The 112897-nt window shown below is 71.8% G+C and carries 105 protein-coding genes, 1 tRNA gene, 1 other RNA gene and 5 pseudogenes (2 of these 112 only partly in view); 51 read left to right on the top strand and 61 right to left on the bottom strand.

Annotation, left to right across the window (positions count from 1 at the left end):
* The 6 genes and pseudogenes from recR to pta all read right to left on the bottom strand — a co-directional run.
* Positions 1 to 13, bottom strand: partial view of a recombination mediator RecR gene (gene recR / locus RKD05_RS11325; RefSeq protein WP_022877805.1) — the 5' portion only. The gene continues 581 nt to the left of window position 1, outside the view; the window shows 13 of its 594 coding nt (coding positions 1-13); it begins with the start codon at positions 11 to 13; its stop codon lies beyond the left edge, outside the window.
* Positions 14 to 46: 33 nt separating this feature from the next.
* Complete coding sequence (locus tag RKD05_RS11320; protein WP_424710102.1) at positions 47 to 2764, bottom strand: DNA polymerase III subunit gamma and tau; 2718 nt, start codon at positions 2762 to 2764, stop codon at positions 47 to 49.
* A gap of 441 nt (positions 2765 to 3205) precedes the next feature.
* Positions 3206 to 5731 carry a glycoside hydrolase family 65 protein gene (locus RKD05_RS11315; protein ID WP_424710100.1) on the bottom strand — a complete coding sequence of 842 codons (2526 nt, stop codon included), beginning with the start codon at positions 5729 to 5731 and terminating at the stop codon, positions 3206 to 3208.
* 53 nt (positions 5732 to 5784) lie between these two features.
* Positions 5785 to 6519 (bottom strand): HAD family hydrolase, encoded by a 735-nt coding sequence (locus RKD05_RS11310; RefSeq protein WP_424710098.1) that lies wholly within the window; start codon positions 6517 to 6519, stop codon positions 5785 to 5787.
* A gap of 88 nt (positions 6520 to 6607) precedes the next feature.
* A pseudogene (locus RKD05_RS11305) lies at positions 6608 to 7841 on the bottom strand (acetate/propionate family kinase).
* The gene (gene pta, locus RKD05_RS11300; protein ID WP_424710096.1) at positions 7838 to 9973 is read right to left on the bottom strand and encodes a phosphate acetyltransferase; all 2136 of its coding nucleotides are present in this window, start codon (positions 9971 to 9973) and stop codon (positions 7838 to 7840) included. Before pta ends, RKD05_RS11305 begins: the two are co-directional and overlap by 4 nt.
* An 85-nt stretch (positions 9974 to 10058) precedes the next feature.
* On the opposite strand from pta, the gene RKD05_RS11295 reads away from it, so the two are divergent.
* Entirely contained in the window at positions 10059 to 10733 is a 675-nt protein-coding gene (locus RKD05_RS11295; RefSeq protein ID WP_424710095.1) for an NUDIX domain-containing protein, read from the top strand.
* A gap of 65 nt (positions 10734 to 10798) precedes the next feature.
* Here the strand turns inward: RKD05_RS11295 and ffs are convergent.
* Together ffs and RKD05_RS11285 are read right to left on the bottom strand one after the other, a co-directional pair.
* Positions 10799 to 10895: signal recognition particle sRNA small type (gene ffs, locus RKD05_RS11290), an RNA gene on the bottom strand.
* 52 nt (positions 10896 to 10947) lie between these two features.
* The gene (locus RKD05_RS11285; RefSeq protein ID WP_424710093.1) at positions 10948 to 11394 is read right to left on the bottom strand and encodes a MarR family winged helix-turn-helix transcriptional regulator; all 447 of its coding nucleotides are present in this window, start codon (positions 11392 to 11394) and stop codon (positions 10948 to 10950) included.
* Between the two features lie 75 nt (positions 11395 to 11469).
* On the opposite strand from RKD05_RS11285, the gene RKD05_RS11280 reads away from it, so the two are divergent.
* The 4 genes from RKD05_RS11280 to RKD05_RS11265 all read left to right on the top strand — a co-directional run bounded on the left by RKD05_RS11280 (position 11470) and on the right by RKD05_RS11265 (position 15468).
* Complete coding sequence (locus tag RKD05_RS11280) at positions 11470 to 12408, top strand: SDR family NAD(P)-dependent oxidoreductase (RefSeq protein ID WP_424710091.1); 939 nt, start codon at positions 11470 to 11472, stop codon at positions 12406 to 12408.
* Between the two features lie 4 nt (positions 12409 to 12412).
* A complete protein-coding gene (locus RKD05_RS11275) occupies positions 12413 to 13291 on the top strand; it encodes an amidohydrolase family protein (protein WP_424710087.1) in 879 nt (292 codons plus the stop codon).
* Between the two features lie 32 nt (positions 13292 to 13323).
* Positions 13324 to 13776 (top strand): MaoC family dehydratase, encoded by a 453-nt coding sequence (locus RKD05_RS11270; protein ID WP_022877814.1) that lies wholly within the window; start codon positions 13324 to 13326, stop codon positions 13774 to 13776.
* A gap of 159 nt (positions 13777 to 13935) precedes the next feature.
* Positions 13936 to 15468 carry an acyl-CoA synthetase gene (locus tag RKD05_RS11265; RefSeq protein ID WP_424710085.1) on the top strand — a complete coding sequence of 511 codons (1533 nt, stop codon included), beginning with the start codon at positions 13936 to 13938 and terminating at the stop codon, positions 15466 to 15468.
* Here RKD05_RS11265 and RKD05_RS11260 read toward each other — a convergent pair.
* Positions 15465 to 16118, bottom strand: a complete 654-nt coding sequence (locus tag RKD05_RS11260) for a PadR family transcriptional regulator (RefSeq protein ID WP_424710083.1) — start codon at positions 16116 to 16118, stop codon at positions 15465 to 15467. The two genes, RKD05_RS11265 and RKD05_RS11260, sit on opposite strands and share 4 nt — an antisense overlap.
* Positions 16119 to 16219: 101 nt before the next feature.
* Between RKD05_RS11260 and RKD05_RS11255 the strand changes: the two genes are divergently transcribed.
* Together RKD05_RS11255 and RKD05_RS11250 are read left to right on the top strand one after the other, a co-directional pair.
* Complete coding sequence (locus RKD05_RS11255; protein WP_424711825.1) at positions 16220 to 17299, top strand: Rieske 2Fe-2S domain-containing protein; 1080 nt, start codon at positions 16220 to 16222, stop codon at positions 17297 to 17299.
* Positions 17299 to 18282 (top strand): PDR/VanB family oxidoreductase, encoded by a 984-nt coding sequence (locus RKD05_RS11250; RefSeq protein WP_424710081.1) that lies wholly within the window; start codon positions 17299 to 17301, stop codon positions 18280 to 18282. Before RKD05_RS11255 ends, RKD05_RS11250 begins: the two co-directional genes overlap by 1 nt.
* Before the next feature lie 6 nt (positions 18283 to 18288).
* Here RKD05_RS11250 and RKD05_RS11245 read toward each other — a convergent pair whose 3' ends face one another.
* Positions 18289 to 18978 (bottom strand): helix-turn-helix domain-containing protein, encoded by a 690-nt coding sequence (locus tag RKD05_RS11245; RefSeq protein WP_424710080.1) that lies wholly within the window; start codon positions 18976 to 18978, stop codon positions 18289 to 18291.
* Positions 18971 to 20455 carry an APC family permease gene (locus RKD05_RS11240; RefSeq protein WP_424710078.1) on the bottom strand — a complete coding sequence of 495 codons (1485 nt, stop codon included), beginning with the start codon at positions 20453 to 20455 and terminating at the stop codon, positions 18971 to 18973. Before RKD05_RS11240 ends, RKD05_RS11245 begins: the two co-directional genes overlap by 8 nt.
* Positions 20456 to 20659: 204 nt before the next feature.
* On the opposite strand from RKD05_RS11240, the pseudogene RKD05_RS11235 reads away from it, so the two are divergent.
* From RKD05_RS11235 to RKD05_RS11220, 4 genes and pseudogenes are all read left to right on the top strand, one after another.
* Positions 20660 to 21535, top strand: a pseudogene (locus RKD05_RS11235) (APC family permease); the annotation flags it as partial.
* Between the two features lie 94 nt (positions 21536 to 21629).
* Positions 21630 to 22136: an amino acid permease gene (locus RKD05_RS11230; protein WP_424711824.1), complete on the top strand. Its 507-nt coding sequence runs from the start codon at positions 21630 to 21632 to the stop codon at positions 22134 to 22136.
* Between the two features lie 38 nt (positions 22137 to 22174).
* Positions 22175 to 24166, top strand: coding sequence for a primary-amine oxidase (locus RKD05_RS11225; RefSeq protein ID WP_424711822.1), 1992 nt, complete (start codon positions 22175 to 22177; stop codon positions 24164 to 24166).
* A 3-nt stretch (positions 24167 to 24169) separates the two neighbouring features.
* Positions 24170 to 24664 carry a hypothetical protein gene (locus RKD05_RS11220; RefSeq protein WP_424710077.1) on the top strand — a complete coding sequence of 165 codons (495 nt, stop codon included), beginning with the start codon at positions 24170 to 24172 and terminating at the stop codon, positions 24662 to 24664.
* A 132-nt stretch (positions 24665 to 24796) separates the two neighbouring features.
* On the opposite strand, the pseudogene RKD05_RS11215 reads toward RKD05_RS11220, so the two are convergent.
* The 6 genes and pseudogenes from RKD05_RS11215 to RKD05_RS11190 form a co-directional block, all read right to left on the bottom strand.
* A pseudogene (locus tag RKD05_RS11215) lies at positions 24797 to 27819 on the bottom strand (alpha-mannosidase).
* Between the two features lie 28 nt (positions 27820 to 27847).
* Positions 27848 to 28726 (bottom strand): carbohydrate ABC transporter permease, encoded by an 879-nt coding sequence (locus tag RKD05_RS11210; protein WP_036327259.1) that lies wholly within the window; start codon positions 28724 to 28726, stop codon positions 27848 to 27850.
* Complete coding sequence (locus tag RKD05_RS11205; RefSeq protein WP_424710075.1) at positions 28726 to 29658, bottom strand: carbohydrate ABC transporter permease; 933 nt, start codon at positions 29656 to 29658, stop codon at positions 28726 to 28728. Before RKD05_RS11205 ends, RKD05_RS11210 begins: the two co-directional genes overlap by 1 nt.
* 4 nt (positions 29659 to 29662) lie before the next feature.
* Positions 29663 to 31030 (bottom strand): extracellular solute-binding protein, encoded by a 1368-nt coding sequence (locus RKD05_RS11200; protein ID WP_424710073.1) that lies wholly within the window; start codon positions 31028 to 31030, stop codon positions 29663 to 29665.
* Between the two features lie 165 nt (positions 31031 to 31195).
* Positions 31196 to 32437, bottom strand: coding sequence for an ROK family transcriptional regulator (locus RKD05_RS11195; protein ID WP_424710071.1), 1242 nt, complete (start codon positions 32435 to 32437; stop codon positions 31196 to 31198).
* Positions 32438 to 32465: 28 nt separating this feature from the next.
* Entirely contained in the window at positions 32466 to 33374 is a 909-nt protein-coding gene (locus RKD05_RS11190; protein WP_424710069.1) for an ROK family protein, read from the bottom strand.
* Positions 33375 to 33662: 288 nt separating this feature from the next.
* Between RKD05_RS11190 and RKD05_RS11185 the strand changes: the two genes are divergently transcribed.
* From RKD05_RS11185 to RKD05_RS11175, 3 genes are read left to right on the top strand one after another with little or no spacing between them, the layout of a single operon-like run.
* The gene (locus RKD05_RS11185; protein ID WP_424711820.1) at positions 33663 to 34577 is read left to right on the top strand and encodes an AAA family ATPase; all 915 of its coding nucleotides are present in this window, start codon (positions 33663 to 33665) and stop codon (positions 34575 to 34577) included.
* A 7-nt stretch (positions 34578 to 34584) separates the two neighbouring features.
* Positions 34585 to 35823 (top strand): DUF58 domain-containing protein, encoded by a 1239-nt coding sequence (locus tag RKD05_RS11180; RefSeq protein WP_424710067.1) that lies wholly within the window; start codon positions 34585 to 34587, stop codon positions 35821 to 35823.
* Positions 35810 to 38116 carry a transglutaminase TgpA family protein gene (locus RKD05_RS11175; protein WP_424710065.1) on the top strand — a complete coding sequence of 769 codons (2307 nt, stop codon included), beginning with the start codon at positions 35810 to 35812 and terminating at the stop codon, positions 38114 to 38116. Before RKD05_RS11180 ends, RKD05_RS11175 begins: the two co-directional genes overlap by 14 nt.
* Before the next feature lie 81 nt (positions 38117 to 38197).
* Here the strand turns inward: RKD05_RS11175 and RKD05_RS11170 are convergent, their stop codons facing one another.
* The 6 genes from RKD05_RS11170 to RKD05_RS11145 all read right to left on the bottom strand — a co-directional run bounded on the left by RKD05_RS11170 (position 38198) and on the right by RKD05_RS11145 (position 42285).
* Positions 38198 to 38470 carry a type II toxin-antitoxin system RelE family toxin gene (locus RKD05_RS11170; protein WP_424710064.1) on the bottom strand — a complete coding sequence of 91 codons (273 nt, stop codon included), beginning with the start codon at positions 38468 to 38470 and terminating at the stop codon, positions 38198 to 38200.
* On the bottom strand, positions 38467 to 38751 hold the full coding sequence (locus tag RKD05_RS11165; protein WP_278102368.1) for a type II toxin-antitoxin system Phd/YefM family antitoxin: 285 nt from the start codon (positions 38749 to 38751) through the stop codon (positions 38467 to 38469). The genes RKD05_RS11170 and RKD05_RS11165 overlap by 4 nt, the downstream gene beginning before the upstream one ends.
* Before the next feature lie 74 nt (positions 38752 to 38825).
* Positions 38826 to 38917, bottom strand: a tRNA-Ser gene (locus RKD05_RS11160).
* An 11-nt stretch (positions 38918 to 38928) separates the two neighbouring features.
* Positions 38929 to 39897 (bottom strand): acetamidase/formamidase family protein, encoded by a 969-nt coding sequence (locus RKD05_RS11155; RefSeq protein WP_424710062.1) that lies wholly within the window; start codon positions 39895 to 39897, stop codon positions 38929 to 38931.
* Complete coding sequence (locus RKD05_RS11150) at positions 39894 to 41318, bottom strand: APC family permease (protein WP_424710061.1); 1425 nt, start codon at positions 41316 to 41318, stop codon at positions 39894 to 39896. Before RKD05_RS11150 ends, RKD05_RS11155 begins: the two co-directional genes overlap by 4 nt.
* Positions 41319 to 41394: 76 nt before the next feature.
* Entirely contained in the window at positions 41395 to 42285 is an 891-nt protein-coding gene (locus RKD05_RS11145; protein ID WP_424710059.1) for a proline iminopeptidase-family hydrolase, read from the bottom strand.
* A gap of 80 nt (positions 42286 to 42365) precedes the next feature.
* Here RKD05_RS11145 and RKD05_RS11140 point away from each other — a divergent pair, with 80 nt between their 5' ends.
* Positions 42366 to 43109 (top strand): FadR/GntR family transcriptional regulator, encoded by a 744-nt coding sequence (locus RKD05_RS11140; protein WP_424710057.1) that lies wholly within the window; start codon positions 42366 to 42368, stop codon positions 43107 to 43109.
* Between the two features lie 115 nt (positions 43110 to 43224).
* Here RKD05_RS11140 and RKD05_RS11135 read toward each other — a convergent pair whose 3' ends face one another.
* Together RKD05_RS11135 and RKD05_RS11130 are read right to left on the bottom strand one after the other, a co-directional pair.
* Positions 43225 to 43800, bottom strand: coding sequence for a GNAT family N-acetyltransferase (locus tag RKD05_RS11135; protein ID WP_424710056.1), 576 nt, complete (start codon positions 43798 to 43800; stop codon positions 43225 to 43227).
* Positions 43797 to 44168: a MerR family transcriptional regulator gene (locus tag RKD05_RS11130; RefSeq protein ID WP_026095764.1), complete on the bottom strand. Its 372-nt coding sequence runs from the start codon at positions 44166 to 44168 to the stop codon at positions 43797 to 43799. Before RKD05_RS11130 ends, RKD05_RS11135 begins: the two co-directional genes overlap by 4 nt.
* A gap of 93 nt (positions 44169 to 44261) precedes the next feature.
* On the opposite strand from RKD05_RS11130, the gene RKD05_RS11125 reads away from it, so the two are divergent.
* Complete coding sequence (locus RKD05_RS11125) at positions 44262 to 45752, top strand: SulP family inorganic anion transporter (protein WP_424710054.1); 1491 nt, start codon at positions 44262 to 44264, stop codon at positions 45750 to 45752.
* 15 nt (positions 45753 to 45767) lie between these two features.
* Here the strand turns inward: RKD05_RS11125 and RKD05_RS11120 are convergent, their stop codons facing one another.
* A complete protein-coding gene (locus tag RKD05_RS11120) occupies positions 45768 to 46703 on the bottom strand; it encodes a helix-turn-helix transcriptional regulator (RefSeq protein WP_424710052.1) in 936 nt (311 codons plus the stop codon).
* A 184-nt stretch (positions 46704 to 46887) separates the two neighbouring features.
* Here RKD05_RS11120 and RKD05_RS11115 point away from each other — a divergent pair, with 184 nt between their 5' ends.
* On the top strand, positions 46888 to 47217 hold the full coding sequence (locus RKD05_RS11115) for a hypothetical protein (protein WP_156495914.1): 330 nt from the start codon (positions 46888 to 46890) through the stop codon (positions 47215 to 47217).
* 40 nt (positions 47218 to 47257) lie between these two features.
* Here RKD05_RS11115 and RKD05_RS11110 read toward each other — a convergent pair whose 3' ends face one another.
* Positions 47258 to 47707 (bottom strand): MarR family winged helix-turn-helix transcriptional regulator, encoded by a 450-nt coding sequence (locus tag RKD05_RS11110; protein WP_063256250.1) that lies wholly within the window; start codon positions 47705 to 47707, stop codon positions 47258 to 47260.
* A 217-nt stretch (positions 47708 to 47924) separates the two neighbouring features.
* Here RKD05_RS11110 and RKD05_RS11105 point away from each other — a divergent pair, with 217 nt between their 5' ends.
* The 4 genes from RKD05_RS11105 (at position 47925) to RKD05_RS11090 (ending at position 52170) form a co-directional block, all read left to right on the top strand.
* Entirely contained in the window at positions 47925 to 49121 is a 1197-nt protein-coding gene (locus RKD05_RS11105; RefSeq protein ID WP_424710051.1) for a glycosyltransferase, read from the top strand.
* Between the two features lie 91 nt (positions 49122 to 49212).
* Complete coding sequence (locus RKD05_RS11100; protein ID WP_424710050.1) at positions 49213 to 50307, top strand: type III polyketide synthase; 1095 nt, start codon at positions 49213 to 49215, stop codon at positions 50305 to 50307.
* An 86-nt stretch (positions 50308 to 50393) separates the two neighbouring features.
* Entirely contained in the window at positions 50394 to 51056 is a 663-nt protein-coding gene (locus RKD05_RS11095) for a methyltransferase domain-containing protein (RefSeq protein ID WP_424711818.1), read from the top strand.
* On the top strand, positions 51049 to 52170 hold the full coding sequence (locus RKD05_RS11090; protein WP_424710049.1) for an FAD-dependent oxidoreductase: 1122 nt from the start codon (positions 51049 to 51051) through the stop codon (positions 52168 to 52170). The genes RKD05_RS11095 and RKD05_RS11090 overlap by 8 nt, the downstream gene beginning before the upstream one ends.
* A gap of 57 nt (positions 52171 to 52227) precedes the next feature.
* Here the strand turns inward: RKD05_RS11090 and RKD05_RS11085 are convergent, their stop codons facing one another.
* On the bottom strand, positions 52228 to 53055 hold the full coding sequence (locus tag RKD05_RS11085) for a UbiA family prenyltransferase (RefSeq protein ID WP_424710048.1): 828 nt from the start codon (positions 53053 to 53055) through the stop codon (positions 52228 to 52230).
* Between the two features lie 202 nt (positions 53056 to 53257).
* On the opposite strand from RKD05_RS11085, the gene RKD05_RS11080 reads away from it, so the two are divergent.
* The 3 genes from RKD05_RS11080 to RKD05_RS11070 all read left to right on the top strand — a co-directional run bounded on the left by RKD05_RS11080 (position 53258) and on the right by RKD05_RS11070 (position 55083).
* Positions 53258 to 53722 (top strand): Hsp20/alpha crystallin family protein, encoded by a 465-nt coding sequence (locus RKD05_RS11080; RefSeq protein WP_424710047.1) that lies wholly within the window; start codon positions 53258 to 53260, stop codon positions 53720 to 53722.
* A gap of 117 nt (positions 53723 to 53839) precedes the next feature.
* Positions 53840 to 54886, top strand: coding sequence for an iron-containing redox enzyme family protein (locus RKD05_RS11075; RefSeq protein ID WP_424711816.1), 1047 nt, complete (start codon positions 53840 to 53842; stop codon positions 54884 to 54886).
* The gene (locus RKD05_RS11070; protein ID WP_424710045.1) at positions 54883 to 55083 is read left to right on the top strand and encodes a CDGSH iron-sulfur domain-containing protein; all 201 of its coding nucleotides are present in this window, start codon (positions 54883 to 54885) and stop codon (positions 55081 to 55083) included. The genes RKD05_RS11075 and RKD05_RS11070 overlap by 4 nt, the downstream gene beginning before the upstream one ends.
* 21 nt (positions 55084 to 55104) lie before the next feature.
* Here the strand turns inward: RKD05_RS11070 and RKD05_RS11065 are convergent, their stop codons facing one another.
* From RKD05_RS11065 to RKD05_RS11055, 3 genes are read right to left on the bottom strand one after another with little or no spacing between them, the layout of a single operon-like run.
* A complete protein-coding gene (locus RKD05_RS11065) occupies positions 55105 to 55680 on the bottom strand; it encodes a TetR/AcrR family transcriptional regulator (protein WP_424710043.1) in 576 nt (191 codons plus the stop codon).
* Complete coding sequence (locus tag RKD05_RS11060) at positions 55661 to 56470, bottom strand: alpha/beta fold hydrolase (RefSeq protein ID WP_424710042.1); 810 nt, start codon at positions 56468 to 56470, stop codon at positions 55661 to 55663. The genes RKD05_RS11065 and RKD05_RS11060 overlap by 20 nt, the downstream gene beginning before the upstream one ends.
* A gap of 52 nt (positions 56471 to 56522) precedes the next feature.
* The gene (locus RKD05_RS11055; RefSeq protein ID WP_424710040.1) at positions 56523 to 56870 is read right to left on the bottom strand and encodes a sugar ABC transporter ATPase; all 348 of its coding nucleotides are present in this window, start codon (positions 56868 to 56870) and stop codon (positions 56523 to 56525) included.
* A gap of 259 nt (positions 56871 to 57129) precedes the next feature.
* Between RKD05_RS11055 and RKD05_RS11050 the strand changes: the two genes are divergently transcribed.
* Together RKD05_RS11050 and RKD05_RS11045 are read left to right on the top strand one after the other, a co-directional pair.
* Positions 57130 to 58335, top strand: a complete 1206-nt coding sequence (locus tag RKD05_RS11050; RefSeq protein ID WP_424710038.1) for an NAD(P)/FAD-dependent oxidoreductase — start codon at positions 57130 to 57132, stop codon at positions 58333 to 58335.
* Positions 58336 to 58449: 114 nt separating this feature from the next.
* Positions 58450 to 58904 (top strand): annotated as a pseudogene (locus RKD05_RS11045) (SRPBCC family protein).
* Positions 58905 to 58972: 68 nt separating this feature from the next.
* Here RKD05_RS11045 and RKD05_RS11040 read toward each other — a convergent pair.
* Positions 58973 to 59966 (bottom strand): annotated as a pseudogene (locus RKD05_RS11040) (aldo/keto reductase).
* A gap of 132 nt (positions 59967 to 60098) precedes the next feature.
* On the opposite strand from RKD05_RS11040, the gene RKD05_RS11035 reads away from it, so the two are divergent.
* On the top strand, positions 60099 to 60518 hold the full coding sequence (locus tag RKD05_RS11035) for a hypothetical protein (RefSeq protein ID WP_424710037.1): 420 nt from the start codon (positions 60099 to 60101) through the stop codon (positions 60516 to 60518).
* 20 nt (positions 60519 to 60538) lie between these two features.
* On the top strand, positions 60539 to 61558 hold the full coding sequence (locus RKD05_RS11030) for an epimerase (RefSeq protein WP_424710035.1): 1020 nt from the start codon (positions 60539 to 60541) through the stop codon (positions 61556 to 61558).
* A 14-nt stretch (positions 61559 to 61572) separates the two neighbouring features.
* On the opposite strand, the gene RKD05_RS11025 is transcribed toward RKD05_RS11030, so the two are convergent.
* Positions 61573 to 61731, bottom strand: coding sequence for a hypothetical protein (locus tag RKD05_RS11025; protein WP_022880165.1), 159 nt, complete (start codon positions 61729 to 61731; stop codon positions 61573 to 61575).
* A 142-nt stretch (positions 61732 to 61873) separates the two neighbouring features.
* On the opposite strand from RKD05_RS11025, the gene RKD05_RS11020 reads away from it, so the two are divergent.
* Positions 61874 to 62134, top strand: a complete 261-nt coding sequence (locus RKD05_RS11020) for a hypothetical protein (RefSeq protein WP_022880164.1) — start codon at positions 61874 to 61876, stop codon at positions 62132 to 62134.
* 1 nt (position 62135) lies between these two features.
* Here RKD05_RS11020 and RKD05_RS11015 read toward each other — a convergent pair whose 3' ends face one another.
* Positions 62136 to 63068 carry a helix-turn-helix domain-containing protein gene (locus RKD05_RS11015; protein ID WP_424710033.1) on the bottom strand — a complete coding sequence of 311 codons (933 nt, stop codon included), beginning with the start codon at positions 63066 to 63068 and terminating at the stop codon, positions 62136 to 62138.
* 120 nt (positions 63069 to 63188) lie between these two features.
* Between RKD05_RS11015 and RKD05_RS11010 the strand changes: the two genes are divergently transcribed.
* On the top strand, positions 63189 to 63650 hold the full coding sequence (locus tag RKD05_RS11010) for a GNAT family N-acetyltransferase (protein WP_424710032.1): 462 nt from the start codon (positions 63189 to 63191) through the stop codon (positions 63648 to 63650).
* A 157-nt stretch (positions 63651 to 63807) separates the two neighbouring features.
* On the opposite strand, the gene RKD05_RS11005 is transcribed toward RKD05_RS11010, so the two are convergent.
* Genes RKD05_RS11005 through RKD05_RS10995 form a run of 3 tightly spaced genes read right to left on the bottom strand, consistent with a single transcriptional unit; the run spans position 63808 to position 66565 of the window.
* Positions 63808 to 64701, bottom strand: a complete 894-nt coding sequence (locus tag RKD05_RS11005; RefSeq protein ID WP_424710031.1) for an SDR family oxidoreductase — start codon at positions 64699 to 64701, stop codon at positions 63808 to 63810.
* 54 nt (positions 64702 to 64755) lie between these two features.
* A complete protein-coding gene (locus tag RKD05_RS11000) occupies positions 64756 to 65094 on the bottom strand; it encodes a hypothetical protein (RefSeq protein ID WP_424710029.1) in 339 nt (112 codons plus the stop codon).
* Positions 65095 to 65098: 4 nt separating this feature from the next.
* A complete protein-coding gene (locus tag RKD05_RS10995; RefSeq protein ID WP_424710027.1) occupies positions 65099 to 66565 on the bottom strand; it encodes a glycoside hydrolase family 15 protein in 1467 nt (488 codons plus the stop codon).
* A gap of 165 nt (positions 66566 to 66730) precedes the next feature.
* Between RKD05_RS10995 and RKD05_RS10990 the strand changes: the two genes are divergently transcribed.
* Positions 66731 to 67291 carry a Dps family protein gene (locus RKD05_RS10990; RefSeq protein WP_424710025.1) on the top strand — a complete coding sequence of 187 codons (561 nt, stop codon included), beginning with the start codon at positions 66731 to 66733 and terminating at the stop codon, positions 67289 to 67291.
* A gap of 63 nt (positions 67292 to 67354) precedes the next feature.
* Here the strand turns inward: RKD05_RS10990 and RKD05_RS10985 are convergent, their stop codons facing one another.
* The 3 genes from RKD05_RS10985 to RKD05_RS10975 form a co-directional block, all read right to left on the bottom strand.
* Positions 67355 to 67681, bottom strand: a complete 327-nt coding sequence (locus RKD05_RS10985) for a hypothetical protein (protein WP_424710023.1) — start codon at positions 67679 to 67681, stop codon at positions 67355 to 67357.
* Between the two features lie 117 nt (positions 67682 to 67798).
* A complete protein-coding gene (locus RKD05_RS10980; protein ID WP_424710021.1) occupies positions 67799 to 70393 on the bottom strand; it encodes a DEAD/DEAH box helicase in 2595 nt (864 codons plus the stop codon).
* Positions 70394 to 70419: 26 nt separating this feature from the next.
* Complete coding sequence (locus tag RKD05_RS10975) at positions 70420 to 71181, bottom strand: hypothetical protein (RefSeq protein WP_424710020.1); 762 nt, start codon at positions 71179 to 71181, stop codon at positions 70420 to 70422.
* A 117-nt stretch (positions 71182 to 71298) separates the two neighbouring features.
* Here RKD05_RS10975 and RKD05_RS10970 point away from each other — a divergent pair, with 117 nt between their 5' ends.
* The 3 genes from RKD05_RS10970 (at position 71299) to RKD05_RS10960 (ending at position 73575) form a co-directional block, all read left to right on the top strand.
* On the top strand, positions 71299 to 72333 hold the full coding sequence (locus tag RKD05_RS10970; RefSeq protein ID WP_424710018.1) for an LLM class flavin-dependent oxidoreductase: 1035 nt from the start codon (positions 71299 to 71301) through the stop codon (positions 72331 to 72333).
* Positions 72334 to 72551: 218 nt separating this feature from the next.
* Positions 72552 to 72833: a GlsB/YeaQ/YmgE family stress response membrane protein gene (locus tag RKD05_RS10965; protein ID WP_424710017.1), complete on the top strand. Its 282-nt coding sequence runs from the start codon at positions 72552 to 72554 to the stop codon at positions 72831 to 72833.
* 82 nt (positions 72834 to 72915) lie between these two features.
* On the top strand, positions 72916 to 73575 hold the full coding sequence (locus tag RKD05_RS10960) for a nucleoside/nucleotide kinase family protein (RefSeq protein ID WP_424710016.1): 660 nt from the start codon (positions 72916 to 72918) through the stop codon (positions 73573 to 73575).
* Here RKD05_RS10960 and RKD05_RS10955 read toward each other — a convergent pair.
* The gene (locus RKD05_RS10955; RefSeq protein WP_424710015.1) at positions 73572 to 74261 is read right to left on the bottom strand and encodes a hypothetical protein; all 690 of its coding nucleotides are present in this window, start codon (positions 74259 to 74261) and stop codon (positions 73572 to 73574) included. The genes RKD05_RS10960 and RKD05_RS10955 overlap by 4 nt on opposite strands.
* 89 nt (positions 74262 to 74350) lie before the next feature.
* On the opposite strand from RKD05_RS10955, the gene RKD05_RS10950 reads away from it, so the two are divergent.
* The 4 genes from RKD05_RS10950 (at position 74351) to RKD05_RS10935 (ending at position 77303) form a co-directional block, all read left to right on the top strand.
* Complete coding sequence (locus RKD05_RS10950) at positions 74351 to 74713, top strand: GntR family transcriptional regulator (RefSeq protein ID WP_063256219.1); 363 nt, start codon at positions 74351 to 74353, stop codon at positions 74711 to 74713.
* The gene (locus tag RKD05_RS10945) at positions 74710 to 75606 is read left to right on the top strand and encodes an ABC transporter ATP-binding protein (RefSeq protein ID WP_424710014.1); all 897 of its coding nucleotides are present in this window, start codon (positions 74710 to 74712) and stop codon (positions 75604 to 75606) included. Before RKD05_RS10950 ends, RKD05_RS10945 begins: the two co-directional genes overlap by 4 nt.
* A gap of 103 nt (positions 75607 to 75709) precedes the next feature.
* On the top strand, positions 75710 to 76333 hold the full coding sequence (locus RKD05_RS10940; protein WP_424710012.1) for a hypothetical protein: 624 nt from the start codon (positions 75710 to 75712) through the stop codon (positions 76331 to 76333).
* Positions 76334 to 76388: 55 nt separating this feature from the next.
* Complete coding sequence (locus RKD05_RS10935) at positions 76389 to 77303, top strand: GNAT family N-acetyltransferase (RefSeq protein WP_424710011.1); 915 nt, start codon at positions 76389 to 76391, stop codon at positions 77301 to 77303.
* 3 nt (positions 77304 to 77306) lie between these two features.
* Here RKD05_RS10935 and RKD05_RS10930 read toward each other — a convergent pair whose 3' ends face one another.
* Positions 77307 to 77831 carry a hypothetical protein gene (locus tag RKD05_RS10930; RefSeq protein ID WP_424710009.1) on the bottom strand — a complete coding sequence of 175 codons (525 nt, stop codon included), beginning with the start codon at positions 77829 to 77831 and terminating at the stop codon, positions 77307 to 77309.
* Positions 77832 to 77921: 90 nt separating this feature from the next.
* Here RKD05_RS10930 and RKD05_RS10925 point away from each other — a divergent pair, with 90 nt between their 5' ends.
* A complete protein-coding gene (locus RKD05_RS10925; protein WP_424710007.1) occupies positions 77922 to 79226 on the top strand; it encodes a DUF222 domain-containing protein in 1305 nt (434 codons plus the stop codon).
* Between the two features lie 15 nt (positions 79227 to 79241).
* Here the strand turns inward: RKD05_RS10925 and RKD05_RS10920 are convergent, their stop codons facing one another.
* The 5 genes from RKD05_RS10920 to RKD05_RS10900 all read right to left on the bottom strand — a co-directional run bounded on the left by RKD05_RS10920 (position 79242) and on the right by RKD05_RS10900 (position 83320).
* Positions 79242 to 79808 carry a ribonuclease H family protein gene (locus tag RKD05_RS10920; protein ID WP_424710005.1) on the bottom strand — a complete coding sequence of 189 codons (567 nt, stop codon included), beginning with the start codon at positions 79806 to 79808 and terminating at the stop codon, positions 79242 to 79244.
* Between the two features lie 58 nt (positions 79809 to 79866).
* Entirely contained in the window at positions 79867 to 80916 is a 1050-nt protein-coding gene (gnd, locus tag RKD05_RS10915) for a phosphogluconate dehydrogenase (NAD(+)-dependent, decarboxylating) (RefSeq protein ID WP_424711814.1), read from the bottom strand.
* Between the two features lie 91 nt (positions 80917 to 81007).
* Positions 81008 to 81511, bottom strand: a complete 504-nt coding sequence (locus RKD05_RS10910; RefSeq protein WP_424710003.1) for a bifunctional nuclease family protein — start codon at positions 81509 to 81511, stop codon at positions 81008 to 81010.
* A 28-nt stretch (positions 81512 to 81539) separates the two neighbouring features.
* The gene (locus tag RKD05_RS10905; RefSeq protein WP_424710002.1) at positions 81540 to 82160 is read right to left on the bottom strand and encodes a response regulator; all 621 of its coding nucleotides are present in this window, start codon (positions 82158 to 82160) and stop codon (positions 81540 to 81542) included.
* Positions 82157 to 83320, bottom strand: a complete 1164-nt coding sequence (locus RKD05_RS10900; protein WP_424710000.1) for a sensor histidine kinase — start codon at positions 83318 to 83320, stop codon at positions 82157 to 82159. Before RKD05_RS10900 ends, RKD05_RS10905 begins: the two co-directional genes overlap by 4 nt.
* 144 nt (positions 83321 to 83464) lie before the next feature.
* Here RKD05_RS10900 and RKD05_RS10895 point away from each other — a divergent pair, with 144 nt between their 5' ends.
* From RKD05_RS10895 to RKD05_RS10870, 6 genes are all read left to right on the top strand, one after another.
* Positions 83465 to 84541, top strand: coding sequence for an FtsX-like permease family protein (locus RKD05_RS10895; RefSeq protein ID WP_424709999.1), 1077 nt, complete (start codon positions 83465 to 83467; stop codon positions 84539 to 84541).
* Positions 84538 to 85233: an ABC transporter ATP-binding protein gene (locus RKD05_RS10890; protein WP_424709997.1), complete on the top strand. Its 696-nt coding sequence runs from the start codon at positions 84538 to 84540 to the stop codon at positions 85231 to 85233. The genes RKD05_RS10895 and RKD05_RS10890 overlap by 4 nt, the downstream gene beginning before the upstream one ends.
* 115 nt (positions 85234 to 85348) lie before the next feature.
* A complete protein-coding gene (locus RKD05_RS10885; protein WP_424709996.1) occupies positions 85349 to 86287 on the top strand; it encodes a hypothetical protein in 939 nt (312 codons plus the stop codon).
* Positions 86284 to 87798, top strand: coding sequence for a hypothetical protein (locus RKD05_RS10880; RefSeq protein ID WP_424709995.1), 1515 nt, complete (start codon positions 86284 to 86286; stop codon positions 87796 to 87798). Before RKD05_RS10885 ends, RKD05_RS10880 begins: the two co-directional genes overlap by 4 nt.
* Positions 87795 to 88472 (top strand): ABC transporter ATP-binding protein, encoded by a 678-nt coding sequence (locus RKD05_RS10875; protein ID WP_424709993.1) that lies wholly within the window; start codon positions 87795 to 87797, stop codon positions 88470 to 88472. The genes RKD05_RS10880 and RKD05_RS10875 overlap by 4 nt, the downstream gene beginning before the upstream one ends.
* Positions 88469 to 89701 (top strand): ABC transporter permease, encoded by a 1233-nt coding sequence (locus tag RKD05_RS10870; protein WP_424709991.1) that lies wholly within the window; start codon positions 88469 to 88471, stop codon positions 89699 to 89701. The genes RKD05_RS10875 and RKD05_RS10870 overlap by 4 nt, the downstream gene beginning before the upstream one ends.
* A gap of 3 nt (positions 89702 to 89704) precedes the next feature.
* Here the strand turns inward: RKD05_RS10870 and RKD05_RS10865 are convergent, their stop codons facing one another.
* The 3 genes from RKD05_RS10865 to RKD05_RS10855 form a co-directional block, all read right to left on the bottom strand.
* Complete coding sequence (locus tag RKD05_RS10865; protein ID WP_424709989.1) at positions 89705 to 90067, bottom strand: hypothetical protein; 363 nt, start codon at positions 90065 to 90067, stop codon at positions 89705 to 89707.
* 87 nt (positions 90068 to 90154) lie between these two features.
* Positions 90155 to 90412 carry a hypothetical protein gene (locus RKD05_RS10860; RefSeq protein WP_424709988.1) on the bottom strand — a complete coding sequence of 86 codons (258 nt, stop codon included), beginning with the start codon at positions 90410 to 90412 and terminating at the stop codon, positions 90155 to 90157.
* Positions 90413 to 90508: 96 nt separating this feature from the next.
* Positions 90509 to 91060: a PadR family transcriptional regulator gene (locus RKD05_RS10855; RefSeq protein ID WP_424709986.1), complete on the bottom strand. Its 552-nt coding sequence runs from the start codon at positions 91058 to 91060 to the stop codon at positions 90509 to 90511.
* Between the two features lie 133 nt (positions 91061 to 91193).
* Between RKD05_RS10855 and RKD05_RS10850 the strand changes: the two genes are divergently transcribed.
* The 6 genes from RKD05_RS10850 to RKD05_RS10825 all read left to right on the top strand — a co-directional run bounded on the left by RKD05_RS10850 (position 91194) and on the right by RKD05_RS10825 (position 99042).
* Positions 91194 to 92636 carry a cytochrome ubiquinol oxidase subunit I gene (locus RKD05_RS10850; RefSeq protein WP_424709985.1) on the top strand — a complete coding sequence of 481 codons (1443 nt, stop codon included), beginning with the start codon at positions 91194 to 91196 and terminating at the stop codon, positions 92634 to 92636.
* Between the two features lie 22 nt (positions 92637 to 92658).
* Positions 92659 to 93690 (top strand): cytochrome d ubiquinol oxidase subunit II, encoded by a 1032-nt coding sequence (cydB, locus tag RKD05_RS10845; protein WP_063256734.1) that lies wholly within the window; start codon positions 92659 to 92661, stop codon positions 93688 to 93690.
* The gene (gene cydD / locus RKD05_RS10840; protein ID WP_424709983.1) at positions 93687 to 95393 is read left to right on the top strand and encodes a thiol reductant ABC exporter subunit CydD; all 1707 of its coding nucleotides are present in this window, start codon (positions 93687 to 93689) and stop codon (positions 95391 to 95393) included. The genes cydB and cydD overlap by 4 nt, the downstream gene beginning before the upstream one ends.
* Positions 95390 to 97078, top strand: a complete 1689-nt coding sequence (cydC, locus tag RKD05_RS10835) for a thiol reductant ABC exporter subunit CydC (protein ID WP_424709982.1) — start codon at positions 95390 to 95392, stop codon at positions 97076 to 97078. Before cydD ends, cydC begins: the two co-directional genes overlap by 4 nt.
* Positions 97079 to 97192: 114 nt before the next feature.
* On the top strand, positions 97193 to 97336 hold the full coding sequence (locus RKD05_RS10830) for a hypothetical protein (RefSeq protein ID WP_022878977.1): 144 nt from the start codon (positions 97193 to 97195) through the stop codon (positions 97334 to 97336).
* A 140-nt stretch (positions 97337 to 97476) separates the two neighbouring features.
* Positions 97477 to 99042 (top strand): VWA domain-containing protein, encoded by a 1566-nt coding sequence (locus RKD05_RS10825; protein ID WP_424709980.1) that lies wholly within the window; start codon positions 97477 to 97479, stop codon positions 99040 to 99042.
* On the opposite strand, the gene RKD05_RS10820 is transcribed toward RKD05_RS10825, so the two are convergent.
* The 11 genes from RKD05_RS10820 to RKD05_RS10770 all read right to left on the bottom strand — a co-directional run.
* Positions 99043 to 100029 (bottom strand): sensor domain-containing protein, encoded by a 987-nt coding sequence (locus RKD05_RS10820; RefSeq protein ID WP_424709978.1) that lies wholly within the window; start codon positions 100027 to 100029, stop codon positions 99043 to 99045.
* Complete coding sequence (locus tag RKD05_RS10815) at positions 100029 to 101165, bottom strand: DUF805 domain-containing protein (protein WP_424709976.1); 1137 nt, start codon at positions 101163 to 101165, stop codon at positions 100029 to 100031. Before RKD05_RS10815 ends, RKD05_RS10820 begins: the two co-directional genes overlap by 1 nt.
* 48 nt (positions 101166 to 101213) lie before the next feature.
* The gene (locus RKD05_RS10810; protein ID WP_424709974.1) at positions 101214 to 102239 is read right to left on the bottom strand and encodes a hypothetical protein; all 1026 of its coding nucleotides are present in this window, start codon (positions 102237 to 102239) and stop codon (positions 101214 to 101216) included.
* Positions 102236 to 102886 carry a hypothetical protein gene (locus RKD05_RS10805; protein ID WP_424709973.1) on the bottom strand — a complete coding sequence of 217 codons (651 nt, stop codon included), beginning with the start codon at positions 102884 to 102886 and terminating at the stop codon, positions 102236 to 102238. The genes RKD05_RS10810 and RKD05_RS10805 overlap by 4 nt, the downstream gene beginning before the upstream one ends.
* Positions 102887 to 102918: 32 nt before the next feature.
* A complete protein-coding gene (locus RKD05_RS10800; protein WP_424709972.1) occupies positions 102919 to 103812 on the bottom strand; it encodes a WXG100 family type VII secretion target in 894 nt (297 codons plus the stop codon).
* Positions 103813 to 103872: 60 nt separating this feature from the next.
* The gene (locus RKD05_RS10795; RefSeq protein ID WP_424709971.1) at positions 103873 to 104139 is read right to left on the bottom strand and encodes a WXG100 family type VII secretion target; all 267 of its coding nucleotides are present in this window, start codon (positions 104137 to 104139) and stop codon (positions 103873 to 103875) included.
* Positions 104140 to 104266: 127 nt separating this feature from the next.
* Positions 104267 to 108709 carry an FtsK/SpoIIIE domain-containing protein gene (locus RKD05_RS10790; protein ID WP_424709969.1) on the bottom strand — a complete coding sequence of 1481 codons (4443 nt, stop codon included), beginning with the start codon at positions 108707 to 108709 and terminating at the stop codon, positions 104267 to 104269.
* On the bottom strand, positions 108706 to 109449 hold the full coding sequence (locus RKD05_RS10785; RefSeq protein WP_424709968.1) for a hypothetical protein: 744 nt from the start codon (positions 109447 to 109449) through the stop codon (positions 108706 to 108708). Before RKD05_RS10785 ends, RKD05_RS10790 begins: the two co-directional genes overlap by 4 nt.
* Positions 109437 to 111023, bottom strand: a complete 1587-nt coding sequence (locus RKD05_RS10780) for a serine/threonine-protein kinase (protein ID WP_424709967.1) — start codon at positions 111021 to 111023, stop codon at positions 109437 to 109439. The genes RKD05_RS10785 and RKD05_RS10780 overlap by 13 nt, the downstream gene beginning before the upstream one ends.
* On the bottom strand, positions 111020 to 112345 hold the full coding sequence (locus tag RKD05_RS10775) for an FHA domain-containing protein (RefSeq protein WP_424709965.1): 1326 nt from the start codon (positions 112343 to 112345) through the stop codon (positions 111020 to 111022). The genes RKD05_RS10780 and RKD05_RS10775 overlap by 4 nt, the downstream gene beginning before the upstream one ends.
* A protein-coding gene (locus tag RKD05_RS10770; RefSeq protein ID WP_424709963.1) for a PP2C family protein-serine/threonine phosphatase crosses the window boundary here: on the bottom strand, positions 112332 to 112897 show its 3' portion. It continues 277 nt past the right edge of the window; 566 of the gene's 843 nt are visible here — the last part of the coding sequence; the start codon falls outside the window, past its right edge; the stop codon is at positions 112332 to 112334. Before RKD05_RS10770 ends, RKD05_RS10775 begins: the two co-directional genes overlap by 14 nt.

Here is a 112897-nt window from a genome sequence, read left to right as displayed (position 1 = left end):
TGCCGTCGTACATCAGTTGAACCTCGTCGGGGGCTCGTAGGGCTCGTCACGCACGTAGGTCGCACCGAGCATCTGGCGGACGACGGCCTCGCCGTACCGCTGGACTCCCCCGCCTGAGCGGTGCCATGCGCGGCACGATCACCGGCGGAACGGGGAGGTCGGCCTCGTCTGCCGGCGGGATGACGTCGTCGTCGTCGTCGACCTCGTCGGGGGCGGCGACCGACGCGACCACGTCGCTGGAGGGGAGCACGGCTCCCTCGAAGGGCGGCGGGGCGATGCGCGGCATCGGGCGCACGGCCGCTTCCTCCGGCTCCTCGTCGACGGCGAGCGCGGTGGCGGCGGGGGCGCCCGTCGGCGCGGGGTCTGCTGTGCGCGGGGGTGCGGCGGTGGCGACGGCCGAAGGAGCCCCGGCGGCCCCGGATGCCGAGGGAGCCGCGGCTCCACCGGGGATCGGGGCGACCGCCCAGTCGGTGACGGAGGCCGACGCGTAGGGCGCCGAGGAGCGGGACGCCGACGTCTGCTGCGCCGACCGCGCGCTCCCGTCGGGGCCGGAGGCAGGTCCGCGCGGCGCGCTGCCGCCGGGACCGCCGTCGCCGTCGAGGCGCGCGAGGTACTTGACCCGGATGCCGAGCACCGCCTGGATCGCCCGGCGCAGGTCTTCGCTGGGGCCACCGTCCGCCGAGCGGGTCTTGAACGCCGTGAGGTCGGACCCGGTGCGGAAACCGAGCGTGAGCACGTCGTCGTCGAACGCGAGCACCGACGACGTCGAGACCACGAGCCACGAGGAGCGGCTGAGCGCCTCGAGCTGGCCCAGCACCTCGGGCCATGCGTCGCGCACGTGCGAGAGCTCGAGCGGTCCGACCGGTGCCACGGGCGGCGTCGGAGCGGTGGGCTCGAGCGGCGACGCGTCGTCGGAACCCGGCGTGGGCGCGGCGTCGAAGGGGTGCGGGTCGGATGAGGCGGGTACCGGGGCGGTGGGCGCCTCCGCCGGGGAGGCCGCAGCAGCGGGAGCGACCGGGGTCGCCGCAGGCGCCGTGGGCGCGGCCTGGACCGGCTTCGCGGCCGAGGTCACGGGGGCACCAGCCAGGGCGTCCTCGTCGTCGTCGTACGGCGGCGGAGCGTCGTCGTCATCGAACGGCGGCGGGGCATCGTCATCGGACGGCGCGTCCATCGGCGGCTCCGCGCGGCTCGGCGACGGTGCGGCGACGGGGGACGCGGCGGGCGACTCGGCGCGGGGTGCCGACGGTGCGGCGACGGACGGCGACGCCACCCCGGTGCCGGCGACCGTCGGTGCGGCGACGGCGGGGGCGGTGGACGGCGCGGCCACCGCCGGAGCGGAGCCGGGCGACGCGACGGTCGGCGCGGCGACGGGCGCCGCCTCGCGACCCGGCGACGCGACGGCGGGCGCAGCGGTACCGGGGCTCGCGATCCCCGGCGCGGCAACGCCCGGGGAGGCCACAGCCGCCGAACCACCCCGCGGCGACGCGACACCCGGCGAAGCGATGCCCGGCGATGCGACTCCCGGGGATGCGACCGCAGGAGCAGCCACCGGGGCCGCCGGTGCGGGAGCGGGCGTCCGCGCGGCCGACGCCGCGGCGTGCTCGGCCGCGTGCGCGGGAGCCGCCGCGGGAGCGACGCCCTGCGACACCCCGGCGTGCGTGAGCACCCGGGCGACGAGCAGCTCGAGCTGCAGGCGCGGCGAGGTCGCCCCGGTCATCTCGTCGAGCGCCGCGACCACGAGGTCGGCGGTCCGCGACAGTCGCGCGACGCCGAAGGCCGTGGCCTGACGCGCCATGCGCTCGAGCTCGTCGTCGGGGACGCCGCGCAGTACGGCGGAGGCACCGGCGCCGGTGGCCGCGACGACGATGAGGTCGCGCAGACGCTCGAGCAGGTCGTCGACGAACCGTCGAGGGTCCTGACCGGTCTGCACCACGCGGTCGACCGCGGCGAACGCTCCGGCGCCGTCGAGCGCGGCGAACGCGTCGACGACCTCGTCGAGCAGCTCGGAGTGGGTGTACCCCAGAAGCGCCACGGCGCGCTCGTAGTTCACGAGCACGTGGTCATCGGCATCCCGATCCGAACCGGCGATGAGCTGGTCGAGCAGCGACAGCGTGTCACGCGGAGACCCGCCACCGGCGCGCACCACGAGCGGCAGAACCCCCGCCTCGACGGCGACGCCCTCGCTCTCGCAGAGCTCTTGCACGTACTCGAGCATCGCGGCGGGCGGCACGAGGCGGAACGGGTAGTGGTGCGTGCGCGAACGGATCGTGCCGAGCACCTTCTCGGGCTCGGTCGTGGCGAAGATGAACTTGACGTGCGCGGGGGGCTCTTCGACGAGCTTCAGCAGCGCGTTGAAGCCCTGCTGCGTGACCATGTGCGCTTCGTCGAGGATGAAGATCTTGAACCGGTCGCGCGCGGGGGCGAAGATCGCGCGCTCGCGCAGGTCGCGCGCGTCGTCGACACCGTTGTGGCTCGCGGCGTCGATCTCGACCACGTCGAGCGACCCGCCGCCGCCGCGGCCGAGCTCGACGCAGCTGTCGCACTCACCGCACGGGGTGTCGGTCGGACCCTGCGCGCAGTTGAGGCAGCGCGCGAGAATCCGGGCCGAGGTCGTCTTGCCGCAGCCGCGCGGCCCCGAGAAAAGATAGGCGTGCCCGACCCGGTCACTCCGGAGGGCGGTCATCAGCGGCTCGGTCACCTGCGACTGCCCGATCATCTCGCCGAACGCCTGCGGGCGGTAGCGGCGGTACAGGGCTGTCGTCACTCCCCCAGCCTACGGCGTGCCACCGACATCGCGTCCGGCGCGCTCCCCCGCCGCGGCCCGGACTCCGTTCCCGCACACCGAGCGGAGGAGATCCCGGGAAGGGAGGACCGCAACGCCCCCTGGCATCCTCCCCTCCCCGAATCTCCTCCGCTCCGCACGCCCGAGCCGCACCCCCGAACGCCCGAGCCGCACCGAACGGAGGAGAAACCACGAAGGGAGGACCACAACAGCCCCCGGCATCCTCCCCTCCCCGAATCACCTCCGCTCCGCACGCCCGAGCCGCACCCCCGAACGCCCGAGCCGCACCGAACGGAGGAGAAACCACGAAGGGAGGACCACAACAGCCCCCTGGCATCCTCCCCTCACCGAATCACCTCCGCTCGCCACCACCGCGCGGGAACGGCGACGCCCCGCAGGGCGCCGCCGCGTCGAAGCGGTGCGTCAGGCGTCGAGGCCGACGGCCACGGGCTCGTCGTCGCCCGAGACCAGCGGGATCGCGGCCGTCACGATCGGCACCGAGGCCGACAGCAGCGTGCCATCCTCGCGCACCGATCCCTCGAGCTGCCGAATCGACGGGCGCCCCGGGATGAGCGGCCCCTGGCCGTGCAGCGCGACGCGCACACTCTCACCGGGAGCGACGGTGTAGTCCACCCCGCGCACTGCGAAGTCGACCGGGCCGCCCTCCTCCCCGGCGTGCAGCGTCAGCGCGGTGGCCGTGAGCGTGACGTTGAGGCGGGTGCCGTGCCAGTGCAGCACGTACGACAGCTCGGGCCACTCCGCCGGCAGACGCGGGTCGAACGTCAAGCGCCCGAAGTGGTCGCGCATGCCGCCGAAGCCGCTCACGAGCGCCGTCCACACGCCACCGGCGGATGCCACGTGCACCCCGTCGGCGGCGTTGTGGTGCAGATCGCCGAGGTCGACGAACGCGGCCTGGCGGAAGTACTCCAGCGCGAGGTCCTGGTAGCCGACCTCGGCCGCGAGGATCGACTGCACGACCGCCGACAGCGTCGAGTCGCCCGTGGTGAGCGGGTCGTAGTACTCGAAGTCGGCCAGCTTCTCGGCATCCGTGAAGTGATTGCCCTGCAGGAACAGGGCCAGCACGACGTCCGCCTGCTTGAGCACCTGGTACCGGTAGATCACCAGCGGGTGGAAGTGCAGGAGAAGGGGGCGCTGATCGGGCGGGGTGTTCTCGAGATCCCAGATCTCACGCTCCAGGAACACGGCGTCCTGGGGATGGATGCCGAGCGCCGGGCTGAACGGGATGTGCATCGCCTCGGCCGCCAGCTCCCACCGGTCGGGCTCGGACGGGTCGAGGTTCATGCGGTCGGCCATGCGGCCGTAGGCCTCGGGGTCGTTCTCGGCCAGGTCGCGGACGGTGCGCGCGGCGAAGCGCAGGTTGAACCGCGCCATGACGTTCGTGAAGAGGTTGTCGTTGACGACGGTGGTGTACTCGTCCGGCCCGGTGACGCCGTGGATGTGGAACGAGTCCTCCTCGCCGTCGCCGTCGCTCGACCGCCAGAACCCGAGCGTCGACCACAGCCGCGCGGTGTCGACCGCGATGTCCACGCCCTCACGCGCGAGGAACTCCTCGTCGCCCGTGGCCCGGACGTACTTCGCGAGCGCGAAGGAGACGTCGGCGTTGATGTGGTACTGCGCGGTGCCGGCGGCGTAGTACGCCGAGGCCTCCTCGCCGTTGATCGTGCGCCAGGGGAACAGCGCGCCGGCCTCGTTGAGCTGGTGCGCGCGCTTCCGCGCTGCGGGGAGCATGAGGTACCGCATGCGCAGGGCGTTCCGCGCCCACTGCGGCGTCGTGTATGCCAGGAACGGCAGCACGTACACCTCGGTGTCCCAGAAGTAGTGGCCGCTGTACCCCGAACCGGTGACGCCCTTGGCGGGGACGCCCTGGCCGTCGGCGCGGGCCGCGGCCTGCGCGAGCTGGAAGAGGCACCAGCGCGTCGCCTGCTGAAGGTCGCCCTGGCCGCCGATGCGGACGTCCGAACGGTCCCAGAACGCCGCGAACCAGTCGATGTGGCTCTCGCGGAGGGCGACGACGCCGAGGCTGCGGGCGCGGTCGAGCGTCCGGCGGCACCGGTCGACGAGTTCGCCGGCGGGCACCCCGCGGGACGTGTGGTAGCTGACGAACTTCGTGACCGTCGTCGGGACGCCCGCGCGCGCCTGCACGCGGAACACGTTCTTCGCGATATCGGGCTCGATGAGCTGCCGCGAGGTGTACTCGTTGGCCGTCTCAACCTCGTGGTCGGCGACGACGGCGAGCGTCATGCCCGACTCGGTGACCTCGTACGAAAGCGCCGACCGGTCGCCGTCCTGCCAGTACTCGCGCGGCTGGAGCACGCGGTCGGTGAGCTTCTCGGTCTTGCGCGGGTCGAATCCGGCGGTCTTGGATGCCATCGGCGAACCGCCGTAGATGCCCTCGCCGTCCTGGCGGTTGAGGAGCTGGCACGCCACCGTCACCGGAGCGTCCGAGTTGAGGACCGTCACCGTCAGCCGCAGCACGACGAGGTGCTTCTCCTCGAACGACACGAACCGCTCGTCCTCGATGCGCACCTCTTTCCCCGACGGCGTCACCCACAGGAGCGTGCGGCGGAGGATGCCCTGGCGCATGTCGAGCACGCGCTCGTACTCGCGGACGTCGGCGACGTCGAGCGAGAGCGGCTCGTCGTCGACGTAGACGCGCATGACCTTGGCATCCGGCGCGTTGATGATCGTCTGGCCGACCTCGGCGAAGCCGTAGGCCTGCTCGGCGTGACGGATCGGGAACGTCTCGTGGAAGCCGTTGATGAAGGTGCCCTGCTCGTGGGCGAAACGACCCTCGATGGAGTTGCCACGCAACCCCAGGTAGCCGTTGCCGATGGCGAACAGGGTCTCGGTGACGCCCGTGTCGTCGACCGAGAACTCGGTCTCGACGAGACGCCATTCGTCGATGGGGAAACGATCGCGATCGATCATCGGGCAGGCCTTCCGGTGTGCCGGGGTTCGGGTGGGTCGCGCGGGGCGACGGCTCAGTCTACGAACGCCTGGAGGTCGTCGACGACCACGTCGGCCCCGGCGGCGAGCAGGTGCTCCGCTCCCACGCCGCGATCGACGCCGACGACGAGCCCGAAGCCCGCCGCGGAGGCCGAGGCGACGCCGCTCGTGGCGTCCTCGACGGCGGCCGAACGGGCGGGGTCGACGCGCAGCATGCGGGCGGCCTCGGCGAACACGTCCGGCGCGGGCTTGGAGGCGAGGTGATCGCGTTCGGCGACGACGCCGTCCATCACGACGGGGAAACGGTCGCGGATGCCGGCGGCCTCGAGCACCTCGACGGCGTTCTTCGAGCTCGACACGACGGCGATCGGGGTGCCCGCGGCCTGGAGGAGGTCGAGCACCGCGACGGATCCCGGGTAGGGGGCGATGCCCTCGGCGCGGAGGATGCGCGAGAAGACGAGGTTCTTCCGGTTGCCGACGCCGCACACGGTGTCGAGCGACGGGTCGTCGGACGGGTCGCCCCACGGCACCTCGACGTCGCGACTGCGCAGCAGGCTCGCGACGCCGTCGTAGCGCTTCTTGCCGTCGACGTGCTCGAAGTAGTCGCGGTCGGTGTACGGCGGCTGGATGTCCCACGCCGCGAACAGCTCGTCGAACATCTCCTTCCACGCGCGCATGTGCACTTCGGCGGTGGGGGTGAGCACACCGTCGAGGTCGAACAGGACGGCGTCGAACGACGTCAGATCGGGCAGGTCACGGCTGTCGGTCACGGCGGGCTCCAGATCGCGAGGGCAGGACGCGCGGTCACGACGGTGCGCCGCCGTTCCAGCGTAGTGGCGTGGGGTGGGCGCGGCCCGCTCAGGACGCGACCGACAGGGTCTGACGGGCGATCTCGAGCTCCTCGTTGGTCGGCACGACGAGCACCTCGACGCGCGACGCGTCGGAGGAGATCCGACGGATGCCACGCCCCCGCGTCTCATTCCGCTCGGGGTCGATCTCGACCCCCGCGAAGCCGAGCGTCGCGACGGCCTCGGCGCGCACGCGCGCGGCGTTCTCGCCGACGCCCGCCGTGAAGGAGATGACGTCGACACCGCCGAGCTGCGCGAGGTAGGCGCCCGCGTACGCGCGGAGGCGGTGGATGTACACGTCGAACGCGAGCTGCGCGTCGGGGTCGCCGGCGTCGCACCGCGCGGTGAGGTCGCGCATGTCGGACACGCCCGCGAGCCCGACGAGACCCGACCGCTTGTTCAGCAGCGTGTCGAGGTCGGCGATCGACAGGTCGGCGCGGCGCGCGAGCTGCAGCAGCACCGCGGGGTCGAGGTCGCCGGACCGCGTGCCCATGACGAGCCCCTCGAGCGGGGTGAGTCCCATCGACGTCTCGACGGATCGGCCGCCCTCGATCGCCGTCACGGACGCACCGTTGCCGAGGTGGAACACGAGCTGACGGAGGTCCGCGAGCGGACGACCGATGAACGCGGCGGCGGATTCGCTCACGAACTTGTGGCTCGTGCCGTGGAACCCGTACCGGCGGATGCGATGCGCCTCGGCCAGCTCCCGATCGATCGCGTACGTGTACGCCGCCGGCGCGAGCGTCTGGTGGAACGCGGTGTCGAACACCGCGACGTGCGGGACGTCCGGGAACGCCTTCTTCGCCGCGGCGATCCCGGCCAGGTTCGCCGGATTGTGGAGGGGCGCGAGCACCGAGAGCTCGTCGATGTTGATCTCGACGAGCGGGGTCACGACCGTCGGCTCGAAGAAGCGCGCGCCGCCGTGGACCACGCGGTGACCGACGGCGACCGGCGGCTGGGCGTCGAGCGACGGCCCGTGCGCGGCGAACGCCTCGAGCATGACCGCGAACCCCGCCCGTGTGGTCGGGGATCTCGCGTTCGATGGTGGTCGTGGCATCCACGACCGTCGGCGCGGGACCGTCGGCCGGGGCCAGAGCCGCCGCCGCGACGGTGTGCGTCGCGACGCCGACCTCTTCGCCGATGCGCTCGACCAGACCCGAGGCGAGGACGCGCTCGTGCTCCATGTCGAGCAGCTGGTATTTGAACGAGGAGGATCCGCTGTTGACGACCAGCACGACGCTCACGAGTTGCTCCCCTGCGCCTGGATCGCGGTGATGGCGATCGTGTTGACGATGTCGTCGACGAGCGCTCCGCGCGACAGGTCGTTGATCGGCTTGTTGAGGCCCTGCAGCACCGGGCCGATGGCGACCGCGCCGGCCGAGCGCTGCACGGCCTTGTAGGTGTTGTTGCCGGTGTTCAGGTCGGGGAAGACGAACACCGTCGCACGCCCCGCCACCTCGGACCCGGGCATCTTGGCCGCGGCGACCGCGGCGTCGGCCGCGGCGTCGTACTGGATCGGCCCCTCCACGAGGAGCTCCGGCGCGCGCTCGCGCACCAGCGCGGTGGCCGTCCGCACCTTCTCGACGTCGGCGCCGGTGCCCGACTCCCCCGTCGAGTACGAGAGCATCGCCACGCGCGGCTCGATGCCGAACTGCTCGGCGGTCGCGGCGGACGAGATCGCGATGTCGGCGAGCTGCTCGCTGGTGGGGTCGGGGATGACGGCGCAGTCGCCGTACACGAGCACGCGGTCGGCGAGGGCCATCAGGAACACGCTCGACACGACCGAGACTCCCGGCGCGGTCTTGATGATCTCGAAGGCCGGGCGGATCGTGTGCGCGGTGGTGTGCGCGGCGCCCGAGACCATGCCGTCGGCGAGACCCAGGTGCACCATGAGCGTGCCGAAGTACGACACATCGGTCACGGTGTCGGCGGCCTGGGCGTACGTGACGCCCTTGTGCGCGCGGAGCCGTGCGTACTCGGTCGCGAACTTGTCAACGTGCACGGCGTCGAAGGGGCTCAGCACCTCGGCGTCGCGGATGTCGATGCCCAGCTCGATCGCCCGGCCGCGGACCTCGAGCGGCTCGCCGAGGATCGTGAGGTCGGCGATGCCGCGCGCGAGCACGGTCGCCGCCGCCCGCAGGACGCGGTCGTCGTTACCCTCGGGCAGCACGATGCGGCGGCGGTCGCTGCGGGCCCGGTCGACCAGGCCGTACTCGAACATCAACGGCGTGACGACGCTGGGCCGCGCGACGCCGAGTTCGCGCGTGAGGAGCTCGGTGTCGACGTGCCGCTCGAACATCGCGAGCGCCGTGTCGTACCGGCGCTGCGAGTCCGCAGCGAGGCGGCCTCGGGTGTTCATGATGCGCACCGCGGTGTCGTAGGTGCCGAGGCCGGTCGCGATGATCGGCAGCGACGACCCGAGGCCGTCGATGAGGCGCACGATCGGGTCGGGAAGCTCGAATCCACCGTTCAGCACGACACCCGCGAGCGACGGGAACGTGCCCGAGGCGTTGGCGAGCAGCGTCGCGAGCAGCACTTCGGTGCGGTCGGCGGGGATGACGATGACCGCGGATTCCATGAGGCGCGGGAGCACGTTCACCATCGACATGCCCGCGACGACGACGCCGAGCACCTCACGTGTGAGCAGAGCGGGGTCTCCCTTGATGAGCTCGCCCTGGACAGAGCGCAGCACGCCGCGCATCGAGGGGGCGATGAGGAAACGGTCCTCGGGGAGCGCCCAGACCGGAACCGTCCGGCCCGGCGTCGTGGCGGCGGCATCCACGATCGGACGGACCGAGCCGACGATCTCGTCGAGCTGCTCGGGCTCGGCGCGGTTGACGACGACGGCGAACACCTCGGCGCGCTCGTGCAGCAGTTCGGGGACGGCGAGGGCCGCGATCTGCCCGACCTCCTGCGGCGTGCGCGCGACCGAGAGGCCGAGCGTCTCGCCCTGCCCCTGCTGCGCCCGGCCGCCGAGCACGAGGAGGACCGGGGCACCGAGGTTCGCGGCGATGCGCGCGTTGTACGCGAGCTCGGCGGGGCTGCCGACGTCGGTGTAGTCGCTGCCGATCACCACGACCGCGTCGCATTGCGCCTCGACGGCCTTGTACCGCTCGACGATGCGCCCGAGCGCCGCGTCGGCGTCGTCGCGGACGTCGTCGTACGTGACGCCGACGCAGTCGTCGTAGTCGAGGTCGACGCCGTCGTGGTCGAGCAGCATCTCGAGCACGTAGTCGCGCTCGGCGGTGGAGCGCGCGATCGGTCGGAACACGCCGACGCGCGGGGTGACACGGCTGAGGGCGTCGAGGACGCCGAGAGCCACCGTGGACTTGCCCGAGTGCCCCTCGGCCGACGTGATGTAGATGCTCTGCGTCACGGCATCCAGCCTAGGCGGGGCGGGTGACATCCCGCCGGGGTTGCCTCGCTATCGAGCCATCGAATCCGCACCGTAGGCTGCGGTCGTGAGCACTCTCCCGGATCGCCCCGGCACCACCGTCCCGGACTACCGCGGCCGCACGGGCCTGCACCTCACCGGACGCGACCTGGATCGCAATCCCCGCGTCGAGGTGACCGACGTCGAGCTCCTCGCCGCGGGATGGCACGTGCTGCGCGCGACGACCTTCCGCTACCTCGGCGACGACGGCGAGTGGGCGACGCTGAAGCGCGAGACCTACGACCGCGGCAACGGCGCGACGATCCTCCTCTACGACCCCGCGCGGCGCACGGTGCTGCTCACGCGACAGTTCCGCTACCCGGTTTACGTCAACGACCACCCCGACGGCATGCTCATCGAGACCGCGGCCGGTCTGCTGGACGACGACGACCCGGTCACCGCGATCCGCCGCGAGGCCGAGGAGGAGACCGGACTGCGGGTCGTCGACGTCGAGCCGGTGTTCGAGGTGTACATGAGTCCCGGGTCCGTCACCGAGCGCCTGCACTTGTTCGCCGCGGCCTACGACGGCGCGACGCGAGAGGGCGACCGCGGCGGCCTCGCCGAGGAGGACGAGGAGATCGAGATCCTCGAATACGACATCGACGCGGCCCTGCGGATGATCCGCGACGGGGAGATCCAGGATGCCAAGACGATCATGCTGCTGCAGTGGGCGGTGATCGACGGGCCGTTCGCGCGCCGCTGAGCGGGGGCGGAGCAGGACGCCGCGGCGTGGCATCCGGAATCCGCCGACGAACCTGCGCCCGGGTATGAAAAGACTCTCCGCGCACCCGGCAGAGCCTGGTTACCCTTGCTACGTTTCCGTCCTGGGGGAGTTGGCCTGGATACCGCCGCGCGGAGAGCTGCCGCCAGTCTACCCGACGTCCGCCGGGACGCATGTCGACGGGGTCGGCGACCGTTCACCCGGGGAAGGCGACGCGCCGGAGCAGCGCCGCCAGCTGACCGCGTTCCTCGTCGTCGAGCCCCGCGTGCAACGCCCGTTCGGCGGCGAGGATCGCCGGGCGCGCCTCCGCCAGGAGCGCGCGACCGTCGGCCGTGGCGACCACGACATTCGCGCGCCGGTCGCGCGGGTCTGCTTCGCGTGTCACGAGCCCTCGCCGCTGCAGCTCGTCCACGAGAGCGACCACCTGGCTGGGATCCAGCCGCAGGTGCTCGGACACCTCGCGCTGCGACGGGCGGGCCTCGCCGGCGGCGAGCGCGAGCACCGAGTACGAGCGCACCTTGAGTCCAAAGGGGGCCAGAGCCGCGTTCCCGGCGGCGATCGAGAGGGCGTTCGCGCGCGCCATGAGGAAGCTCAGGTCGTCGTCGAGGCGCACGGTCTCGTCGGTCGGGGTCTTCGACGTCATCGCGCAATCATAGCGATCTCAATCATTGACTTTCTCAACGATTGAGCTTAGAAAGAGTGCGACGGAAGGACTTCCATGACCAGCGCACCCCTCCTCGACGGCAAAGTCGCCGTCGTCACCGGCTCGGGCCGCGGCCTCGGCCTCGCCTACGCCCGCGAACTCGCCCGCCACGGTGCGGCCGTCGTCGTCAACGACGTCGACGCCGCCACCGCCGCCGAGGCCGTCGCCACGATCGAGGCCGACGGCGGCCGCGCGGTCGCGGTCGTCGCGCCGGTCGGCCCGACCGCGACCGCGCAGGAGCTCGTCCGCACCGCCGTCGACACGTTCGGCCGGCTCGACATCCTCGTCACGAACGCCGGTGTCCTGCGCGACACCGTGCTGTGGAAGATGAGCGACGACGACTTCGACACCGTCATCGGCGTCCACCTCCGCGGCACGTTCACGTGCGTGCGGGAGGCGGCGACGTGGATGCGCGAGAACGGTATCCCCGGCCGCATCATCTGCATCGGCTCCCCGACCGGCCAGCGCGGCAACTTCGGCCAGACCAACTACGCCGCGGCGAAGGCCGGCATCGTCGGCATGGTGCGCACGTGGGCCCTCGAGCTCCGCAAGGCCGGAATCACCGCCAACGCGGTCATCCCCGTCGCCGCCACCGCGATGACGGCGACGGTGCCGTACTTCGCCGCCGCCGTCGAAGCCGACGCCGCGGGAGAGCCCATGCCCGCGTTCTTCCGCCACGACCTCGGCTTCGGCACGTCCGACGACGTCGCGGGCCTCATCGCCTACCTCGCCTCGGATGCCGCCGGCGCGGTGACCGGACAGGCCATCGGCGTCGGCGGCGACCGCCTGCAGCTGTGGACCCACCCCGAGCCCGCGGCCACCGCCTACCGCGACGGCGGGTGGAGCGCCGAGGCTCTGGCGGACGAGTTCGACGCGGTGGTCGGCCCGCTGCAGAGCGTCGGCGAGACGTTCCCGCCCCTCCCGGACGAGCTGCGGCGCGACCCGGTGCGGTGACCGCGTGACCCGCTACGAGCCCGACATCGACGTCGCGGCCCTCACCGCGATCGACATGCACGTGCACGTCGAGATCGACGGCCACGACCACTCGTCCCTCCCCGACGACCTCACGGAGGCGGCCAGCCGCTACTTCTCGACCGACGGGCCCCGACCCGACCTCGACCACATCGCGGCGTACTACCGCGAACGTCGCATGGCCGCGGTCGTGTTCACCGTCGACGCCGAGACGCAGCTCGGGCACCCACCGATCTCGAGCGCGGAGATCGCGGCCGGCGCCGCACGCCACGCGGACGTGCTCATCCCGTTCGGGTCGGTGGATCCCCGGCGGCCCGACGCCGTGGACCGCGCCCGCCGCCTGATCGAGGACTCCGGCGTCCGCGGCTTCAAGTTCCACCCGACCGTGCAGGGCTTCGACCCGAGCGACGAGCGGTACTACCCGCTGTACGCCGAGATCGAGGCCGCCGGAGCCGTCGCCCTGTTCCACACCGGGCAGACGGGGATCGGAGCCGGGATGCCGGGCGGTCGGGGGTTCCGTCTGGCCCTGTCGAACCCGATGCTCCTCGACGGTGTCGCCGCGGACTTCCCGGCGCTGAACATCGTCATGGCGCACCCCTCCGTGCCGTGGCAGGACGAAGCGATCTCGGTCGCGACCCACAAGCACAACACGTGGATCGACCTGTCCGGCTGGAGCCCGAAGTACTTCCCCGAGCAGCTCGTGCGGGCCGCGAACGCGTTCCTGCGCGAGCGGGTGCTCTTCGGCAGCGACTTCCCCCTCCTCACCCCCGACCGCTGGCTGCGCGACGTCGAGCAGACGTCGCTCAAGCCCGAACGCCTCCCCGGCATCCTCCGCGACAACGCCGCGCGCCTGCTCGGCCTCTAGACCCACCCGACTCCCTCGAAACGGAGAACATCATGACCACGACCGTCGCCTACGCCGACGTCGCCGGCCTCGCCGGCACCGACCTCGGCTGGTCCGAGTACCTGGAGATCACGCAGGACCGCGTCGACCTGTTCGCCGACGCGACCGACGACCACCAGTGGATCCACACCGACCCCGAGCGCGCGAAGGACGGCCCCTTCGGCGGCGCCATCGCGCACGGCTACCTGAGCCTGTCGCTCACGGTGAAGTTCTGGACCGAACTGCTCGACGTCACCGGGGTCACGACGAAGGTCAACTACGGCCTCGACAAGGTGCGCTTCGTCTCGCCGGTGAAGGTGGGCGCGCGCGTTCGGATGAACGCGGTGGTCGCCGAGGTGACCGAGGTGCGCGGCGGCTATCAGCTGGCCGTCGACCAGACCGTCGAGGTCGAGGGCGGCGACAAGCCCGCCGTCGTCGCGCGCGGCCTGTACCGTTTCTACGCCTGACCTTCGGTTCCCCGGGAACCGGCCCCGGCTCGCCCGGTCGGCTCCCGGCCCGATCCCGGCGAGGTGCGCACCGCCGCCCGCACCTCGCCGGCCCCGCCTCCCGGCATCCCTCCCCCGCTCCGGGGCGCACGGTAGCGCCCCTCCTCGACGAAGAGACCCATGAGCACACCCGGACTCGGCGCCTGGCTCCCCCGCCGCCGCCTCAAGCACCCCGACAAGACCGCCCTCATCTTCGGCGACGATCGGCGCCTCAGCTACGCCGACCTCGCCACCGCCGTGGAGCGGGCCGCCGCCGTGTTCGCCGACCACGGCGTCGGCCGGGGCGACCGCGTCGCGTACCTCGGTGAGAACTCGCCGGAGTTCCTCGTCACGCTGTTCGGCGCGGCACACCTCGGCGCGGTGTTCGTGCCGGTGAACACCCGCCTCGCGGCCCCCGAGATCGCGCACGTGCTGGCCGATTCCGGCGCTCGCGTGCTCGTCCACGATCCGTCGTTCGCGGATCGCGTGGCCGCGGCGGTCTCGACCGCGCCGGTCCCACACGTCATCGGCACGGGCGCCTCGGGCCGCGACGGCGAACCGGGCTTGGCCCGCCTCCTGGACCGCGCGGTCACCGCGCCGCCACCCGAAGACGTGGGCCTCGACGACCCCGCCGCCCTCGTCTACACCTCCGGGACCACCGGTCGCGCCAAGGGCGCGGTGCTCACGCACGGCAACCTCACCTGGGTGTCGATGAACACGATCATCGACTACGACCTCGTCTCCTCCGACGTGTCGCTCATGATCTCGCCGCTCTTCCACGTCGCCTCGCTCGGCATGGGGGCGCTCCCCGCTCTCCTGAAGGGCGCGACCGTGGTGCTCGAGAACGGCTTCGAGGCTGGACGCGCGCTCGACCTCATCGAGCGCCACGGCGTCACAGTGGTGTCGGGCGTCCCGACGACATACCAACTCATGGCGGACCATCCCGAGTGGTCCCGCACCGACGTGTCGAGCCTGCGCACGCTCACGTGCGGCGGATCGGCGGTGCCGCCGCGGATCCGCGAGGCGTACGAGGCGCGCGGGCTGTCCTTCACGCAGGGCTACGGCATGACCGAGACCTCCCCCGGCGCCACGAGCCTGTCGGCCGCGATGACCCGCGCGAAGGCCGGGAGCGTCGGCCTGCCGCACTTCTTCACCGACGTCCGGGTCGTCGGAGAGGACGGGATGCCGGCTCCCGCCCGCGCCGTCGGGGAGATCCAGGTGCGCGGCCCCAACGTGTTCGCCGGCTACCACGGGCTCCCCGACGCCACGACCGCGGCGTTCGCGGCGGACGGCTGGTTCCGCTCCGGCGACCTCGGCTATCTCGACGAGGACGGCTACCTCTACATCGCGGACCGGTTGAAGGACCTCATCATCTCCGGCGGCGAGAACATCTACCCCGCCGAAGTCGAGGGTCTGATCCTCGGCATCGCGGGGATCACGGGCGTCGCGGTGATCGGCATCCCGGACGAGAAATGGGGAGAGGTGCCGATCGCCCTGGTCACGGTGGCCGAGGGGGTGTCGGTCGACACCGAGAGCGTGCGCGCGGAGCTCACCGGCCAGATCGCGCGGTACAAGATCCCGAAGACGGTCACCGTCGTGGACGACCTGCCGCGCACGGCGTCGGGGAAGGTGCGGAAGGCCGACCTCCGGGCGCGGCTGCTGTCGGCGCCCTAGTCGGTGACGCGGTCCGCCACGGTGACTCCGCCGTCGGCGCCTTCGTCGGCGGTGCCCGCGTCGCCGGCGCGCCCCTGGAGGGCGTCGACGAGGGCGAGGCCGCGCTCCGCCCACGCGATCTCGTGGTCGGCCCGCGCCACGAACCCCTCGTACGCGAACACCTTGAACGCCACGATCGCCTCGGGGTCGTGGCGCGTGTCGGTCTCGAGGCGGCGGGCGACGATCGGGTGGGTGCGGCCCCGGATCGCCTCCAGCTGCGCCTGCCACAGCCCGCGGCGGACGCGGTAGTGCGCGATGTGTTCGCGCAGCCGCGCGCGAGCGGCATCCGGGTCGGCCCACTCGAAGTAGGCGGCGCGCAGGATCGCGGGGTCCCGGTCGGCGCCGTACGCGACGGGCTGCTCCATCCAGCGGCGGAGGTCGTCGACGCCCTCGTCGGTGATCGTGTACTGCGTCTTGGTGGTGGCGGCGCCCCACGGGACCGACTCGTCGCGCAGCAGACCGTCGGCGACCATGCGTTTGAGCTCGGGGTAGATCTGCGAATCGGGGGCGTGCCAGACGTGCCCGACCGACCCGTGGAAGGCCTTCGCGAGGTCGTATCCGGTCATCGGCTGAGCGGTCAGCAGGGCCAGCAGCGCGTAGCGCAGGCTCATCGCGGACTCCCCTCTTGCGTCGCGGTGTCCGCCCACGATATCTTCCTCGCAATATCTATCGAGATAGTTATTGAGGACGAGGAGGTCCCGTGACCGAGACAATGGCGGCCAAGCTGCTCGACTACCCCCGGAACGCCTGGTACGTGGCCGCGTGGGACCACGAGGTCACGCGCAAGCGCCCGCTCGCGCGCACCGTCGCCGGACGGCCGCTGGCGCTCTACCGCACCGAGGACGGCACCGCCGTGGCCCTCGCCGACGCGTGCTGGCACCGCCTCGCACCGCTGTCGCAGGGGACGCTCGTGGGGCCCGGCGACATCCGGTGCCCGTACCACGGCATCACGTACGACCCCCGCGGCCGCTGCACCTCCATGCCCGCGCAGGAGACGATCAACCCCAGCGCGCTCGTGCCTTCGTTCCCCGTGGTCGACCGCTACCGGTACGTGTGGGTGTGGGTCGGCGACGCGGCGCTGGCCGACCCCGGTCTCATCCCCGACATGCACCAGATGACCCACCCCGAGTGGACCGGCGACGGGCTGACGATCCACGCCCCGTGCAACTACCAGCTCATCCTCGACAACCTCATGGACCTCACGCACGAGGAGTTCGTCCACTCCAGCAGCATCGGCCAGAAGGAACTCAGCGAGTCCGAGTTCGTCACGACCCACGACGACACCACCGTCACGGTGGAACGGTGGATGCGCGACATCGAGCCGCCGCCGTTCTGGCTCAAGAACATGCGCGACAAGTTCCCCGGCTTCACCGGTCGCGTGGACCGCTGGCAGATCATCCACTACGAGGCGCCGTCCACGATCTGCATCGACGTGGGCGTCGCCGCCGCCGGCACCGGGGCACCCGAGGGTGACCGCTCGCAGGGCGTGAACGGATACGTCATGAACACCATCACGCCCGAGACCGACCGCACGAGCCACTACTTCTGGTCGTTCCAGCGCAACTACCGCCTCGACAGCCAGCTCATCACCACGCAGCTGCGGGAGGGCGTCCACGGCGTCTTCGGCGAGGACGAGGCGATGCTGACCGCCCAGCAGGCCGCGATCGACGCCAACCCCGACTACGAGTTCTACAGCCTGAACATCGACGCCGGCGGGATGTGGGTGCGCCGGCTGCTGGAGCGCATACTCGCCGCCGAGGGCCGCGAACGCACCCCCGCGGCGGTGGGCTGATGGCCGTCGCGCACCGCGAGGTGTGGCAGGGCGGCACGGTCGCCGCCGCGCGCGCCCTCACGCCCGAGATCCGGCGCATCGAGATCGACGTCGACTCCCCCGTCCGGGTCGAGCCCGGCGCGCACCTCGACGTGCGCGTGCCGATCGCCGGGAAGATCGAGCGGCGCTCGTATTCGATCGTGGATGCCACCCCCGACGGCGCCCGCGTGGCGCTCAGCGTCTACACCTCCCCCGTGAGCCGCGGCGGTGCCGCCGTGATGAACGCGCTGCGCCCCGGGGACCGGATCGAGGTGACGCAGCCGCTCAACGACTTCCCCCTGCGCCTCGGCGCCCGGCGGTACGTGCTGGTCGCGGGCGGTATCGGCATCACGGCGCTGCACGGCATGGCCGAACGTCTGCGCACGGCCCGCGCCGACTACCGGCTGCTCTACCTCGGGCGCAGCCGCCCGCTCATGGCCTACCTCGACGACCTCGGCGAGCGGCACGGCGACCGCCTCGCGGTGCACGTCCGCGACGAGGGCACGTCGGTCTCGGTGTCGCGCCTGGTCGCCTCGGTCGAACCGGGCACCGAGATGTACGTGTGCGGTCCCATCCGGCTGATGGATGCCGTGCGGCGGGCCTGGATCGAGGCGGGGCTCCCGCCCGCCGACCTGCGCACGGAGACGTTCGGCAACAGCGGCTGGCACGACCCGCAGCCGTTCACCGTCCGCATCCCCTCGCTGGGGCTGGAGACGGTGGTGCCGCCGAACCAGTCGATGCTCGAGGCCCTGGAGGCCGCCGGGGCGGACCTCATGTACGACTGCCGCAAGGGCGAGTGCGGGCTGTGCGAGGTGCGCGTCTCGGGCCTCGACGGAGACATCGACCACCGAGACGTGTTCCACAGCGAGCGGCAGCGCGACGCGCGGACGAAGATGTGCTGCTGCGTCTCGCGGGTCGTGGCGCCGGCGGGCGGGACGGGCGTCGTCACGATCCTGCCCACGTGAGGCCGCTCACACCACGAGCGGCGCGAGAGCGCGCGCGGTCGGCTCCAGCGCCCCGATGACCTCCGTCGGGTCCTCGACGCGGTGGCGCGCTCCGGAGAACCCCAGCGCGCCGACCGTGACACCCCGGTCGTCGCGGATCGGGAGGGCGAGGCATCCGGTCGTCGGCACGATCTCGCCGCACTGCCGCGTCGCGCCGAACCGGCGCAGGTCCGCGGCGACCGCGCCGTCCGTCACCTGCCCCTCGGCCGCGAGCAGCAGCCGGCCCAGGGCGTAGCGGGCGGGTTCGCGGACGAGCCGGTCGGCGTCGGAGAGCGGGAAGTCCGGGTCGGCGTCGAGGACGACCACGCGCCCATCGATGAACAGTACGACGTGCACCCCTCCGCGGACGCTCCGCCGCGCCTCGGCGAGGAGCGCCCGCGCGGCTCCCGGCAGACGCGCGGGCGCGGCGGTCACTCCGGCCAGGTGCACGACGCGGGCGCCCAGCGCGAAGCCGGAGAGATCGGGGGTGCGGACGAGGTACTCGTCCTCGACGAGCAGGTTCAGCAGGCGGTACGTCGTCGCGCGGGCGAGACCGAGTTCCGTGGAGATGCGCTGTGCGCTCACCCCGGCCCCCAGGTGCGCGACGGCCTCGAGCACCGCCAGGGCCGAGCGGACGGCGCCCGGCTGACGCGCGGCGAGACCCGGCCGCTCAGGCATCGGCCCGCCCGGGCGGAGCGACGCCGCCGAGCACCTGGGCGGCCACCGGCTCGTCGTACGCGCCGATGGGCCGCGACCGTGGGAGAGACGCGACGATCGCGATGAGCACGCCCGCGAGCAGCGCGGCCGCGGCGACCGAGATCAGCGCGACGGCGTCGGAGCCGACGACGAGGAACGCCACCAGCGCCGCGGTGAGCGCCACCGCCGAGACCCCCGCGACGACCGCCGGCCACACGGTGAGCTCGCCGATCCGGCGCAAGAACACCGGTGCCGCGACGCACACCAGCACGTAGGCGACGATGTACCCGGTCGCCCCGACGGCGAGCGTCGCCCGCATCGCCTCGCGGACGTCGACCTCGGAGAGCGCGAGCACGAGGGGAACCCCTCCGACCAGCGGGAGGGCCGCCGCGATCGCGACGATCGGCGTGCGCAGGCGCGGGTGGGTGCGCCCCAGCCGCGCGGGCAGCACCCCGTCCCGACTCATCGCGAACAGCACCCGCACGAGCGCGGTCATCGTTCCGATCGCGCACGCGAGGAAGGATGCCGTGATCCCCATGTCGGCGGCCACGCCCCACGGCCCGAGTCCGTAGGCGCCGGCGAGGTCGTTGACGGGCGACGCGCTCGCGGCCAGGTCGAGACCGAGCGCGTGGAACCCCGAGGCCTGGGTGACGGCGGCGAGAACGTACACCGCCCCACTGATCACGACGGTGCCCGTGATCGCGCGGGGGACGTTGCGCAGCGGCGCCACCGACTCCACGCCCAGGGTCGCGGCGGACTCGAACCCCACGAAGGCGGTGAGCGCGACCACGGCCCCGGCGGCCAGCGCGACCGGGTCCACGGGCCCGGGCGCGAGGGCCGCGACGACGTCGGCCGGGCCGATGAGCACGAGCAGCACCGACAGGAGCGCCACGATGAGCGCCACCGAGATCGCCTCGACGACGAGCGCCACCCGCGCCGACAGCCGGATGCCGGATACCAGCACCGCCGCGACGAACACGACCTCCCCGAGGAGGGCGATCGTCACCGTGGCGGCGTGGTCGAGGCCGGGCCAGGCCGCCCCGAGCAGATAGCTCAGGTAGTAGGCGCCCCCGAGGAGGGCGAACATCGCGATCGCCGCGTAGCCGATCACCGTCGCCGCACCGGCGACCAGTCCCGCTCGCTCCCCCAATCCGCGAGCGGTGTAGGTGTACAGGCCGCCGGCCGCGGCGAAGCGGCGGGCGAACTGCGACACGGTGCGGGCGACGGCGAAGCTGAGCACCCCGGCGGCGACGATCGCGGCCACCGCGGCCCCCGGCGCGACGCCCGCGACGAGGAGCACGACCGTCGTCGCCGCCGCGGCGGGCGCGACGGCGGCGACGGACTGGGCGGCGAGATCGACGATGCCGATGCTGCGGCGTTCCAGTCCGTGCAGCGGTGAACGCGCGCCGAAGCCGGCGACGGGCGTGGGCCGGGCGATGGCGCGGGCAAGTGCGGTCATGGTGCTCCCCGTGGACTCGGTGCGACCGTACGCCGCGGCCGTTGCCCCGGCGCGACACCGATGTTTCCGGCGCGTGTCCCGGACTGAGACGCCGCGACCGGGGGTGTCTCAGTCCGTGTTCCGGCACTTTCACGCCGATCACATCGGCAGGCAACGCGCCGGGAGGAACCTCGGACGCACACCCGACCTCCGAAAGGCTCCGACATGACCCAGCTCAAATCGAAGGGAACCGACGCCGCACCCGCGCGGACCCTCCGCGGCTCCCTCGGTGTCACGGCGATCATCTTCATGGTCGTCGCCGCCGCCTCGCCGCTCACCGTCGTCGGCGGCGCCGGTCCCCTCGGCATCCTGCTCGGCAACGGTGTCGGCTATCCGACCCTGTACGCCGTCAGCGCCGTCATCCTGCTCCTGTTCGCCGTGGGTCTGGCCGCGATGACGCGCCACGTGCCGCGGCCGGGCGCGTTCTTCACCTACATCGGGTACGGCCTGGGCCGCCCGTCCGGTCTCGCCGCCGCGTGGACCGCGATGCTGACGTACACGACGATCCAGGTCGCGGTGTACGGCTACATCGGCTACCTGCTGGAGATCACCGTCGCGTCGATCGGTGGCCCCGACCTCGCGTGGTGGCTGTACGCGCTGGCCACGGTGGGGCTCGTCGGCATCCTGGGCTACCGCCACATCGACCTCTCGAGCAAGGTGCTCGGCGTGCTGCTCGTCGCCGAGGTCGCGATCGTGCTCGTGCTCGTCGCCGCGGTCGTCGTCAACGGCGGACCCGAGGGTCTGAGCCTCGCGCCGTTCGAGCCCGCCAACGTCTTCAGCGGCTCGCCCGGCGTGGGTCTGATGTTCGCGATCGCCGCGTTCATCGGGTTCGAGGCCACGGCGATCTTCCGCGACGAAGCCCGCGATCCGGACCGCACCATCCCGCGCGCGACCTACGGCGCGGTCATCGGCATCGGCATCTTCTACACGCTCGCGACCTGGGGCCTGATCATGGCGTGGGGTCCCGGCGGCATCCTGGCCGCGGCGGCGGAGAACCCGGCGACGCTCATGCTCCGCACCGTCGCGATCTATCTCGGGACGGTCGGCGAGGTGCTCGTGAACGTCCTGCTGCTGACGTCGATGTTCGCGTGCGTGCTGTCGTTCCACAACGTCCTCAACCCGCTACCAGCACGCGATGTCGACCGCCGGCGTCCTGCCCGAGCGCCTGTCCGGCGTGCACTCCCGTCACCTGTCCCCGCACGCGTCGTCGCTCGTGCAGACCGCGACCGCCGGCATCCTGCTCGCCGTCTTCGCGCTCCTCGGGCTCGACCCGCTGCTGCAGGTGTTCACGTGGCTGTCCGGGGTCGCGACCGTCGCGATCGTGGTGCTGATGGCCGCTACCTCGGTCGCCGTGATCGTGTACTTCGCCCGCAACCGCGCCGATCGCCGCCCCTGGAACACCGTGATCGCCCCCGCCCTCGGCTTCCTCGGGCTCGCGGTGTCCGCCGTCGTCATCGTGGCGTACTTCCCGGTGATGGTCGGCGACGTCGATGCCGACGGTGCACCGACGTTCGGCGCGGTGACGTGGGCGCTCCTCGCCCTGGTCGTGCTCGTCCCGGTGTTCGGCTACGTCCAGGCCGCCTGGATCCGACGCCGCCGCCCGGCCGCCTACGCCAAGCTCACCGACGCCATCGCCGGCTGATCCCTCCCCCTCCCCACCCGCTCCATCAGGAAGACACCATGACCCTCACCGATCCCACCGTCTCCGACTTCACCGCCCCCGCGGCGCCCGCCCACCCGCTCGGCTCGCTGACCCCCGCCGAGATCACCGCCGTCCGCACGATCGTCGCGGGCCTCGACGGCGTCGACGAGGCGACCCGCTTCGCCTACGTCGGCCTCGAAGAGGCGCCGAAGGGCGAGGTCCTCGCGTGGGAGCGGGGTGAAGCGCCCGCGCCCGAGCGCCGTGCCCGCGTGCAGCTGCTGAACCTGCGCACCGCGCACTCCCTCGACCTCGTCGTGTCGCTCGCCACCGGCGCGGTGCTGCGTTCCACCGAACTCGACGGTACGGAAGGACAGCTCCCGATCCTGGATGCCGAGTTCGAAGAGGTGGCCGTCATCGCCAACGAGAGCGCGGCGTGGGTCGCCGCGCTCCAGGCGCGGGGGCTGTCCCCCGAGCAGGTGGTGCTCGTCCCGCTGTCTGCCGGTCACTACGGATACGAGAACGAGGTGGGCCGTCGCATCCTGCGCACCTTCGCGTTCCGCCAGGACCACCCCGCCGACCACCCGTGGGCGCACCCCGTCGACGGCCTCACGGCCTACATCGACGTCGCCGCGCGCCAGGTGATCGAGATCATCGACACCCCCGGCTTCACGGTGCCGGAGACCCACGGCAACTTCGACGACCCCGAACTTCAGGGTCCTCCCCTGGAGGGGCTGAAGCCCATCGTCATCACGCAGCCCGAGGGGTCGAGCTTCACGGTCGAGGACGAGCGCGTCACGTGGGGCGAGTGGGACCTCCGCATCGGCTTCGACACCCGCGAGGGGCTCATCCTCCGGCAGCTGTCGTTCGCCGGTCGCCCGGTGATGTACCGCGGGTCCATCAGTGAGATGGTCGTCCCGTACGCCGACCCCGCGCCGAACCGCTTCTGGCAGAACTACTTCGACACCGGCGAGTACCTGTTCGGCCGGTACACGAACGAGCTCGAACTCGGCTGCGACTGCGTCGGCGACATCACCTACGTGGATGCCATCCTCTCCGACGAGAACGGGATGCCGCGGACCATCCGCAACGCCGTGTGCATGCACGAGGAGGACTTCGGCTCCCTGTGGAAGCACACCGACCTCTTCACGGGGTCGAGCGAGGTCCGCCGCGCCCGCCGGCTCGTGATCTCGTTCTTCACCACCGTCGGCAACTACGACTACGGCTTCTACTGGTACCTCTACCTCGACGGCACCATCGAATGCGAGGCCAAGCTCACCGGCATCCTGTTCACCTCCGCCTACCCGGGCGAGGGCTACCCGTTCGCGTCCGAGGTCGCGCCGGGCCTGGGCGCGCCGTACCACCAGCACCTGTTCTCGGCCCGGCTCGACATGACCGTGGACGGCGTCGCGAACGTCGTCAACGAGATCGACGCCGTGCGCCTGCCGATCTCGGCGACCAACCCGGCCGGCAACGCGTTCACCAAGAAGGTGACGCCGATCGCCTCCGAGAAGGTGTCGGGACGCGTCGCCGACGGCGCGGTCAACCGCGTGTGGCAGATCGCCTCGACCGAGAAGACCACCGAGCGCGGGCAGGCGACGTCGTACGTCCTGTTCCCGACGGAGACGCCGGTCCTCCTGGCGGACGAGGCCTCGTCGATCGCCGCCCGCGCGGCCTTCGCGACCAAGAACCTCTTCGTCACGAAGTACGACCCGGCCGAGCGGTACGCCGCGGGCGACTTCGTGAACCAGCACCCGGGCGGAGCCGGCATCCCGGACTTCATCGCCGGCGACGAGCCGCTCGTGGGTGAGGACGTCGTGCTGTGGCACACGTTCGGCCTCACGCACTTCCCGCGCAACGAGGACTGGCCCGTGATGCCCATGGACTACGCCAAGTTCACGCTCAAGCCGTACAACTTCTTCGAGCGCAACCCCGTGCTGAACGTCCCGGCGCCGGAGAGCACGCACTGCGCACCGACGGCGGGCGCCCACGGGCACGACCACCACGGGCACGACGGCGGCCACCACCACTGATCGATGAGCGAAACCCTTCACCTGTGGGCGGTCGCCCCCGCCGCGATCGGAACGTGCTGTCTCGCCGCCGATCGCGCGCGGGTGCGGCCGCCCGAGGTCGTGGCATCCGTGCTCATGCTCCTGGCCATGCTGGATGCCGGGCTGTTCGGGGTGGTTCCGCCGGTGTACTGGACGGCGCTGCTGCTGGCGGCGGCGCTGGGTCTGGCGATCTGGCGCCGTCCGCGCCAACGCCGTGCCCCGCAGGTACCCGCCCTGATGACGCTGCACACGACGCTCGGCATGGTCGTCATGGCCGGTCTGCAGATCGCGATGGGCGGACACGCGACGGCCTCGGAACACGCCCACGGTCTCTCCCTGGCACCCGTGCTCGCCGCGGTGGCGGTCGGCTACGGCCTGCTGTCGCTCACCGCGATGCGCCGGATGCCGGCGCGACTCGACCGGGCGCAGATCGGTGCCATGGTGGCATCCGTCGCTCTCATGGCCGTCGCGGCGGTGTGACCGGGAACCTCGGCGCCGCGACCGGGCACGCCGTGACGAGCGGAGGGCGAGGGACGGCGGGAGGGCGAATCCGTTGAATCCGCCCTCCGCTCGTCCCTCGCCCTCCCCCGGTCACGGCATCCGGGACCGCGGTCAGCGCTTCAGGCGCAGCGTCACCAGCTGGAACGGACGCAGCTCGAGCTCCACCGCGCCGCCCGCCACGCTCGACACCGCGGCGGCGTCGACCTCCCGCTCGAGCAGGTCGGTCTCGACCACGGCCGTGACCTCGAAACCGGCCCGGAGTGTCGCGGCCTGCCGCTGACCGAGCGCCTCGTAGAGCCGCACGATCACGTCGCCGGAGCCGTCGTGCGCGAGCTTGACCGCCTCCACGACGATGCCGTCGCGATCGAGCGCGACCAGCGGCGCGACGTCTCCAGCCCCCTCGATCACACGGAGGGGCAGGTTGGTCCGATACCCCTCCGTCACCGCGTCGGCGACGTCCGCTCCCACGACGATGCCCACCTCGAGGTGGTGCTCGCCCTGGTCCTGCTGCGGATCGGGGAACATCGCGCCGCGGATGATCGACAGCCGCACGAGGGAGAACGTCCCGCCCGCGCCGCGCTCGTGCCGGGTGATGTCGTGACCGTACGTCGAGTCGTTCGTCACGGCGACGCCGAACTCCGGCTCGGCGACGCGCACCCAGCGGTGGGCCGCGGTCTCGAAGCGGGCGGCATCCCACGAGGTGTTCGTGTGGGTCGGACGCGTGATGTGCCCGAACTGGATCTCGGATGCCGCGCGGTCGGTGTGGACGTCCACGGGCACCGCGAGCTTCAGCAGCTTCTGCTGCTCATGCCAGTCGACGTCGATCGACAGCCGCACCGTGCGCGAGCCCGCGGCGAGCGCGATCCGGGTGACCAGGCGCGAGTCGCCGAAGGTCCGCTCGACGACGACCGCGTCACCGTCGATGCGCCACCGCTGCGGCGGAGTCCAGCGGGGTGACGTGCCGGCGGTAGGTCTCGTCGATGTCCCACGCGTCCCACTGGGTCGGCGTGTCGCGGAACAGCTGGAACAGACCCGCCGCCTGCCCCTCCGGGACGACCTCGCGACCGGATGCCACCTCGACCAGCGAGATGAGGAGACCCCGGTCGTCGATCACGGCGTGGACGACGCCGTTGTCCAGCACGTAGCCCTCGCCCTCGGCGCGGGGCGCGACGTCGCGGACCTCCGACGCCGTCGCGATCCCGAGGGCGGGAACGCCCGTGCGGGCGTGCGGAGCGGCGTTCACCGCGAGCACGCGGTCACCCTCCCCCGCGACCGCGCGGAGGCTGTCGGCGATGATCCGCTCGAGCTCGGCGGCGATCGCGGCGTAGTTGCGCTCGGCATCCCGGTGCACCCAGGCGATCGAGGTGCCGGGCAGGATGTCGTGGAACTGCTGCAGCAGCACCAGCTGCCACAGCCGCCGGAACGCGGCCGCGGGATACTCCGCGCCCGTGCGCACGGCCGCGGTCGCGGCCCACAGCTCCGCTTCGCGCAGCAGGTGCTCGCTGCGACGGTTTCCCTGCTTGGTGCGCAGTTGGCTGGTGTAGGTGCCGCGGTGGAACTCGAGGTACAGCTCGCCCGCCCACACGGCGGGGTCGGCGTACTCGGCCTCGGCGGTCTCGAAGAACTCCCGCGGGGTGGAGTGCTTCACGATCGGCGCTCCCTCCAGGGAGTGTGCGCGCGCGATCGTCGCGGTCATCTCGCGGGTGGGTCCGCCGCCGCCGTCGCCGAAGCCGTACGGCAGGAGCGAGGTGCGCGCGCGGCCCTTGTCGGCGAAGTTGCGTTCGGCGTGCGCGAGGTCGGCCGCCGTGACCTCGGAGTTGTACTTGTCGACCGGCGGGAAATGGGTGAAGATCCGCGACCCGTCGATGCCCTCCCAGCGGAAGGTGTGGTGCGGGATGCGGTTGGTCTCGTTCCACGAGATCTTCTGCGTGAGGAACCACCGCGCGCCCGCCGCCCGCATGATCTGCGGCAGCGCACCGCTGTAGCCGAACGAGTCGGGCAGCCACACCTCCTCGGTGTCGATGCCGAACTCCTCCTGGAAGAACGTCTTGCCCTCCAGGAACTGGCGGGCCATCGCCTCGCCGCCGACCATGTTGGTGTCGGACTCGACCCACATGCCTCCCACGGGCACGAACCGGCCCTCGGCGACGCGCTCCTTCAGCCGCTCCCACAGCGCCGGATAGTGCTGCTTCATCCACGCGAACTGCTGGGCCGACGAGCTCGCGAAGACGAACCCGGGGTCCTCGTCCATGAGCGACAGGACGTTCGAGAACGTGCGCGAGACCTTCCGCGCCGTCTCCCGCACCGGCCACAGCCAGGCCGAATCGATGTGCGCGTGCCCCACCGCGTGGAGGATGTGGGCACTGGATGCCGCGGGCGCGGCGAGCAGCGGAGCGAGCACGTCGCGACCGACCTGGGCCGTGCCGGACACGTCGTGCGGATCGACCGCGTCGATCGCGGCATCCATCCCCTCCAGCAGGGTCGCGCGACGCGCGGAGGTCGCGTCGAGCTCGTCGACGAGACCGCGGAGGAGCCGGAAGTCCTGCAGCAGCTCCCACACCGCGAGGTCGCGCAGACCGATGGACATGTCGCGGAGCGTGTACAGAGGCGCATCGCCCGCGGTCGCGGGGTCGCCCAGGTGGGTGGGTTCGAACGTGAACAGGCTCCCGACGTCGGGGTTGGAGGCGGCCTCGACGAGGACGTCGACGCGACCGTCGGCGTCCAGGGCCGCGGGCGTGGCGTTGTTGAACGGAGAGACGCCCTTGATCGGAGCGCCGTCACGGTTCCACACCAGCGCCTCGCACTGGAAGCCGCTCTGCCCGGCGGTGAAACCCAGGTCGATGACGAGCTCGGCGATGGTTCCGGCGGGGAGCGCACCGTCGGCGTCGCGCCACGCGGCCGGGACCTCGCCCCGGACGGCGAACCAGGGTGGTCCCCCACGCCCGGCCCCACGGGGTGCCGACGGCGAACGGTCGATAGTCGGCCGCCGCCGCCTCGGCGAACGGCACCGGCTCCCCCGGCGCCTCCCAGGCGGTGACGGTGAGGGGGTGGCGGGTGCGGTAGACGGCGGGGACGAGGCGCTCGCGGACGAAGCGGTCGATGCGCATCTCGATCAGCGGGGTGCGGTCGTGCATGTGATTTTCCTTGTTGGGGGGGGACGGGTCAGCCCTTGACGGCTCCGGCGAGCGCGAACGAGCTCCCGGTCAGCCGCTGGGTGATCAAGTACAGGAGCAGGATCGGAGCGGAGTAGATGATCGCGAAGGCCGCGAGCTGGCCGTACGCGACGGCACCGTGGCTGCCGAAGAAGGTGAAGATGGCCACCGAGGCGGGCATCTTCTCGGGGCTGAACAGCAGCACGAAGGGGACGAAGAAGTTCCCCCACGCTTGCGTGAACACGAAGATGAACACCACGCCGATCCCGGGCCGCATGAGCGGCAGGATGATCTGGGTGAGCGCCCGCATCGACGACGCGCCGTCGACCCAGGCGGCTTCCTCGAGGGAGACCGGCACGGAGTCCATGAAGTTCTTCAGCATCCAGATCGCCATCGGCAGCGACGTGGCCGCCATGAAGAGGATGACCCCGGGCAGCGAGTCCAGCAGCTTCGTCTGGACGAAGAGGGCGTAGACGGGCACCATCATCGCCGTGATCGGCAGGCACGACCCGAAGAGGACCCCGTACATGAACCCCCGCTGGAACCGCAGGCGGAATCGCGAGAGCGGGTAGGCCGCCAGCACTCCCACCACGACGGTGAGGACCGCCGTGCCGAGGGAGATCAGGGTGGAGTTCCACAGCGGAAGCAGGGTCTGCGACGGCGAAGCGACGTCGAGGAAGTTCTGCAGGGTCAGCCCCTCGGGCAACGAGATCGAGACCGTGGCGTTGGTGTCCACCGCCGAGAACACGATCCACGCGATGGGCACGAGGAAGGACACGCCGATGAGGACGAGCACGATGTCGGACACCCAGCGGGCTCCGCGGCGCGTGGGCGAGGCCACCGAGGGACGCACCCGCGGACGTCGGGTCGGAAGGGACACGGCGGTCATCACTCCACCTCCGGCTTCAGGATCTTGATGTAGAGGACGGCGAACACCGCACCCAGGACGAGAGTCACCGTCGCGATCGCGGTGCCGTACCCGACCTGCGCGAACTGGAACGCCTGCTGATACGCCAGGACCGGCAGAGTCGTGCTCTGGATGCCAGGACCGCCGCCGGTCATCACCCAGATGAGGCCGAAGGTGCCGAGCGTCTGCAGCGTGATGAGCATGAGGTTGGTCGAGATGGAACGACGGATCATCGGCAGCGTGACGAGGAAGAAGCGCTGGACGGAATTGGCGCCGTCCAGCTGTGCGGCTTCGGACACCTCTTGGGGGACCTCGGCCAGAGCGGCGCTGTAGACCTGCATCGAGAACGCGGTGCCGCGCCACACGTTGGCGAGGATGACCGCGAGCATCGGGTACTGGATGAGCCAGCTCACCGGTGCGAGCCCCACGGCCTGCAGCGCGGCGTTCACGGTGCCGTCCGCGGAGAAGAAGGCGTACAGCGCGAACGCGGCGACGATCTCCGGGAGCACCCAGGCCACGACGACGAGGGCACCCACGATCGTGGCCACGGGCTTCGACGACGACCGCATCAGCACGGCCAGGGCCAGGCCCAGTACGTTCTGACCGACGATCGCCGAGAAGAACACGAACGCGACGGTCAGCAGGACCGCTGTCCAGAAGTCCTTGTCGCCGATCAGTGCGGCGTAGTTGTCGAGGCCGATGAACTGCGGTTTCGCCGCCTTGTACCCGGTGAGGGCGGTGTTTGTGAGCGATCCCCAGATCGCGTAGATGATCGGGCCGAGGAGGAAGATCGCCAGGAGCACCAGCGCCGGCAGAAGCGGCGTGGAGCGGCCGAGCGACCGCAGGGCGGAGGCCCGCCTCCTCCCCGCCCCGGTCGGGGCGGGGAGGAGGCGAACCGGAGACGTCGTCGTCATCGGATCAGTTGCCCTGCTCCACGGCGTTCTTGCCGACGATCTTCGTCACCGCGTCGTCGTACGTCGCCGCCGCGTCCTCGGGGGTGGCCTGGCCGGTGATCACGGATTCCGTCGCGGCCTGAAGGGCGCTGGAGATCTGCGAGTAGTCCGGCGTCGTGGGGCGGAAGTGCGTGTACTGCACCAGGTCGGAGAAGAACGAGAACGTGGGGTTGTAGCTCAGGTAGGCGTCGGAGGTCGCCACGTCCTTGCGCACGGCGATTTGGCTGTTCTCCGTGTCGTACTTGAGCGTGTTCTCCTGGTTGAGCGCCATCGCGACGAAGTCGAACGCGGTGCGGGGGTGCTTGCTCTGGGCACCGACGGCGAGGGTCCAGCCGCCGGACATCGACGTGAAGCCGGGGTCGCCGCCGTCCTGCGTCGGCATCTTCGCCAGCCCGATGGTGGTCTCCCACGCGGGCCACGCGTTCTTGCCCTCGCTCCAGCCGCCCGGCAGCCACGAGCCGTCGATGGCCATCGCGAGCTTGCCCTGGGGCAGCAGTTCGGTGGAGACCCGGCTGCCGATCGTGGAGTCCAGCGCCAGATCGAGCGGCGTGGCCACCCCGTCGGCGTAGATGTCCTTGTAGAACTTCAGCGCGTCGGTCATGCCGGCCGACCCGGTGACCCACTTCTGGCTGTCGGTGTTGTAGAGCGTCGAGCCGGTGCCGTAGAGCAGCATCTCCAGACCCTGCATCGAGGTCTGCTCCGCGGCGGCCTTGCCGCCGTAGATGTTGAGCGGGATGACATCCGGCTCGGCCGCCTTGATCTTCTGCGCGGCGGAGATGATGTCGTTCCAGGTCTTGGGCTGCCAGTCGGCGGGGAGGCCGGCGGCGGCGAAGATCTGCTTGTTGAAGTAGATGGCGCGCGTGTCGGTTCCCATGGACACGCCGTAGGTCTTGCCGTCGTCGCCGTAGCCGGCCTGCTTGGCCGCGTCGTAGAACTGGCTCCAGTCGGCCCAGCCGTTGACGTAGTCGTCGAGCGGGAGAAGGTAGCCGGCCGCCGCGTCGGAGCGGATCTGGAAGCTGTCTTCGTACATCACGTCGGGCGCCGTGTCGGGCGAGCCGTTCATGAGAGCGAGCTTGGTGAAGTAGTCGTTCTCGGACTCGATGGGCTGGAGCTTGACAGTGACGCCCGGGTTGGCGGCCTCGAACTCCGGCTTGACCTTCTGGAAGAGATCGTCGAGCTGATGGAAGGCCGAGGTCTTCTGGTACGCCACGGTGATCGTGCGTTCGCCGGATTCGGTCGCGGGGGCGGCGGACGAGCCTCCCGCGCTGCATCCGGCCAGACTCGCACCGACGATCCCGACAACGCCGATCACGCCGAGGGCTCTGATTCGCATTCCTGCTCCTTTGCTAGGTCGCCGACTCCCCCTTCGGGGTCGAACCGCGTTTACTCTATCAAACAGAGTAAATACGGCAAGCACGAATATCGGTGCCTGCTCGGATGCCTTCCCGTGCCCCGGTCCGCACCCGCGTTCGGGGCCCAGCGCTGCCCGCGGCGGAGCTCAGGCGGTGATCATGAGGTCGGCCGGTCGGGCCGTGAACGACTCGTCCAGGATCAGGCAGGCCGCACCGACGGCAGCCACATCCGTGCCCAGGAGAGAGTCCTGCAGCGTCACAGGCAGCGTCGCCGTCGACGCGCGGGAGGACGCGAGGCCCTCCACCAGCGGAACGCGCAGGACGTCGGACAGCGCGGACCACGCCACCCCGCCCACGACGACGGTGTCCAGGTCGAGGAGATTGTTCACCTCGACCACCGCCCTCGCCATCCGCTGCGCCGCGGTCTCGACCACGCTGCGCGCCCGCTCATCCCCCGCTCGGGCGCGCTCGGCGAGATCGCGCAGCGCCCCGGGGAGGCCCGAACCCGCGGAGTACGGAGCGGGATCGATCCCGGCGGCGCGGAGCAGCACTTCGGGCTCGATCGCCACGCCGAGGCACCCGCGCGCACCGCACGCGCACACCGGCCCCGTGGGGTCGACGATCATGTGCGCGATGTTCCCCGCGTTCCCGGTGAGGCCCCGGACCGGCGAGCCCTCCACCGCGAGACCGATGCCGACGCCGGCGCCGTAGTACAGGAACATCGCGTTCGACACGCTGTCGCGGCGGTCGAACCACATCTCCCCCACGATCGCCGCGACGACGTCCTTCTCGAGGACGACGGGCAGGTCCGTGGCGGTGTGGAGCTGATCGCGGAGCGGGACGTTGTGCCACGCGGGCAGCAGCGGCGGGTTCAGCAGGCGCCCGTCGCGCGGATCGAACGGTCCGGGCGCGGCGACGCCGATACCCAGCAGCCGATCGCGCGGCACACCGGACGTGGCGAGCAGGTCGTTGACGGCGTCGGCCAGCGACGCGGTCATCACGGGTCCGGGTGCGGCCGTGAGCGGCGTGTGCTCCGCCCGCGCGACGACCTTCCCCGCCAGGTCGAGAACGACGAGCTTGTCGACGAAGGGGTCGAGGTGCACGCCGACCGCGAACCGCGACTCGGGGTTCAGCGCCAGCAGGGTCCGCGGCTTGCCGGGACCGGCGATGACCTTCCCCGCCTCGGCGATGAGCCCCTCGACCGCGAGACGCCGGGTCAGATTCGTCAACGTCTGCGGCGCCAATCCGGTCCGCTCGGCCAGCTCGCTCCGACTGATGCCGTCCGGGGCGCGCCGGATGAGGTCCAGGACGAGCACCTGGTTGTAGGTGCCGACCGCGGGCAGGTTCGAGCCGCGACGCCGCGATCCCCCGTCCTGCCCCATCGTCATGCGGTAACCGTACCGTCGTCCGCGGGTGTCACGCGCCGAGCGCGAGCGCTGCGGCTCCCAGCAGCGGGCCATCGCCGTCGAGTCCGGACGGAACGACGCGGCACCGACGCGCATACGCGTGCAGGGCCGCATCGTGCGCTGCGGCGGCCACCAGGTCGACGTAGTCGTCGGCGACTCTCGCGAAACCACCCGCGACAGCGACGGCCTCGAGGTCGCAGAGCGTCGCGGCGGCGGCGATCGCCTGCCCGACGGCGGCGGCCGAGCGGCGCACGGCGGCGACGGCGATCTCGTCGCCCTCGCGGTAGGACGCCGCCAGGTCGAGCCCGGTCTCGCCGGCCCACCCACGGGATCGTGCCCACGCCACCGAACCGGGACCGGCGGCCACGGCCTCCAGCGTCGCGGCCGCGGGGTCGCCCTCGATCGTGCGGACGAACGTCTGCCCGAGGTGCCCGGCGTTGCCCGTGGAGCCGGTGACCGGGCGGCCGTCCATCACGAGGCCCCCGCCCACGCCCGTGGACACCACGATCGCCATCGCGTTCGTCGTGCCGACGAGGGCACCGCGCCAGTGCTCGGCCAGCGCGATGCAGGTGCCGTCGAGCGCGAGGGTGAGAGGTCCGTCGACCAGACCGCCGAGGACCTGGTCGATCGCGAGACCCTCGACCTGCGGAAGATTGAGTGGCGAAACCGACCGCGCGGGGAGGTCCACCGGACCGGCGCTGCCGACACCGATCGCGCCGACGCGCACGTCGGGGACGGCGGAGAGCGCCTCCTCGGCGGCGGCGCGGATGTTGCCCGCGATGATCTCGCGACTGTTCTCCCGACCGGTCGGACGCCGGGCGACGCTCGCGCGAACGACCTCGCCCGCGGCGGTGACGACGGCGGCATCCACCTTCGTCCCACCGATGTCGACGGCGAGCACGGCGGCGGCTTCGGTCATGTCGTTCTCCTCGGGTCGGGCAACGATGCCCGATCCTAGGGCCGTCGCGCACCTGAGCAGGTGCCGTATTCCGACCCGCAGCGTGTTCCCGCAGGTTACGATCAGGTCACGGCGGCCCGAAACGCTCCTCCGCCGCGATGCGACACGAGGGATGCCATGGACGAGACGGTGACGCCCGAGGCGGCCCCGCGGCTGCGCCGCCCCGATCTGAAGCCCGTGGGCGCCCAGGTCGAGGAACCCCTGGATGCGGACGGTTTCGCGCGGCTCGCCGAGCGCATCCTCGCGTCGATGTCGCGGGTGATCGACGGGAAGCCGGATGCCGTGCGCAGCGCCCTCATCGCGCTGCTCGCCGAGGGTCACCTGCTGATCGAGGACGTTCCCGGCGTCGGCAAGACGATGCTCGCGCGCGCCCTGGCCGCGACGGTGGACGCCGACGTGCGTCGCATCCAGTTCACGCCCGATCTGCTGCCCGGCGACATCACCGGCGTGTCGGTGTTCAACCCCGTCGAGCGTCGGTTCGAGTTCACGCCGGGCGCGGTCTTCGCGCACATCGTCATCGCCGACGAGATCAACCGCTCGTCCCCCAAGACGCAGTCGTCGCTGCTCGAGGCGATGGAGGAACGCCAGGTCACCGTCGACGGCCGCACCCACGTGCTCCCCTCCCCCTTCCTGGTCGTCGCGACGCAGAATCCGCTCGAGATGGAGGGGACGTACGCGCTCCCCGAGGCGCAACGCGACCGCTTCCTCCTGCGGATCTCCATGGGGTATCCGGATGCCGCGGCCGAGACGCTCATGCTCCGCCAGCGCGACACCGTCAACCCGCTCGATTCCCTCACCCCCGTCGTCTCGGCGCCGCAGGTCACCGCGATGATCGCCTGGGCGCGGGGCGTCCACGTCGCCCCCGCACTGGAGGAGTACGCGGTCGCGCTCGCCCAGGCCACGCGCTCCCACCCCGACATCCGCCTGGGCGCCAGCCCCCGCGCGACCCTGCAGCTCGTCCGCGCGGCCAAGGTGCGGGCGGCGCTCGACGGCCGCGGTTACGTGATCCCCGACGACCTCACGGCGCTCCTCGCGCCCGTCTTCGCCCATCGCGTGATCGCCAACCGGTCGGCGGCGGGCGGCCGGGCCGGCGCCGTCGTCGTGGCGGACGCCCTCGAGCGGATCGCCGCGAGCGTGCGGGTCCCACTGGCCCAGCGAGCGTGAGCACGCCGTGAAGGAGCGCTGGCCGCTGACCCCGCGCGGCACCGGTGCCGTCGCCCTCGCGGTGGTGGCCCTCATCGTCGCCGAGCGCGCAGCGATCCCCGAGCTGCTCTACTTCGGCGTGCTGATGTTGGCGCTGGTGCTGTTCGCGGCGGCGAGCGCGCTCCTCGTCCGCGCGTCCGGCGAGGTCGTGCGCACGGTGAGCCCCGAGGTCCCCGAGGTCGGCGGCCTCGCCGAAGTGCAGCTCGCGGTGCGCATGAACAGCGCGCTGCCGACCCTCCCGGGCCGGTGGTCGGACGACCTCCCGCCCGGGCTCGAGGGGCGCGCGGAGGGCGGCTTCCCCGCCTCGGCATCCACCCTGCGCCGCTCGGGCGCACCGGTGCACCTCCGCTACGAGGTCCGCGGGGCCGCGCGCGGAACCTACGAAATCGGCCCGATCCGCGTCACGACGACCGACCCCTTCGGACTGGTCCGCCGTCGCTTCCGCGTCGGTGGGGCGTCCGCGCTCACCGTGGCGCCCACCGTCGTGGAACTCGGCCCGCTTCCCGCGACCCCCGGCGAGGCGGGCGGTACCCGGCAGAGCGCGGCACTCCAGCTCGGTCAGGGCGCAGACAACCTCGTCGCCCGCCCGTACGCTCCCGGCGACTCCATGCGCCGCATCCACTGGCGGGCGACCGCCCACCGCGACACGCTGATGGTGCGGCAGGAGGAGCAGGAGTCGAGCCCCGCGGCGACGGTCGTGTTCGATCGCGCTCTCTCGCGGTGGTCGCCGACCGCGGCCGAGACCATCGGGGGCGACCGGGCGTTCGAGACCGCGGTGTCGGTCTGCGTCTCCGCGGTGTCGCGGCTCGTGCACGAGGGGTACACGGTCGAGGTCGTCGACAGCGACGGCGAACTGCTCGCCGAGCCCGTCGCGGGCGGAGAGGATGCCGAGGCCCGGGCGCTCGCGGCATCCTTCGCCTCCCTCCGCGCGCGCATCGACGTGCCGTCGCGCCGCATCGTCCCCGCGTCGGTCGCGGCGATGCTCGGCCCGGTGGTCGTCGTCACGGGACGCCTCGCGCCGGACGACTTGCCCCCGCTGCGTGCCGCCGCCCAGCGGTCGGCGCTTCCGCTGCTCATCACGGTGTGCGACGACGACGACGCGCTCGAGGGCACCGGCTGGCACGCGAGCTCGGCGCGCCCCGGCGGCGATGTCGCCCGCGCCTGGGACGAAGCCGCACGACCCGAGGATGCTCGTGTCGGGGGCTGACGGGAACGCCGCGCGACCGGTCCGGCGTCGACGCGACCTCACCCTGCTCGCGCTCGGCGTCTTCGCGGGCATCGTCGCAGCGCTCGTCCCCGTCCTCTCGGTGATCGCCCCGGGCGCCTGGACCGTCGGCGCCGTCACGGCCGCCGCGGCGGTGCTCGCCAGCGGACTCGCGGTGCGGCTCGCCCGCCTCCCCGCGCTCGTGGCCACGCTCGTCGAACTCGTCGTCGGGGTGCTCCTGCTGACGGCGATCTTCGCCCGGTCCACCGCGCTGCTCGGGGTCATCCCCACCCCGACGACCCTCGCCTCGATCCCCGCGCTCTTCTCGGGAGCCGCGGAGGAGATCCGGCTCGGCATCGCGCCGGTCGCCGCCGCCACGGGCCTGTCGTTCGTCCTGGTCGCCGCGGTGACGGGCCTCGCGATCGTGCTCGACCACGTCGTCCTGACCGCGCGGATGCCACTGCTCGCGGGCGTCGGCCTCGTCGCGGTGTCCCTCATCCCGACGATCGCCATCCCCGCGGCGGTCGACGTCCCCGCGGTGCTCGCGCTGGCCGTCGCGATCCTCTTCCTGCTCCGTATGGACGTGCGCTCGCGTACCCGCGCGAGCGGTCCTCAGCGCAGGATCGGACCGCGGGTGTGGGGCGCGTCGGCCACCGCCATCGGGATCGCCGCCGTGTCGGTGCTGGTCACGCTCGTCGCCGTGCCGCTCCTCCCCCAGCCCGGTCTGCGGTTCGCCTCCGGGTCGGGCGCCGGCTTCGGCACGACGATCAACCCCAATCTCGACCTGGGCAACGACCTCCGTCAGCCGCGCAACATCGATGTCCTCACCGTGAACACGACGGGCCCCTCCGCGCCCTACCTGCGTGCGGTCACGTTGTCGCGTTTCGACGGCGCGGTGTGGCAGCCCGACTCGGGCGACACGGTCGCGGTGCCCGGTGACGCCCCCGTGTTCGACCCTCCGCCGGTGGACAGCGACATCGCCGTCTCGACCACGACGACGACCATCAAGGTCGGCGAACTCGACAGCCCCTGGCTGCCCGTTCCCTCCCCCGCGACGAAGGTCACGGGCCTGCAGGGGGAATGGCTCGGCATGCCCGACAACCGCACGATCGTGTCGCGGTCGGGATCGTCTCGCAACCAGGAGTACCAGGTCGACACGACCGTCCCGCGGCCGACGCTCGAACAGATCCGCGCCCGTTCGGTCGGGGGCAGCGAACTCGGCGATGCCGTGCGAGCGCTGCCGGACAACGTCCCCGCGATCATCGGCGACACCGCGCGCTCGGTGACGGCGGGAGCGCAGACCCCGTACGACCAGCTCATCGCGCTGCAGTCGTGGTTCCGCGGCAGCCAGTTCCGCTACTCGCTCGACGCCCCCGTGGAGGCGGGTTTCGACGGAGCGGGAATGGATGCCGTGGCCCGGTTCCTCCAGGAACGCACCGGATACTGCGTCCACTTCGCGTCCGCGTTCGCCGTGATGGCCCGCACCCTCGACATGCCCTCGCGGATCGTCGTCGGATACCTGCCCGGCACACGGTCGGGCTCGGTCGAGCAGCAGGGGCAGACGGACTACACGGTCACGTCGAGCCAGCTGCACGCGTGGCCGGAGGTGTACTTCCGCGGCATCGGCTGGGTCCCGTTCGAGCCGACGAACAGCCTCGGCGTGCCGACCAGCTTCACCTCCGGGTCGACCGGGGGCTCGAGCACCACCACGACCACCCCCGAGCAACGGGATGCCGCGACCCCCGGCGCCACGCGCACCGACGCCCCGCAGCTCGGCGACCAGGACGGCCCCGGCGCGACATCCTCCGGCGTCGGCGCCGCGACCGCACAGAGTGCGGTGCCCGTCCTCGTCGGCATCGGCGTCGTGATCCTGCTGCTCCTCGCCGCCGCGCCGGGTGTCCTGCGCGCGTGGCGCCGGCACTCTCGCGCCCCGCGGATCCTCGCGGGCGACGCGGTGGCAGCCTGGGCCGAGATCCGCGCGGAGGCGGTGGATCTCGGCATCCGTGCCCCCGATGCCGAATCGCCGCGGGCGTTCGCCGCGCGGCTCGTCGAGGAGCACGGCGTGGATGCCGACGACGTCGGGCTCGCGCGCGAAGCGCTGGAACGCGCGGTGTACGCCGAGGACGGCGTGGATCCGGCGCGCGGGCCGGTGCTGGCCGACGCGGTGGAGCGGATCCGCGCACGGCTCCGCGCCGGGGCGAGCGCGGCCGGTCGCGTGCGGGCGCTCGTGCTTCCCCGCTCGCTGCTGCTCCGCGGCGAGCCCGCGCCGGTCGAGGCGCCCGAGCGGGTCGGCTGACGCGGCGTCCCGCTCAGAGAGCGCCGGCCCCCACCCTGCGACGAAGACACTCACGTGAGGTCGCCCCCCGTCGATTACGCTTCAGCGATGGTAGGCGTCGCGGCGATGCACGACCGAGACGACCTCGATGACCAGTTGTTCGTCGACGATCCGGTAGAGGACGCGGTACTCTCCGCGGCGCGCCGAGTACAGCGGGGCGAGGGGCTCGCGCAGCGGCTTCCCCACCCGGCGAGGGTTCTCTCGGAGCGCGCCGAGGATGAACTCGAAAGCTGCGGCCGCGACCTTCTCGGGAAGATCGTGAGCGAGCGCGCGACGTGCCGTTCGCGTGAAGACGACCTCGTACCCGTCGGTCATGCCGTGGCGCGACCACGCGCGGCCATCGCCGCGCGCACCTCGGCGGCGGAGAACATCTCGCCCGCCTCGAGGTCGGCAAGCCCTCGCCGGATCGCGTCGACCTCGTCCGGACGGCTCAAGACGTCGACCGTCTCGAGCAGCGAGTCATAGTCGTCTGCGCTCAGCAGAACCGCCGCACGATCACCGTTCCTCGTCACTTCGAAACGCTCGTGCGTTGATACCGCCGACTCGACCAGCTTCGAGAGATTGGCCCGTGCGTCGGCTAGCGAGAGGGTCGTCATGTACAGAATTATAGCGCTCAGTGGTTCGACATGGAACGACGATGGGCCTCACCCGTCGGGGTGAGGCCCATCTCTGGCGGAAGTGACAGGATTTGAACCTGCGAGGCGAGTTACCCCGCCTACATGGATTCCAGCCATGCTCCTTAGGCCGCTCGGACACACTTCCAACAGACGATCTTACACGGCGGCGGCACCGTCCCCCGCCGCGGGCGACGGCTCGCCATCCAGCAGCGGGCGCGGCACGCGGTGCAGGGTCACCGCGCCGATGGCGTCGAACGGGTGCAGCGGGTCGGGGTCGACCGCGCCGGTGGGACCGCCGAGCTCGGAGTCGGCGAGCGCACTCATCACGGTGTAGGCGTCCATGGCATCCCACCCCCTCTCGATGAAGGCGTCGAACGCGTCCTCGTACCCGCGGCGCACGCTCTCCTGCACGGTGGCGCCGAGGCCGACGAAGATCCACTCCTCCGCGGTCGCGATGCGGGGCGCGCGCAGCGCCATGCCGGGAACGACATCGATGGACACGACCACGGTCCCCTCGGCCTCGATCGCGACGAACGAGGACTCCCCGCGCGCCATGATCGCGTGCACGTCGCCGATCGCGAGCAGCGCGCCGTCGACCTCCACCGGCAGGTACACGGTCGCGCCGGGCGCGATGTCGGTCACGTCCATGTTGCCGCCGATCGCGTGGGCGGGCATCACGGTGCTGGCCGTGCCGGACGCGGGCGCCGTGCCGATGCAGCCGACCATCGGTCGGGGCGCGACGGTCACGGCATCCGTGAGGTGAACGCCCTCAGCGTCGATCGGGATGCGCCGGGTCACGACCCGGTCGGGCATGCGGTCGCGCAGCGCCCCGACACCGGGCAGGCTCATCGCCCACCCGGTGTCGGTCAGCCGGATCTCGTGGATCGTCACCGCCAGGGCGTCGCCGGGCCGGGCGCCCTCGACGTACACCGGACCGGTCACCGGGTTCAGCGGCGCGGTCAGGCGCGCGAGGTCGCCGTGCTCGTGGAGCTCGCGGTACACCGCGTCGTCGGTCTGGAACGCGATGCGCTCCCCCGTACCGGGCGCGATGCGCAGCACCGGCGGGAAGTCGGCGCTGTGTCCGGGACGCCCGAGCTCCTTGCCGAGGCGGTGCGCGATCGTCATCGCGAGGTCACCTCCGCGCCGCCCTCACCGGCGGTCGAGGCGGCGTGCTCGGGCGCCGGGACGGGCGTCACCCCGTACTTGCGGGCGAAGACGAGGTAGACGATGCCGCCGACGACGAGCCACAGGATGCCGCCGATCTTGGCGGTGATGTCGGCGTTGAGGAGCACGTAGCCGATGATGAGGAACCCGATGAGCGGCACGACGAGGTGCAGCAGGTAGTTCTTCGACTTCTTCTTGCCCAGGTAGTAGACCGCCACCGACACGTGCAGCAGGAGGAAGCCGAGGAGCGCGCCGAAGTTCACCAGCGACGAGATCACGGCGATCTGCCCGACGAAGAACAGCACGAGCACGAGTGAGATCGCGCTCACCGTGAGGATCGCCGCGAGCGGAACCTGACGCGAGTTCACCTTCGACAGGAACGCCGGGAGACGCCGGTCGCGGCTCATCGAGTACAGCAGGCGCGAGGTCGCCGCCTGCGCGGCCACGGCGTTGGCGATGCCGACCGCGACGACGTTCACGGCGAGGAACGCGGTGGCCCAGCCGGAGCCGGCGGCCTGCGCCACGAGCAGGAAGAAGGCGTTGTTGACGTCGTCGTCCGAGAACGTGACCGTGCCGGCCGCGAGGGCGCTGGCGAACCACGTCTGGGCGATGAAGAGCACCGCCACCACGAGGAGCGCAATGATCATCGCGCGGCCGCCGGACTTGCGGTCGCCCGTGGACTCCTCCGCCATCGTTGAGATGCCGTCGAAGCCGAGGAAGCTGAGCACCGCGATCGACAGAGCGGTCGCGATGAGCGCGGGGTTGACCTTGTCGGCATCCCACACCGGGGCGATCGAGAACTCGGCGCCGGGGATCGTGCCGGACGAGAGGGCGACTATCGCGATCACGACGAAGATGACGACGAAGGCGAGCTGGATGCCGAGCATCACGCGGTTCGCGAGCTTGATGGACCCGATGCCGAGCACGTTGATGACGGTGTTGATGATCACGAACGCCACCGCCCAGATCCACTGCGGGACGTCGGGGAAGATGCCGGCCATCGACGACGCCGCGAAGACGTAGAGGAGCGTGGGGACGAGCAGGTAGTCGAGCAGGATCGCCCAGCCGGCGAAGAAGCCGACGGTGGGGTGGATGCCGCGCCCGACGTACGAGAACACGGAACCGGCGATCGGGAACGCCTTCGACATCTGCGCGTACGCGAGGGCGGTGAAGATCATCGCCACGACGCCGGTGATGTAGACGAGCGGCACCATTCCGTCGGCGGCGTTGTAGACGACGCCGAAGATCGCCCACGGGGCGATCGGCACCATGAAGACCAGGCCGTAGACGACCAGGTCGAGCGTGGACATGGAGCGCTTGAGCTCCTGCTTGTAGCCGAAGGACTCCAGCGACTGCTGGGCCTCGGGGGCGGTGTCGGACATGGGACTCCTGTTCGGGTGACGGTGGAGCGTAGCGGGTGTGGGGCGGAGCGGGTGTGGGGCGGAGCGGGTCGGCGGGTCAGGGAAGCGGGGCGAGGAACTCGGCGATCACGGCGCGGAACGCGTCGGGCATCTCGAGGTGGGTGCAGTGGCTGGCGCCGGCGAACACGTGCGAACGCGCACCGGGAATGTGCTCCACGAACGGCGCCCACGTCTCGGGAGTCGCCTCGTCGAACTCGCCGGCGACGACGAGGGTGGGGACGGCGACCTGCGGCAGGCGATCGATGATCGTCCAGTCGCGGCCGGTGCCGACGACGTGGAACTCGTTGGGGCCGTTCATGGTGAAGTACACCGTCGGGTCGGCGAGCATCTGCTGCTCGCTGTCGACGAAGTCCTGCGGCATGGGCGTGATGCGGCACACGTGACGCTCATAGAAGACGCGGGTGGCATCCAGGTAGTCGGGATGGTCGAGGGTGCCCTCGGCTTCGTGGCGGTCGAGGGCGGCCCGGGCTTCGGCGGGCAGTTCGGACCGCAGGCGCGCCGCGCCGGCAAGCCAGAGCTCCATGGATGCCGGCGAGTTGCAGATCTCCAGGCTTCGCAGCCCCTCCGGCTGACGCACGGCGATCTCGGCGCCGAGCATGCCGCCCCACGACTGTCCGAGCACGTGGTACTCGTCGAAGCCGAGGGCCTCGCGCAGATTGTGGAACTCGTCGACGAAGAACTGCGGCACCCACTGCTCGACGGGAGCGTCGGGGTGGTGCGAGCTGCGCCCGCACCCGATCTGGTCGTAGTGCACGACGGTGCGGCCGGTGATGTCCGCGAGGGCGTCGAGGTTCTTGACGTAGTCGTGGGCCATGCCCGGACCCCCGTGGAGGACGAACAGCGGCGCGCGGCCGGTGGGCTCGGCGGGCTCGGTGAGGCGGGCCCAGGTGAAGCCGTCGTGGAACGGCACGGTGATCTCGCGTTGCATGGAGTCATGGTGGACCGAGTAAAGGTTCGTTGGCAAACCTTTTCTCGGGATTTAACATGAAAGAAATCGACGGGGAGCCGATGTCCGAGACCGATGACGCGTCACTGGTGGAGCGCGTGACCGAGCGGCTGATCACCGCGGTCGCGGTCGGCGAGTTCCTCCCCGGCACGCGCCTGCCTCCCGAACGCGACCTGTCCCCGCTCCTCGGGGTGGGGCGCACCACCGTCCGCGCCGCCCTCGACGATCTGTCCGCGCGCGGGCTGATCGAGAAGCGTCGGGGCCGGGCCGGCGGCACCTTCGTCGCCGAGGAGTGGCCCGCCTCCGTCGTGGTCGGCGTCGACCGCTGGTTCGCCGAGCGCTGGGACGACCTCGTCGACGCATGCACCGCGAGCTCGCTCCTGCACTCCTCGCTCGCGCGTCTGGCCGCGGAACGGCGGACGGATGCCGATATCTCGGCGATGCACGAGAATCTCGCGGCCTTCCACGCGGCGGATTCCGGAGATGCGAAACAGCGGGCGGACAGCCTGCTGCACCTGTCGATCATCGACGCGGCGCACAACAGCGCGCTGCGCGAGATCCTCCTCGACCACGAGCGGCACCTCTCGCTCTCGGCCCCCGCGCACCCCTGGGGCGACCGCGAGAGCCACCGGCGCATGGAGTCGCGCGCGGGTCGCGAGCACGACGCGATCGTCGCCTCCATCGTGCGCTCGAGCCCCGACGAGGCCGCGGAACTCGCCCGCCGGCACGTCCAGATCGACCTCGAGCTGTTCGCCGAGGCGCGGGAGTTCGCGCGGCGCCGCGCCGCCGCCGCGGCGGGAGACTGACGCGGACGAACGCCGCGCACGCCCTGCGACGGGAGGAGATCCGGCCTGCGGAGGATCGTCCGGGGCCGCGGCATCCTCCCCTCGCCGAATCCCCTCCGCAGCTCAGGTCTCGGCGTCAGGCGCGCAACCGCGCCTCGAGTCCCGCCCGCACCTGAGGCCACTCGTCGCGCAGGATCGAGAAGTACAGCGTGTCGCCGACCGTCCCGTCCGCGGCGATCCGGTGCCGGCGCAGCCGACCCTCGGGCACGGCGCCGAGGCGCTGGATGGCGCGGGCGCTGCGATCGTTGCGGGCGTCGCAGCGGAGCGCCACGCGGTTGAGGCCCCACGCCTCGAACGCGTGGGTCAGCAGCAGCATCTTGGCCGCCGGGTTGGTGCGACCGCCCTGGAACGGCCGCCCGTACCAGGTCGTCCCGATCTCGACGCGCCCCTGCGCGGGCACGTGGTCGTAGAACGTGGTGGATCCGCGCACCCGGCCGGTGTCGGCATCCCGGACCGTGAAGGCGAACATGCCGGGCGTCGCCCGCTGCTGATCGACCCGTTCGGCGTACTCCTCGACGGTCGTGGGCCACGGCGTCGTCATTCCGAGCCACAGATCGGCGTCGGTGAGGGGCCACGCCTCGATCGCGTCGTCGGGGTGCGCGGGGGCCAGACGCAGGCCGAAGCCGACCAGGTCGATGCGGTGGTCGGTCACCGTGCGGCCAACTGCACGAGGAACTCGTCGGCGGCGGCGAGCTGTCGGCGCAGGTCGTCGCGCCGCGTGATCGCCTCCTCGCGGATGCCGTCCAGCCGGGCGCGCAGAGCCGCGTCACCGGGATCGGCGTCCAGTCCGTCGACGACGGCGAGCAGCTCCCCCATCTGCTCGAGCGAGTAGCCGAGCGGCTTCATCCGGCGGATCAGCAGAAGGCGGGACTCGTCCTCGGCGGTGTAGAGCCGGAAGCCGCCCTCGGAGCGGGCCGAAGGGCGCAGGAGGCCGATCTCGTCGTAGTGCCGCAGCGTGCGGATCGACAATCCCGTCCGCTCCGCGAGCTCGCCGATCTGCATCGGTCGGGCGTGATCCATGGCATCCCCGATCCCGTAACCCTCACGTTACGGTAGAGTTTGACGGTCGCACTCGCGACCGCCCCCATTCTCCCCCGCCCCTCCGGAGCCCCCGTGACCGACGTCCTCGCCCGCCCGCGCCCCGAACCCACCGTGGGTCAGGCGCTGCGCTCCCCCCGACTGCTCACCCGAGAGGTGCTCGCCGGCCTCGTCGTGGCGATCGCCCTGATCCCGGAGGCGATCGCGTTCTCGATCATCGCGGGAGTCGACCCGCGACTGGGACTCTTCTCGTCGTTCGTCATGGCCGTCGCGATCGCCTTCCTCGGCGGCCGCCCCGCGATGATCAGCGCAGCGACGGGGGCGATCGCGCTCGTCATCGCTCCCGTCGCCCGCGAGCACGGCGTGGACTACCTGCTGGCCACCGTGATCCTCGGCGGCGTCCTGCAGGTGGCCCTGGGGCTCCTCGGCGTGGCGAAGCTCATGCGCTACATCCCCCGCAGCGTGATGGTCGGGTTCGTCAACGCCCTCGCCATCCTGATCTTCGTCGCGCAGGTCCCGCAGCTGATCGGTGTGCCGTGGATGGTGTACACGCTGACGGCGGCGGGCCTGGCGATCATGTACCTGCTGCCTCGTGTGACGCGTGCGATCCCGGCGCCGCTGGTGGCCATCGTGCTCCTCACCGGCGCGGCGGTCGTGTTCGGCATCTCCGTGCCCACCGTGGGAGATCAGGGCGCACTCCCCGAGAGCCTGCCCATGCTCCTGCTGCCGAACGTGCCCTTCACGTTCGAGACGCTGGCGATCATCTTCCCCTTCGCCCTCGCGATGGCCGTCGTGGGTCTCCTCGAGTCGCTCATGACCGCCGCCCTGGTCGATGAGATCACCGACACCCCGTCATCGAAGACGCGCGAGTCCCTCGGCCAGGGCGCGGCGAACGTCCTGTCCGGCTTCTTCGGCGGGATGGGCGGGTGCGCGATGATCGGCCAGACGATGATCAACGTCAAGGCATCCGGCGCGCGCACGCGCATCTCCACCTTCCTCGCCGGGGTCTTCCTCCTGGTCCTGGTGCTGGTCCTCGGCGACGTGGTCGCGGTCATCCCGATGGCCGTCCTGGTGGCCGTCATGATCGTGGTCTCGATCGCCACGTTCGACTGGCACAGCATCCGCCCGTCCTCCCTCCGGCGGATGCCACTGAGCGAGACGACCGTGATGGTGGCGACGGTGGCGGTGACGGTGTGGACCCACAACCTCGCGATCGGGGTCGGCGTCGGCGTGATCGTGGCCGCCGTGCTGTTCGCCCGGCGGGTGGCCGGAGTCACCCGGGTGCACCGCGAGGTCGACGCCGACGTCGCCCGCTACCGGGTGGAGGGCGAGCTCTTCTTCGCCTCGAGCAACGACCTCACCACGAAGTTCGCCTACTCGCGCGACCCCGCCCGCGTGCAGATCGACCTCTCCGGTTCGCACATCTGGGACGCCTCGACCGTGGCCGCGCTCGATGCGGTCGAGACCCGGTACGCCCGCCTCGGCACGAACGTCGAGATCGTCGGGATGAATGCGCAGACCGCGCGTCTCCACGACCGACTGAGCGGGAGGCTCGGCGGGCACTGATCCGTCGGGCGAGCCTCAGGACCGGAGGGTGGTGGAGGGGGTCTCGCCGAACTCCGCCCGGTACATCGCGGCGAACCGGCCGAGGTTGGAGAACCCCCAGCGCGCCGCGATCGCGGCCACGGTGTCGACCGAGGGGTCGGCGGTGCGCAGGTCCGCGCGGGCCGCATCCAGACGCACCCGACGGACGTACTGCATCGGCGTCCGACCGGTGGCCGTACGGAACGCGTATTGGAGGCCACGCGGCGAGAGACGCGCCGCGTGCGCGATGTCAGCGAGCGCGATGGGTCCGGTCGCGTGGGCTTCGATGTACGCCTTCGCGCGGCGCACCGGCGCGGGGAGCGGCCGGGCCGATCGCCCGGCGGCGAGCGCCTCGGTGAAGCTCGACGGGAACGTCAGCAGCGACGCCTCGAGCAGGAGCGAACGCACCTGCTGCTCGACGAGGGGCGTGCGCTCGGGCGAGCGCAGCAGGACGTCGCGGCCGTACTCCCACGTCCGGGTCCAGTAGCGCAGCCGCTGCTCGGAGATCGGGGCGTGCCCGGCCGGGCGCACGCGGAGGGCGTCGTCCCCCGAGAGCCGACGCGCCGCCTCGTCCACGTCACTGCGGGTGAACGACACCGCGGTCCCGGCGACGCGGCCCGAGAACGCGATCTCCAGCGGTCGGTCGACCACGACGAAGGGCACCGCGGTGTCGATGTGTTCGCGTCGATACGTGGCGCGGATCCGGGGGCCGACGATCCGCCCGACGATCATCTGGTCGCCGGGGTCGGACTCGATGAGCATCGTCGACCCCATCGTCCAGTCGCAGAACCCGAATCCGGGCTCCGCAGCCCCGTGGAAGACGAAGGCGGGTTGGATCTGGTCGGCCCGGGAGATGCGGGCGCCGGGGACGACCGTCTGCCACATCTCCTCCACTGTCGCCGTATCTCTGGTCTCGACGTACGTATGCTCCACGCGCACTTCCTAGATTGCTCTTGCCGAAAGTGGATAGACCGTTGCGCGCACGAGGGTTTTGTGGGATGGAACCGGTCCCATTCCCGGCCGGAATGCGCACGGTGCCCGAGAGCATCCATAATCGTGGGAGTCGCAGCCCCCGCCGCGCGCTCAGAAGTTGGGACACCACATGCCCTATCGGACGATGACCACGTTGCAGTCGTGGATCGAGGATTTTCGCGCGCTCGGCTACGACGATGCAGGAATTCTCCGCGTCATCCCGCAGGATGCCGATGGAGATTCCGATACCGGGTTGATCGCGGCGCAGCTGCGCAGCGTCTCGACCACGTTCTACGTGGCGCCCGACACCGAGCCGGGCGTCACCGGGTGGACCGTCACCTTCGAGCCGCGCGAGACCGCGGCTCCGCTGGGGTCGGCGCGCGTCCTCGCACTGTCGGGCGAACTGGCGATGCTGTCGGCGCTGTGCGCGTTCCTTCAGGCGCGAGCGGAAGCGTTCCTCGCCTCACGCCCCTGAGACTCCCGGGCTCTCGCGGTCTCTCCGGTCGAGACGCGGATCAGCGGGCCGCCGCGGTGCCCGCCGCCGTGAGGCGCTGCAAGGCGGCCGTGATGAGGTCGGCCTCGGCGGGGTCCATCGCCGTGATCGCCGCTTCCACGCCGTTGTCGAATCCGCGGAGGGAGCACCACGGTGGCGAGTTCAGGTCCACGGTCGCGGTGATGTGGTTCACTCGCCGGTCCTCCTCGTCGAGGTCGCGACGCACGGCACCGCGCTGCACCAGGCGGTCGATCAGAGTGGTCACGCCGGCGGAGGTGATGCCCAGGTGGTCGCGCACATGCGAGGGACGGGCGCCCGGATTCTGGGCGACGAACACCAGCGCCTTCGCGTCCAGCTCGTTGAGCGACAGCGCCCGGCGCGCCTCCGCCATGGCGGCGCGGCGCGCTTCGTCGTAGGCGAGGAGCGCGCGTCCGAGTTCCGATGTCGGTGACGCGTCCGAGGAGTTCTGCACGACCCCCGATCGTACTGGTGCGGCGCGTCCGCCGCGGAGTCTTGCACGCTGCCGTGCGGCCGTGTCGTGACCGGCTCTTCAGCTTCTCACGCGTTCACGCAATGGTCTTCGCGACGTAACCCGCCACCGGGGGTCGACCCCGCAGCATAGGGAAACCGCAACCGCGGTGATCGGTACGGCTCCGCTCGTCGGCGCCCCTCCCCGGAAAGCGATCGCCATGAACCGACCCGTGCGCGTGCTGTCCCTCTACGAGGGATTCTTCGCAGGAGGAGCTCGCATCCTCCACTCCGACGTGGTCGCCGGTCTCCATGCCGGGGGCGGTCAGGAGCACAGCATCCTGTCGGTCACCTCCGCAGCCCGCCGGGACGCGTCCCTGCAGCACGCCCACGACGACACCCGGTTCCGGTCGCTGCGCGCCGCGGGCGTGCGGATCGACACGTTCGACCGGGTCGCCGGCGACCAGCCGATGACACCGGACTCCTTCACGGCGGCGGAGCTGGCGCACGCCGCGAACCTCATCGCCGAGGCCGACATCGTGCTCTCCCTCAAGGAGCAGCCGCTCAGCCTCATCGTCGCGCTCGATCGCGCGGGGATGCTGCCGGACCGCCCCACCGCGGCGTGCCTGCACCGCTCCGACCCGACGCACTCCGGCCCGGCCCTGGGATGGCTCGTGGAGTCCGGAGCCTCGGGCGCAGTGTCGGCGACGATCTCGTGCGCGGCGTCGACCTCGCTCGCGTACACGCGCGCCGGCGTCGCCACGACGCACGCGTGGGTGATCGACAACGGCATCGACACGCGCCGGTTCCGCCCGGGGACGCGCGCCGAACGGCGTGGCATCCGCGAGTCCCTCGGCATCCCGGAGACAGCCCCCGTCGTGCTGCTCGCGGCGCGGTTCGACGCGATGAAGGACCCGGGCCTCTTCCTGGATGCCGTGGCGCGGCACTCGCGCCGGCACCCGGGCGCGCACTACGTCCTGTGCGGGTCGGGCATGACGTTCGCGAACCCCGGGTTCGGGGCGCTCGTCGCCGACTCCGGTCTGGGCGCGGGCGTCGCGCTGCACGCGCTCGGACTGCGCGAGGACATGCCCGCGCTCTACCGGATCGCCGACGTCGTCGCGCTCACGAGCGCCTTCGGGGAAGCCTCGCCCCTGTGCCTCGCCGAGGGGGCGGCATCCGGAGCCATCCCCGTGACCACGGACGTCGGCGACGCCGCGCGCGTCGTCGCAGGCTTCGGGCTCGTGACCCCGCGCGACGCGAACGCCATCGCGGGAGCCTGGCACGAAGCCCTGTCGCGACGCATCGAGCTGAGGTCCGCGGCCATTTCATCGCGCGGGCGCCTCGACCGCCGACGCATGATCGCCGACTATCGCGGCGCAATCGAGGAACTGGTGCTGCCCGAGGTGCTCGCGGCCTGAGCGCACCTCGACCGGCGCAGTCACCATAGACGGGGCAGGGCGGTGGCACCATCCCCGGCGCCGTCGGCCACAACCGTGCCTACAGTGAGTCATGACCGCGAGCATCCTCTCGATCGGCACGGCTCTGCCCCGCACCCGTGTGACCCAGTCGGCGCTGCGCGACCTCTTCGCCGCCCAGCCCGGATTCGATCGGCGCAGCCAGCGCCTGGTGGGCGCCGCGTTCGACGCCGCGGCCATCGACACACGCCACACGGTGCTCCCGCAGCTGGCCGGAGGGTCGGCCGACGGACTCGCGGCGCTGTCGGACGGCGAGCTGACGATGCCGCCCACGGGTGCGCGCAACGACGAATACCGGCGCACCGCCCCGGCCCTGTTCGCCGAGGCCGCGACGGCGGCGGTGGATGGGTCGGGGTTCGGTCGCGACTCGGTGACGCACGTCGTGACGGTGTCCTGCACGGGCATGTTCGCGCCCGGGCCGGACTATCTCCTGGTGCGGGATCTCGACCTCTCCCCCACGGTCGAGCGGTACCATCTCGGGTTCATCGGGTGCGCGGCGGCGATCCCGGCCCTGCGACTCGCCGCGCGGATCGTCGCGGCGGACCCTGCCGCCGTCGTGCTCGTCGCCGCGGCGGAGCTGTGCTCGCTGCACTGGCAGACGTCGTCGCATCCCGACCAGATCGTCGCCGCGTCGGTGTTCGCCGACGGCGCCGCGGCGGCGATCGTCGCCACGGCCGACGCGGATCGTCCGGGGCTCGACCTCGAGGGCTTCGCGACGTTCGTCACCGACGAGGGCGAGAAGGACATGTCGTGGACCGTCGGCGACTCGGGCTTCGAGATGACCCTCACGCCGGAGGTGCCGCGCATCATCGGGCGCGAGATCGCGGCGATCGCCGCCGACGTGCTGGGCGACCTCGCCGAGGTCGACGCGTGGGCGGTGCACCCGGGCGGTCGGAGCATCCTCGACCGCGTCGAGGCGGCCCTCGACCTGGATGCCACGGCCCTCGCGCCCTCCCGCGAGGTGCTGCGCGCGCACGGCAACATGTCGAGCGCGACGCTGCTCTTCATCCTGCGAGACCTGCTCGCCGACGCGGCGCGAACCGACGGTGATCGCGTGGCGGCGCTGGCGTTCGGCCCGGGACTCACCGTGGAGGCGGCGCGCCTCGTGCTGCGCCGTCCGGAGGCGTGAGCGGCTCGGGGGTGCGGCACGCCGACCGCGCGCGCGGGCGCCTCTGGCCCGACCTCGCGCACCGCGACAGCGTGCTCGAGGAACTCATGGACGACCCCCACTGCGACCCGCGGCGCCTCGCCGCGACCTATCGCCGCTTCGACCTCGTGAACCGTGCGGTGTCCGGCTGGGGCGGCGTGTACCGCGCGCACGTCCGACCTCGGCTCCGGGCGCTCGGCCGGCCCGCACGGGTTCTCGACCTCGGGTGCGGCGGTGGTGATGTCGTGGTGCGCCTCGCCGGCCTCGCGGCTCGGGACGGCCTCGAGGTGGCTTGGGTCGGCGCCGACCCCGACCCTCGGGCGCTCGAGGCTGCGCGGGAGCGCGAGCGGCCCGGGGTGCAGTTCGTGTCGCGCGGCTCGGCGGAGCTGCTCGCCGACGGAGAGCGGTTCGACCTCGTGCTGTCGAATCACGTGCTGCATCACCTCGACACGGCACAGCTACGGGAGTTCACGGACGATTCGCGGGCCCTCGCACGGTCTGCCGTGCTGCACGCCGATATCGCCCGGAGCCGCCTCGCCTACGGCCTGTACGCCGTCGGAGTGACGCCCCTCGCGCCGGGCACGTTTCTGCGCACCGACGGCCTGCGCTCGATCCGGCGCAGCTACCGGGCGGACGAGCTCGCGCGGACGCTGGGCGACCCGTGGCGCGTCGCGACGCCCGCGCCCTTCCGTGTCCTCGCGATCTCCGAGGGGACGGCCGACCATGGCTGACGTGCTGATCGTGGGAGCGGGCCCCGTCGGCCTCGCGCTCGGCGCCGACCTGCGTGCGCGCGGAATCGACGCGACGATCCTCGAACGGCGGAGCGAACTGGATGCCGGGACGCGGGCGATCGGCATCCACTCTCCCTCTCTCGCGCACCTGGAACTCTCCGGGGCGACCGACGCGCTGCTCGCGCGCGCCGTGCGGATCCGCCGCGGGGAGGCGCGGGCGGACGGGAAGATGCTCGCCGCGATCCGGTTCGACCGGTTGCGGGCGCGGCATCCGTACGTCGCGGCGCTGCCGCAGGCCGACACCGTGGACGTGCTGACCCGTCTCGCGCCGCCCGTGGAGCGCGGTGTCCGGGTGACCGGGTTCCGCGAGGACGGCTCCTCGGTGCGGGTCCGGGCGATCGGACCGGGCGGTGAGACCGAACGCCGTGCGAAGGTCGTCGTCGTCGCGTCGGGCTGGGCGGGGCGCGCGCTCGTGTACCGTCCGGGGGCCGTGCGCACGCGGCACTACCCGGATCGATACGCGATGGTCGATGTCGCGGTGCCCGGCGATGCGACCGCGCTCGTGCACCTCGAGCGCGGGGGTGTCGTCGAGTCCTTTCCACTGCCGGACGGGAGGCGGCGGCTCGTCGCGTGGGCCGGGACGTCGGACGTTCCGGATGCCGCCGAGTTCCTCCGCACCGCACTGGCGGAGCGCCTGCGGCTGGACGTCGATACCTCGGATGCCTCGACTTTTCGGGTGCGACGGGCGGTGGCGCCCGCGCTGAGGCGAGGACGCGTGCTGGTCGTGGGCGACGCGGCGCACGAGGTGAGCCCGATCGGCGGGCAGGGCATGAACCTCGGGCTGCTGGATGCCCTGACACTGTCACCGCTGCTGTCCGAGTGGGTTCGCGGGCACGAGCCGGACGAGGTGGCCGCCTGGGAACGGCGGCGGCTCGCCTCCGCGCGGCACGCCGCGCGCCTGGCGTTCCTGAACACGATGCTCGGCCGGGGTGTATCGACGGTGGGGCACGGCATCCGGTCCGCCAGCCTGCGGGCGCTCCTTCGCGGCCCGGGCGGCGCGGTGTTCACGCGGGCGTATGCGATGGGGTTCGACGCGGCGGCGCGGGGGTCGTGACGCACAGGCCACGCCGACCCGCGTCACGGCCGCGCCCGGTGAGGCTGCGGCCGCCCGTCACCTGAGGACGAGCTGAGCGGCGAGGAGCAAGGCGGCGAGCATCGTGAGTTGGAACACGGCGCGGCCGGGGCGACGCCGCACGGCCAGTACGATCGTGGCTGCCGCGACCGCGACCACGGCGGCGAAGAACACCGCCCCGACGATGCCACCGCCGGACCCGACGAGCACGGCGACGGCGCCGAGGACGATCCCCGCGGCCGCGACGATCACGCTCGCCCGCGCCCCGAGGCGGTGCGGCAGACCGCGCACTCCGGTCTCGCGGTCGTCGTCGAGGTCGCGCACCACGTTGGTCAGGTGCACCGCCGCCCCCAACGCCATGCCGGCGAGCGAGGCCCAGGGAGCGGCGAGCGCAGGCTGCGGTGCGGCCAGCGTCGCGAACGACGGGAAGACACCGAAACTCAGTAGGAACGGGACGATCGAGACCGGCGTGGACTTGAGGCCCGCGTTGTAGGCCCAGGCCGAGCCCAGGGCGATCGTGTGGGCGGCGACGAGTCCCGGCCCGAGCGGCAGGGAGAGGACGAACGCGACGGCCACGGATGCCACCGCCACCGCGAGCGCACGCCCGGGGGTGAGAGCGCCGGTCGCGATCGGTTTGTCCGTCCGGCCGACCGCCAGATCGCGCGCCGCGTCGATCGCGTCGTTCGAGAGTCCGACCGACACCTGCCCGGCGAAGACCGCGACGACGAGCAGCACCAGCCGCCACGGTTCGAGACCGGCCGCGACGCCGAGCGCGAGGGACAGGGTCGTGACGACGAGCGTCGGTCCGGGGTGGGTTGCGCCCCAGAGCGCCCGCACGAGCGGTGTCGTCGCGGGAGGATCGGTCACCTCACGACGCTACCGTCCCCCGCGGCCCGCCGGGCACTCGGTTCCCGCAGACGGCCCGGCACGACGCGGACCGGTCGAGCGCCAAACTCCTTGGCACTCTCTATCCCAGAGTGCTAATCTGATCTCAAGTTGAGCGCAAACGACTCAACTTCGAAGAACTCTCCGGATGCCACGTCCGGACCGATCGAAAAGGAGAACGACCATGGCCACTTACGACCCCTTCCGCGACCTCGACCGCCTCGCGTCGACGCTCCTCGACACCCGCCGCGGCGGACCGCGACGCATGCCGATGGACCTGTACCGCGACGGTGACCACTACGTCCTGTCGGCCGACCTCCCGGGCGTCGACCCCGGCTCGGTCGACATCGACGTCGACGGCCAGCTGCTGACGATCCGCGCGGAGCGCACGCTCGCCTCCGGCGACGACGTCAAGTGGATCACGCGCGAGCGCGAGACCGCCTCGTTCATCCGCCAGTTGAACCTCGGCCAGGGCATCGACACCGAGCGCATCAGCGCCACGTACCGCAACGGCGTGCTCTCGGTCACGATCCCGGTGAGCGAGAAGGCCAAGCCGCGTCGGATCGCGGTCGCGACCGACGACGGGAACGACGTCATCGCCGCGCACGAGAACGCCCGCGAGAGCACCCCGCAGCCGATCGAGCAGTGATCGCCCGGAGGGGGTGGCCGTCCGGTCACCCCCTCCACCCTTGTCAAGGGGCTCGGCGATCCGGCAGGACGCCCGCAGAGTGCTCGGGTGTCCGCGATCCTCTCCCCCCATGATCCGCTGGCCGCCATCGACGCCGATGACGTGCCCGCCCTCCCCTTCACCCCGCGCGGCGCGGTGAGCGCCGCCGTCCTGCGCCACCTCAGCGCGGGCGCGGCGACGAACCACACGGTACTCGCCGATGCGGCCGTGGCATCCTCCCCCGACGTCGAGACCGACGACGACCTGCAGCTGGCTCTGTTCGCGCTGTACGCCTCGGCCTACGGGTCGATCGCGGCGTTCGACCCGGAACTCGAGTGGGCCCCCTCGCTCATCGCCACGCGCGGGGTGATCGAGCGGGCGTTCGAGGCCGCACTGCGGGCGCGCCTGCCCGAGCCCGATCTCCCCGCGGCGACCGCGGATGCCGTGGCCCGTGCGCTGTTCGCGCTGACCGCCGCCGACACCGGCCCGAGTCTCTCGCGCTACCTCGCGAAGAAGGCGACGCTGGATCAGGCGCATGAGTTCCTGGTGCACCGGACGATCTACACGCTGCGCGAGGCCGACCCGCACTCGTGGGCGATCCCGCGCCTGACGGGCCGCCCCAAGGCCGCGCTGGTCGAGATCCAGTCCGACGAGTACGGCGGCGGCACCCAAGAGCGCATGCACGCCGAACTGTTCGCCCGAGCCGTGCGCGGCGCCGGCCTCTCGGACGCTTACGGAGCGTACGTCGACGACGTCCCGGCCGTGACGCTCGCCTCGCACAATGCGATGTCGATGTTCGGCCTGAACCGGCGCCTCCTCGGCGCGATCGTCGGGCACCTCGCCGCGTTCGAGATGACCTCGTCGATCCCCAACCGGCTCTACGCCGAGGGCCTGCGCCGCCTCGGCTTCGGCGACGACGTCTGCGGCTACTTCGACGAGCACGTCGAGGCCGACGCCGTCCACGAGCAGATCGCCGCGCGCGACCTCGCCGGCAGCCTCGCCGAGGACCGGCCGGACCTGCTCCCCGACATCCTGTTCGGCGCAGCCGCGTGCCTCAGCGTCGACGGCCGCGTCGGCGAGCACCTGCTCGACGCCTGGTCGCGCGGTGCATCGTCGCTGCGCGCGGACGCCGAGGAGGTCAGATGACCGCCGACCCGCCGCGCATCACGGCGTACCCCGACGGCCCCCTCCTCGTGCGAGGCGACGTCGACCTGCGCGACGCCGCCGGCAACCCGATCGAGAAGCACCGCCGCACGGTCGCCTTGTGCCGGTGCGGCCTCTCGACGATCAAGCCGTTCTGCGACGGGACCCACAAACCCGCGGGGTTCCGCACCGAGGACTGATGCGCGTCAGCTCCGGCGCCGTCACTCCGCGGTGCGCGCGTCCTCCACGGGCCGGGAGAGCTCGGCATCCAGGGCGTCCACGAGCCGGGCGAACGTCTCGTCGACCGACGCGTGCTGACGGAAGCCGCCCACCCGCTCGAGATCGGTGAACCCGTGCAGAGCCGAGCGCACGTAGCGGATGCGGTGCACGTCGGCCGCGGCCGCCCCGTATCCGGCGAGCGCGCGCGTGATCTCGTCGACGAGGGCAGCCGCCGCCTCCTCCCACTCGGGCCCGGCTCCCCCGCGCTGCGCCAGTTCGTACATGCCCGGACGCTCGCGGGCGAACCCGCGGTAGGCCGCCGCGAGCGAGCCGAGGGCTTCCCGCGACGACACCCCGCGCGAGGAGCGCGCGAGCGCCTCGCCGAAGGCCCGGGTCGCGGCGAGCGCGACGCGGTCCGTCAGGTCGCCGAGCCCGCCGACGTGCTTGTACAGACTGGGCGCGGCCACCCCGAGCGCCGTCGCGACGCGCGCCAGAGAAAGGGATGCCACGCCGTCGGCATCCACGATCTCGGTGGCGCGGCGAACGACGACGTCGGCGTCAAGACCGGCCCGCGGCACCGCTCACCTCCGCGAGGAACGACGCGACGCGATCGGCCACGAGGTCGGGGGCCTCGAGCATCGGCGCGTGACCGACGCCGGGGACGAGCTGTACTTCGGCGGAGATTTCGCCGGCGAGCCATGCGGCTTCGGCGGCCGGGTCCTTCCAGTCCGGGTCGGCCGCGCCCATCACGACCAGCGAGCGGGCGGTCACGCGCGGGAGGAACGGCGCGACCACCGAGTGGTCGACGCGGGTCGTGCGGGCGAAGGCGCTCCAGCGCCCGGGCCGCGCGAGCCGGCGCGACAGGTGCGCGGCCCGTTCGCGCGCGCCCGCGCCGAGTCCCGGCCACAGCGAGGCGGAGTAGCCGCGCCACACCGCGGGACCCCACGGCCGGGCGAGCAGGAGACGCAGCAGCGCGCTCATCGCGGCGTTGCCGTTGCGCGCGAACGGCCCGAGGAGCACGAGGCCGGACACGAGGTCGGGCCGCGTGCCGGCCGCGATGAGCGCGGCACCGGCGCTCATCGAGGCGCCGGCGAGGACCGCGGGTCCGCCGCCGAGCCCCTCGATCACGGCGACCAGGTCACCCGCCGTCGCCTGGTCGCCGTACTCGGCGAAGGTCGTGTCGCTGTCGCCGTGTCCGCGGAGATCGACGAGCGCCACGCGGTATCCGCGGGCCACGAGTCGGTCGGCGAACGGTCCGAACGCGTCGCGCTCGTCGCCCATCGCGGGCGAGCACACCACGAGACGGCCCGCTCCCCGCACCTCGACGGCCAGCCGGCCGCCGTCCACCTGAATCTGGCTAATGTCCATAGCCATAAGCTACGCCTATTAGCCAAAGAGCGCAAGCGCCGTCTCGGAAGCCTCAGAGGTCCTCGGGTGAGAGGTCTCCCTGTCCGTCCTCGCCGAGCTCGACCACGCCCGGATCCTCGCCCTGCGAATCCGTCCCGGTGGAGTCCGGGTGCACGTCCTCGAGCGGGATGTCGGCGTCGTCGGCGGGGATCTCGGCCGGGTCGGCACCCGTCGCCGTCGACGGGTCGAGGTCGGCGGGATCGACACCCTCGTCGAGGGCGGTCGTGGCATCCCATTCCGCCTGCGCGGGGTCGAGCGCGGGATCGGGCTCGATCGAGGTGTCGCCGTCGCGAAGCGGCTGCACACCCGTCACGCCGTCAGGGGCGGCGGGGATGCTCGGGTCGGACGAGACGTCGCTCATGGGGGATCCTTTCGGTCGTCCGTGCGGTGACCGCACGTGCCGCCGGGTCGACGACTCCTCCATCCCACCGTCCGCCTGTCGCGACTCCTGCCCCCTTGACAGCGTTCGCGACCGGCGCGAACGGCGCCCGCTCCGCGCCGCGGTCGGAACGGGAGCGAAGGTCACGACCTTCGTCGACCCGCTCGGCCGATCCCCCTGTCAACCCCGTCGCCTCCCCGCGCGCATCCGGGGTGTGCTGACCGGAACGGAAGGATGCCGCATGCCCGACTCCCCCACTGCGCCCCCGCGGATCGTGGTGATCGGGGGCGGCAACGCCGGCCTCTCGATCGCCGGGCGCCTCCACCGCGCCCGCCTCGGCGACATCACGGTGATCGAACCGCGCGAGACGCACGTGTACGCCCCGCTGCAGTCCCACATCGCCGGCGGCACCGCGCGCGCCTCGCAAGCGTCGCGCCCGCAGGCCGACGTCATCCCACCCGGCGTCCGCTGGCTGCGCGACGCGGTCTTCACGGTCGACGCCGACGCTCACCGCGTGCACCTGGTCTCCGGCGGCCACCTCGACTACGACCAGCTCATCGTCGCGGCGGGCCTGCGGCTGGCGTGGGACGCGATCCCCGGGCTCCCCGAGGCCATGGCCGCACCCGAGGGCGTGTCCAATTACGACCTCGCCCTCGCGGCGAAGGCCTCGCCCACGCTGCGGGACCTCCGCAGCGGTACGGTCGTGTTCACCCAGCCTCCCGAACCGGCCTCGTGCGGAGCCGCCGCGCAGAAGCCCCTGTACCTCGCGTGCGACTGGTGGCGCGCGCTCGGGGTGCTCGACGACATCCGCGTCATCCTGGTCCTGCCCGACCCGGTGCCGTTCGGCATCCCGGACGTCGATCGCGAACTCCGCCGCGTGCTCGAGGCGTACGGCGTCGAGGTGCGGTATTCCCGCGAGGTGCGGAGCGTGGATGCCACGACCCGCACGCTCACGATCGGTCACGGCGACGTCGAGGAGACACTCGCGTACGACGTGCTGCACGCGGTCCCGCCGCAGCGGGCGCCGGAGTGGATCGCGGGGAGCGGACTGGCCGACCCCGACGACGCGCACGGTTTCGTGGACGTGGATCCGGAGACGCTCCGGCATCGCCGCTTCCCCGACGTGTGGTCGCTCGGCGACGCCGCGCGCGTCGCGACGCGGCCCTCCGGCGGCGCGATCCGGCCGCAGGCGAAGGTGCTCGCGAAGAACCTGCGGGCTGTGCTCCGCGGCGGAACGCCGACCGCGCGATACGACGGGTACAGCGTCGTGCCGTTCACCGTCTCCCGCGGCACGGTGGTGTTCGCGGAGTTCGACCGCTGGGGAAAGCCGCAGCCGACGATCCCGTTCTGGCGCTCCCTCTCGCGCGAGCGTCGCTCGACGTGGGTCGCCGACCGCCGGATCCTGCCGCGGGTGTACTGGAACCTGATCCTGCGCGGCCGCGCCTGAGGGGCCTATAGGCCACATCCGCCGATCCCTCAACCCCGGGGCCGGCGAATGGGATCGCGCGAAGACTGGCATCCCCGGATCGCCGAGACCCCCGGATCACCGAGAGAGGACATCATGGCCCAGGTCATCGAAACCATCGACGTCGACGTTCCCGTCCGCGTCGCCTACAACCAGTGGACGCAGTTCGAGGAGTTCCCCCACTTCATGAGCTTCGTCGAGTCCATCACTCAGAAGACCGACACGCTCACGCACTGGAAGGTCAAGATCGCGGGCGCGGAGAGCGTGAGTTCGACGCCGAGATCACCGAGCAGCACCCCGACGAGCGCGTCGCGTGGAACAGTGTCGGCGGCGAGGAGAATCACGCCGGCGTCGTCACGTTCCACCGCCTCTCCGACAACGAGACGCGCGTGACCGTGCAGATCGACTGGGAGCCCACGGGGCTGCTCGAGAAGGCCGGTGCCGTGTTCGGCGCCGACGACCACTCGGTCAAGAAGGACCTGAAGAACTTCAAGGAGTACATCGAGTCGCGCGGCGCCGAGTCCGGCGCCTGGCGCGGCGACGTCAGCTGACGTCTTCTCGCACGAACACGGATGCCGGACCCCCTCGGGGATCCGGCATCCGTCATGTCAGGAGAGGCTCACCACTGCGGGTGGATCTCGGCGCGCAGTCGGCGGTCGTAGACGTCGCGCACGAGCGCGTCGAACGCGTCCACGTCGAACCCGCCCTCGAGCAGGTCGGCCGCGGCGGCGTTGGCCTCGGCCTGCTCGGCCGAGCGCGCCCCCCGGGATGACGGAGGTCACACCCTCGCGCGACGCGATCCACGCGAGCGTCGCCGCGGGGAGCGTCACGCCCTCCGGCAGCGCCGCCTTGAGTTCGTCAGCCGCGGCGACCCCCTCGGCGAACGGGACGCCCGAGAACGTCTCGCCCTTGTCGAACGCCTCGCCGTTGCGGTTGTACGTGCGGTGGTCGTCCTTGTCGAACGTCGTGTCGGCGGTGTATTTGCCCGAGAGCAGACCGCTCGCGAGGGGAACGCGAGCGAACACCGCGACGCCCTTCTCGGCGGCGAGCGGGAGCACCTCGTCGAGGGGCTTCAGACGGAACGGGTTGAAGATGATCTGCAGGTTGGTGAGGTTCGGACGACGGAGCGCCGAGAGGGCCTGGTCCATCGTCTCGACCGACACCCCGTACGCCGCGAGGACGCCCTCGGACACCAGCTGGTCCAGCGCGTCGTACGTGGCATCGTCGTCGATCACGGCCGACGGCGGGCAGTGCAGCTGCACCAGGTCGAGCGTGTCCTGCGCGAGGAGGCGGCGCGACCGGTCGGTCCACGCGCGGAAGTTCTCCATCGTGTAGTTCTCGGGCACCTGCTCTGCCCGGCGCCCCATCTTGGTCGCCACCGTGATGCCCCCGGCATCCGTCTTCTGCAGGAATGCGCCGATGAGCTCTTCCGAGCGCCCGTCGCCGTACACGTCGGCGGTGTCGAAGAGCGTGACGCCGGCGTCGGCCGAGGCGCCGAGGACCTGCATCGCCGCGTCTTCGCTCACCCCGCCCCAGTCGGGCCCGAGCTGCCAGGTGCCGAGGCCGATGGCCGAGATCTCGCGGCCAGTGCGGGAGAGGGGACGCTGCTGCATTGCGGTTCCTTTCGGGGGTCTCCCCGAGCCTATCCAGCCCCTCCGACATCGGGGTCGACGGCCCCGTCAACCCCGTCATCGCGCTGCGCCCGGCGGCCTAGCGTGGGCTCCCACCCCATCGGAAGGACCACCGTGACCACTTCTCCCGAGAACCTGCCCGGCGCCGATCACGAGAAGACCGTGTCGGATGCCGAGGGCCTCGCCGCCGACGTCCCCGCCGGCGGTGCGGGAGCCGACACGGGCGCCGTGTCGGCCGCCGAGATCGACGACGCCGACGAGGCCCGCGTGCAGAACGTCTCGAGCCAGAACGACATCCCGGGCGTGGGGACCCGCGCCGCCGACGGCGACGGGGAGCACGGCACCGACGACGCTCGCGGCTCGACCTCCCGCCACGACCCGGACGAGTCCGACGAAGCATCCGTTCCCGCGACCGACGGGGAAGAGCATGCGGATGCCGACTCCCCCATCGCGCGGTTCCAGCCCGGCGTCGGGCGCGACTCGGCGGAGTCGAGCAGGATCGCGCAGAGCCTCCCCGACCCCGACGACGCCTGACCCGCCCCTAGGCTGGCCGGATGACAGCCTCCCCGGATGCCCCGCCGCGCGTCGTGATCGCCGGCGCGAGCGGCTTCGTCGGCCGCGCCCTCACTGCGGCGTTCGGCGAGGACGGCTACGACGTCGCCACGATCGGCCGCACCGGCACCGCGACGTGGGGCGACCCGGCCGGAATCGCGCGGCTCGTCGACGGCGCCGACGTCCTCGTGAACCTCGCGGGCAAGATCGTGTCCTGCCGCTACACCGACGCGAACCGCGACGAGATCCTGCGCTCCCGGGTGGACACGACGCGCGCTCTCCACCGGGCGGTCCAGGATGCCGCGCGCCCGCCCCGCGTCTGGATGAACGCCTCGACCGCGACCATCTACCGCCACGAGACCGAGTGCGGCAACGACGAGTTCGACGGCGTGATCGGCGACGGGTTCTCGGTCGACGTCGCCACGAGCTGGGAGCGAGCGTTCTTCGACGGCGACCTCCCCGCGACGCGCCGCGTCGCCCTCCGCATGGCGATCGTGCTGGGCGACGGCCCCGCCACGCGCATGCTCCTCGCCCTGGGGAAGCTGGGCCTCGGCGGCCCGCAGATCGACAGCTGGTGGTTCCCGCATCGCCGCTACCGAGGTATCGGGACGCGACCGACCGGACCCGTGTGGTCGTCGTGGCACCGCACGCGCGGACGGCAGCGGTTCAGCTGGATCCACGTCGACGACGTCGTGGCATCCGTCCGCTTCCTGCGCGACCGGGACGACATCGCCGGGCCCGTCAACCTCGCAGCTCCCGGCGTGAGCGACAACCGCACCCTCATGCGCGAGGTGCGCCGCGTCGCGGGGATGCCGGTGGGCCTCCCGGCGTTCCGGTGGATGCTCGACCCCGCCATGGCGATCCTCCGCAACGAACCGGAGCTGGTGCTGAAGAGCCGGTGGGCCGTGCCCGCGGTGCTGACGCGGGCGGGATTCGCCTTCGCGCACGACGAGCTGGGGCCGGCGCTGGATGCCGTGGCATCCGTGCGCCGGCCCCGGGCCCGCGATCTCTTCTCGGCCTGAGAAGAGCCGATCGGTCAGGTGTTGCGGCGCACGAAGCGCAGCAGCGCGGCGATGACGCCGATGATCAGGATGATGATCCCGATCCACAGGAGGAACTTCACGGCCTCGACGAAGATGCCGAGGAACAGGAAGACGAGTCCGATGACGATGAGGAGAATGGCGAGTGCTGGCATGCTCCCCACTGTCCTCTGTCGGATTGCGCCGACCCACGCCCTTGACACGGACCTCGGCGGCGAGGCACGCGCGTGTCAAGCACCCTCCGCGTGTGGGTTGTCCGGTCTAGCGTCGGACGCGTCACTGATAGAAAGGCGCATCATGGGCGATCGCGACACCACCGGACACGGCACCGGCCCCGAAGAGGGCGAGTACACCGAGGTCGAACTCCCCGACGGTGAGGAAGCCGGACGCAACCTCGACGCCCCCGGCGAGTACGTCGACGCCGAGCTCGCCGACGGCACGGCCGCGCGTCCGCGCGCCGACGAGCCCGGGTCGTACACCGACGTCCAGCTCCCCGACGGCGACGAGGACCGCGACGACGTCGAACGGCCCGGCGAGTACACCGACCGCGATCGCTGAGTCAGCGCTCCAGCGTGACCTGCGGATCCGTCCGGTAGGCCGCGCGGTACGCGGCGACGAACGCGAGGACGTCGACGAAGCCCCACCGCAGGGCGATCTCCGCCACGGACGAACGCGTCGGATCGGATGCCACGAGGTCCGCGTGCGCGGCGCTCACCCGGGCCTGCGCGAGGTAGGCCTCGGGCGTGACGGCGAGGTGCGCGTTCGCCGCGAAAGCCCGCCGCAGGCCGACGGCGGACGTGCCCACCGCGCGCGCGGCGTCGTCCGCGGTCACCGGGAGGGACGCGTGATCGTCCATCCAGCTCGTCGCGGCAGCGTAGATCGCGGCCTGTTCGATCGCCGAGGCCCGGCGTTCGCGGGGATCGCCCACGAGAGGGAATGCCTCGAGGGTCGCCGCCACGATCGCCCGCCGGACGTGGGCGCGCACCAGCGGCTCGGACAGCAACGGCAGCTGCGTGAGCGACCAGCGCAGCGTCGCGAGCCAGTAGTCGCGCAGCCGCGGCGACACGGGAGCCGTCCCCTCGAATCTCACCTCGAGGCCGTCGTCGCCGTAGATGACGCGCGCCGCTTCGGTCAGGTGCGCCGCATCGAAGGCGACCATCTCGACGACCGTGCCGTCCGCGCGCCCGAGGAGCTCCTGACCGGGCTGCACGATGCCGGGCGTCACGCTGTACTCCCCTTCCGCAGACCCGATGCGCCAGGTGTACCCGGGAGTGGATGTGGCGAAGAAGAAGCGATCGGCCTCGTAGACGACCTCGGCGCGACATCCCCACGAGAGACGTCGAAGGGCGAAGGCGTCATCACCGGCGGCTCGCTCGGCGAGCGTTCCTGCGTCGGACTGCACGTCGACGCGCCCGTACTGTGTACGGAGCCATTCGAGGGCTTCGGCGGGCTCGGCCGTGCGGACGCGCGCGTCGAAGTAGTCGCTGCTCATGGACCTGCGGCACCTCGCTCCCGCTGGACTGCGCCACCGCCATAGTAGTTAACCCGCGGACCCCTCTGGCACGCTCTTCTCGCCCCCGATAGTTCACCCCTTCCCCGAAAGGCGCCCCCCATGACCGACTCGCCCGTCATCCGAGGCATCCATCCCGACGACGCCGGCGAGGTGCTGACGATCCAGCGCGCGGCCTTCGCCAGCGAGGCGCTGATCTACGGCGATCCCGACATGCCGCCGCTCACGCAGACCCTGGAGGAGCTCGAGGCAGAACTCGTCGAGAACCTCGGCTGTGTCGCCATCGTCGGGCACCGCGTCGTGGGCGCCGTCCGGGCACGCATATCGGGCGACCTGCTGCTCATCGGGCGTCTCGCGATCGCCCCGGATCAGCAGGGCGGCGGCCTCGGGTCGAAACTCCTCGCGGCGGTCGAGAAGCGGGGGCGCGCGGCCGGCGCCACCGAAGCCGAGCTCTTCACCGGTGGACTGAGCGAGGCGAATCAGCGCCTGTACGAGCGCGAGGGCTACCACCGCACCGAGACGACCGCCGACGGAGAGATCTTCTACCGCAAGCCGCTCGCCTGACGCACCGGCATCCGCCGACGTTCGGCCCGCGCCCTGCACGTTTTCCACCTTCGGTGTCCCAGACACGCGGATGCCACGGCCGACAGTCCGCGTGTCTTGGACACTCAACGGGCCGGGCGGGGTCGCTGCAGACCCCGACCCGACCCGTGGCGCAGCCTTAGGGCGTCGGCATCCCGCCGTTGACGTTCAGGGTCTCGCCGATGACGTAGCTGGATTCCGCGGATGCCAGGTAGACGTAGGCCGGGGCGAGCTCGGCGGGCTGTCCCATGCGACCGAGGGGCGTCTCCTCCCCGAACTCGGCGACCTTCTCCTGGGGCTGCCCGTCCGACACCTGCAGCGGCGTCCAGATGGGACCCGGGGCGACGGCGTTGACGCGGATGCCCTTCGGGGCCAGCTGCTGACCGAGCGCCTTGGTGAACGCGTTGATCGTCGCCTTCGTCGAGGCGTAGTCGACGAGGATCGCCGACGGCGAGTATGCCTGGATCGAGGTCGTGTTGATGATCGCCGACCCGGCCGGAAGGTGCGGCAGGGCCGCCTTGGTCACCCAGAACATCGCGTACACGTTGGTCTTGAACGTGGCGTCGAACTGCTCGTCGGTGAGGGTCTCGAGGTCTTCGTTGAACAGCTGCTTGCCGCCGTTGTTCACGAGGATGTCGAGCCCGCCGAGCTCCTCCACGGCCTGCGCGACGAGCGCGCGGCAGTACTCGGGGTCGCGCAGGTCGCCGGGGATCTGCGCGACGGTCGCGCCGGCCTCGCGCAGGATGCCGGCGATGCGGTCGGCATCCTCCTTCTCCTCCGGCAGGTACGACATCGCGACCGAGGCGCCCTCGCGGGCGAACGCGATCGCGGTGGCCGCGCCGATGCCCGAGTCGGCGCCGGTGATGAGGGCCCTGCGCCCCTCGAGCCGACCGCTGCCGACATAAGTGTCCTCGCCGAGGGCGGCCTTCGGCGACAGCTCGGCATCCAGGCCCGGCTCGGGCTGGTGCTGCTTCGAGGGTTCGATGTCGGCGTAGAGCTTCGCGGGGTCGGAGAAGGTGTACTGGCTGGTCATGGCGAGTCCTTTCAGGGGGGATGCCGGGGCGCGTGCCGCCCCGACGGGGGAAGGTCAGCGGTCGCCGAGGTCTGCCTCGTCGACCACCTCCCGGATGACGAGGGCGGCGTTGATGAGCGCGAGGTGACTGAGCGCCTGCGGGAGGTTGCCCCAGAACGCCCCGTCGTCCTCGGCGATCATCTCGGCGTATATGCCGACGTCGTTGGCCTGGGCGACGAGCGCGTCCATCGCCTCGATCGCCTCGGCGTGACGGCCGACGCACGCGAGGGCTGTGGCTCGCCAGAACGCGCACGCGACGAACGTGTGCTCCTCCTGGTCCATGCCGGTGTAGCGGTAGACGAGGTGGTTCGAGGTTCCGAGGCGTTCGGTGATGGCATCCACGGTCCTCGACATGCGCTCACCGCGATCGAAACCGCGTGGGCGCGTGCAGGAGCACCGAGGCGTCGAGGTCGTCGGACCCGGGCCGCAGCGTGTAGGCCTGCAGGGTCTCGGACCAGCAGTTCTCCTCGACCCACGCGTGGATGCGATCGCGCTCGGCGCGCCAACGGTCGCCGTTGTCGGGAATGTGCCCGCCGTCCGCGAGCCACTGCGCGTCATCCAGCGCTTTCCAGCAGCCCATCTTCGACGACGTGTAGTGCTCGAGTTCGGGCAGCTCCCACATGCCCGAGTCTTCGCGCCGCCACAGGTCGCACGTGCGGTCGGCGACGTCGGCGAGGAGCCGCCCGGTCTGGGTGTCGAGGCGGTTCCCGGCTTCGACGTAGGTGCGGCAGATCGCGAGGAGGTCGCCGTAGACACCGAGCTGCAGTTGGCCCTGGGCCGGATTGCCCGTGACGACGGGAGGGATGCCGTTCCACCCGGGCACCTCGTGCTTCTCGAGCCCGATGTCCGCGCCGCCGTCGAGCGTGTACATGACGCGCACCTCGGGGCCGTTCTCGCGGATCGTGCGCAGCATCCAGGACAGGGCCGCGTGCGTCTCCTCGCGCAGGCCGAAGCCGACCCATGCGTGCGCGGTATAGGCGAGGTCGCGCACCCACGCGAAGCGGTAGTCCCAGTTCTTGCCGCCGCGCGGGTTCTCGGGCAACGAGGTCGTCGCCGCCGCCGCGATCGCGCCCGTCGGGCTGAAGAGCAGGAGCTTGAGCGCGAGCGCGCTGCGCTGCACGTCGTCCGCCCACGGGCCCTCGTAGGAGAACTCGTCCGACCACATCTGCCACCCGCCGATGGTCCGGTCGATCCCTCGGTCGACGTTCTGCGCGTCGGGGACCCTCAGCGGTTCGCCCTCGGTCGCGGCGATCACGAGGAGGTGGCGCGAGCCCTTCGCGGTCGTGAACCCGCCCGAGATGCTCTCGCTCCGCTCGTCGGGTTGCCCGTGGATGCCATGCTCGTGGCCGACCACGGCGAGGGAGACATGACCGATCCGCATGATCGAGAACCCGTCGATGCGCTCGGTCCACGGCGCCGCCGAACGCAGCATGGTGCCCGGCTGCACACCCCACGCGAACTCGACCTCGCCCCGCACGCCCTCGACGCGCCGCGCGAGCTCGGCCCACGGCAACCGCCCCGCGATGCCGGTGACCATGGCATCCGTCAGCTTCGCCACCCCGGTCGCGGTCGTGAAGGTCGTCTCGAGGACGTTGGTGTGCGGGACGTAGCGCCGCTTCACCGTGTAGTCCCCCACCGGCGCGAGTTCGATGCAGCCGCCCGCGGACTCGTCGACGAGCCGCGCGAAGACGGGACGCGAGTGGAGGTTCGGCAGCGGCAGCCAGTCGACGGAGCCGTCGAGCCCGATCAGCGCGACCGTGCGTCCGTCGCCGATCGCGGCGTAGTCGCGCAGGGGGCGGGACGGCGAGGGCGGGGTCGTGGGCACGGTCCCACGCTAGGAACCGCTTGGCGCGCGGCTCCGGGGGTTGTCCATCCGGGGGCGAGCGGGTACGGGAGGTCGCTACCGCGGCATATCCGCCCTGGCAACCCCCGGCCCGATGCCGCGGACGCGACCTAACGTCGAGGACGACCGCGAGTGAAAGGAACGCGCATGTCCACCACCACGAAGGACGCCCCGACCAAGAACCGCCGTCGCCCGGCCCGCGGCGGCAGCGGCCCCGAGACCACCGAGGAGCAGAACGCCGAGAAGGGTTTCCAGGCCTCGGAGAAGCTGACCGACAGCCTGCAGGCCGTCCTCGTCGACCTCATCGAGCTGTCGATCCAGGGCAAGCAGGCGCACTGGAACGTCGTCGGCAAGAACTTCCGCGACACCCACCTGCAGCTCGACGAGATCATCGACGCCGCCCGCGAGTTCAGCGACACCGTCGCCGAGCGTATGCGCTCGCTGCACGCGCTGCCCGACGGCCGCAGCGACACGATCGCCGAGACGACCACGCTGCCGGAGTTCCCGCAGGGCGAGGTCGACACGGCCGAGGTCGTCGACCTCATCACCGAGCGCATCGACGCGACGGTCGGCACCGTCCGCGACGTGCACGACGACGTCGACGAGGAAGACCCGACGAGCGCCGACATCCTCCACTCCATCCTCGAGCGGCTCGAGCAGCTGTCGTGGATGGTCAGCGCGGAGAACCGCGTCGCACGCAAGTCCTGATTCATTCAGAACACACGGGATGCCGGGGCCTCAGGGCCTCGGCATCCGTCAATTCGGCGCGAGTCAGCCGCGTGCGATGAGGAACGGCGGATGCGGCCCCTCCATGCGGGCGACGGCGACCTTCAGCTCGGTGAGAGACCCGCCGACCTCTTGGAGTCGGCGGTCGACATCGGCGAATCGGCGGTCGACCTCGGCGAATCGGCGGTCGACCTCGGCGAATCGTGCGTCCGTGTGCGCTTCCAGACGGTCGAAGCGCTGATCCACCCGGTCGAAGCGCGCGCTGGTCCGTTTTTCAACACGGTCGAGCATCCACTTCATGCCGCCGAGAACGGAAGCCGAGCCCGAGAGCATGAGGCCGACCGCGGTCGCAATCATCGGCAGAGACTCCATGTTCGGCTCCTCTCGGGTGGAGTGATGACACGACTGTAGGCGTGCCCCGCGTCCGTCGTAGCCCATCCGGCGCGAACCGTGCACAACTTCACCCCGCCGCCCACCGGGGAGGAGGGGTCAGAGCCGCAGCACCTCGGTGACACGGACGACGGCCGTTCCTTCTTCCTCCGAGGCGGTGAGGTCGACCTCGGCGCGGATGCGCCAGTCGTGGTCGCCGGCCGGGTCGTCGATCGTCTGCTCGACGCGCCAGAGGCCGTCCGCCGCGGCCGACTCGTCGATGTCGACGTACGCCGACGACCGCGCTGCGCCGCCTGTGCCGATCGTGTCGTGCTCGTCGAAGTAGGCGTCGAGCGCCGCGGACCAGTCGACGTCCGGATCGAGCTCGGCGAGTTCGTCGTCGCGCTGGAGCGCGGCGAGCTGTACGCGGCGGAACATCTCGTTGCGCACGAGCACGACGAACGCGCGGTGGTTGGTGAGGATGGACGGCGGGGCCGGCGGCACGACGGGGGCCGACGGGTCGTCCGCGGGGTTGATGAGCTGCTCCCACTCGTCCACGAGGCTCGAGTCGACCTGCCGCACGAGTTCGCCGAGCCAGGCGATGAGATCGAGCAGGTCGGGCGTCTGCGCGTCGGCGGGGACCGTCTGCCGGATCGCGCGGTAGGCGTCGCTGAGGTAGCGCAGCACGAGTCCCTCGCTGCGGGCGAGCTGGTACAGCGACACGTACTCGCCGAACGAGCACGCGCGCTCGAACATGTCGCGCACGACCGACTTCGGCGACAGCTCGAAGTCGCGGATCCACGGCTGGCTCGACGCGAACACCTCGTAGGCCTGCGCGAGCAGCTCGTCGAGCGGCTTCGGCCAGGTGATCTCCTCGAGCAGTTCCATCCGCTCGTCGTACTCGATGCCCTCGCGCTTCATCGCGGCCACGGCCTCGCCGCGGGCGCGGAACTGCTGCTGCGACAGCACGGGGCGCGGGTCGTCGAGCGTCGCCTCGATGACGCTGACGACGTCGAGGGCATAGTGCCCGGTACCGACCGACGAGGCCGGGGGCGTGGCATCCGGTCCCCTCCCGAGTTCGACCTCGGGGTCGAGCAGCTCGATCGCGGCGAGCGCGAAGGGCGACAGCGGCTGGTTGAGTGCGAAGTTCGGCTGGAGGTCGACGGTGAGCCGAATGCGTGAGGGGTCAGAATCTGTCGCCTGGCCTCCCTCTGCGGCGACAGTTTTTGACCCCTCACGCGAGAGCGGCACGACCTCGACCACGCCCGCCTGCACGAGCGTGCGGAAGATCGCGATGGCGCGGCGGGCGAGGTCGTACTGCCGGGCGCGGGGCTCGTGGTTGTCGAAGACGAGGGAGCGGACGTTGCCGAAGACGTCGCCGCCGCGGGCGATGACGTTGATGAGCATCGCGGCGGTGAGCTTCATCTGCGGCTGGAGCGGCTCGGGCTCGGCCGCGACGAGACGGTCGTAGCTCTGCTCGGTCCAGTTGACGAAGCCCTGCGGCGCTTTCTTCCGGACGATCTTCTTCTGCTTCTTGAGGTCGTCGCCCGCTTTGGCGATCTGTGCGGCGTTCTCGATCTCGTGGTCGGGCGCCATGACGACGACGGTGCCCGCGGTGTCGTACCCGGCGCGGCCGGCGCGCCCCGCGATCTGGTGGAACTCGCGCGCCGAGAGCTGACGCATGCGCGTGCCGTCGTACTTCGTCAGCGCGGTGAGCAGCACGGTGCGGATCGGCACGTTGATGCCGACGCCGAGCGTGTCGGTGCCGCAGATGACCCGCAGGAGCCCGCGCTGCGCGAGCGTCTCGACGAGCCGCCGGTACCGCGGCAGCATGCCGGCGTGATGGACGCCGATCCCCGCGCGCACGTACCGCGACAGCGTCTTGCCGAAGCCGGTGGTGAAGCGGAAACCGCCGATCGCCTCGGCGATCTCGTCGCGCTGCTCACGCCCGATGATGCGGATGGACGACAGCGCCTGCGCGCGCTCCATCGCCGCGGCCTGCGAGAAGTGCACGACGTACACGGGCGCCTGGCGCGTGTCGAGCAACTCCTGCACGGTCTCGTGCACGGGCGTGCGGGCGTACTCGAAGTGCAGCGGCACGGGACGCTCGACGCCGGTGACCCGCGCCGTGGGGCGGCCGGTGCGGCGGGAGAGGTCGTCGGCGATGTCGGTGACGTCGCCGAGGGTCGCGGACATGAGGATGAACTGCGCCCGCGTCAGCAGCAGGAGCGGCACCTGCCACGCCCAGCCGCGGTCGGGTTCGCCGTAATAGTGGAACTCGTCCATGACGACCTGGTCCACCTCGGCATCCGGTCCCTGTCGGAGCGCGAGGTTCGCGAGGATCTCGGCCGTGCAGCAGATGATCGGGGCGTCGGAATTCACCGAGGAGTCACCCGTGACCATCCCCACGTTCTCGGCGCCGAAGATCTCGACGAGCGCGAAGAACTTCTCGCTCACCAGCGCTTTGATGGGGGCCGTGTAGTAGCTGCGGCCGCCTCGGGAGAGGGATGCCGCGTGCGCGGCGACAGCGACGAGGGACTTGCCCGTGCCGGTCGGGGTCGACAGGATCACGTTCGCGCCGGACACGATCTCGATGATCGCCTCGTCCTGCGCGGGGTAGAGCGTGAGTCCGCGGCCGCTCGCCCACTCGACGAACCCGAGGTAGGCGGCATCCGGATCGCTGCCTGCGGGCACGTGGTCGAGGAGGGAGGTCACTGCTCCACCCTCTCATCCGCCCGCGCTCACCCCGCGTCGCTGAAGACGCCGAGGTTCTCGCCGTCGAACACGAACTGCACGCTGGAGCCCGGCGGGAACCGCGCGACGAACGTGTCCGGCGCGGTGGAGTTGACCACGAACTGAGCGGTGGGCGGGAACACCCCCGCACCGCACCCCGACTGCGAGAAGCCGGAGTAGCCGCCCGCGTCGAGTTCGTCGACGGTCGCGGTCGGCGTGACGAAGATGCACGCGTTGCGCTCGCCCTCGGGTCCGAACTGCGCGTAGGCGACGAACGCGGTCATGCCGAAGAAGTCCGGGTAGGCACGACCCTCCGAGCTCGCGGGGCCGAAGATGCCGGGCATGGGGCGCCCGACCTCGGGCTTCAACGTCGCGATCTGGGGGACGCCCGCGCTGGTCTGCACGGGCAGGATGGCGACGCTCACCACCGTGAGCGCGCTCGAAAGCGCGGCCACCAGGGCCAGGGAGATTCCCCACAGCCAGAAGACCCGCCGGGACCGGATGGGGCGCCCGCGGCGCGGCGGCTCCTCGTCGGTCTCGGCGTCGGCGAACGCCTCGGGGAGGGGCGAGTCCTCCGGCACGGCCTCGACGATCTCGGCGGCCGAGACGGCCTCCGTCGCTGGGGCCACGGGCCGCGCGAACTCCCGCCGCTGCTGGTCCTCGAGCTCCGCGAGGCGCTGCAGCGCACCCGGATCGGCGGAGATGTCGGCGTCGGGCCCGTAGGCCCGGGCGCGGAGGCGGCGCAACTCCTCGGGAATCTCGTCGCTCACCCTCCGCATCGTGCCACACGGCGGCGCGCGAAGGAGCCCGAACGGTCGCCCGCATCCCCGCGCCACGCGCTCGTCCATTCGCGGGAATAGATCGGCGGATGCCGCGTTGGACTCGTCATGCGCTCCTTCGGCACCCTCTCCTTCGGGCATTACGGCCCTCTCGGCGGCGGCCATCACCTCTCCGCCGGCGACTCGATGCTGCAGGCGATCGACCTCGCCCAGGGCATGGACGACCTCGGCGTGAACGGCATCTCGTTCCGCGTCCACCACTTCGCCCGGCAGCAGGCGGCCCCGATGCCGCTCCTCGCGGCGATCGCGGCGCGCACCTCGCGGATCGAGGTCGGCACCGGCGTCATCGACATGCGGTACGAGAACCCGCTGATGCTCGCCGAGGAGGCGGCATCCGTCGATCTCATCAGCGGCAACAGGCTCGCTCTCGGCGTGAGCCGCGGGTCACCCGAGACCGTCCTCCGCGGGTACGAGGCGTTCGGCTACACCGGGTCCGAGGACCCGCGCGGTGCCGACATCGCCCGCGACCACTTCGATCTGTTCCTGCGCGCGATCGACGGCGAGGGCCTCGCCGAGCGCGACCCGATGAGCCCGTTCGGCGGCGGCACGGGTCTGCAGCGGATCGAGCCGCACTCCCCCGGCCTGCGCAAGCGCATCTGGTGGGGCGCCGGCACGACCGGGACGGCCGAGTGGGCCGGGCGCACCGGCGTGAACCTCATGTCGTCGACGCTCCTGACCGAGGCCGACGGCACGCCGTTCGACATCCTCCAGGCGCGTCAGCTCGATGCCTTCCGCGACGCCTGGAAGCAGGCGGGACACGCCGGCGAGCCGCGCACGTCGGTGAGCCGCAGCATCTTCCCCATCGTGAGCGATGAGGACCGCCTGTACTTCGGCGGTTCGGCGGGCTCCGATCAGATCGGCGTGATCGACGGCATGCGGTCGACGTTCGGCAAGACGTACGCGGCCGAGCCCGACGTGCTCGTCGAGCAGCTCCAGAACGACGCCGCAGTGATGAGCGCCGACACCCTGATGCTGACGATCCCGTCGCAGATGGGCGTGGAGTTCAACCTCCGTCTCGTCGAGAACTTCGCGCGCTACGTCGCGCCCGCCCTGGGCTGGCAGCCGACCCTCGCGACGGTCTGACCCGCCTCTCCGAACGGACCTGGATTCCAGTGAACTGGCATCCGGGTCCGTTTCCTGTCTCAAGAGGCGCGGTGCGAATCGGGGGCGCGCAAGGATAGCCACCCGCCCGCTCGCGCTCAAGGGCGCGGCGCGGCGGCCAGGGCGTGCGTAGCGTGTGGGGTCGTCCCTCACCCCCGGGACGACCGGCCAACCGGCCACCTCACAGCAAGGAGAACATCGTGCTTTGGACGATCCTCGGCCTCATCATCGTGGGCCTCATCGCCGGCTTCATCGCGCGTGCCGTCATCCCCGGCAAGCAGAGCATGGGCATCCTCATGACCATCGTCCTCGGAATCGTCGGCTCGTTCGTCGGCGGCTTCCTAGGATTCCTGATTTTCGGCAGCGACCCGATGGGCGGCTTCCTGCAGCCGTCGGGCATCCTCGGTTCGATCATCGGCGCGATCATCGTGCTCGGCATCTACGTCTTCGCGACGCGCGGCCGCAGCGCCCGCGCGCGCTGACCCGCACCCCACGACGCCCCCGCGTCGCCCGGCACCGGCCGGGGACGCGGGGGTTCGTCATGTGCGGCGGTAGGTTCGGGCCGTGCACTCTCACTCCGGACCTCGACCGGACGCCGTCGCCGCCCTCGCCGACCGTGTCGAGCGCGCGGCATCCGGACCGTCCCGATTCCTGCTCGCGATCGCGGGGAGCCCCGGCAGCGGTAAGACGACGCTCGCCGCGGCACTCGTCGCCGAACTGAACACCCGGAACCCGGGCACGGCGGTGGCGCTGCCGATGGACGGCTTCCACCTCGCCAACGCCACCCTCGACCGTCTCGGCCGCCACGATCGCAAGGGCGCGATCGACACGTTCGACGGGTGGGGCTTCCTCGCCCTGTTACACCGGGTCCGCACCGAGACCGGGCATACGGTCTTCGCGCCGAGTTTCCGCCGCGAGGTCGACGAGGGCGTCGCGGGCGAGATCGCCATCGAGCCGGACGCGCGCGTCGTCGTCGTGGAGGGCAATTACCTGCTCGTCGACGACGGCCCCTGGGCGCGCGTGCGCGACGCGCTCGATGAGGCGTGGTTCTGCTCCGCGCCGAACGCTGTCCGCGAGGTGCGGCTCGTCGAGCGGCACACGCGGCACGGCCGCACCGTCGAGGCCGCCACGGCGTGGGCACGGGAGGTCGACGGCGTCAACGCCGCGCTGATCGAGGCCACGCGGGGCCGAGCAGATCTCGTCGTCTCGGGCGAGATCGTCTAGGCCACGGCGAGCGTCGACACCGCGAGATCGAGGAACGGCAGGACGTCACGATCGAGGACGACCGTGCAGACGACCCGCTCGGCGACCTCGAGACCCACGGCGTAGACGAACGGGTCGGTGTCGATGTGGAGCGCCGACCGCCGCTCCCCGTCGACCACCAGCGACGCGGGCGCCACCGACGAGGGCGCCACCTCGCCCGCGAAGTGGACGCCGATCGGAATCGGCAGCCCGAGCTGTTCGCGGAACGAGTTCCGCAGCACGTGGTTCGCGTGGTGGACGAGCTGGCTCGACACCGTGGCATCCGTCCGCTCGGCGCCGTAACGGGTGGTGCGCACCGCATCCTGCAGCATGGGGTAGCGGAACAGCTGCGCCATCTCCCTGATCCATGCGGGGCGGCCCCACGGCGGCTCGTCCTCGATGGATCGCCGCGTGCGCTCGTCGAGTTCGCGCTCGTTGCGCGGGTCGTCGTGATTCTCCGGATGCCGCCAGAACGTGTAGCCGAACGTCACCGACCATTCCTCCTGCGCGGAGCCAATTCCCCCCTCGACGAAGCCGGCGCCGGGCAGCCGCGAGAGCGCGGGCTGGGGCGTCAGCTCGAGGACGCGGAAGGGCACGGTGCGCACCCGCGCGTCCGCCGCGAGCCGCGGGTCGGGCGCATCTTCCGGAATGACGCCGGCGAACTCCATGTGCCCAGTGTGCCGCCGACGCCGCGGTATTGACATCCCCGGATCTACCTCATAGGTTCATTACTCAAGTAACGAACCAAGGGAGCCGAATGCTCGACGACGCGAAGCCGATCTTCCTGCAGATCGCCGACTCGATCGCCGACGGCGTGCTCGCTGGGAGCTACCCGGAGGGAACGCAGGTCCCCTCCACGAACGAGCTCGCCGCCTTCCACCGCATCAACCCCGCGACGGTCGGCAAGGGTCTCGGACTGCTCGTCGACCGCGGCATCCTGCACAAGCGACGCGGACTCGGCATGTTCGTCAGCGAAGGCGCCCGCCAGCGGCTCCGCGACGAACGCACCACGGCCTTCCGTGCCGACTTCGTCGCACCGCTTCTCGCCGAGGCCCGCTCGCTCGGCCTCGATCTCACCGACCTCCACCGCATCATCGATCAGGAAGGGGCATCCTCATGATGCAGCCCGCCGTCCGCCTGTCGGGGGTGTCGCGACGCTTCCGGCGCACGCGGGCCCTCGATGACCTCACCCTCGACATCCCGACGAACGCCATCACGGGCCTGCTCGGCCGCAACGGCGCGGGTAAGACGACGCTCATGTCGATCATCGCCGGCCACGACCGCCCCACCTCCGGAACCGTCCGGGTGTTCGGCGTCGACCCGTTCGAGGATGCCACGACCATGTCCTCCATCAGCTTCGTCCGCGACAACCAGCGCTACCCCGAGGACTTCACGCTCCGCCAAGTGCTCGAGGTCGCTCCCCTGTTCCACGCGGGCTGGAGCACCGAGATCGCCGAGCACCTCGTCCACGGGTTCCGGCTCCCCCGCAAGACCGCGATCAAGAAGCTGTCGCGCGGTCAGGCGTCGTCGCTCGGGATCGTGCTGGGCCTCGCCTCGCGCGCGCCGCTGACGATCTTCGACGAGCCGTATCTCGGATTGGATGCCACGGCCCGCCGCTTCTTCTACGACACCCTCATGCAGGACTACCTCGAACACCCCCGCACGGTCCTCGTGTCCACGCACCTCATCGACGAGATGGAGCCGCTCCTCGAGCACGTCGTGATCGTCGACGAAGGACGCCTCGTCCGCTCGACCACGGCCGACGACCTGCGGGGCAGCGCCGTCACGGTCAGCGGGGTCACGGCAGCGGTCGAGGCCGTGGCGGCGGGGCGACCCGTGCTGCAGCGCCGGACGATCGGCGGTCTCTGCTCCCTCGTCCTCGAGACACCGGCCGACGACGCGCTGCGCCGCGCCGCCGCCGGAGCAGGCGTGCAGCTCGCCCCGGCCACCCTGCAAGACCTCGTCGCCGCGTACGGCGTCGAGTCCGAGTCGCTGGAAGGAACGCGCGCATGACCACTCTCTCACCGCCGCCGCTCGGCGCGGCGCCACTCCGCTCGACGTCCTCCGCCTGCACTTCTCGCAGCGCGGCCTGCTCCTTCGGACCCCGCCCCTGATCATGCTCGTCGTCTTCGCACTGACCGTCGTCTTCGCCGTCATCTTCTTGCGGATGGGCTCCGTGCCCGGCAGCAGCGAGTGGGTCCAGAACAGCAGGAGCAACGCCGCCGTCTTCTGGGCCCTCCCGGGATTCTTCGGCTGGCTCGGCGTACAGACTGTTTCGTTGACTTTCCCACTCGCGTTGTCTCTGGGGACGACCCGCAGGACGTTCGTGGTCGGCACCGTCCTGAGTCACGTCGCGATCTCGCTCTACGTCACGGCGATGCTGCTCGTCCTCCTCGGCATCGAGCTGGCGACGGGGCACTGGTTCTTCGACATCTACATGACGGACGTCTGGATCCTGGGCGCGGGCGATCCGTTCCAGCTCGCCGTGACATCGTTCCTCGCGACGCTGGCGGTCCTCTCGGTCGGCGGGGCGTTCGCCGCCGCCTGGGTGCGATTCGGGGCGCTCGGGCCGACGGCCCTCGCCGCGGTGCTGGTGCTGGCACTGGGACTCATCGCGATCCTCGTCATCCCGTTCGCGGCCGACGTCCAGCCCTGGTGGGCCGCACTGGCCACCGGGATCGCCATCGTGCTGGCGTTCCTCGGTCAGTACGCGCTGCTGCGACGCGCATCGGTGCGCTGACCGTGGCCACGTCGCTGCGGGGCTCACGTTCGGGCCCCGGTCGGAAGGCGGATCCGTGCCGCTGCGCCTGACGCCCCTCGCCGCCGCGGGAGAGGACCGCGACGAGCTCGTGTCCTTCCTCACGCGCAACGTCTTCCCGTTCCATGTGCGACCGCAATCCACGGAGGAGCAGGTCAGGGCGGCGATCGACGCCGGGGAATGGGGGGACGGGGACACCGAGGCACTCTGGATCGATGACGAGGAGCGCGGGCGAGTCGGTGTCGTTCGCCTCCATGACCTCGCTGACGCCACAGCCATGGTCGACCTGCGGCTCGGTGAGCAGCATCGCGGCTTCGGCCTCGGAGCCTTGGCCCTCACTGCGGCGACCGACCACGTCTTCCGAGAACACACCGCCGTCATCCGCCTCGAGGGCCAGACGCGCGAGGACAACATCGCGATGCGCAGGACCTTCGAGCGCTGCGGGTGGGTTCTCGAGGCGCACTATCGCGACGGATGGCCGGTCACGGACGGCGAGCACGTGGCATCCGTCGCCTACAGCGTGCTCCGTCGTGACTGGGCGAAGGGAACAACGACGCCCGTGCCGTGGGGCGCGACGCCGCCGGTACTCGATGGCCGGTCACGGGATGCCGAGGCCCTCATCGCCGCAGCGTGGGAGGCCGAGGAGCGCCTCCTCATGCCGACCGTCCGCGGCGATGCGGCCCGACTACGCGAGCTGCTTGCGGAGGGCTTCGTCGAGATCGGCCAGTCCGGACGCCGCTGGACACGGGACGAGATCATCGCCGCGCTGGCATCCGATCCCGGCCGCGGCGACGTCGAGATCGGCGAGCGCGCAGCACGACAGCTCGCGCCCGGGCTGGTGCTGCTGAACTATCTGTTGCGCTTCGACGGGCGGAGCAGCCGCCGTACGTCCATCTGGCGCTGCGACCCCGAGCCGCGGTGCGTGTTCCACCAGGGCACGTCCGTTCCGTAGGGGTCAGCGGGGCGGCGGCACCGGCATCGTGCCGTCGAGCGTCCAGCCGTTTCCGTCGACGGCGCCCGCGCCCGGGCGCTCGGCGTCGCGGCGGACCGCATCGGCATCCGCGTACAGCAGCTTGACGAGTCCGCGCTGCTCCCACATGTGCTGGCGCGAGTACGCGTCCTCGAACATGACGAACGCACCCCCGCCCGTACGGCGCCGAAGCTCGGCGAGCCACGCGACGTACGCCGGATCGGCGACGGATGCCGAGGCGAACGGCTGCGCGAGTTCGATGAGGCGGTCGGTGATGGCATCCACGGTCCAGTCGGTGCGACCGTCATTGAACAGGTCCCATCCGCCGGCGCTGGAGTAGGCGAAGAGGGCGTTGTGCTCGTCTTCCTCGCTCCCGTCCGGCACGTTGATCCGGCACCGCCAGTGGCCCGTGGCGTAGAAGTAGGCGACGATCCGCATTCCGTCGAACCCGCGCTCGTGCGCGCGGGCGACCGCCGCGACCAGGGCGAATTCCGGTCTGTTCTCACTCATGGGGGCCTTCCGTCGGGGATGCCTCCACGGTAAGCGATCGCCTGTGGATAGCCGCCGCTCGATGTCGGAGGTCCGTGGCAGCATGTGTGCATGTCAGATCGACCGCCCGTCTTCGACGATCGGGAGGATGCCGTCCTCACCGACGCCGTCGCCGCGCTCGTCGAGAGCGAGCGGGCGCTCGCCGAGATCGAGGCGGCCCGCGTCGTGCAGTTCGCCGCCGCGATGCGCGTCGCGCTCGAGCGGTCGAAGAACCGCCCGCGCGCGGTGCAGGAACGCGAGATGGCGCTGCGGTCGATCGCGGCCGAGATCGGCGTGGCCCTCCGGTGGAACGACCGCACCGTCCAACGCCGACTCGGCGAGGCGCTACAGCTCGTCGACGACTTCCCCGCGACATTGGAGGCGCTGGCCGAGGCGCGGATCAGCGCGCGGCACGCCGCAGTCATCCGCGACGTGGGCGTCGAGCTCGACGACCCGGTCGTGCGGGCCTCGTACGAGTCCCGCGTGATCGAACGCGCCGCGACCGACACCGTCGCGGGCACTCGGGCGTTCGCGCGCGCCCTCGTCGAGGAGCTCCAGCCCGTCTCGATCAGCGAGCGATACGCGCAGGCAGAGCAGCAGCGCCGCGTCTGGATCGACGACGACGTCGACGGCATGGCGCGACTCGGCGTGCTCGACGGGGCGGCGAAGATCCGCGCGATGTACGACCGCCTCACGCGGCAGGCACGGTCGATCCGCTCCGTTCCTCAGCCGGAGAGCGCCGGGGACGATCCGGATGCCGTGGACGACCGCCGCACGATCGACCAGGTCCGCGCCGACCTGCTGTGCGACCTCGTCCTGACCGGGCAGCCCGCGATCGACCCCACCGCCGACGCGCTCCCCGGCGGCCTCGGCGCGATCCGGGCGCACGTCTCGGTCGTCGTCCCCGCACTCACCGCCGCCGGGGCGAGCGACCGCGGAGCCTCGATCGACGGGCAGAGTCCGATCGACGCCGACACCGCGCGCCACCTGCTCGCGGGGGCACCGGCGTGGGACCGGGTCGTCACCCACCCCGTGACGGGCGCGGTGCTCGCGGTCGACCGCTACCGCCCCTCCCCCGCGATCCAGCGGTTCGTGCGGGCCCGCGACGTTCATTGCCGGTTCCCCGGATGCCGACGACCGGCGCGCGCGTGCGAGATCGACCACAGCGAGGACCACGCCCGGGGCGGACCGACCGCCCGCACCAACCTCGCCTGCCTGTGCACCCGGCATCACACGCTGAAGACCGAGACCTCGTGGACAGCGCGGCAGGGTCCCGACGGCAGTATCGAATGGACGAGTCCCCTCGGGAACACGGTCACCGATCGCCCCGAGCGGTACGTCGCTTTCGTGCCCGAGCCTGATCCACCGCCGTTCTGACGAACGAACCCGGGCTCACCGCCCGTTGCGGTCCGCGGCCGAGCGCGGCGGCGCCGACGCGACGTCGAGCCTGTCGAGGCCGCGCAGCGACGTCCAGATCAGCTCCTCGCCCTTCGCGGCGTGCTGCGACGCGCGGACGGCGCGCTCATCGGCCCACGAGTTCAGCACGTGCCCGCTGTGCCCGCGCACGTGCTCGAGCACCACGTCGGGAAGCCCCGCGGCCCGGCGTGCATCACGGGCGGCGATGAGCGCCTCGAGGATGCCACGGTTGGCGACCGGCTTCTTCGCGGAGGTGACCCATCCGCGACGGCGGTGGCCGTCCATCCACGACGAGTACGTGTCGATCGCGTACTTCGAGTCGGCCTGCACGACGAGGTCGCGCACGTCGGCGTGATCGGTGATCGCGTGCAGCAGGCCCAGGAGCTCGCCGATGTTGTTCGTTCCTTCGGGGATCGACCCGGCGGCCCAGTGGCCGTCCTCGCCGACCCAGGCCCAGCCGGCCGGTCCGGGGTTCCCCTTGCACGCGCCGTCGGTGGCGACGACGTAGCGGTCGGAGGACGCGGGCGCGGAGGGATCGCTCATCCCTCTAGTCTCCCCGACGGCGGTCCCCCGCCGCGCACGCGTCCCCGACCGAGCGGTCTCAGCTTCCGCTGCTGTCGGCCTTCTTGCCGCCGGCTTCGAGCACGTCGCCCGCGGGGAGCTCCTGGTGTCCGCCGAACTGCAACCGCATCGCGGAGAGCACCTGGTTGGCGAAGTGGTCCTCGCCGCGCGAGGCGAAGCGCTCGAACAGCGACGACGCGAGCACGGGAACCGGAACGCCGGTGTCGACGGCCGCCTTCACGGTCCAGCGTCCTTCGCCCGAGTCGGACACGCGCCCGGCGAGGCCGTCGAGCGTGGGGTTCTGGGCGAGCGCCGCGGCCGTGAGGTCGAGCAGCCACGACGAGATCACCGATCCGCGCCGCCACAGCTCCGACACCTTCGCGGTGTCGATGTCGAACTGGTAGAACTCGGGCTCCTCGAGCGGCGCGACCTCGGCGGAGTGCTCGCCCTGCTTCAGGCCCGCGTCGGCGTTGTTCAGGACGTTCAGGCCCTCGGCGAGCGCGGCCATGATGCCGTACTCGATGCCGTTGTGGACCATCTTCACGAAGTGGCCGGCGCCCGACGGTCCGCAGTGCAGGTAGCCGCGCTCTTCGGGCGTGTAGTCGCCGGTGCGGCCGGGCGTGCGCTCGATGTCGCCGGGACCGGGGGCGATCGTGCGCAGGACGGGCTCCAGGTGGGCGACGGCCTCGTCCGGGCCGCCGACCATGAGGCAGTAGCCGCGCTCGAGACCGAACACGCCGCCGCTGGTTCCGATGTCGACGTAGTGGATGCCGGTGTCCTTGAGCTTCGCGGCCCGACGCACGTCGTCGCGGTAGTTGGAGTTGCCGCCGTCGATGATGATGTCGCCCGGCTCGAGCACCTCGGCGACCTGGTCGACGACGTTGCCGGTGAGCCCCGCGGGGATCATGAGCCAGACGACGCGCGGCGCCTCCAGCTTCGCGGCGAGATCGGCGAGGCTCGAGGCCCCGACGGCCCCCTCCTTCGCCAGGCCGCCCACCGCGTCCTGGTTCACGTCGTACACGACGCAGTCGTGGCCGTCTTTCATGAGCCTGCGGACGATGTTTCCGCCCATTCGTCCGAGTCCGACCATGGCGAGTTGCATTCGTACCCCGTTCATCGTGATGTCCGCCACGACGGGCGGCTCTTCGAGTCTAGGAGCGTGCGAGAGGGCGGCGGCCGGGTCAGCCCTGGAAGTCTTCGGGGTCGACATCGTCGAGGAATCGGCGGAACTCCTCCACTCGGTCGTCGTCTCCGCGCGCGTCGAACTCGACAGCACCCTCGGGCACACCCGCCACGGCGAAAACGGCCTCGGCGACCGCGACCGGCGCGTCCGTCCGGGCCGCGAGGGCGATCGCATCCGAGGGTCGGGCGTCGATGATCAACGGACCCTGCGGGGTGCGCAGGTGGATCTCGGCGTAGAAGGTTCCCTCGGTCAGCCGCGTCACCTGGACGCGCTCGACGGATGCCGAGAGCTGACGCAGCATCACGACCATGAGGTCGTGCGCGAGCGGCCGCGGGGTGGCTGCCCCCTCGAGGGCGACGAGGATCGACATCGCTTCCTGCGGGCCGATCCACACCGGGAGGACCGTCCCGTCCTCGACGCTCGACCCGGGCAGGGGCGCGAGCAGGATCACGTGCTGCTGGGCGGAGTCCAGGGCCACTCCGAGCACGCGAACCGGGACCATGCCGCCATCGTACGGGGCGAGCGCGCGGTCACCGCAGGACCCCCAGTGCCCGCGCCGCCGAGACCGCCGCCGTGCGGGAGGAGACGCCGAGCTTGGAGAAGATGTGGGCGAGGTGCGACTTCACCGTCGCGTCGGTGATGTGCAGGCGCGCGGCGACGTCGGCGTTGGACGCCCCGCGGGCGACGAGCCGCAGCACCTCGATCTCGCGCGCGGACAGGCTGACCCGCGGTTCCCGCAACCGGGCGAGGAGCCGCCCGGCGATCGCGGGGGCGAGGGCGCTCTGCCCCGCAGCGGCGGCGCGGACGCCCGCGAGCAGCTCATGCGGAGGCGCGTCCTTGAGCAGGTAGCCGCTGGCACCGGCCTCCACGGCACCGAGGATGTCGCCGTCGGTGTCGTAGTTGGTGAGCACGAGCACGTACGGCGGAGCCGGGAGCGCGCGGACCCGGCGCGTCGCCTCGGCGCCCGCCGCCCGCTCGCCGAACTGGAGGTCCATGAGGACGAGCTCGGGCGAGAGGTCGGCGGCGAGGGCGACCGCCTCGTCGGGCGTCGCGGCGTCGCCGACCACCTCGATGTCGGGCTCGGCTTCGAGCAGCGCCCGGACCCCGGCGCGGACGACGGGATGGTCGTCGGCGATCACGACCCGGATCACGACGCCGCACCCCGCAGGGTGACCGCCACCACGGTGCCCGCCCCCGGCGCGCTCTCGACCGTCAGGTCGCCGTCGAGCTGCTCGACGCGTTCGCGCATCGCCCGGAGGCCGAAGGAATCGGTCCCGGATGCCGCGCCCTCGACGCCCGCGGGATCGAATCCGCGTCCGTCGTCGGCGATCGTCAGCCGCACGTCCGCGCCGTCCTGGGCGAGCGCGACGCGCACGCGGCCCGCGTCGGCGTGCTGCGAGACGTTCGCGAGCGCCCCCTGCGCGATGCGCAGGAGAGCCGTCTGCGCATCCATCGGCAGAGACACCTCGCTCGGCACCGACGCTTCCACATCGATGCCCTCCCGCTGCGCCCACCCCTGGACGAGCCGCTGCAGCGCGGGCCCGAGACCCCGGTCGAGGGTCGGGGGCGCGAGCTCGCGGATGAACCGCCGCGTCTCGGCGAGACCGTCGGCGGCGGTCTGCCGCGCGAGCCGGATGTGGGCGATGCCGGGGCCCGTGGCATCCGCCCGCTCCGCCGCGTAGAGCAGCATCTGGATGCTCGAGAGGCCCTGCGCGACGGTGTCGTGGATCTCGCGCGCCAGACGGGCACGCTCGGCGAGGACGCCCTGCTCGCGTTCGGTCGCCGCCAGCCGGTCGCGCGTGGCGAGCAGCTCCGCGACGAGGGCCTCGCTCTCGACGCTCCGACGTTGGAGCGCTCCGTAGCCGAGCCCGATGAGCAGTGCGACACCCGCCCCCACGAGCGGTCCCACGACCCCGCCCACGGTGAGCCCGCCGTGGACGGCGAGCGCGACGATCGTCACCGCGGTCGCCGCGACGACCGCCGCGGGCCCGGTCCACCCCGGCAGGAGGTGCAGGTAGAGGAAGAACAGCGGGAAGACGAGGTAGGCGGCCTCGGGCACGAGCCACAGCAGCGGCACCCACACGAGCGTCAGCGCACCGATCCACGCGGCGCCGCTCGCGCGGTTGCGCGTGCGCGCGATCCACAGCCCCGCCAGGTACACCGCCGCGAGGACCGCGACGAGCGCGAGCGCCCACGGCGACCCGCCGGTCCACACGACACGGACGACGACGAGCGCGAGGAGCCCGACGAACAGCGCGTGGAGCCCCGCGCGCAGCCCGGTGAAGACGGGGGCCAGGGTGCGGTGCGGCATGTCGGTTCCAGGGTACGGATGCCACGCGCCCCGCGAATCATCCGAAAGGTGGAGGGGGAGTTCGCCCGCGGCGGCGATGACCCGCCCGAACGCCCCGAGGAGGGTGGAAGGACCGGCGAGATCCGCCGGGCGGAAGGAGGCGACGTGTACGTCGCATGGCGGGATCTGCGGTACGCCCGCGGGCGGTTCGCCCTCATCGGAGCGGTCGTGGCGCTCATCACCCTGCTCGTCGGATTCCTGTCGGGCCTCACCGGCGGACTCGCCGCCCAGAACGTCTCGGCGGTGCTGCAACTCCCCGGCGACCGGCTCGTGCTGCACCCCGACGGGACCGCGGCGGCGACCTTCGCGGACTCGACGCTCGACACCGAGACCGTCACGGCATGGCGCGAGGCCCCGGGCGTCGAAGGGGTCACCCCCGTCGGCATCGCGCAGGGCCGGGCCGAGGGCCCGGGCGGCAGCGGCGGTGTCGCCCTGTTCGGCCTCGACGCGGGCGCGGGGAGCACCGACCTCGCGGCCCTCGCCCCGACACGCGACGACGAGGTGGGACTCTCCGCCGGAGCCGCCGGGGCGCTCGGGGCCTCGGTCGGCGACGACATCACCGTCGCCGGGACGACCTACCGCGTGGCATCCGTCGGGGGCGACGCCTGGTACAGCCACACGCCGGTCGTCGCGCTCACCCCGACCGCGTGGACCGCGCTCGACACCCGCCTCGGCGGCTCGGGAGACGCGACCGTGCTCGCCGTGGGCGGGTCGCCGGACTGGGACGCCCTCACCGCCGCGACCGGCACGAGCGCGGCCAGTCCGCTCGCGAGCCTCACGGCGCTGCCGACGTTCCGCTCCGAGATCGGGTCGCTCGCGCTGATGATCGCGATGCTGTTCGGCGTCTCCGCGCTCGTCGTGGGCGCGTTCTTCACCGTCTGGACGATGCAGCGCGCCGGAGACATCGCCGTCCTCAAGGCCCTCGGCGCCGGCACGGGAGCGCTCGTCCGCGACGCGCTCGGTCAGGCGGTGGTGGTGCTGGTGGTCGGCGTGGGCGTCGGGATCGGCCTCACGGCAGCCCTCGGCGCACTCGCCGGCGGGGCACTCCCCTTCGTCCTGAACCCGCTCACGACCGTCGCACCGGCCCTGGCGATGATCGCCCTGGGACTCGTCGGCGCGGCCGTGTCGCTGCGCACCGTCACGAAATCCGACCCCCTCACCGCTCTCGGGAGCACACGATGATCCTGCTCGACGACGTCACCCTCACCTATCCCGACGGCGACTCCCGCGTCACCGCCGTCGACCACGTCACCCTCCACGGACGCCCCGGCATAGTGACCGGCATCACCGGCCCCTCCGGCTCCGGCAAGTCGAGCCTGCTGGCGCTGGCCGCGACGCTGATCCGGCCCGACTCCGGCCGCGTGGTCATCGACGGAACGGATGCCACGGGCCTGTCCCGCGCCGAGGCCACGACGCTCCGCCGGGAGAAGATCGGCATCGTGTTCCAGCAGCCGCAGCTGCTGCCGGCGCTCACCGCGCGCGAGCAGTTGCGCGTGATGGGCGAGCTCGGCGGCCGCGCATCGCGGACGCGCAGTGCGGCGGTGCGCTCCCGTGTCGACGAACTCCTGGATGCCGTCGGCCTCGGCGCACAGGCCGACCGTCGGCCCGCACAGCTGTCCGGCGGTCAGCGGCAGCGTGTGGCGATCGCCCGGGCGCTGGTGCACGAGCCGCGCGTGCTGCTCGTCGACGAGCCCACGAGCGCACTCGACCGGGAACGCGGGGCGGCGATCATGGAGCTGCTGTCACGTCTCACCCGGGAGCGCGGAACCGCCACGCTCCTCGTCACGCACGACCTCGTACACGGCGACGCGCTGGACGAAACCGTCGAGGTGGTCGACGGGAGGGCTCGGGTGACGGAGCGGGTGATCCGCTGACGTCGGGGCGCCGCGACTCCCGCGCAAACGTGCGGCGGACATCGGCGATTCACAGGGGCGCATAAGCCTTTCCTCAGAACGCTCGATACCTCTGGCCTCCGAACCGGAGGTATCCATGTCCATCACTCGCATCTCTCTCGCCGTCCCCGCCACGCTCGGCGCGCTCCTGCTGCTCGCGGGTTGTACCGCGTCGGGGTCGACCCCCGACCCGGCACCGTCGACCGGGGACTCCCCGCTCACTCCCTACCTGACCGCGATCTACGGGGTCGGGGTCGACCCGAATGCGGACAGCGCTGCCCTGACGGAGCAGCGGGAGAAGTCCGAAACCCTCGTCGCCGCGTGCATGAAGGAGAAGGGCTTCGACTACGTTCCCGCGGTCGGCGGCGCCGCCGCGGCGGCAGCCACCGAGTACAAGCCGGACGACCGCGACTGGGTGTCGCAGAACGGGTACGGCCTGTCCCGCGCGGCGGGGTCGGCGTCGGACCCCGACCCCAACGCCGACTACGTCGCCTCGCTCACCGAGTCGGAGCGCGACGCCTACCTGGAGGCGCTGTGGGGAATGCTCGCCGGCGGGGACACCACCGAAGAGTTCGACCCCGCGAAGGCCGGATGCCAGGGGGCGGCGATGGTCGAGTCCGGAACGCTCGCTCCGCTCGGGTCGGACGAGTTCGCCGACCTCCGCACCGCGATCCAGGACCTGTACGCGAACATCGGCGATCTGCCCGAGCAGCAGAAAGCGGACAGCGACTGGTCGTCCTGCATGGCGGAGGCCGGTCACCCCGACCTGAAGACGCAGTCCGACGGTCTGACGAGCGTCAGCGAGCGCCTCAACGAGGCCGCGGGCGACGGATCCGGAACCCTCGACAGCGCCACCGCCGAGCAGCTTCGCAAGACGGAGATCGACACGGCCCTCGCCGACCTGGACTGCCGGACGAAGACCGACTACGCGGAGCGCTCGAAGCGGGCGCGGTGGGCCGTCGAGGAGAAGTTCGTCGCTGATCACCGGGCCGAGCTCGAGGCGGCCAAGGCCGCGGCCGAGCAGGCACGATCGTGACCCGAGTGGGCGCGCGCACCCGGGCGGGGATCGCGTCGGCGAGGGCGATCGTGCGACGCAATCGGCCGCTGTGGATCGTGGCCGCGGTCGCCGTGGCGTCCCTGGGGGCGGGTCTCGGGCTGGGGCGCTTCGTGATCTCCCCCGCCGACGCGTCCGCGAACGGCTCGCCACCCTCGCCCGGCTACGTCACGGTCCCTGTCGAGTCCGGACGGTTGAGCAATGACGTGACCCTGCGCGCCGACTTCGGCTACGCGGATCCCGTCGATGTCCAGGTCGACACGGCCGGGCTGCCGGGCGCGGCCATCGTCACCGGTCGCGTGCCGGAGGTCGGCGCCCGGCTGGAGACCCTCTCGATCGCCCTCGAGGTCGCCGGGCGACCGGTGATCGTCCTGCCGGGCGAACTCCCGGCATACCGCGCTCTGAGGTTCGGGGTCTCCGGTCCGGACGTCGCCCAGTTCAAGACCGCCATGCGGGCGATCGGCCTGGATGCCGGCGACCCCGCCGACCCCGTCTTCGACGAGCGGGCGGCATCCGCGGTCACCGCCCTGTACGCCCAGGCCGGGTACCCCGCCCCCGCTGTCGCCGAGGAGGCCACGACCGCGGTGCGCGCCGCGCAGAACGCCGTCGGGTCCGCGGAACGCGCGGTGGCCGCGGCGCGGGCGGCGGACGACACGGCACGCGCCGGAGCGAGCGCGGTGGACAAGCAGGAGGCCGACAACGCCGTCGCCGCCGCGCGGCGCGCCGTCGACACGGCCACGACTCTCGGCGACGACGAAGCGACCCTCGCCAACCTGCGCGACGCCCTCGCGCTGGCGCAGGCCAAGCGCGCTCAGCTCGACGTGGCGAAGGACACGTCCGTCACCCGCGCCGACCTCGATACCGCTCAGACACAGCTCGACCAGGCACGGGACGACCTCGCGCGGGCACGGGAACGCGCTCTGCCGTTCCTGCCCGCGGGCGAAGTGCTGTTCCTCTCCGACCTTCCGCGACGCGTGGATTCGGTCGACGCCCGGCGGGGCGCCCAGCTCAAGGGCACGGCCATGGTGGTGTCCGGTGCGACCCTGTCGGTGTCGGGATCGGCGCCGGAGTCCGACGCCCGGCTCGTCACAGCGGGAGCTCGGGCCCAGGTCGACCTCCCCGACGGCACGACCCTCGACGCGACGGTGGCGAAGGTCACGCCCGCGGCGAAGTCCGGCGACCGCTGGAAGATCCTCCTCACCCCCGCGTCCGTGACGGACCAGCAATTGGCGGAGCTGAAGGGGAAGAACCTGCGCGTCCGCATCCCGGTCGCGAGCACCGACGGCGACGTCCTCCACGTCCCGCTGGCGGCACTCTCCGCGGGCCCCGGCGGCGAGGAGCGCGTCGAGGTCGTCACCGGCGACCCGCGCGACCCCGCCGTCCCCACCCGCCTCGTCGTCGTGGAGACCGGTCTGGCCGCAGCCGGGGCCGTGGAGGTCCGTCCCGTCGAGGGCGACCTCTCCGTCGGCGATCAGGTCGTGGTCGGCCGATGAGCGCGGCGCTGATGGAGCTCCGGTCGGTGACGCGGTCGTTCCCCGGCGACCCCGCGGTGCACGCCTTGCGCGGCGTCGACCTCGCGGTCGACGAGGGCGACTACGTGGCGATCGTCGGCCCGAGCGGCTCGGGGAAGTCGACGATGTTGAACATCCTGGGCCTCCTCGACCGCCCCACCACGGGCGAGTACCTGCTCGAGGGGTCTCCCACGACGGATCTGGACGATGTGGGGCGCACCGCCGTGCGCGCCCGGGTCCTGGGCTTCGTCTTCCAGTCGTTCCACCTGCTCCCCCGCCGGACCGCCCTGGAGAACGTCTCGCTCCCCCTCATCTACAGCGGCGCGCCGCGCGCGGAGCGGGAATCCCGCGCGCGGGACGCCCTCCACCGGGTCGGGCTCGGTGCGCGTGTCGATTTCCGGCCGGACATCCTCTCGGGGGGAGAGCGGCAACGCGTCGCGGTGGCCCGCGCGCTCGTCACGCGCCCGCGCGTCGTCCTCGCGGACGAACCCACCGGGAACCTCGACGGCGAGAGGACGGAGGAGATCATGTCGCTCTTCGAAGACCTGCACGGTCAGGGCATGACGCTCGTGGTCATCACGCACGACACCGGGGTCGCGGCCCGCGCTCACCGGGTGGTCCGGATCACCGACGGCCGCCTGAGCGAGGTGTCATGAGATCGGGCACGCGGGCCGACCGCTTCGGCATCGGCGACCTGCTCATCGAGGGCACGAGCGACATCGGCGCGCGACCCGGCCGGCTCATCCTGACGATCGCCGGCGCGGTGCTGGGCATCGCCGCCCTCGTCGCGACGGCGGGTCTCGCCGCGACCGCCTCCGACCAGATCGCGCGTCAGTTCGACGCGGTCGCGTCGACGCAGGTCGTTGCCCGCCCGGCGACCGCGAAGAACGCGCAGGGCGCCGACGTCGCCACCGCGTCCCTGCCGGACGACGCGGCGGAGCGGGTCGGACGTCTCGTCGGGGTCGAGGCGGCGACGACTCTCAGCCCCCTCGACCTCCGCGGCGGGACCGTGTCCGCGGTCACGGTCGTCGACCCTTCCGCTCCCGCCACCCTCGCTCCGAAGGTGTACGCCTCGGGTCCCGGACTCGTGGACGCGGTCGGCGCCCGCATCGTGCACGGCCGATTCTTCGACGCCGGCCATGACCGACGCGGCGACCGGGTGGCCGTTCTCGGCCCCGAGGCGGCGACCGCGCTCGGCGTCCACCGGATCGACTCGCAGCCCTCGATATTCGTGGACGGGCACGCGTATTCCGTCATCGGCATCCTCTCCGACGCCGACGCGGTCGGAGATCTCGCGGGTGCCGTCGTCATCCCCGACGGAGCCGCGCGCAGGGACTTCGGGCTGCGGTCGCCGAGCGAGGTGCGCGCGCGCATCGCTGTCGGAGCCGGCCCTCAGCTCCGTTCCCGGCTCGCTCTCGCGTTGTCTCCCGACGCGCCCGACACCATCTCGGTCGGAGCCCCGGCGTCCCGCTCCGCGGTCGGGGCGAGTGTGCAGAACGACGTCGCCTCGCTGTTCGCGATGGTGGGCGTGGTCGTGCTCCTCGTCGGCGGCCTCGGGATCGCCACCGTGACCACTCTCTCCGTCAGCGAGCGGACCGCCGAGATCGGTCTGCGCCGTGCGCTCGGGGCGACCCGCCGCCAGGTCGCCGCCCAGTTCATCGTGGAGTCGGTGGTGATCGGCGGGCTGGGAGGTCTGGTCGGCGCGTCCTTGGGCGTCTTCACGGTCGTCGTCGTCGCGCTCGTGCAGCAGTGGACCCCGGTGCTCGACCCGTGGGTGTCCGTCGGCGGCGCGTTCCTCGGCGCGGCGATCGGCCTCGTCGCGGGCGGTCTCCCCGCGCGACGGGCCGCTCGCATCGAACCCGTGGAGGCGCTGAGGGGGGCGTGAGGATCACCAGCCGAAGGCGTTGAACCACTCCCGGCGCCGGTCGGCTTCGGTGCGGGTCGGGTCGCCCCGCCAGGTCTCGTGCGGGCTCAGCGTGCCGTCCGCCTCGAGGGCGACGAACGCCCAGCAGACCGGGCACACCGCCCGGCCGTCGGGGAACCCGTCCGCGAGGGTGGGTGCCGGCTCGGCCGCCGTTCCCGCGCCGGGGCACTCCGGCGGATCGGCCTGCAGGTCGTTCCAGAGCAGGGAACCGCCGCGGCGGTGATGCAGGCCGCGGTGGCCCTTCTCACGCGTGCAGATCTCCCCGTTTCGGCGGCTCAGGCACAACCGGCGCGCCGCGCCGGGGAGAGCGGCCAGCGTTCGTGTCATCCTTCGATTCTCGCGCGCGCTTGCGCACCGGGGGCAGGTGAGCAATGCGCACCGGCCGGTGCGGGCCCGTGGGGAAGGGGTCGGCGGTCATCGCCGACCACCACCGGCCGCCCGCCGCAGGACCGTGTCGACCGCGGCATGGAACGTCAGATGCTGCGCCACCTCAACCGCGCGGTCGTACCGCGTGCCGCCGAGGGCGACGAAGACCGAGCCGACGACTTCGACGTACCCGACGATGCATCCCTCGCTCGCGACCTCGTACAGGTCGAGGTCGATGCGGGTCCACGGGATCTCGGTGACGATCTCGCGCTGGCCCGGACGGCTGATCGGGATGTCCATGACCATGAGCGAGCTCCTTTGCGACCGGGGGTGGTCTCAGAGTGCGCTGTCGAACGAAATGTCGCTCCGGGGTTGACGGATCGGCGTGCCGGAGTTACGCGGTCAGCCGGCGCTCCGGACCGGTCGTCCTCGGCGCGGACGCTCGTCCGAGAGGTCGAACGGCACCGCTTCTCCGGCCAGGCGTTCGACCTCGTCCAGGAAACGCAGGTCCGCCTCGAGTCGCGCACGACGGGCCGCCGCCAGCACCGCTCGGGACACGGCATCCATGTTCTCGTCCTCGGGAACCGGGGCCGCCAGCGCCTCGCGGACCGCCGCGCGCTGCGCGGCGAGCAGGCCCGGAATGTCGGCGCCGGGAAGGGTGAGCGCGAGCGCGATGCGGAGGGCGACCTCGTCGCGACGGTCGGCGAGCGATGCCGCGGCCAGCCAGGCGCGCGCCTCAGCTCGGCCGGCGGCGGTCGCGCCCCACAGGACGCGGCCCTCGTCATCGGCGCCGCGGTTCTCGACGAGACCGTCGCGCTCGAGGCGTTCGAGCGTCGTGTAGACCTGGCCGACGTTCACCGCGGCACCTGTTCGACGCAGGTATTCCGCCCGCAATTGGGACCCGTAGCAGTCGCCCCGATCGAGGATCGCTAGCAGGCTCTGGCGCACCGACATAGGGACCTCCGACCTACCGCAGAATGCTTTTCCGAGTATATGGTTCGACACCGAGTGAACCCTGATTTCCGCGTTCTGACGCGGAGTAGCCTGTGGTCTGACCACAGAATAGGTCGTCGATCGGAGGCATCCCGTGGAGTGGCTCGACCCCCTCATCCTCGCTCGGTGGCAGTTCGGACTGACCACCCTGTACCACTTCCTCTTCGTGCCCCTCACGCTCGGGATGTCGCTCGTCGTGGCGATCTTCCAGACCGTCTGGTACCGCACCGGCGACGTGAAGTGGCTGCACCTGACCCGCTTCTTCGGAAAGATCTTCCTGATCAACTTCGCCATGGGCGTCGTGACGGGAATCGTGCAGGAATTCCAGTTCGGCATGAACTGGTCGGCCTACTCCCGCTTCGTGGGCGACGTCTTCGGCGCCCCGCTCGCGTTCGAAGGGCTCCTCGCGTTCTTCCTCGAAGCGACCTTCATCGGCCTGTGGATCTTCGGGTGGGACAAGCTCCCCCGCGGCCTGCACCTCGCGAGCATCTGGCTCGCGACCCTCGGCGCGACCTTCTCGGCGTACTTCATCATCGCGGCCAACGCGTTCATGCAGAACCCGGTCGGCTACCAGATGTCCGCCGACGGCCACCGCGCCGAGCTCGTCGACTTCGGCAAGCTGCTCCTGAACCCCGTGGCGCTCGCGGCGTTCCCGCACACGATCTTCTCCGGGTGGATGTTCGCCGCGATGGTCGTCGTGTCGGTCTCCGCGTGGCACCTGGCCCGCGGCCGGAACGTCGAGATGATGCGGGCTCCCCTGCGCTTCGGCCTCTGGTCGACGATCGTCTCCTTCGTCCTCGTCGCGATCGCCGGCGACCAGCTCAGCCTGGTGATGGTGGCCACGCAGCCGATGAAGATGGCCGCGGCCGAGGCGACGTTCAACACCGTGTGCGGCGCGAACGCCTCGTTCTCGATCTTCACGCTCGGAACGCCCGACGGGACGAGCGAGCTGTTCTCGATCCGCGTGCCGTTCCTCCTCAGCATCCTGTCCACGCACTCCCTGGACGGCTGCGTCGAGGGCATCAACGACCTGAACGCGCTGTACAGCCAGCAGATGTTCCCGCAGTTCGCCGACCAGGTGGACGGCAACTTCGCCCCGGTCCTGTGGGTGACGTACTGGGCCTTCCGCTGGATGATCGCGCTCGGCGGTCTCGCGACCCTCATCAGCGTCGTGGGCCTCTGGGTCACGCGGAAGAACGCGAAGCGCCCGGTCGCGCAGTGGATGTGGCGCGTGGCGATCTGGGCGGCCCCCCTGCCGCTGCTGGGCAGCCTCGTCGGCTGGGTCTTCACCGAGATGGGCCGCCAGCCCTGGATCGTGTTCGGCCTGATGCTCACGCAGGACGGCGTCTCCCCCAGCGTCCCCGGGTGGAGCGTGCTGATCTCGCTCGTCGCCTTCACCGCGATCTACGCCACCCTCGCCGTCGTCGAGTTCGGACTCATCAAGAAGTACGCGCAGAAGGGCCCGGACCCGCTGCCCGACCCGAACGCGCCGAGCGAGCCCGACAGCGTCGAGAACACCCCGACCACGGTTTACTGAGCCCGTCTACTAGGAGACAGTCATGGACCTCGCATACCTCTGGTTCTGGATCGTCGGATTCCTCTTCATCGGCTACTTCGTCCTGGACGGGTTCGACTTCGGCGTCGGCATGTCGCTGCCGTTCCTCGGCAAGGACGACATCGCCCGCCGGCAGATCATCAACACCATCGGCCCGGTGTGGGACCTCAACGAGACGTGGGTCATCGTGGCCGGGGCGGCGCTGTTCGCCTCGTTCCCCGAGTGGTACGCCACCCTCTTCAGCGGGTTCTACCTGCCGCTCCTGCTGATCCTGCTGGCGCTCATCGCCCGCGGCGTCTCCTTCGAGTACCGCCACCAGCGCGAGTCGCTGAAGTGGAAGCGCGGCTTCGACCGGATGATCGTCATCGGTTCCGCCGTCCCCGCGCTCCTGTGGGGCGTGGCGTTCGCGAACATCGTGCAGGGCGTACCCCTGGATGCCGATCACGAATACGTCGGCAGCCTGTTCACGCTGCTCAACCCGTACGGGCTCCTCGGCGGCGTCGTCACCCTGCTGCTGTTCTTCACGCACGGCGTCTACTTCGTCGCGTTGAAGACCGACGGCCAGGTCCGCACCGACGCCCGCGCGCTCGCTCGGAAGTCCGGCATCCTGACGATCGTCGCCGCAGCCCTGTTCCTGGTCTGGACGATCATCCAGGCCGCGAACAACCAGGCCCCGCTCCTGCTCGGCGTCGTCGCCTTCTCCGGCGTCGCGGCGCTCGCACTCATCGGGTCCTGGGTCGCGAACCTCCGCGACCGCGAGGGCACCGCGTTCACGCTCGGCGCCATCACGATCATCACCGCGGTGGCCGCACTCTTCTTCGCCCTGTTCCCGAACGTCATGCCCTCCACCCTCGAACCGGGTTCGGGCCTGACGATCGAGAACGCCTCCAGCACCGACTACACGCTCACGATCATGAGCTGGGCGGCGCTGATCTTCCTGCCGCTGGTCCTCGCCTACCAGGGCTGGACGTACTGGGTGTTCCGCAAGCGCGTGACCCGCGCCCGCATCGAGAAGGCCGCGCTGGTGGCGCATTGACCGACACGACCCGGGTGCGCCCCGTCGACCCCCGACTGGTGCGATACGCCTCCGCCTCCCGCAGCTTCTTCGCGGTCAGCGCGGCGATCGTCCTCGCCCAGACGGGGGTCGTCGTCGGCTTCGCGTGGGCACTGACCTCCGCCCTCGTCGGCGCGATCGACGGGCGCCCCCTCGGGGAGCTGACGGGGTACGTGGCGGCCGCGGCGGCGCTGGTCGTTCTCCGGGGCCTCCTCATCGCGGCCTCCGAACGCGTGTCGGCCCGCGGCGCCGCGGCCGCGTCGCTGCAGCTGCGCGAGCGTCTCGTCGACGCCGTCGCCACCCTGGGTCCCGGTTGGCTCGGCCGCCGCAACGCCGCGTCGCTGTCGGTCACGGCCGGCCACGGACTCGAGGCCCTCGACGCCTACTTCGGGCGCTACCTCCCCCAGCTCGTCGCCACCGTGATCACGACGCCGATCCTCCTCGGGGCGATCGCGCTCGCCGACCCGCTGTCGGGACTCATCGTCCTCCTGACGCTCCCCCTCATCCCCATCTTCATGGTGCTCATCGGCCTCGCGACCCGCACCGTGCAGAAGAAGCAGTACGGCACCCTCGGGCGCCTGGCCGCCCGCTTCGCCGATACCGTCGAGGGCCTCGGAACGCTCAAGGCGTTCGGGCGTGAGCACCGCGCCGCGGACACGATCGAGAAGGTCACGCGCGACTACAAGCGCGAGACGATGACGGTGCTGCGCGTGTCGTTCCTCTCCGGCTTCGCGCTGGAGTTCCTGGCATCCATCTCGGTCGCCATCGTCGCCGTCACGATCGGCTTCCGCCTCCTCTCCGGCGACCTGACCCTGCTGGTCGGGCTGTTCGCGCTGCTCCTCGCCCCCGAGGCGTACCTGCCGCTGCGCCAGGTCGGCGTGCAGTTCCACGCCGCCGCGGAGGGCGTCGCGGCAACCGAGGAGATCTTCGACGCCCTGGATGCCGCCCGCACCGCGCCGGCGCCGGAGGGCCCCGCCGCGACCGGAGCGACCCTCGAGCTCCGCGACATCCGCGTCGACCGCGGGGCGCACCGGATGCCGACGGTCTCGCTGTCCGTCGGACCGGGCGAGGTCGTGCTGATGACGGGCCCGAGCGGCGTGGGCAAGTCGAGCGTGCTCGCCGCCCTCCTCGGGTACGCCGAGTACGACGGCAGCGTGTGCCTCGACGGCAAGCCCGTGCCGCACGCGCGCGCGGCCGTCGCGTGGGCGGGGCAGCGACCCGGGCTCGTGTCCGGCACGGTCGGCGAGAACGTCGCGCTCGGCTCCGACGCCGATCCCGCCGCCGTCGCGACCGCGCTCGCCGACGCCGGAGCCGACGACCTCGACCCGGCGACCCCGCTCGGCGCGGGCGGCGCGGGACTGTCGGGCGGCCAGGCGCAGCGCGTCGCCGTCGCCCGCGCCCTCTACCGCGCGCGGACCACCGGCGTGCGGATCCTCGTCCTCGACGAACCCTCGAGCGCCCTGGATGCCGACACCGAGGCGCACGTGTGGCGGACGCTGCGCGCCGAGGCCGATCGCGGCGCGGGCGTGCTGCTGGTCTCGCATCGCCCGTCCGCGCGGGGGATCGCCGATCGCGTGATCGCCCTGTCTCACCCGCGTGAGTCGCCAGGATTTGTCGCCTCGGGCTCTCGGGAAGCGACAAATCTTGGCGACTCACGCCTCGGACACGGGGAGGGGCGGCGATGAATCAGCGGGTGGGCGGCATCCTCGTCTCCGCGATGCCGTCGCGGCGGCGGTTCGCCCCGGCGATCCTGTCCGGCTTCGGCACGGCCGGGAGCGCGGTGGCGCTGCTCGCGACGAGCGCGTGGCTCATCGCCCGGGCCGCCGAGCAGCCGCTGGTGATGTACCTGTCCGTCGCCGTCGTCGGGGTGCGCGCGTTCGCGCTGTCGCGCGGAGTCTTCCGCTACCTCGAACGGCTCACCGGACACGACGCGGCGCTCGAACGGCTCGCCGGCGTCCGCGCCGACCTCGTGCGCGAGCTCGTGCCGCTCGCCCCCGACGGACTCGCGCGCGCCCGGCGCGGAGGGCTCCTCTCGAGCGTCGTCGACGACGTCGAGGAACTGCAGAACCTGCCCCTGCGGGTCGTGCTGCCCCTCTCGGTCGCCGCGCTCACCTCGCTCGCGGCGGTCGTGTTCGTGGCGTTCGTGTCGTGGCCCGCGGCGCTGGTCCTGCTGCTCTGCCTGGCCGCGGCGTTCGCGGTCTCGGTCGCGGTGGGCTGGGCGGCCGGGGCGCGCGCGGAACGCGCCATCGCGCCGCTGCGCGCCGACGTCGCCGACGCCGTACACGACCTCCTCACGAACCTCGACGTGCTGACCGCCTACGGTGCGCTCGACGCCGCGCGGGCTCGGGTGCGTGACGCCGACCGAGCCCTCCGTCGCGCGGTCGTGCGGCGCGGCGCCGCCCAGGGCCTGACCTCCGGCACCGTGTCGGTGCTCGCGGGCCTGGCGTCCCTGTTCGCTCTCGCGGTCGCCGCGCCGGGCGTCACGGGCGGCACCCTCTCCGGCCCCGGACTCGCGGTCGTCGTACTGCTGCCCATGGCGGTGTTCGAGGTGTTCGGGCCGGTGCCGCTGGCCCTGGCCTCCTGGCGCCAGGTGCGCGCCGCCGCCGAGCGCATCGCCGACGCCGTCCCGGCGGAGATCCCCGAGGGCCTCCCCCGCGACGAACCCGCTGTCACGGGCATCGCTCCCGCCCTGGGCGACGGCATCGAGCTGCGCGACGTGCGCGCGCACTGGCCCGCGCGGTCCGACGCGGAACTCGACGACACCGGCCGCATCGCCGAGGTCACACTGCACGTCGCCGCCGGCGAACGGGTGCTCGTCACGGGACCGAGCGGCGCGGGCAAGACCACGCTCGCCCACGTTCTCGCCCGGTTCCTCGACTACGACGGGTCGTTCACGATCGGCGGCGTCGAGGCCCGGAACATCGCGGGCGACGACCTGCGCCGCACCGTCGGACTCGTCGAGCAGGCGCCGTACCTCTTCGACGAGTCGGTGCGTCAGAACCTTCTCTTCGCCCGCGACGACGCCAGCGACGACGACCTCACCGCGGTCCTCGCCCGCGTCGGACTCGACGCCTGGGTCGCCGAACGCGGAGGACTGGATGCCACCGTCGGCGACCGCGGCGGACTCGTCTCGGGCGGCCAGGCGCAGCGGCTCGCGCTCGCGCGGGCGCTGCTGCACGGATTCCCGGTGCTCGTGCTCGACGAGCCCACCGCGGGCGTCGACCCCGCGGCATCCGACGCTCTCCTCCGCGATCTGCTCGGCGCGGTGGATCGCGACCGCGCCGTGGTGGTCGTGTCGCACGTCGACGTGCAGGACGAGCTCGTCGATCGCACGGTGCGACTCGAGGGCGGGCGGGTCGTCGTGGGCTGAGGCTCGCGTGTCGAGCGACGCGGATGGGGAGGGGAATCCTCCCCCTGGCCGCGCTCCCCTTCCCCGCCTCACGGTGGGTTCGCGGTCGGACGGTCCGCCGCAGAAGGGAACCCCATGTTCAGAACCGAGGCGTCGAAGCTGCAGACCGGCAACTGGAACCTCCATGCCGGCTGTTGGCGCGGGCACACCGTCTTCAAGGACCAGATGCACGCCGGCGATTCCTACAAGTGCCCGTACTGCGGGCACGACGTCTACTGACGGCCACGGGGATCTCTCCCCATCGACGGTCGGACGGGCGGCGTGGGAGGCTGGCGCCATTCCACCCGGGGGTGCCGGGCGGAGGGGGGACGGGAATGGGGAACGACCGGTCGGCGCACCGCGTGGAGCGCCATCGCACCGTGAGCACCGCCGTGATCGCGACGATCGCGACGCTCTTTTCCCTGCTCGTCTCTCCCTCATCCGGGGCGGTCGCGGCCGACGCGCCCGCCCCGGTGGTCCTCATCGTGGATGCCTCCGGCTCGATGGTCCGCGACGCCGGAGGGCGCAGCCGCATGGCCGTGGCGCAGGAGGCGACGCGCGCGGCCATCACCGCACTGCCGACCGGCACCCCCACGGGATTGCTCGTCTTCGGGACCGGGACCGGCAACGACGACCGCGAGCGGGCGGCCGGATGCCAGGACGTCACGACGCTGTCCCCCCTCCGTCCGGTGGACGCGAAGGCGCTGGGCGCGGCGGTCGACGGCATCCGGGCTTCCGGGTTCACCCCGATCGGTCCGGCGCTGCGGAAGGCCGCCGCGATGCTCCCCGCCGACGGCCCCGGGAGCATCGTGCTCGTCTCCGACGGCGTCGACACGTGCGCGCCGCCCTCCTCGTGCGAGGTGGCCGCGCAGCTGCACCGCGCCAACCCCCTCCTCACGATCCACGTCGTCGGGTTCGGCGTCGACGACGACGAAGAGGCGCAGCAGCAGATGACCTGCATCGGCGGGGTCGGCGGGGGCACCGCCGTGTCGGCATCCGATCCCGCCCAGCTGTCCGCGCGCCTGCGGGCGGCCGCGACGGCACAGCGGGACGGAGTCGTCAGCGCGCAGGGCATGAACGGCGTACGGCTCGGTATGACCCTGGCCGAGGTGCGCGCCGCTGTCGACGGAGCGCGCGTGGGCACCCCCACCACGAGCGGCGGGGTCGAGGTGATCGTCGTCGATTGCGGCTGGGGCAAGGTCGAGCTGCACGACGACCGTGTCTTCTCCATCACCCCGACGGACGCGAGTACCGGGACGGCCGAAGGGATCGCGCCGGGGGACGGCATCGCCGCGTTCATCCGCCTCTACGGCGCCGGTCAGCCGCAGCCGGACGGCTCCGTGGTGTTTCCCGTCACCTCGACGGGTCAGACCGGCTATCGCGTCGAGACCGACGGAACCGGCGCCATTCGCACGGTCGTCGTGTGCCGCTGCGTTGCGGCGGCGCAGGGCACCTCGGTCTCGACATGGGAGATCGGGTTCGACGGCGTCGGTCCGCTCCAGATCGGGATGACGCTCGACGACGCCCGAGCGGCGGTCCCGGGACTCACGCGTCGCAGCGACGCGGTGTGGATGCTCACGGCACCGAGCGGAAAGCCCCTCCTGTCGGCCGGATTCGTCGACGATCAGTTGGCCGTGGTTCAGGTGGGGTCCAGCTCGGACGTTCCCGGCGACCTGCGGCAGATCGCGCCGCGGGCCCGCGGCATCCTGCTCGGGGACAGCACGGGGCTGGTCACCGACGCATTCCCCGGCGGGTCAACGTCGGCGGCGTCAATCGACCAGAACACCAGGTACATCGTCACCGACCGCGCCGGTCGCGTGCTGTCGTTCCGGTTCACCTACGTCAGCGGCATCCACCAGGACGGGGTGGCATCCATCCGAGTCGAAGACGGATCCGTCACCCGGCGGACCGATGTGCGGCAGAGCTTCGCGCTGATCCTCCCCTGATCAGCGGTAGCCGATCTCCTCCGTCAACGCGGCACGGGCCCGGTCGATCCGCGCGGCGACGAGATCCGCCAGCCGTTGCGCGTCCCCGTCGGCCAGAGTCCCCTCGGCATCGATCGTGAGAACGACGTTGCCGTCGTGCCCCACGACGACCGTCCTAGCTCTGTCCGCGGTGCTCGCGTCCAGCGACGCCACGAGAACCCCGCCACCGGACCGGGCCACGACCTCGAGTTCGTGCGGCGTCGTGGAATACCCGATCTGCCCGAACTCGAAGCGCGCGCACTCGTCGGTGTGATCGGCGAAGTCGGCGAACCAGGCGTCGGCGAGACCCGGCGTCGGAAACTGGCGGACCGTGACGGAATCGCGGGTGTACCCCTGGTCGTTCCAGTTGAGGGAGCGGGATCCCACGACTGCTCCCTCGTCCGGAAGCATCCACGGGTTGCAGTTCGCCGGCAGCGCCGAGGCGCCCTCGGTCTCGCCGACCACCTTCAGCTCGGAGGTGAGCTGGCCGGCGGCCGCCGCCGGAATGAATTCCGACAACTCGGACGCGTCCGGGAGGAAGGTCCCGAGTTCATCGCCGATGTACACCGGCGGACCGTCCAGCCGGCGCTCTCCCTGCGCACTCGCCGATGGGCTGCCGGTCGCCACGGGCGCATCCGGTGTCGCCCCGCCCTCGGAGACCGGCGTGCCCGCACCGGACGTCGAGAGCACAGCGGCGACCGCCGCCGCCCCGCCCAACGTCGCCACCACACCGCCCACGACCGCGAGGACGAGCCACGGGCGAGGCGCCCGCGCCTGCCGCGAGACATCGCGCTGTGCGGTGAGTTCCCCCGCGAGCTGCGCCGCCCACGTGCGCAGTTCCGGGTAGCAGTTCGGGTGGCGGGCGATGGCATCCGCGAACTCCGGATGGGCGCGCGCGATCTCGGCGAGGTCGGCGGCGGGCGTCGTCGGATCGTGCAGGCGTCGCCACGTCGCCTCCCTCGCGTCCATCACGCCCGCCGCAGACGAATCCGGTAGTCGCCGAGGAAGACCGTCGCGCCCGCCGGAACGACGGCGGAGAGCCCCGGAGCGACCGACACCGCGGGCACTCCCGGCGCCTCGACACGGGTCCCGTTCGTCGAGTGCAGGTCGGTCACCGTGACGGCGCCGCCCGCGAAATCGAAGCGGGCATGCGTCTTCGACATCGACCGTGCGGGGTCGTCCACCGGCACGAGCACTCCGCCGTGGTCGGACACGGGGTCGCGTCCGAACGACACGGCGCCGTCGACCGGAAGGCTACGACCGTCGGGCAGGTCGAGCGTCCAGCCGCTGACGGAGGTGGGCGGCACCATGCGCGTGCTCTCGAGGTCCGCGGCCGGAGCCGCGACGGGCACGGGCGCCGGGGCGAACGCCGGGGCCGCCGGGGCGGATACCCCGGGGATACCGGGGATTCCGGGGATGCCTGCGACGGGGGCCGGGGCGTGCGGTAGCGACGCGGGAGCCGGCGGGACAGGCGCGGGCGGAACGGGAACGGGCGGAGCGGGAACGGGCGGAGCGGGAGCGGGCGGCGGGGCCGCCGCCGCGACGGGTGCCGGGGGAACGGGCGGAACCGGGGATGCCGAGATCTCGCCGTACGTCGACGTCGGAGGCGAGGGAACGGGCGGTGAGGCCAGTGGCGTCGTCGTCGCGAGATCGAAGCGCGCCCCCTCCGGGCGGGACGCCTGCGTGAGCATGATGAGCAGGATCAGTCCGCCCACGAAGGGGAGGAACGTCAGGAGGTACATCGCCCCCGACTGGTTGGTGTCGTGGAGGCGGCGGATCGCGACCGCGATCGACGGAATCGCCACCGCGATCGCGTACAGGAACGCGACGACCACGAGGAACGTCGAGAACCCGGTGACGGCCGAGTACGCCGAGTAGTTGCCGGAATTGATCACGGCCGCGAGCCCGGCGGCGCTGACGATCGACGAGAGGACGTACAGGGCCACGGCGATGCCCGTCGTGGCCAGCCACGCCTTCCAGTACTCGGACGGGCTGGCGCGCCCGGTGAAGGTGAAGCCCTTCTTCCAGAAGCGGCGGAAGGCGGCCCGCATCGGTGCCCCCGGGTACGGGAGGTCGAGGGGCGGTTCGGCGGTGGGGAGGGTCATGCGAGCTCCTGTCGGGTGGCGAACGAGTCGAAGAGGAAGTGGGGCGGATCACCGTTCATCGGCAACGATCCGTCCTGAGAAGCGCCCGAGGGCGGCTTTGGCCGCGTCGTAGCGCGGGTCCGAGGAAGCATCGAAGCGGGCCGCGAGATCCCCGTACTTCCCGGAGTTGTGCACGTCCCATTGGAGGCCGCCGTCGCGATAGGTGACGTCTTCGCCCGGCGCGGGTGGCGTGTTCCCCGTCGCGGCATCCATCACGGCGACGAGCGGATCGTGCAGGGGGTTGAAGAGGCTCAGGCGCGGGACGATGTCGGAATCGTGCTCGAGACGGATGACGTCCGCGCCGCCGAAATTCCGTACGTCGTGCAGCACGGGAGAGCCATAGGTCAGGACCGTCGTGCACCGGAACGCGCTCTCGTCGGCCAGGCGCTGCGCGATCAACCCGCCCTGGCTGAACCCGACGAGAGCGACCTCGGCATCCGGCTCGACGACGGCGGCGATCTTCGCACGAATGTGGTCCAGGGTTCTGCTGTCGAGAGACGCGACGGCGAATGCGTTGTTGTCCCACCCGAGATCGCCGCCCCATGCGCCGTCCGACGTGGAGCCGGAGCCGCCGATGTAGACCACGTACCGCGCGACACCGTCATCGCCCACGACTTTCTGGATGCGAAGGCCGTCCTCGTCCCCTTCCATTCCCGCCAGCTCCGCGACGAATGCATGGGCGTTGCCTGGGGTCTCCCGAGAGGCCGGATGGTCGAGCTCCCACCGCGTCGGGGAATGCGTCGACACGGCGCGCGAATCCGGCGCACTCGTGCGTTCCTGGTCGTCGGCGTTGCGCCGCAGGGCGAGCGCAGCCTCCTTCAGGCGCGCGGCGGCCGAGGCGACCCGGGTGCTGTGGTCGCTGTCCCACTCGGCGCGGAAGCGGACGGCAACCGGGCCGACCCAGGCCTGGATCCGGATCGCGTTGCCCACCGACATCCGCTCCCGATCCAGCTTCGTCGCGGCCGCGTCGAACGCACGCGCGAGATCGCGCAGCTCGGCGACGTCGGCGCCGTACATCCCGGCCATGACGGTCAAACCGACTCCGGTGCGGCGAGGTCGTCGACGACCAACGCGTTCAGGAGTTCTCGCAGAGCGTTGTCGTCGACGTCGGTGCGGCGCTGCTCCGGCCACAGGGCAGACTCGCCGAGCGCGAGGGTCCACGACACAGCTCCCGCACGATCGGCGAACAGCGTCGCCCGACCGCCGACGGTGCTCACCTCGACGAACGTGGATGCCGCCTCGTGCCCGTCGCGGAAGCCGGATACGAGTGCCCACAGCGCCTCGCCGTCGCTCACCTCCGGGGCCTTGGCGAGCATGAGCCACGAGCCGCCCTGGCGCGGCTGGAGGATCGCGGTCAGGGCAGGGGCGTGCAAGAGTACGGCACCGTCGATCGCCTCATCGCTCCCCGAGAAGAATCCGATTCGCGTCCACCGCGTCGCTTCGGCGACGGCGTACGACAGGACGGTGGCCGCACCCCGGGGTTGCGGCACCCCGTCCGAATCGATCTCCAGGAGGCCGTGCGCGATGAGAGAGGACATCGACGCCACGGCCACGTCATCGGCATAGGCGTGGTCGACGAGGTCGAACACCTCGCGAGCCTTTTTCACAGCCGGCAGGTCGTCCTGGATCAGCAGGAAACCGATCTCGCCGAAGCCGAACCCCTGCCACGTCTGTTCACTCATATCTGTTCTCTCTCCCCTGTCGGCCGGATCGCTCACCACGGCCACAGCTTCTTCGCTGCCTTGCCTACGCCGTCGAGAAAGCTCCCCGCGGCTTTGCCCACGCCGTCGGCGACCTTCCCGACCGCATTCGCGACATCGGAGGTGCCCCGAGCGATTGCGTCGCCGGCGCCGGCGACGACGTTCGTCACGGCGTTCGAGATCGCGGGGTTCTGCGAGAGCAGTTCGCCGACTCCGATCCCGATGCTCACGGCGGCGGCGAACGGCTGGATCGGGCTCGGGATCACGGCCGCTGCGCCGATCAGCGTCTTCACGCCCGAGTAGATGGCGCCCTGGGTGTCCCCCTCGAGAGCCTTCGTCACCGTCTCGTAGGCGCCGAATCCCGCGGAGATCACGCCGAGGGTGGTTCCGGCCGCTCCCAGGACGCGGCCCAGCTTCGTCGCCTCGGCCGCGGCACCGAAGGTGGTCCACGCGTCGGCGCCCTTGCCGCTCATGAGGACATGGGCCGCCGTATGCCCCATCTCGACGATGCTCTCGGGCAGTTCGATCGCGCCGACGATTCCCTTGAGCATCCCGGTCGTACCGCCCACGAACTCCATCAGCAACGACCCCAAGGAGGGAACTCTGCCGATCGGAGCCGGCACGGTCTGAACGCTGCCGGCGTCGGACCTGCTGGTGTGATCCTGGTCGTCCGCGTTGCGCCGCAGCGCCGAAGCGGCATCACGCAGACCTGCGGCAGCCTGGGCCACCTTGACACTGTGCGCGGAGTCCCACTCGGCGCGGAACCGCACCGCGACGGGTCCCACCCACGCCTGGATCCGGATCGCGTTGCCGACCGTCATCCGGTTCTGGTCGAGCCGGGTCGCAGCCGAGTCGAACGATCGAGCCAGCGCCCGCAGCTGTTCGACATCCGCTCCGTACATTCCCATCGCGTCACCTCCTCTCGGCGGTCGGTGGGAGGGAACGAGGCGTCCCCTCCCACCCGGACCTCAGCTGTTGGACGTCTGCTCCTGCGCGGCCGCGTTCTGCTGCGCCTTCGTAGCGGCGTCGCGCAGGGCCTGCACGACGTTGCGGAGCGAGGCGGTGTGCGGTCCCGACCAGTCGCTGCGGAACTGGTTGGCATCCGGACCCTCCCACTGCGTCTGCGAGAGGGCACTGGTGAGCTGGCTGAGGATGCTTTCGATATCCCCCGCCTTGTTGTTCAACTGCGAGCTGAGCGCGCGGACCTGCTCGACGTCGAGACCCCAAACGGCCATGATCATCTCCTTCTTTCTGTGGTGCGGACCCGTGTATCGGTGCCCGGTCGTTCGCCGCCATCGGGCGATGAGGCGAGGTTATGAGCGGTCGCGACGTGTCGGCGATGGGGAACAAGCACCATGCCCGTCACTGTCGCTGCCACGCGATCTGGACCTTGTGCGACCGACCTCGTTCGATGAGGAATCCCCGACCGGCAGGGAAATCGGCGCGACGGATGCGACCGAGCGGGAGACCGAACAGGACGTCGCCGTCCATGTCCGTCGGGGCCAGCGCGAGCCCGCGTCGAGCGGCTTTGAAGGGGCCGGACAGCGTGTAGGCCTGGCCCCAGCTCGACGACTCCCCCTCACCGACCACGAACTGCTCCTCCCGCGCGGCCAACCGCACGAGACGGTCGAGCTCGTACTCGGCCTCGGTCCCGGTGAACTCGGGGAGGGACTCCACGAACAGCGCGAGCCGGCCCGCCGATCCCGCCTCGATCGCCTCGCTGAGGCGGCCGGCGAGCGCGGCGACCTCCGCGGGACTCTGTGCCCGCTCCGCCCACTCGAGCGCAGCGAGGGAGCTGCGCCGCGGGGCCAGGAGGACGCATCGGCGCGACGCGTCCGCCATCCGCACCGCTGTGGCGAGGGTTCCGAGTGCCGTCGTCCTCCCAGAAGCCGGCGGGCCGCTCAGGAGGAACGCCCCGCGGACCGCGATCGTCGCGGGTCCGAGGGACAGATCGTCGAGCCCGACGACGGCCGTGCCCGGGGCGCCGACCGGCAGCGAGCGCAGCTCGACGTCATCGGGCAGGCGGGCGATCCCCGGAGCGGGAGCCATCCCGGACCGCGCGACGCTGTGCGCGAGCTGCTCGAGGGCCCGCGCCTGGACGGCGACGTTACTGGACTCGCCGAGGACCGCGATCTGCACTTCCCGGTCGTCCAGAATCCCCCGCCCCGGAGGGGATGCCGGAGAGAGGATGTCGCGGGGCACCCCCAGGAGGAGATATTCCTCGTCCGTGGCCATGCGCAGGACGATGCGCCGTTGGACGGTCGAGGCGATCGAGGCCGGCAGCGCGTTCGGACGGTCGCCCGCCACCACGATGTGGACACCCACCCCGCGACCGTCCGCGGCGATCTGCGCGAAGGCTGTGAACCACGACGAGCGATGGGCGGGACCGAACTCGTACTGCTCCTTGAACGTGCCGATCCCGTCCACCAGCAGCAGGATGCGCGGTTCCTCCGGGGCGTCGGCGTTCCTGCGGTACTCCCCGATCGTGTCCGCCCGCGACGCGGCGTACCGCGCGGAGCGCTCGACGACGACGTCCCGCAGCATCCGGATCGTCCGGATGACGCGCTCCTCGTCATCGCCCTGCACGACGGCCCCGACGTGACCGAGCCCCTCGAGCATCGCGAGGCCGCGCGAGGCGAAGTCCAGCGCGTACACGTGCGTGGGACCGCCGTTGCGGCGGGTCGCGGCGGCCGCGACCGCGATCGTCCGCAGCACCGTGCTCTTGCCCGAGCCACCCGTGCCGAACACCGCGAGGTTGCCGTCCACGTCGGGCTGATAGAACGCGGGAGGCTGCGCCTGCAGCTCCGGCGCGTCCCACACGCCCAGCGGCAACCGCTCGTCGGTGCGCGGGTTCGGGAGACGGCTGAAGCTGTACAGCGCCGCCAGCTCGTCCAACCACGGTCGGCGGGGAGCGGGCAGCGACAGTCGCTGGGCCGCGCGGCGCACGGAGGACACGATCCGAGTGATGTCGGTCGGCCCCTCCTCGACGGTCTCGACCTCCTCCACCTGCGGCGCCTCCCAGACGTGCGGCGCCTCGAAGTCGAGCTGGGCGATGTCGATCCGCGGCGGCGGCGTCTCGCCGGTCGTGCGGCCTCCGGCGTACCCCGTCTGGAAGGCCGCCAGTCGGCCAGGGCCACGTTTGGCGGCGGCACGGCCGGGCACCGAGGGATCGAAGAACGCGGCCATGCGATCGCCCAGGATGTCCATCGAGTCCTCGGCGTCCGCCAGCCGCAGCGCGATCCGGAGGTTCGTGTTGGCACGGAGGTTGTCGGTGATGACTCCGGCCGGCCGTTGCGTCGCGAGCACCAGGTGCAGTCCGAGGGAGCGTCCGCGCTGGGCGACGTCGACCACTCCGTCGACGAACTCCGGGACCTCCTGCGCGAGGGCGGCGAACTCGTCCACCACGATCACCAGGCTCGGCGGGCAGTCGGGGTCGCCCGAACGCTCCAGCGTCGCAAGGTCCTTCGCCTTCTTGGCGACGAGCACGTGCTCGCGGTGCCGCAGCTCCGCCTTCAACGACGTCAGTGCGCGGCGCACCAGGTGCGGCGAGAGGTCCGTCACGAGACCGACCTGATGCGGCAGGTCGAGGCAGTCCGCGAACGCCGAGCCGCCTTTGTAGTCGACGAACAGGAAGGTCAGTCGGTCGGGGCTGTGCGCGGTGGCCATGCCGAGCACCCACGACTGCAGGAACTCGCTCTTGCCGGCACCCGTCGTGCCGCCCACGAGGGCGTGCGGCCCGTCGGCCCGGAGGTCGAGCACGAACGGCTGCGTCCCGGCGTGGCCCACGACCGCGCGCAGAGTCCCCGGCTTGGACCGTCGACGCGGTCCCGAGCCGTCCCGCACGATCAACGAATCGTTCTGCCGCCACCGTTCCACGACGACCTCGGGATCGTCGAGGATCTCGGGTCCGATGAGCGCGGGGTACGAAACGGCCCGCGGCAGGTCGGAATCGTCGGCCTCCGGCACGCCGACGTCCACCACCGGAGAGAGCATCCGCGCGAGCTGCTCCGCCACGGCCGCCGTGCACGACTCCAGGGCGACGGGGGCGATGCTCTCCCCCGTCCGCACCTGTCCGACCAGGCCGACACCGCGTTCGCCCCCCACCTCGACGAAGCTCCGGCACGCGGCCGGAAGGTCTTCGACGCGCGGAGCCACCCAGATCACGTGCACCCCGGCATCCGGCCCCCGTTCCGCCACTCGGGTCAGCCGCGCCCGGTCCACGGGCGCCGCGTTGTCGATCACGAGCACGATGGCGGGGAGGGGAGCCGCCTCGATCCGCTCCGGCACACCGGTCTCGCCCTCGGCGACGACGCGTCCGCGCGGGGCGGGAGCGTCGCCGGCGAGACGTTCGTCGATGACGCCCTCCACGGCGGAGAGCAGATCGGATGCCACCGACCGCTGGGCCGCGAGATGGGGCACGGCGAGCGGGCTGTGCGAGGAGCTGGTGTGCGGCATCCACTTCACCCACTCCCACTCCGCTCGGGCGGCGGGCGACACGATCGCGGCGAGCACGACCTCGGCCGGGGAATGCTTCAGCAGCAGCTGGAGAACGCCCGCGCGTGCGACCGACGCGACGTCCCCCGCGCCGGCGTACCCGAGCGACCCGGCGCGCGGGAGCTCGACGGACACGGGCACGTCATCGATCGTGGCGGCGCGCGCGACCGTGGCGGCCACGCGGACGGCCGCGTCGACGGGAGCCTGGTGGAGCGGAGGGGCTTCCACCCGCACGCGGGAGGCGACGCGGCCGGCGCCCACGGTGAGCGTCAGATAGGTCGGCGACTCGGGGCGCTCGGACCACAACAGCGGCCCGAGCCGCTGCGCATCGGTCACGAGCTCGGCGCACGAGGGCAGCTCTCGCCGCCGCTGGGCCCGCTCGTCATCGTGCGCCCGTTCGATCTCCCCGTCGATGTGGTCGAGCGCCGCCTGGAACACCGCGTTCTCCGCCCGGAACTTCCGCCGCGCCGCCAGCCGCTGGTCGATGACCCCGCCGATGAGCAGCAGCGGGCTCAGCGCGACGAGGATGACACCCAGCACCTGGTGCGTGACGGCCCAGATGACGGCCCCCATGAGCAGCGGCGCGACCAGTGCCAGCCACGGCAGTCGCTGCCGTTCCGCGGGCGTCGGGGGCTGCGGGGCCGGCAGGACGACCTCGCGCCGCGGCGGGACGACCCGCGGACCGCGCACGTGGTCGATCTGGCTCGTCAGTCCCGCCGCCTCGGTGCGCCGGATCACCACGACCGACAGCGTCGTGTCGCCGAGGGTGAGCAGATCGGTGGATGCCAGCACCCCCCGCGCCACGGCGGCACCGCCGATCAGCACGCCGTTGGCCGAGTTCTCGTCGATGACCTCGATGTGGTCGCCGACGTTGACGCGCGCGTGACGCTTGGACACCATCGGGTCGCTCAGCCGGACGTCGGCGGTGTGGTCGCGCCCGATGAGGCTCGACCCGACACCGAGGGGGAACTCCCGGCCGGCGTCGGGCCCGCTCAGGACACGGACGATCGCCACCGCATCGGCGGACGACACCGGCTGGAAGACGCCCTCGGCACCCACGACCTCCACGAACGCGCCCGACAGCAGCCCCGAATCGACGATCGTCGTCGACGGCTGCAGGGTCCGGCCACCGCCGGCCGCTCCCCCGACGTCGGCGACGTGCAGCGTCACTTCTCCCGCCGTCGACGCGCCCCCGAGCGGATCGGCGAGGACGAGGGTCCGCGCGATGTCGCCGACGGTGGCCGTGGCATCCGCCGTCACGTTCAGGTCGCGACTCTGTCCCGAGCGCCGCAGGGTGAGTTTGAGCTTCATTCCTCGTCCGTCTTCAGATCGAGCAGGGGCAGGTCGGCGCGGGTGACGAGCCGGGAGGCGATCGCGTACTCCACGAGGCGGATGCGGCGGTTGGTGGCGTAGGCGCGCACCCCACCGCGCAGGCCCTGGACGCCGAGCCGGTCGAGCTTGTCGCACACGTTGTCGAGCTTCCGGTTGAAGCGCGTGGTGGCCCACCCGAGGCGCGCCGCGGCGCGCACGCTGGTGGGGATCTCGCCGAGACCGGTCCCGTCGCGGCGGAGCAGCGGCTCCGCGAGCGCCACGATGAGCTGTCGCTGCGACACCGTCAGGGTGACGTCGTCGCCGATCGTGGTCGTCCCCTCGCTCGCGGCCGGGTGCGTTTCGCTGAACACCGGTTCGGCGACGTAGATCGAGAGCTCGTACGTGGTGGGTCCCGCGGTGAAGACCGCGGTGGTCCGGCCGAAGACCAGCGGCAGGCGCGCGCCGGGAGCGAGCCACGACTGCAGCCGCCCCGCACCGTCGGTCACGGTCACCGACAGGCGACTGCCGACGTTGGCCAACAGCCACAGCCCCTCGAACTCCGACACCTGCAGGAGCCGGCGGTGGAGGAACGGGTTGTCGTCGATGGCCAGGTCCGCCTCCCGTCCGACGCTGAAGGTCTCCCCGGGCAGCACGGTGAACCACTCGCCGCAGTACTCCAGGTGCAGACCCGGCTCGGGCCCGAGATCGGTGGCCTGGCTCGTCCCCGTCATGGTGCGCATCCCTCCACCCCCGTGGCCGAGGCGGTGCCGTCGGCGCGACGCAGCAGCACCTCGATGCACGTCCGGCCGCTGGCATCCACCGGGACCTGCACGGTGGGTGTGGCCACCTCCGCGAACGTCGTCTCCGTCCCGGGCACGACGGTCCGCCAGAGGTAGGCGTCGCCGGGCTGCGGGTCGGGGTTGGTCCAGGTGAAGTCGACGCCCGCGTCGGTCACGCGCCCCGTGAGTCCCGTCACCTGCACCGGACGGGAGTCCGGCTCGGCGTCCACCGGGTCGGCGGCCGTCGTCGCCCCGCTCTGCGGTTCAGGGGGCGGTGCCGTCAGAGCGGCGGCGACCGCGCCGCCGGCGGCGAGGAGGACGACGCCCGCGGCGACCGCCGTGAGGACGAGGGGTCGGCGACTGCGGCCCGTGGACGGCGGCGCGGGGGCGTCGTCCGCGACGGGCGCGGCCGGGGGTCGCACGATCGTGTCCTGGGGCGCGGGGGCGGCGGGCACTCCCCACGACGGCGCCGCGGGGGCGGCGGGTGGGCGCCGGAGGGTGGCATCCATCACTCCCGGGAGCGACGTCGTCGGTGTCCGGGCCGTGTCCGCGACCGGCGGGAAGGCGGGGGCCGGAGCCGGCGCGGGTGCGGGAACGGACTGCGCGTCGATGCTCGTGATGCCGCGGAACCGGGTGGCCTTCTCCTCCCCCTCGTCCTCGAACGGCAGGATGTCGTCTTCCTCGACATCGATCGGCGTCTCCTGCATGCCGTGCAGGATCTGCACGTGCTGCAGGGCGCGCCCGAACTCGAGCGCCGTCGCGTAGCGGGCGGCCGGATCCTTCGCCATCGCGCGGGCCAGCACCGCCTCCAGCGCTGCGGAGACGTCGCCGCGGCCGGTCGGCGGCAGCGCCATCGTCTGGATCCGAGGAACCATGTCGATCTCGCCGTTGGATCCGCCCGGGATTTCGAACGGCTGGCGATCGGTGAGGAGCGTGTACAGGGTCGCGGCGAGCGAATACACGTCGGAAGCCGGTCCGGTGTAGCCCCCGCGGACGAAGGATTCCGGCGGCGACCAGGGGATGCTGAAGCCCGCCACCGTCGAGGCCGCCGACCCGGCGATGCCGAAGTCGGTGAGCTTGGGCTTGTCGTACTTGGTGACGAGGATGTTCGCGGGCTTGATGTCGCGATGCAGGATGCCGAACCGGTGGGCCGTCTCCACGGCTCCCGCGATCTGCACCCCGATGCGGAGCGTCTCGGCCTCCGAGAACCGCTCCCGGCGGTGCCGCACCTGCAGGTTGGGTCGGGAGCAGTACTCCATCACCAGGAACGGGCGCCCGTCCGCGGAGACACCGGTCTCGTAGACGGACACGATGTGCGGGTGCGCCGCCAGGCCCGCCATCAGGTTGGCCTCGGCGGTGAACCCCTCGACCGTGGCGGCGTCGAGCCGGTGCGCGTGCATCACCTTCACGGCGACCTCGCGCTCGGGATGCCGCTGACGGAACAGGAACACGTCGGCGAAGCCGCCCGAGCCGAGCGACCGGATCTGCTCGAAGCCCGGGAGCTCGGGGGGCGCTGCCTGCGCGGGACGGTTCATCGCAGCCCCTCGAAGGAGAGGACGACCCCGTCGCCGAGGTCGAGCCGGTCGCCGCCGACGAGGAGGGTCGCGGCCCCCGGGTGCATGCGGACGGGGTCGGCCCCGAGGCGCAGAAGCCGGGTGCCGTTCGTGGAGTTCAGGTCGACGGCCAGCACGTCCGCACCCTCGACCCGGATCTCGAGGTGCCGGCGGGAGATCTCCCCCGACGGGCTCGCGACGGCGATGAGGTGGGGAACCGCGCTGCTCGTGCGCACGGCGCTGGGGCGCACGCCGACGACCGCGCCCCGATCGAGCACGGTGCGCTCACCTGTCGGCAGGATCAGGACGGCGTGGGAAGCGGCCGGCACCGCGGGCGGGAAGGCCAGGCCTGCCGACGGCAACGCCGGGGCCGAGCCGCTCATGAGCGCGGCGAACTGCTCCGCCGAGAGGGTGAGCCCGTCGTGGTCGCCCGCGGGTTCCGGAAGCGGGGGCGGGAGCGGCGCACCGGGCCGCGGAATCGACCCGATCGGGGCGACCGCGTCGTGCTCGTCGGTCGCCGCGCGCACGGCCGCGTCCTCGACGCTCGTCAGCCGCGTCATCCCGAAGACGAGATCGTCGTACGTGGTCGTCCCCTCCTCCACCGGCAGCTCGGCGAGCGGTGCGGTCGGCGGCGTGGCGGGCGCCTGCGGAGGGAAGGGCGCCGAGACGGAGTCCGTCGTCGCGAACGTGACGTCGGGCCGGATCTGGGTCTCGAGGGAGGGGGGCACGACCGGGGCGGGAGGTTCGGACTCGACCGGCACGGGGAGTTCGGGCTCGACCGGGGCGGGTGCGGCGAGGGGTTCGGGAGGTTCGGGCGCGGGCGCGGGGGGCGGCGGAGGCAGGGCCGGGAGAGGGATGTCGCGGGGCACCGTGCCGGTCGAGATCGCCGCCGCCCGGACCACGCCGCTGCGGATCGGCAGCGTCACGGCCCCGGCGGACACTGCACCCGCCGCGGAGAGGGCGACGGCGCCCGCATCGATGAGACGGCGCTCGGTCCAGAAGGTCGGCGCGTCGGCGGTGATCGTCTCTCCGCCGCCCAGGCGGGCCTCGAACGCGCCGCGGACGACGACCCGCGTCGCGGCATCGGCGTCCGGGTCACCGTCCGTCACGGCGAAGGCGAACCCGGGGAGCCGCGCGATGCCGTACTCCTCCACGATCACCTCGAGGACCTCAGCGAGACCGCCGCCGTCCTCGAGCGTCCGCCACAACCTCTCGACCACCGGGAGGGCGGTGTCCTCCGCGAGCAGTCCCACTCCGCGCCCGCCGCTCAGGGCATAGGCGTCGCCGGGCTCATACCTCGACACGTTCGTCCTCCTCCGGGTGAGGTGCGCGCGGCACGGTGTCCTCGTCCAGGTCGTCCGCGGCGGCCTCGTCCGACAACCGCGCGTCGACGACGACAACCGTGACGTTGTCCCGCCCTCCGCGCGCGAGCGCCTCGCGGACGAGCCGTTGCGCCGCGCCCGACGCGGTGGGCTCCGACGCCAGCACGGCCGTGATGACCTCGACGGGAACCTCCTTCGGGAGACCGTCGGAGCACACCAGGATGCGCTCGCCGTGCCGGACCGGCAGCAGCCAGTAGTCCGGGAGACCCACCGAACCGGCGCCGACGGCACGCGTGATCACGTGCCGCTGCGGGTGCCGTTCGGCCTCCGCCGAGCTGATGGTGCCCTCGTCCACGAGGTCCTGCACCGCGGAGTGGTCGATGCTGATCTGATCGAGCTCGCCCCGCAGGAAGCGGTAGGTCCGCGAGTCGCCGATGTTGAGCACGAGCCAGTGCGGCACACCGCGCTCTTCGCACACGGCGACGCCGGAGAGCGTGGTCCCGGGGGCGGGCGACCCGGACGAGATCTCCCCCA

Origin of the sequence: Microbacterium sp. SLBN-111 (assembly GCF_049739645.1) — a bacterium.
Classification (GTDB): Bacteria; Actinomycetota; Actinomycetes; order Actinomycetales; family Microbacteriaceae; genus Microbacterium.
This window is presented reverse-complemented; position numbering and strand designations above follow the sequence as displayed.

Bases quoted from the DNA above. Each gene is read 5' to 3' on its own strand.
- RKD05_RS11315 (WP_424710100.1), bottom strand. From the start codon at position 5,731: ATGATCGATCGCGATCGTTTCCCCATCGACGAATGGCGTCTCGTCGAG.
- RKD05_RS11285 (WP_424710093.1), bottom strand. From the start codon at position 11,394: ATGACGTCGAAGACCCCGACCGACGAGACCGTGCGCCTCGACGACGAC.
- RKD05_RS11280 (WP_424710091.1), top strand. From the start codon at position 11,470: ATGACCAGCGCACCCCTCCTCGACGGCAAAGTCGCCGTCGTCACCGGC.
- RKD05_RS11270 (WP_022877814.1), top strand. From the start codon at position 13,324: ATGACCACGACCGTCGCCTACGCCGACGTCGCCGGCCTCGCCGGCACC.
- RKD05_RS11265 (WP_424710085.1), top strand. From the start codon at position 13,936: ATGAGCACACCCGGACTCGGCGCCTGGCTCCCCCGCCGCCGCCTCAAG.
- RKD05_RS11260 (WP_424710083.1), bottom strand. From the start codon at position 16,118: ATGAGCCTGCGCTACGCGCTGCTGGCCCTGCTGACCGCTCAGCCGATG.
- RKD05_RS11255 (WP_424711825.1), top strand. From the start codon at position 16,220: ATGGCGGCCAAGCTGCTCGACTACCCCCGGAACGCCTGGTACGTGGCC.
- RKD05_RS11250 (WP_424710081.1), top strand. From the start codon at position 17,299: ATGGCCGTCGCGCACCGCGAGGTGTGGCAGGGCGGCACGGTCGCCGCC.
- RKD05_RS11245 (WP_424710080.1), bottom strand. From the start codon at position 18,978: ATGCCTGAGCGGCCGGGTCTCGCCGCGCGTCAGCCGGGCGCCGTCCGC.
- RKD05_RS11240 (WP_424710078.1), bottom strand. From the start codon at position 20,455: ATGACCGCACTTGCCCGCGCCATCGCCCGGCCCACGCCCGTCGCCGGC.
- RKD05_RS11230 (WP_424711824.1), top strand. From the start codon at position 21,630: ATGTCGACCGCCGGCGTCCTGCCCGAGCGCCTGTCCGGCGTGCACTCC.
- RKD05_RS11225 (WP_424711822.1), top strand. From the start codon at position 22,175: ATGACCCTCACCGATCCCACCGTCTCCGACTTCACCGCCCCCGCGGCG.
- RKD05_RS11220 (WP_424710077.1), top strand. From the start codon at position 24,170: ATGAGCGAAACCCTTCACCTGTGGGCGGTCGCCCCCGCCGCGATCGGA.
- RKD05_RS11210 (WP_036327259.1), bottom strand. From the start codon at position 28,726: ATGACCGCCGTGTCCCTTCCGACCCGACGTCCGCGGGTGCGTCCCTCG.
- RKD05_RS11205 (WP_424710075.1), bottom strand. From the start codon at position 29,658: ATGACGACGACGTCTCCGGTTCGCCTCCTCCCCGCCCCGACCGGGGCG.
- RKD05_RS11200 (WP_424710073.1), bottom strand. From the start codon at position 31,030: ATGCGAATCAGAGCCCTCGGCGTGATCGGCGTTGTCGGGATCGTCGGT.
- RKD05_RS11195 (WP_424710071.1), bottom strand. From the start codon at position 32,437: ATGACGATGGGGCAGGACGGGGGATCGCGGCGTCGCGGCTCGAACCTG.
- RKD05_RS11190 (WP_424710069.1), bottom strand. From the start codon at position 33,374: ATGACCGAAGCCGCCGCCGTGCTCGCCGTCGACATCGGTGGGACGAAG.
- RKD05_RS11185 (WP_424711820.1), top strand. From the start codon at position 33,663: ATGTCGCGGGTGATCGACGGGAAGCCGGATGCCGTGCGCAGCGCCCTC.
- RKD05_RS11170 (WP_424710064.1), bottom strand. From the start codon at position 38,470: ATGACCGACGGGTACGAGGTCGTCTTCACGCGAACGGCACGTCGCGCG.
- RKD05_RS11165 (WP_278102368.1), bottom strand. From the start codon at position 38,751: ATGACGACCCTCTCGCTAGCCGACGCACGGGCCAATCTCTCGAAGCTG.
- RKD05_RS11155 (WP_424710062.1), bottom strand. From the start codon at position 39,897: ATGACGATCGCGCACCGCCTCGGCAAGGAGCTCGGGCGTCCCGGACAC.
- RKD05_RS11150 (WP_424710061.1), bottom strand. From the start codon at position 41,318: ATGTCCGACACCGCCCCCGAGGCCCAGCAGTCGCTGGAGTCCTTCGGC.
- RKD05_RS11145 (WP_424710059.1), bottom strand. From the start codon at position 42,285: ATGCAACGCGAGATCACCGTGCCGTTCCACGACGGCTTCACCTGGGCC.
- RKD05_RS11140 (WP_424710057.1), top strand. From the start codon at position 42,366: ATGTCCGAGACCGATGACGCGTCACTGGTGGAGCGCGTGACCGAGCGG.
- RKD05_RS11130 (WP_026095764.1), bottom strand. From the start codon at position 44,168: ATGGATCACGCCCGACCGATGCAGATCGGCGAGCTCGCGGAGCGGACG.
- RKD05_RS11115 (WP_156495914.1), top strand. From the start codon at position 46,888: ATGACCACGTTGCAGTCGTGGATCGAGGATTTTCGCGCGCTCGGCTAC.
- RKD05_RS11105 (WP_424710051.1), top strand. From the start codon at position 47,925: ATGAACCGACCCGTGCGCGTGCTGTCCCTCTACGAGGGATTCTTCGCA.
- RKD05_RS11100 (WP_424710050.1), top strand. From the start codon at position 49,213: ATGACCGCGAGCATCCTCTCGATCGGCACGGCTCTGCCCCGCACCCGT.
- RKD05_RS11095 (WP_424711818.1), top strand. From the start codon at position 50,394: ATGGACGACCCCCACTGCGACCCGCGGCGCCTCGCCGCGACCTATCGC.
- RKD05_RS11090 (WP_424710049.1), top strand. From the start codon at position 51,049: ATGGCTGACGTGCTGATCGTGGGAGCGGGCCCCGTCGGCCTCGCGCTC.
- RKD05_RS11080 (WP_424710047.1), top strand. From the start codon at position 53,258: ATGGCCACTTACGACCCCTTCCGCGACCTCGACCGCCTCGCGTCGACG.
- RKD05_RS11070 (WP_424710045.1), top strand. From the start codon at position 54,883: ATGACCGCCGACCCGCCGCGCATCACGGCGTACCCCGACGGCCCCCTC.
- RKD05_RS11060 (WP_424710042.1), bottom strand. From the start codon at position 56,470: ATGGACATTAGCCAGATTCAGGTGGACGGCGGCCGGCTGGCCGTCGAG.
- RKD05_RS11055 (WP_424710040.1), bottom strand. From the start codon at position 56,870: ATGAGCGACGTCTCGTCCGACCCGAGCATCCCCGCCGCCCCTGACGGC.
- RKD05_RS11050 (WP_424710038.1), top strand. From the start codon at position 57,130: ATGCCCGACTCCCCCACTGCGCCCCCGCGGATCGTGGTGATCGGGGGC.
- RKD05_RS11030 (WP_424710035.1), top strand. From the start codon at position 60,539: ATGACAGCCTCCCCGGATGCCCCGCCGCGCGTCGTGATCGCCGGCGCG.
- RKD05_RS11025 (WP_022880165.1), bottom strand. From the start codon at position 61,731: ATGCCAGCACTCGCCATTCTCCTCATCGTCATCGGACTCGTCTTCCTG.
- RKD05_RS11020 (WP_022880164.1), top strand. From the start codon at position 61,874: ATGGGCGATCGCGACACCACCGGACACGGCACCGGCCCCGAAGAGGGC.
- RKD05_RS11015 (WP_424710033.1), bottom strand. From the start codon at position 63,068: ATGAGCAGCGACTACTTCGACGCGCGCGTCCGCACGGCCGAGCCCGCC.
- RKD05_RS11010 (WP_424710032.1), top strand. From the start codon at position 63,189: ATGACCGACTCGCCCGTCATCCGAGGCATCCATCCCGACGACGCCGGC.
- RKD05_RS11005 (WP_424710031.1), bottom strand. From the start codon at position 64,701: ATGACCAGCCAGTACACCTTCTCCGACCCCGCGAAGCTCTACGCCGAC.
- RKD05_RS11000 (WP_424710029.1), bottom strand. From the start codon at position 65,094: ATGTCGAGGACCGTGGATGCCATCACCGAACGCCTCGGAACCTCGAAC.
- RKD05_RS10990 (WP_424710025.1), top strand. From the start codon at position 66,731: ATGTCCACCACCACGAAGGACGCCCCGACCAAGAACCGCCGTCGCCCG.
- RKD05_RS10985 (WP_424710023.1), bottom strand. From the start codon at position 67,681: ATGGAGTCTCTGCCGATGATTGCGACCGCGGTCGGCCTCATGCTCTCG.
- RKD05_RS10970 (WP_424710018.1), top strand. From the start codon at position 71,299: ATGCGCTCCTTCGGCACCCTCTCCTTCGGGCATTACGGCCCTCTCGGC.
- RKD05_RS10955 (WP_424710015.1), bottom strand. From the start codon at position 74,261: ATGGAGTTCGCCGGCGTCATTCCGGAAGATGCGCCCGACCCGCGGCTC.
- RKD05_RS10950 (WP_063256219.1), top strand. From the start codon at position 74,351: ATGCTCGACGACGCGAAGCCGATCTTCCTGCAGATCGCCGACTCGATC.
- RKD05_RS10945 (WP_424710014.1), top strand. From the start codon at position 74,710: ATGATGCAGCCCGCCGTCCGCCTGTCGGGGGTGTCGCGACGCTTCCGG.
- RKD05_RS10940 (WP_424710012.1), top strand. From the start codon at position 75,710: ATGCTCGTCGTCTTCGCACTGACCGTCGTCTTCGCCGTCATCTTCTTG.
- RKD05_RS10930 (WP_424710009.1), bottom strand. From the start codon at position 77,831: ATGAGTGAGAACAGACCGGAATTCGCCCTGGTCGCGGCGGTCGCCCGC.
- RKD05_RS10925 (WP_424710007.1), top strand. From the start codon at position 77,922: ATGTCAGATCGACCGCCCGTCTTCGACGATCGGGAGGATGCCGTCCTC.
- RKD05_RS10920 (WP_424710005.1), bottom strand. From the start codon at position 79,808: ATGAGCGATCCCTCCGCGCCCGCGTCCTCCGACCGCTACGTCGTCGCC.
- gnd (WP_424711814.1), bottom strand. From the start codon at position 80,916: ATGGTCGGACTCGGACGAATGGGCGGAAACATCGTCCGCAGGCTCATG.
- RKD05_RS10910 (WP_424710003.1), bottom strand. From the start codon at position 81,511: ATGGTCCCGGTTCGCGTGCTCGGAGTGGCCCTGGACTCCGCCCAGCAG.
- RKD05_RS10900 (WP_424710000.1), bottom strand. From the start codon at position 83,320: ATGCCGCACCGCACCCTGGCCCCCGTCTTCACCGGGCTGCGCGCGGGG.
- RKD05_RS10890 (WP_424709997.1), top strand. From the start codon at position 84,538: ATGATCCTGCTCGACGACGTCACCCTCACCTATCCCGACGGCGACTCC.
- RKD05_RS10885 (WP_424709996.1), top strand. From the start codon at position 85,349: ATGTCCATCACTCGCATCTCTCTCGCCGTCCCCGCCACGCTCGGCGCG.
- RKD05_RS10875 (WP_424709993.1), top strand. From the start codon at position 87,795: ATGAGCGCGGCGCTGATGGAGCTCCGGTCGGTGACGCGGTCGTTCCCC.
- RKD05_RS10870 (WP_424709991.1), top strand. From the start codon at position 88,469: ATGAGATCGGGCACGCGGGCCGACCGCTTCGGCATCGGCGACCTGCTC.
- RKD05_RS10865 (WP_424709989.1), bottom strand. From the start codon at position 90,067: ATGACACGAACGCTGGCCGCTCTCCCCGGCGCGGCGCGCCGGTTGTGC.
- RKD05_RS10860 (WP_424709988.1), bottom strand. From the start codon at position 90,412: ATGGTCATGGACATCCCGATCAGCCGTCCGGGCCAGCGCGAGATCGTC.
- RKD05_RS10855 (WP_424709986.1), bottom strand. From the start codon at position 91,060: ATGTCGGTGCGCCAGAGCCTGCTAGCGATCCTCGATCGGGGCGACTGC.
- cydB (WP_063256734.1), top strand. From the start codon at position 92,659: ATGGACCTCGCATACCTCTGGTTCTGGATCGTCGGATTCCTCTTCATC.
- cydC (WP_424709982.1), top strand. From the start codon at position 95,390: ATGAATCAGCGGGTGGGCGGCATCCTCGTCTCCGCGATGCCGTCGCGG.
- RKD05_RS10830 (WP_022878977.1), top strand. From the start codon at position 97,193: ATGTTCAGAACCGAGGCGTCGAAGCTGCAGACCGGCAACTGGAACCTC.
- RKD05_RS10820 (WP_424709978.1), bottom strand. From the start codon at position 100,029: ATGGACGCGAGGGAGGCGACGTGGCGACGCCTGCACGATCCGACGACG.
- RKD05_RS10815 (WP_424709976.1), bottom strand. From the start codon at position 101,165: ATGACCCTCCCCACCGCCGAACCGCCCCTCGACCTCCCGTACCCGGGG.
- RKD05_RS10805 (WP_424709973.1), bottom strand. From the start codon at position 102,886: ATGAGTGAACAGACGTGGCAGGGGTTCGGCTTCGGCGAGATCGGTTTC.
- RKD05_RS10800 (WP_424709972.1), bottom strand. From the start codon at position 103,812: ATGGGAATGTACGGAGCGGATGTCGAACAGCTGCGGGCGCTGGCTCGA.
- RKD05_RS10795 (WP_424709971.1), bottom strand. From the start codon at position 104,139: ATGGCCGTTTGGGGTCTCGACGTCGAGCAGGTCCGCGCGCTCAGCTCG.
- RKD05_RS10790 (WP_424709969.1), bottom strand. From the start codon at position 108,709: ATGAAGCTCAAACTCACCCTGCGGCGCTCGGGACAGAGTCGCGACCTG.
- RKD05_RS10785 (WP_424709968.1), bottom strand. From the start codon at position 109,449: ATGCGCACCATGACGGGGACGAGCCAGGCCACCGATCTCGGGCCCGAG.
- RKD05_RS10780 (WP_424709967.1), bottom strand. From the start codon at position 111,023: ATGAACCGTCCCGCGCAGGCAGCGCCCCCCGAGCTCCCGGGCTTCGAG.